The organism is Bordetella genomosp. 13 (genome assembly GCF_002119665.1).
In the GTDB taxonomy this organism is placed as follows: Bacteria; Pseudomonadota; Gammaproteobacteria; order Burkholderiales; family Burkholderiaceae_B; genus Bordetella.
In genome coordinates this window covers 1588909-1698679 of record NZ_CP021111.1, presented here as the reverse complement: position 1 = coordinate 1698679, position 109771 = coordinate 1588909, and the positions used below count along the sequence as shown (strand labels likewise).

At 67.8% G+C, this 109771-nt stretch carries 108 protein-coding genes and 2 pseudogenes (2 of these 110 running past the window's edge); 45 read left to right on the top strand and 65 right to left on the bottom strand.

Annotated elements, in window-relative coordinates:
• The 5 genes in view from CAL15_RS07575 to CAL15_RS07555 are tightly spaced (at most 54 nt apart) and all read left to right on the top strand, a layout consistent with a single transcriptional unit that may run on beyond the window.
• A protein-coding gene (locus tag CAL15_RS07575; protein ID WP_086078015.1) for an acyl-CoA dehydrogenase family protein crosses the window boundary here: on the top strand, positions 1-72 show its 3' end. The gene continues 1083 nt to the left of window position 1, outside the view; 72 of the gene's 1155 nt are visible here — the last part of the coding sequence; its start codon lies off the left edge, out of view; the stop codon is at positions 70-72.
• On the top strand, positions 69-1226 hold the full coding sequence (locus CAL15_RS07570) for an enoyl-CoA hydratase/isomerase family protein (RefSeq protein ID WP_086078014.1): 1158 nt from the start codon (positions 69-71) through the stop codon (positions 1224-1226). The genes CAL15_RS07575 and CAL15_RS07570 overlap by 4 nt, the downstream gene beginning before the upstream one ends.
• Before the next feature lie 52 nt (positions 1227-1278).
• Complete coding sequence (gene mmsB, locus CAL15_RS07565; RefSeq protein ID WP_086078013.1) at positions 1279-2169, top strand: 3-hydroxyisobutyrate dehydrogenase; 891 nt, start codon at positions 1279-1281, stop codon at positions 2167-2169.
• Positions 2166-2606 (top strand): PaaI family thioesterase, encoded by a 441-nt coding sequence (locus CAL15_RS07560; RefSeq protein WP_086078012.1) that lies wholly within the window; start codon positions 2166-2168, stop codon positions 2604-2606. Before mmsB ends, CAL15_RS07560 begins: the two co-directional genes overlap by 4 nt.
• A 54-nt stretch (positions 2607-2660) precedes the next feature.
• Positions 2661-3350 carry a VIT1/CCC1 transporter family protein gene (locus CAL15_RS07555; protein ID WP_086078011.1) on the top strand — a complete coding sequence of 230 codons (690 nt, stop codon included), beginning with the start codon at positions 2661-2663 and terminating at the stop codon, positions 3348-3350.
• A gap of 92 nt (positions 3351-3442) precedes the next feature.
• Here the strand turns inward: CAL15_RS07555 and ygfZ are convergent, their stop codons facing one another.
• Positions 3443-4510 carry a CAF17-like 4Fe-4S cluster assembly/insertion protein YgfZ gene (gene ygfZ, locus CAL15_RS07550; protein ID WP_086080986.1) on the bottom strand — a complete coding sequence of 356 codons (1068 nt, stop codon included), beginning with the start codon at positions 4508-4510 and terminating at the stop codon, positions 3443-3445.
• 161 nt (positions 4511-4671) lie between these two features.
• Here ygfZ and mltG point away from each other — a divergent pair, with 161 nt between their 5' ends.
• From mltG to CAL15_RS07520, 6 genes are all read left to right on the top strand, one after another.
• Positions 4672-5688, top strand: coding sequence for an endolytic transglycosylase MltG (gene mltG, locus CAL15_RS07545; protein WP_086078010.1), 1017 nt, complete (start codon positions 4672-4674; stop codon positions 5686-5688).
• The gene (gene tmk, locus CAL15_RS07540; protein ID WP_086078009.1) at positions 5685-6323 is read left to right on the top strand and encodes a dTMP kinase; all 639 of its coding nucleotides are present in this window, start codon (positions 5685-5687) and stop codon (positions 6321-6323) included. The genes mltG and tmk overlap by 4 nt, the downstream gene beginning before the upstream one ends.
• A gap of 37 nt (positions 6324-6360) precedes the next feature.
• Positions 6361-7419: a DNA polymerase III subunit delta' gene (gene holB / locus CAL15_RS07535; RefSeq protein WP_086078008.1), complete on the top strand. Its 1059-nt coding sequence runs from the start codon at positions 6361-6363 to the stop codon at positions 7417-7419.
• A 99-nt stretch (positions 7420-7518) separates the two neighbouring features.
• Positions 7519-8289, top strand: a complete 771-nt coding sequence (locus tag CAL15_RS07530) for a TatD family hydrolase (RefSeq protein ID WP_086078007.1) — start codon at positions 7519-7521, stop codon at positions 8287-8289.
• Positions 8290-8349: 60 nt separating this feature from the next.
• On the top strand, positions 8350-9267 hold the full coding sequence (locus CAL15_RS07525; protein WP_420042552.1) for an ankyrin repeat domain-containing protein: 918 nt from the start codon (positions 8350-8352) through the stop codon (positions 9265-9267).
• A 229-nt stretch (positions 9268-9496) separates the two neighbouring features.
• Positions 9497-10786 (top strand): Glu/Leu/Phe/Val family dehydrogenase, encoded by a 1290-nt coding sequence (locus CAL15_RS07520; RefSeq protein WP_086078006.1) that lies wholly within the window; start codon positions 9497-9499, stop codon positions 10784-10786.
• Positions 10787-10896: 110 nt separating this feature from the next.
• Here the strand turns inward: CAL15_RS07520 and CAL15_RS07515 are convergent, their stop codons facing one another.
• From CAL15_RS07515 to CAL15_RS07490, 6 genes are all read right to left on the bottom strand, one after another.
• Positions 10897-11691: an RsiV family protein gene (locus CAL15_RS07515; protein ID WP_086078005.1), complete on the bottom strand. Its 795-nt coding sequence runs from the start codon at positions 11689-11691 to the stop codon at positions 10897-10899.
• 10 nt (positions 11692-11701) lie between these two features.
• The gene (locus CAL15_RS07510) at positions 11702-12493 is read right to left on the bottom strand and encodes a lipoate--protein ligase family protein (protein ID WP_086080984.1); all 792 of its coding nucleotides are present in this window, start codon (positions 12491-12493) and stop codon (positions 11702-11704) included.
• A 68-nt stretch (positions 12494-12561) separates the two neighbouring features.
• Positions 12562-12837, bottom strand: a complete 276-nt coding sequence (locus tag CAL15_RS07505; RefSeq protein ID WP_086078004.1) for a biotin--protein ligase — start codon at positions 12835-12837, stop codon at positions 12562-12564.
• Positions 12838-12855: 18 nt separating this feature from the next.
• Positions 12856-13326, bottom strand: a complete 471-nt coding sequence (locus CAL15_RS07500; RefSeq protein ID WP_086078003.1) for a GNAT family N-acetyltransferase — start codon at positions 13324-13326, stop codon at positions 12856-12858.
• Positions 13327-13331: 5 nt separating this feature from the next.
• Entirely contained in the window at positions 13332-14033 is a 702-nt protein-coding gene (locus CAL15_RS07495) for a glutathione binding-like protein (RefSeq protein ID WP_198299241.1), read from the bottom strand.
• A gap of 81 nt (positions 14034-14114) precedes the next feature.
• Positions 14115-15086, bottom strand: coding sequence for a DMT family transporter (locus CAL15_RS07490; RefSeq protein WP_086078001.1), 972 nt, complete (start codon positions 15084-15086; stop codon positions 14115-14117).
• Between the two features lie 149 nt (positions 15087-15235).
• Here CAL15_RS07490 and CAL15_RS07485 point away from each other — a divergent pair, with 149 nt between their 5' ends.
• Positions 15236-15688 carry an Lrp/AsnC family transcriptional regulator gene (locus tag CAL15_RS07485; RefSeq protein WP_086078000.1) on the top strand — a complete coding sequence of 151 codons (453 nt, stop codon included), beginning with the start codon at positions 15236-15238 and terminating at the stop codon, positions 15686-15688.
• 1 nt (position 15689) lies between these two features.
• Here the strand turns inward: CAL15_RS07485 and CAL15_RS07480 are convergent, their stop codons facing one another.
• From CAL15_RS07480 to CAL15_RS07470, 3 genes are all read right to left on the bottom strand, one after another.
• Positions 15690-16193 carry a glutathione peroxidase gene (locus CAL15_RS07480; protein ID WP_086077999.1) on the bottom strand — a complete coding sequence of 168 codons (504 nt, stop codon included), beginning with the start codon at positions 16191-16193 and terminating at the stop codon, positions 15690-15692.
• Positions 16194-16293: 100 nt separating this feature from the next.
• On the bottom strand, positions 16294-17487 hold the full coding sequence (locus CAL15_RS07475) for a DUF1501 domain-containing protein (protein ID WP_086077998.1): 1194 nt from the start codon (positions 17485-17487) through the stop codon (positions 16294-16296).
• Between the two features lie 32 nt (positions 17488-17519).
• Entirely contained in the window at positions 17520-19046 is a 1527-nt protein-coding gene (locus tag CAL15_RS07470) for a DUF1800 domain-containing protein (protein ID WP_086077997.1), read from the bottom strand.
• A 93-nt stretch (positions 19047-19139) separates the two neighbouring features.
• Here CAL15_RS07470 and CAL15_RS07465 point away from each other — a divergent pair, with 93 nt between their 5' ends.
• From CAL15_RS07465 to arsC (CAL15_RS07455), 3 genes are all read left to right on the top strand, one after another.
• On the top strand, positions 19140-19469 hold the full coding sequence (locus CAL15_RS07465) for a tetratricopeptide repeat protein (protein ID WP_086077996.1): 330 nt from the start codon (positions 19140-19142) through the stop codon (positions 19467-19469).
• Between the two features lie 205 nt (positions 19470-19674).
• Positions 19675-21129: a CoA transferase gene (locus CAL15_RS07460; protein ID WP_086077995.1), complete on the top strand. Its 1455-nt coding sequence runs from the start codon at positions 19675-19677 to the stop codon at positions 21127-21129.
• Positions 21130-21163: 34 nt separating this feature from the next.
• Positions 21164-21514, top strand: coding sequence for an arsenate reductase (glutaredoxin) (gene arsC, locus CAL15_RS07455; protein ID WP_086077994.1), 351 nt, complete (start codon positions 21164-21166; stop codon positions 21512-21514).
• A gap of 9 nt (positions 21515-21523) precedes the next feature.
• Here arsC (CAL15_RS07455) and CAL15_RS07450 read toward each other — a convergent pair whose 3' ends face one another.
• Positions 21524-22066: a peroxiredoxin gene (locus CAL15_RS07450; protein ID WP_086077993.1), complete on the bottom strand. Its 543-nt coding sequence runs from the start codon at positions 22064-22066 to the stop codon at positions 21524-21526.
• Positions 22067-22251: 185 nt separating this feature from the next.
• Here CAL15_RS07450 and CAL15_RS07445 point away from each other — a divergent pair, with 185 nt between their 5' ends.
• Positions 22252-22656: a hypothetical protein gene (locus CAL15_RS07445; RefSeq protein ID WP_157666623.1), complete on the top strand. Its 405-nt coding sequence runs from the start codon at positions 22252-22254 to the stop codon at positions 22654-22656.
• Between the two features lie 101 nt (positions 22657-22757).
• Here CAL15_RS07445 and CAL15_RS07440 read toward each other — a convergent pair whose 3' ends face one another.
• Positions 22758-23162 carry a DoxX family protein gene (locus CAL15_RS07440; protein ID WP_086077991.1) on the bottom strand — a complete coding sequence of 135 codons (405 nt, stop codon included), beginning with the start codon at positions 23160-23162 and terminating at the stop codon, positions 22758-22760.
• A gap of 194 nt (positions 23163-23356) precedes the next feature.
• Here CAL15_RS07440 and CAL15_RS07435 point away from each other — a divergent pair, with 194 nt between their 5' ends.
• Complete coding sequence (locus CAL15_RS07435) at positions 23357-24412, top strand: M4 family metallopeptidase (RefSeq protein WP_086077990.1); 1056 nt, start codon at positions 23357-23359, stop codon at positions 24410-24412.
• On the top strand, positions 24409-24729 hold the full coding sequence (locus tag CAL15_RS07430; RefSeq protein ID WP_086077989.1) for a protealysin inhibitor emfourin: 321 nt from the start codon (positions 24409-24411) through the stop codon (positions 24727-24729). Before CAL15_RS07435 ends, CAL15_RS07430 begins: the two co-directional genes overlap by 4 nt.
• Before the next feature lie 21 nt (positions 24730-24750).
• Here the strand turns inward: CAL15_RS07430 and CAL15_RS07425 are convergent, their stop codons facing one another.
• From CAL15_RS07425 to CAL15_RS07405, 5 genes are all read right to left on the bottom strand, one after another.
• On the bottom strand, positions 24751-25176 hold the full coding sequence (locus CAL15_RS07425; RefSeq protein WP_086077988.1) for a universal stress protein: 426 nt from the start codon (positions 25174-25176) through the stop codon (positions 24751-24753).
• A gap of 155 nt (positions 25177-25331) precedes the next feature.
• Positions 25332-27095 carry a gamma-glutamyltransferase family protein gene (locus CAL15_RS07420; RefSeq protein WP_086077987.1) on the bottom strand — a complete coding sequence of 588 codons (1764 nt, stop codon included), beginning with the start codon at positions 27093-27095 and terminating at the stop codon, positions 25332-25334.
• A 43-nt stretch (positions 27096-27138) separates the two neighbouring features.
• Positions 27139-28194 (bottom strand): Bug family tripartite tricarboxylate transporter substrate binding protein, encoded by a 1056-nt coding sequence (locus CAL15_RS07415; RefSeq protein ID WP_086077986.1) that lies wholly within the window; start codon positions 28192-28194, stop codon positions 27139-27141.
• Between the two features lie 41 nt (positions 28195-28235).
• On the bottom strand, positions 28236-29507 hold the full coding sequence (locus CAL15_RS07410; RefSeq protein ID WP_086077985.1) for an NAD(P)/FAD-dependent oxidoreductase: 1272 nt from the start codon (positions 29505-29507) through the stop codon (positions 28236-28238).
• 109 nt (positions 29508-29616) lie between these two features.
• The gene (locus CAL15_RS07405; RefSeq protein ID WP_232468154.1) at positions 29617-30381 is read right to left on the bottom strand and encodes an IclR family transcriptional regulator; all 765 of its coding nucleotides are present in this window, start codon (positions 30379-30381) and stop codon (positions 29617-29619) included.
• Between the two features lie 167 nt (positions 30382-30548).
• Here CAL15_RS07405 and CAL15_RS07400 point away from each other — a divergent pair, with 167 nt between their 5' ends.
• Positions 30549-31568, top strand: coding sequence for a dipeptidase (locus tag CAL15_RS07400; RefSeq protein WP_086077984.1), 1020 nt, complete (start codon positions 30549-30551; stop codon positions 31566-31568).
• A gap of 12 nt (positions 31569-31580) precedes the next feature.
• Positions 31581-32543 carry a tripartite tricarboxylate transporter substrate binding protein gene (locus CAL15_RS07395; RefSeq protein ID WP_086077983.1) on the top strand — a complete coding sequence of 321 codons (963 nt, stop codon included), beginning with the start codon at positions 31581-31583 and terminating at the stop codon, positions 32541-32543.
• Positions 32544-32579: 36 nt separating this feature from the next.
• On the opposite strand, the gene CAL15_RS07390 is transcribed toward CAL15_RS07395, so the two are convergent.
• From CAL15_RS07390 to CAL15_RS07360, 7 genes are all read right to left on the bottom strand, one after another.
• Positions 32580-33578, bottom strand: a complete 999-nt coding sequence (locus CAL15_RS07390) for a D-2-hydroxyacid dehydrogenase (protein WP_086077982.1) — start codon at positions 33576-33578, stop codon at positions 32580-32582.
• On the bottom strand, positions 33562-34521 hold the full coding sequence (locus CAL15_RS07385; RefSeq protein ID WP_086077981.1) for a Bug family tripartite tricarboxylate transporter substrate binding protein: 960 nt from the start codon (positions 34519-34521) through the stop codon (positions 33562-33564). Before CAL15_RS07385 ends, CAL15_RS07390 begins: the two co-directional genes overlap by 17 nt.
• An 86-nt stretch (positions 34522-34607) precedes the next feature.
• Positions 34608-35405: a class II aldolase/adducin family protein gene (locus tag CAL15_RS07380; RefSeq protein ID WP_086077980.1), complete on the bottom strand. Its 798-nt coding sequence runs from the start codon at positions 35403-35405 to the stop codon at positions 34608-34610.
• A gap of 113 nt (positions 35406-35518) precedes the next feature.
• Entirely contained in the window at positions 35519-36448 is a 930-nt protein-coding gene (locus CAL15_RS07375) for a LysR family transcriptional regulator (protein WP_086077979.1), read from the bottom strand.
• Between the two features lie 79 nt (positions 36449-36527).
• Positions 36528-37919 carry a class II fumarate hydratase gene (locus tag CAL15_RS07370; RefSeq protein ID WP_086077978.1) on the bottom strand — a complete coding sequence of 464 codons (1392 nt, stop codon included), beginning with the start codon at positions 37917-37919 and terminating at the stop codon, positions 36528-36530.
• 4 nt (positions 37920-37923) lie between these two features.
• Positions 37924-38937 (bottom strand): tripartite tricarboxylate transporter substrate binding protein BugD, encoded by a 1014-nt coding sequence (locus tag CAL15_RS07365; RefSeq protein ID WP_086077977.1) that lies wholly within the window; start codon positions 38935-38937, stop codon positions 37924-37926.
• An 85-nt stretch (positions 38938-39022) separates the two neighbouring features.
• Positions 39023-40396, bottom strand: a complete 1374-nt coding sequence (locus CAL15_RS07360; protein WP_086077976.1) for a class-II fumarase/aspartase family protein — start codon at positions 40394-40396, stop codon at positions 39023-39025.
• Between the two features lie 135 nt (positions 40397-40531).
• Here CAL15_RS07360 and CAL15_RS07355 point away from each other — a divergent pair, with 135 nt between their 5' ends.
• Positions 40532-41260: a GntR family transcriptional regulator gene (locus CAL15_RS07355; RefSeq protein WP_086080982.1), complete on the top strand. Its 729-nt coding sequence runs from the start codon at positions 40532-40534 to the stop codon at positions 41258-41260.
• Positions 41261-41286: 26 nt separating this feature from the next.
• On the opposite strand, the gene CAL15_RS07350 is transcribed toward CAL15_RS07355, so the two are convergent.
• The 6 genes and pseudogenes from CAL15_RS07350 to CAL15_RS07325 all read right to left on the bottom strand — a co-directional run bounded on the left by CAL15_RS07350 (position 41287) and on the right by CAL15_RS07325 (position 46989).
• Complete coding sequence (locus tag CAL15_RS07350; RefSeq protein WP_086077975.1) at positions 41287-42525, bottom strand: MFS transporter; 1239 nt, start codon at positions 42523-42525, stop codon at positions 41287-41289.
• An 80-nt stretch (positions 42526-42605) separates the two neighbouring features.
• On the bottom strand, positions 42606-43373 hold the full coding sequence (gene map / locus CAL15_RS07345) for a type I methionyl aminopeptidase (protein ID WP_086077974.1): 768 nt from the start codon (positions 43371-43373) through the stop codon (positions 42606-42608).
• Positions 43370-43582 (bottom strand): ParD-like family protein, encoded by a 213-nt coding sequence (locus CAL15_RS07340; RefSeq protein WP_086077973.1) that lies wholly within the window; start codon positions 43580-43582, stop codon positions 43370-43372. Before CAL15_RS07340 ends, map begins: the two co-directional genes overlap by 4 nt.
• A gap of 69 nt (positions 43583-43651) precedes the next feature.
• Positions 43652-45040, bottom strand: a complete 1389-nt coding sequence (locus CAL15_RS07335; RefSeq protein ID WP_086077972.1) for a tripartite tricarboxylate transporter permease — start codon at positions 45038-45040, stop codon at positions 43652-43654.
• Between the two features lie 167 nt (positions 45041-45207).
• Positions 45208-45618: pseudogene (locus CAL15_RS07330) on the bottom strand (hypothetical protein); the annotation flags it as partial.
• A gap of 84 nt (positions 45619-45702) precedes the next feature.
• Positions 45703-46989: a hydroxymethylglutaryl-CoA reductase, degradative gene (locus CAL15_RS07325; protein ID WP_232468153.1), complete on the bottom strand. Its 1287-nt coding sequence runs from the start codon at positions 46987-46989 to the stop codon at positions 45703-45705.
• A gap of 112 nt (positions 46990-47101) precedes the next feature.
• Between CAL15_RS07325 and CAL15_RS07320 the strand changes: the two genes are divergently transcribed.
• Together CAL15_RS07320 and CAL15_RS07315 are read left to right on the top strand one after the other, a co-directional pair.
• Positions 47102-48559, top strand: a complete 1458-nt coding sequence (locus CAL15_RS07320) for an aminotransferase-like domain-containing protein (protein WP_086077970.1) — start codon at positions 47102-47104, stop codon at positions 48557-48559.
• A 169-nt stretch (positions 48560-48728) separates the two neighbouring features.
• Positions 48729-51230 (top strand): EAL domain-containing protein, encoded by a 2502-nt coding sequence (locus CAL15_RS07315; protein WP_086077969.1) that lies wholly within the window; start codon positions 48729-48731, stop codon positions 51228-51230.
• Between the two features lie 28 nt (positions 51231-51258).
• Here the strand turns inward: CAL15_RS07315 and CAL15_RS07310 are convergent, their stop codons facing one another.
• Both CAL15_RS07310 and CAL15_RS07305 read right to left on the bottom strand, forming a co-directional pair.
• On the bottom strand, positions 51259-52215 hold the full coding sequence (locus CAL15_RS07310) for a tripartite tricarboxylate transporter substrate binding protein (RefSeq protein WP_086077968.1): 957 nt from the start codon (positions 52213-52215) through the stop codon (positions 51259-51261).
• 118 nt (positions 52216-52333) lie between these two features.
• A complete protein-coding gene (locus tag CAL15_RS07305; RefSeq protein WP_086080981.1) occupies positions 52334-53236 on the bottom strand; it encodes a dihydrodipicolinate synthase family protein in 903 nt (300 codons plus the stop codon).
• 291 nt (positions 53237-53527) lie between these two features.
• Between CAL15_RS07305 and CAL15_RS07300 the strand changes: the two genes are divergently transcribed.
• The 6 genes and pseudogenes from CAL15_RS07300 (at position 53528) to arsH (ending at position 57321) form a co-directional block, all read left to right on the top strand.
• The gene (locus tag CAL15_RS07300; RefSeq protein ID WP_086077967.1) at positions 53528-54208 is read left to right on the top strand and encodes a GntR family transcriptional regulator; all 681 of its coding nucleotides are present in this window, start codon (positions 53528-53530) and stop codon (positions 54206-54208) included.
• Between the two features lie 229 nt (positions 54209-54437).
• Positions 54438-54764, top strand: a complete 327-nt coding sequence (locus CAL15_RS07295; protein ID WP_086077966.1) for an ArsR/SmtB family transcription factor — start codon at positions 54438-54440, stop codon at positions 54762-54764.
• A gap of 80 nt (positions 54765-54844) precedes the next feature.
• Positions 54845-55012: pseudogene (locus CAL15_RS07290) on the top strand (arsenate reductase/protein-tyrosine-phosphatase family protein); the annotation flags it as partial.
• Positions 55013-55037: 25 nt separating this feature from the next.
• Positions 55038-56117 (top strand): ACR3 family arsenite efflux transporter, encoded by a 1080-nt coding sequence (gene arsB / locus CAL15_RS07285; protein WP_086077965.1) that lies wholly within the window; start codon positions 55038-55040, stop codon positions 56115-56117.
• Between the two features lie 27 nt (positions 56118-56144).
• A complete protein-coding gene (gene arsC / locus CAL15_RS07280; RefSeq protein WP_157666622.1) occupies positions 56145-56567 on the top strand; it encodes an arsenate reductase (glutaredoxin) in 423 nt (140 codons plus the stop codon).
• Positions 56545-57321, top strand: a complete 777-nt coding sequence (gene arsH, locus CAL15_RS07275) for an arsenical resistance protein ArsH (protein WP_420042539.1) — start codon at positions 56545-56547, stop codon at positions 57319-57321. Before arsC (CAL15_RS07280) ends, arsH begins: the two co-directional genes overlap by 23 nt.
• On the opposite strand, the gene CAL15_RS07270 is transcribed toward arsH, so the two are convergent.
• A complete protein-coding gene (locus CAL15_RS07270; RefSeq protein WP_086077963.1) occupies positions 57266-58210 on the bottom strand; it encodes a GlxA family transcriptional regulator in 945 nt (314 codons plus the stop codon). The two genes, arsH and CAL15_RS07270, sit on opposite strands and share 56 nt — an antisense overlap.
• A gap of 90 nt (positions 58211-58300) precedes the next feature.
• Here CAL15_RS07270 and CAL15_RS07265 point away from each other — a divergent pair, with 90 nt between their 5' ends.
• On the top strand, positions 58301-59521 hold the full coding sequence (locus tag CAL15_RS07265; RefSeq protein WP_086080979.1) for an MFS transporter: 1221 nt from the start codon (positions 58301-58303) through the stop codon (positions 59519-59521).
• A gap of 126 nt (positions 59522-59647) precedes the next feature.
• Here CAL15_RS07265 and CAL15_RS07260 read toward each other — a convergent pair whose 3' ends face one another.
• Complete coding sequence (locus tag CAL15_RS07260; RefSeq protein WP_086077962.1) at positions 59648-60616, bottom strand: SDR family oxidoreductase; 969 nt, start codon at positions 60614-60616, stop codon at positions 59648-59650.
• Positions 60617-60836: 220 nt separating this feature from the next.
• Between CAL15_RS07260 and CAL15_RS07255 the strand changes: the two genes are divergently transcribed.
• Positions 60837-62657 (top strand): 5'-nucleotidase C-terminal domain-containing protein, encoded by a 1821-nt coding sequence (locus CAL15_RS07255; RefSeq protein WP_198299170.1) that lies wholly within the window; start codon positions 60837-60839, stop codon positions 62655-62657.
• A gap of 88 nt (positions 62658-62745) precedes the next feature.
• On the opposite strand, the gene CAL15_RS07250 is transcribed toward CAL15_RS07255, so the two are convergent.
• From CAL15_RS07250 to CAL15_RS07240, 4 genes are all read right to left on the bottom strand, one after another.
• Positions 62746-63609 carry a DUF2950 domain-containing protein gene (locus CAL15_RS07250; RefSeq protein WP_232468152.1) on the bottom strand — a complete coding sequence of 288 codons (864 nt, stop codon included), beginning with the start codon at positions 63607-63609 and terminating at the stop codon, positions 62746-62748.
• A gap of 71 nt (positions 63610-63680) precedes the next feature.
• Positions 63681-65108 carry a DUF3300 domain-containing protein gene (locus CAL15_RS07245; RefSeq protein ID WP_086077960.1) on the bottom strand — a complete coding sequence of 476 codons (1428 nt, stop codon included), beginning with the start codon at positions 65106-65108 and terminating at the stop codon, positions 63681-63683.
• Positions 65109-65307: 199 nt separating this feature from the next.
• Positions 65308-65445, bottom strand: a complete 138-nt coding sequence (locus tag CAL15_RS24380) for a hypothetical protein (protein WP_157666621.1) — start codon at positions 65443-65445, stop codon at positions 65308-65310.
• Positions 65446-65509: 64 nt separating this feature from the next.
• On the bottom strand, positions 65510-67327 hold the full coding sequence (locus CAL15_RS07240; RefSeq protein WP_086077959.1) for an alpha/beta fold hydrolase: 1818 nt from the start codon (positions 67325-67327) through the stop codon (positions 65510-65512).
• A gap of 249 nt (positions 67328-67576) precedes the next feature.
• Between CAL15_RS07240 and phbB the strand changes: the two genes are divergently transcribed.
• The 3 genes from phbB (at position 67577) to CAL15_RS07225 (ending at position 70521) form a co-directional block, all read left to right on the top strand.
• Positions 67577-68320, top strand: coding sequence for an acetoacetyl-CoA reductase (gene phbB / locus CAL15_RS07235; protein ID WP_086077958.1), 744 nt, complete (start codon positions 67577-67579; stop codon positions 68318-68320).
• 139 nt (positions 68321-68459) lie between these two features.
• Positions 68460-69227, top strand: coding sequence for a helix-turn-helix domain-containing protein (locus CAL15_RS07230; RefSeq protein WP_198299169.1), 768 nt, complete (start codon positions 68460-68462; stop codon positions 69225-69227).
• 190 nt (positions 69228-69417) lie between these two features.
• On the top strand, positions 69418-70521 hold the full coding sequence (locus tag CAL15_RS07225; protein WP_086077956.1) for an NAD(P)-dependent alcohol dehydrogenase: 1104 nt from the start codon (positions 69418-69420) through the stop codon (positions 70519-70521).
• A 6-nt stretch (positions 70522-70527) separates the two neighbouring features.
• Here CAL15_RS07225 and CAL15_RS07220 read toward each other — a convergent pair whose 3' ends face one another.
• Positions 70528-71394, bottom strand: a complete 867-nt coding sequence (locus CAL15_RS07220) for a LysR family transcriptional regulator (protein WP_232468151.1) — start codon at positions 71392-71394, stop codon at positions 70528-70530.
• Positions 71395-71572: 178 nt separating this feature from the next.
• Between CAL15_RS07220 and CAL15_RS07215 the strand changes: the two genes are divergently transcribed.
• Together CAL15_RS07215 and CAL15_RS07210 are read left to right on the top strand one after the other, a co-directional pair.
• Positions 71573-72586: a Bug family tripartite tricarboxylate transporter substrate binding protein gene (locus CAL15_RS07215; RefSeq protein ID WP_198299168.1), complete on the top strand. Its 1014-nt coding sequence runs from the start codon at positions 71573-71575 to the stop codon at positions 72584-72586.
• Between the two features lie 149 nt (positions 72587-72735).
• Positions 72736-73695: an arginase family protein gene (locus CAL15_RS07210; RefSeq protein ID WP_420042551.1), complete on the top strand. Its 960-nt coding sequence runs from the start codon at positions 72736-72738 to the stop codon at positions 73693-73695.
• Positions 73696-73787: 92 nt separating this feature from the next.
• On the opposite strand, the gene CAL15_RS07205 is transcribed toward CAL15_RS07210, so the two are convergent.
• From CAL15_RS07205 to CAL15_RS07165, 9 genes are all read right to left on the bottom strand, one after another.
• Positions 73788-75518 carry an ABC transporter substrate-binding protein gene (locus tag CAL15_RS07205; protein ID WP_086077954.1) on the bottom strand — a complete coding sequence of 577 codons (1731 nt, stop codon included), beginning with the start codon at positions 75516-75518 and terminating at the stop codon, positions 73788-73790.
• A gap of 108 nt (positions 75519-75626) precedes the next feature.
• The gene (locus CAL15_RS07200) at positions 75627-75935 is read right to left on the bottom strand and encodes a DUF2160 domain-containing protein (RefSeq protein ID WP_086077953.1); all 309 of its coding nucleotides are present in this window, start codon (positions 75933-75935) and stop codon (positions 75627-75629) included.
• 15 nt (positions 75936-75950) lie between these two features.
• Positions 75951-76763, bottom strand: coding sequence for a carbohydrate ABC transporter permease (locus tag CAL15_RS07195; protein ID WP_086077952.1), 813 nt, complete (start codon positions 76761-76763; stop codon positions 75951-75953).
• Positions 76756-77643 carry a carbohydrate ABC transporter permease gene (locus CAL15_RS07190; RefSeq protein ID WP_086077951.1) on the bottom strand — a complete coding sequence of 296 codons (888 nt, stop codon included), beginning with the start codon at positions 77641-77643 and terminating at the stop codon, positions 76756-76758. The genes CAL15_RS07195 and CAL15_RS07190 overlap by 8 nt, the downstream gene beginning before the upstream one ends.
• The gene (locus tag CAL15_RS07185) at positions 77640-78728 is read right to left on the bottom strand and encodes an ABC transporter ATP-binding protein (protein ID WP_086077950.1); all 1089 of its coding nucleotides are present in this window, start codon (positions 78726-78728) and stop codon (positions 77640-77642) included. The genes CAL15_RS07190 and CAL15_RS07185 overlap by 4 nt, the downstream gene beginning before the upstream one ends.
• On the bottom strand, positions 78728-79816 hold the full coding sequence (locus CAL15_RS07180) for an ABC transporter ATP-binding protein (protein ID WP_086077949.1): 1089 nt from the start codon (positions 79814-79816) through the stop codon (positions 78728-78730). Before CAL15_RS07180 ends, CAL15_RS07185 begins: the two co-directional genes overlap by 1 nt.
• A 138-nt stretch (positions 79817-79954) precedes the next feature.
• Positions 79955-80626 (bottom strand): RraA family protein, encoded by a 672-nt coding sequence (locus CAL15_RS07175; protein WP_086077948.1) that lies wholly within the window; start codon positions 80624-80626, stop codon positions 79955-79957.
• Between the two features lie 50 nt (positions 80627-80676).
• Entirely contained in the window at positions 80677-81651 is a 975-nt protein-coding gene (locus CAL15_RS07170) for a Bug family tripartite tricarboxylate transporter substrate binding protein (protein ID WP_232468149.1), read from the bottom strand.
• 58 nt (positions 81652-81709) lie between these two features.
• On the bottom strand, positions 81710-82567 hold the full coding sequence (locus tag CAL15_RS07165) for an NAD(P)-binding domain-containing protein (RefSeq protein ID WP_086077946.1): 858 nt from the start codon (positions 82565-82567) through the stop codon (positions 81710-81712).
• Positions 82568-82860: 293 nt separating this feature from the next.
• Between CAL15_RS07165 and CAL15_RS07160 the strand changes: the two genes are divergently transcribed.
• A complete protein-coding gene (locus CAL15_RS07160; RefSeq protein ID WP_086077945.1) occupies positions 82861-83529 on the top strand; it encodes a GntR family transcriptional regulator in 669 nt (222 codons plus the stop codon).
• Positions 83530-83636: 107 nt separating this feature from the next.
• On the opposite strand, the gene CAL15_RS07155 is transcribed toward CAL15_RS07160, so the two are convergent.
• Positions 83637-85982: a cytochrome P450/oxidoreductase gene (locus tag CAL15_RS07155; protein ID WP_086077944.1), complete on the bottom strand. Its 2346-nt coding sequence runs from the start codon at positions 85980-85982 to the stop codon at positions 83637-83639.
• Between the two features lie 40 nt (positions 85983-86022).
• Positions 86023-87003: a Bug family tripartite tricarboxylate transporter substrate binding protein gene (locus CAL15_RS07150; RefSeq protein WP_086077943.1), complete on the bottom strand. Its 981-nt coding sequence runs from the start codon at positions 87001-87003 to the stop codon at positions 86023-86025.
• Between the two features lie 116 nt (positions 87004-87119).
• Here CAL15_RS07150 and CAL15_RS07145 point away from each other — a divergent pair, with 116 nt between their 5' ends.
• The gene (locus CAL15_RS07145) at positions 87120-87953 is read left to right on the top strand and encodes an IclR family transcriptional regulator (RefSeq protein ID WP_086077942.1); all 834 of its coding nucleotides are present in this window, start codon (positions 87120-87122) and stop codon (positions 87951-87953) included.
• A gap of 175 nt (positions 87954-88128) precedes the next feature.
• On the opposite strand, the gene CAL15_RS24375 is transcribed toward CAL15_RS07145, so the two are convergent.
• From CAL15_RS24375 to CAL15_RS07135, 3 genes are all read right to left on the bottom strand, one after another.
• Positions 88129-88305, bottom strand: coding sequence for a hypothetical protein (locus CAL15_RS24375; RefSeq protein WP_157666620.1), 177 nt, complete (start codon positions 88303-88305; stop codon positions 88129-88131).
• A gap of 16 nt (positions 88306-88321) precedes the next feature.
• The gene (locus tag CAL15_RS07140) at positions 88322-88756 is read right to left on the bottom strand and encodes a hypothetical protein (RefSeq protein WP_198299167.1); all 435 of its coding nucleotides are present in this window, start codon (positions 88754-88756) and stop codon (positions 88322-88324) included.
• 143 nt (positions 88757-88899) lie between these two features.
• Complete coding sequence (locus tag CAL15_RS07135; protein WP_086077941.1) at positions 88900-89880, bottom strand: GlxA family transcriptional regulator; 981 nt, start codon at positions 89878-89880, stop codon at positions 88900-88902.
• A gap of 126 nt (positions 89881-90006) precedes the next feature.
• Between CAL15_RS07135 and CAL15_RS07130 the strand changes: the two genes are divergently transcribed.
• The gene (locus tag CAL15_RS07130; RefSeq protein WP_086077940.1) at positions 90007-90648 is read left to right on the top strand and encodes an HD domain-containing protein; all 642 of its coding nucleotides are present in this window, start codon (positions 90007-90009) and stop codon (positions 90646-90648) included.
• A 13-nt stretch (positions 90649-90661) separates the two neighbouring features.
• Here the strand turns inward: CAL15_RS07130 and CAL15_RS07125 are convergent, their stop codons facing one another.
• Positions 90662-91402 carry an SDR family NAD(P)-dependent oxidoreductase gene (locus CAL15_RS07125; RefSeq protein ID WP_086077939.1) on the bottom strand — a complete coding sequence of 247 codons (741 nt, stop codon included), beginning with the start codon at positions 91400-91402 and terminating at the stop codon, positions 90662-90664.
• Positions 91403-91501: 99 nt separating this feature from the next.
• On the opposite strand from CAL15_RS07125, the gene CAL15_RS07120 reads away from it, so the two are divergent.
• Positions 91502-92107 carry a TetR/AcrR family transcriptional regulator gene (locus tag CAL15_RS07120; protein WP_086080975.1) on the top strand — a complete coding sequence of 202 codons (606 nt, stop codon included), beginning with the start codon at positions 91502-91504 and terminating at the stop codon, positions 92105-92107.
• Positions 92108-92119: 12 nt separating this feature from the next.
• Here the strand turns inward: CAL15_RS07120 and CAL15_RS07115 are convergent, their stop codons facing one another.
• Complete coding sequence (locus tag CAL15_RS07115; RefSeq protein WP_086077938.1) at positions 92120-92614, bottom strand: arsenate reductase ArsC; 495 nt, start codon at positions 92612-92614, stop codon at positions 92120-92122.
• Between the two features lie 709 nt (positions 92615-93323).
• Here CAL15_RS07115 and CAL15_RS07105 point away from each other — a divergent pair.
• Both CAL15_RS07105 and CAL15_RS07100 read left to right on the top strand, forming a co-directional pair.
• Complete coding sequence (locus tag CAL15_RS07105; protein ID WP_086077937.1) at positions 93324-93752, top strand: WapI family immunity protein; 429 nt, start codon at positions 93324-93326, stop codon at positions 93750-93752.
• Between the two features lie 199 nt (positions 93753-93951).
• On the top strand, positions 93952-95097 hold the full coding sequence (locus CAL15_RS07100; RefSeq protein ID WP_086077936.1) for a GGDEF domain-containing protein: 1146 nt from the start codon (positions 93952-93954) through the stop codon (positions 95095-95097).
• Positions 95098-95100: 3 nt separating this feature from the next.
• Here the strand turns inward: CAL15_RS07100 and CAL15_RS07095 are convergent, their stop codons facing one another.
• Complete coding sequence (locus CAL15_RS07095; RefSeq protein ID WP_086077935.1) at positions 95101-95850, bottom strand: IclR family transcriptional regulator; 750 nt, start codon at positions 95848-95850, stop codon at positions 95101-95103.
• 122 nt (positions 95851-95972) lie between these two features.
• On the opposite strand from CAL15_RS07095, the gene CAL15_RS07090 reads away from it, so the two are divergent.
• Entirely contained in the window at positions 95973-97487 is a 1515-nt protein-coding gene (locus CAL15_RS07090) for a CoA-acylating methylmalonate-semialdehyde dehydrogenase (protein ID WP_086077934.1), read from the top strand.
• A 15-nt stretch (positions 97488-97502) separates the two neighbouring features.
• Here CAL15_RS07090 and CAL15_RS07085 read toward each other — a convergent pair whose 3' ends face one another.
• The 6 genes from CAL15_RS07085 to CAL15_RS07060 form a co-directional block, all read right to left on the bottom strand.
• Positions 97503-99149: a thiamine pyrophosphate-binding protein gene (locus CAL15_RS07085; protein WP_086077933.1), complete on the bottom strand. Its 1647-nt coding sequence runs from the start codon at positions 99147-99149 to the stop codon at positions 97503-97505.
• A gap of 189 nt (positions 99150-99338) precedes the next feature.
• Positions 99339-100109 (bottom strand): GGDEF domain-containing protein, encoded by a 771-nt coding sequence (locus tag CAL15_RS07080; protein WP_086077932.1) that lies wholly within the window; start codon positions 100107-100109, stop codon positions 99339-99341.
• A gap of 8 nt (positions 100110-100117) precedes the next feature.
• Positions 100118-100507: a DUF1987 domain-containing protein gene (locus tag CAL15_RS07075; protein ID WP_086077931.1), complete on the bottom strand. Its 390-nt coding sequence runs from the start codon at positions 100505-100507 to the stop codon at positions 100118-100120.
• Between the two features lie 18 nt (positions 100508-100525).
• Positions 100526-101095: a SiaB family protein kinase gene (locus CAL15_RS07070; RefSeq protein WP_420042538.1), complete on the bottom strand. Its 570-nt coding sequence runs from the start codon at positions 101093-101095 to the stop codon at positions 100526-100528.
• Entirely contained in the window at positions 101095-102219 is a 1125-nt protein-coding gene (locus tag CAL15_RS07065; RefSeq protein WP_232468209.1) for a SpoIIE family protein phosphatase, read from the bottom strand. Before CAL15_RS07065 ends, CAL15_RS07070 begins: the two co-directional genes overlap by 1 nt.
• A 504-nt stretch (positions 102220-102723) precedes the next feature.
• Complete coding sequence (locus CAL15_RS07060; protein WP_086077929.1) at positions 102724-105213, bottom strand: penicillin acylase family protein; 2490 nt, start codon at positions 105211-105213, stop codon at positions 102724-102726.
• A 240-nt stretch (positions 105214-105453) separates the two neighbouring features.
• Between CAL15_RS07060 and CAL15_RS07055 the strand changes: the two genes are divergently transcribed.
• Both CAL15_RS07055 and CAL15_RS07050 read left to right on the top strand, forming a co-directional pair.
• On the top strand, positions 105454-105786 hold the full coding sequence (locus tag CAL15_RS07055; RefSeq protein WP_086077928.1) for a four-helix bundle copper-binding protein: 333 nt from the start codon (positions 105454-105456) through the stop codon (positions 105784-105786).
• Between the two features lie 17 nt (positions 105787-105803).
• Positions 105804-106724: a DUF72 domain-containing protein gene (locus tag CAL15_RS07050; RefSeq protein WP_086077927.1), complete on the top strand. Its 921-nt coding sequence runs from the start codon at positions 105804-105806 to the stop codon at positions 106722-106724.
• On the opposite strand, the gene CAL15_RS07045 is transcribed toward CAL15_RS07050, so the two are convergent.
• The 3 genes in view from CAL15_RS07045 to CAL15_RS07035 are tightly spaced (at most 57 nt apart) and all read right to left on the bottom strand, a layout consistent with a single transcriptional unit that may run on beyond the window.
• On the bottom strand, positions 106651-107856 hold the full coding sequence (locus CAL15_RS07045) for a hybrid sensor histidine kinase/response regulator (RefSeq protein WP_086077926.1): 1206 nt from the start codon (positions 107854-107856) through the stop codon (positions 106651-106653). The genes CAL15_RS07050 and CAL15_RS07045 overlap by 74 nt on opposite strands.
• A 57-nt stretch (positions 107857-107913) precedes the next feature.
• Positions 107914-108783 (bottom strand): CheR family methyltransferase, encoded by an 870-nt coding sequence (locus CAL15_RS07040; protein ID WP_086077925.1) that lies wholly within the window; start codon positions 108781-108783, stop codon positions 107914-107916.
• A protein-coding gene (locus CAL15_RS07035; protein WP_086077924.1) for a response regulator crosses the window boundary here: on the bottom strand, positions 108768-109771 show its 3' end. 2164 nt of this gene lie beyond the right edge of the window; only the last 1004 of its 3168 coding nucleotides appear in the window; its start codon lies beyond the right edge, outside the window — the gene reads right to left on this strand; its stop codon occupies positions 108768-108770. The genes CAL15_RS07040 and CAL15_RS07035 overlap by 16 nt, the downstream gene beginning before the upstream one ends.

Below are 109771 nucleotides of genomic sequence, written 5' to 3'. Positions count from 1 at the left end.
GAGGGCACGAACGAGATCATGCGCGTGATCGTGGCCCGCCAACTTCTAGAAAAAGGAGTCGATATCAGATGAACGCCCCCGTGCTCTTCGAGGAACGCTTTACCGACACCGGGATGCGCCTGGGCGTGGCCACGCTGAACGCCCCCCAGACGCTCAATGGCCTGTCGCTCGAGATGGTCGATCTGCTGGATGGCCAGCTGCGCGCCTGGGCGTCGGACAACTCGGTAGTGCTGGTGATCCTGCAAGGCGCGGGCGAGAAGGCCTTCTGTGCCGGCGGCGACCTGCACGGCCTGTACCGCAGCATGCGCGAGCATGCCGGCCAGGGCGCGTGGGCCAACACCTATGCGCGCACGTTCTTCGAGCACGAGTATCGGCTGGACTATCTGATCCACAGCTATCCCAAGCCCCTGCTGTGCTGGGGGCGCGGCATCGTCATGGGCGGCGGCGTGGGGCTGATGATGGGAGCGAGCCATCGCGTGGTCAGCACCGACGCGCGCCTGGCCATGCCCGAGATCTCCATCGGCCTGTTTCCCGACGTGGGCGCCAGCTGGCTGCTCAACCGCATGCCGGGACGCATCGGCCTGTTCCTGGCGCTGACCGGCGCGCAACTGAACGCGTCCGACGCGTTCTATGCGGGCATGGCGGATTTCCGCCTCGATCCGGCCGACTGGCCTCGCTTCTGCGAGGCCCTGCTGCACCAGCCCTGGGCGGGCGGCCCCGGGCAGGGGCTGGCGCCGCGCTCCATGAACGACGGCCTGCTGCGCCAGACGCTGTTGGCCCACGAGCCGGCCCAGCCGCTCGAGCCCGGACCGCTGCGCCAGCATTCGTTCCTCATCAACAGCATCTGCGGCGAACTGAAGCTCGAATCCATCTACGAAGAACTCGCCGAACTGAAGCACCACGAGGATCCGTGGCTGGCGCGCGCCGCGACGACCATGCTGGCCGGGTCGCCGGGGTCGGCGCGCCTGGCCTATGCGCTGCAGCAGCACACCAAGCTGCGCACGCTGGACGACGTGTTCCGCATCGAATACGTGGCGGCGCTGGCGTGCGTTGCCCATGGCGACCTGGCCGAGGGCATCCGCGCGCTGCTGATCGACAAGGACAAGTCGCCGAAATGGAGTCCGGCGACGCTGGCCGAGGCCAGCCCGGCCTGGGTGCAGAAGTTCTTCGACGAGCCCTGGCCGCAGGACCAGCCGCATCCGCTGGACGATCTGGGCAAAGCCTGACCTCACCCGACACCGCTGCACCATCCCGACAAAAAATCACGAGGAGACAAGCATGAGCAGCATCGCATTCATCGGCCTGGGCAACATGGGCGCCCCCATGGCGCTGAACCTGGTCAAGGCCGGCCACCACCTGACGGTGTACGACCTGGTGCCCGCCGCCGTGCGGACGCTGACCGACGCCGGCGCGCGGGCGGCCGCCTCGGCCCACGAGGCCGTCGACGGCGCGGAGGTGGTCATCACCATGCTGCCCGCCAGCAAGCACGTCGAAAGCCTGTACCTCGAAGACGATCTGCTGGCGCGCATCGATCCCAGCAAACTGGTGATCGACTGCAGCACCATCGCCCCGGATTCGGCGCGCAAGGTCGCGGCCGCGGCCCAGGCGCGCGGACTGGCCATGGTGGACGCCCCGGTGTCGGGCGGCACGGCCGGCGCGGCGGCCGGTACGCTGACCTTCATCGTGGGCGGCACGGACGAGGCATTGGCGCGTGCGCGGCCGGTGCTTGAGCAGATGGGCAAGAACATCTTCCATGCCGGTCCGTCCGGCGCGGGGCAGGTGGCCAAGATCTGCAACAACATGCTGTTGGGCATCCTGATGGCGGGTACGTCCGAGGCGCTGGCGCTGGGCGTGGCCAATGGCCTCGACCCAAAAGTGCTGTCGGACATCATCGCCAAGAGTTCGGGCCGCAACTGGGCGACCGAGCTGTACAACCCCTGGCCCGGCGTGATGCCGAACGTGCCGGCCTCGAAGGATTATGCCGGCGGCTTCGGCGTGGACCTGATGCTGAAAGACCTGGGCCTGGCCGCCGAGGCGGCGCTGGCCGCGCGTGCCGCCGTGCCCCTGGGCGAGCTGGCGCGCAACCTGTATGCACTGCACAGCCAGGGCGGCAACGGCAAGCTGGATTTTTCCAGCATCGTGCGCCTGTACGGACACAAGGCGCCATGACCGGCGCGGCGGCGGTGTCGGCCGAGCTGGCCGAGCGCGTGCAGGCCAGCTTCGCGCGCCAGGGCGTCATGGGTTTCATCGGCGCCGAACTGCGGGTGCTGGCGCCGGGAAAGGTGGAGATCCGCGTGCCGTACCGGCCAGAACTGTCACAGCAGAACGGCTTTCTGCATGCCGGCATCTCCACCACCATCGCCGACAGCGCGGGCGGCTACGCGGCCTACAGTCTGTTCGAGCCCGGAGAGGACGTGCTGACCTCGGAGTTCAAGATGAACTTCCTGGCGCCGGCGGCCGGCGATCACTACGTAGCCACCGGTACGGTGCTGAAGCCCGGCCGGCGGCTGACGGTGTGCCAGGCCGAGGTGCACGCGTGGCGCGGCGGGCAGGCGACGCTGTGCGTGGTGGGATTGATGACCACGGTGCGCGTCACGCCGCGCTGAGCGCCGCTTATACTGCGTACGCGCCGGCCGGCCTGATGCCGCGGGCGCAACACGATGCCATCAAAAGAACACCATCGCATCTTCCGCATCGGCTGGCTGCGCGCCGCCGTGCTCGGCGCCAACGACGGGATCGTTTCCACGGCGAGCCTCATTGCCGGCGTCGCGGCGGCGCATCCCAGCCATTCGGCCATCCTGGCCGCGGGCCTGGCCGGCCTGGTGGCCGGCTCGTTGTCGATGGCGGCTGGCGAGTATGTCTCGGTCCGCAGCCAGGCCGACACCGAGGCCGCCGACCTGCAGCTGGAGGTCCGGTCGCTGCGCGGAAACCCCGTGCAGGAGCTGGATGAACTGACCGGGATCTATGTGGCGCGCGGACTGGCGCCGGACCTGGCCCGCGAGGTCGCGCGCCAGCTGATGCGTCATGACGCGCTGGATGCGCACGCGCGCGACGAACTGGGCATTTCCGCGTACCACCGCGCCAGGCCCATCCAGGCCGCGGTCGCCTCGGCGGGCTCGTTCGCGGCGGGCGCCGCGCTGCCGCTGCTGGTGTCGGCGCTGGCGCCGACGACGCATCTGATCGTCAGTGTCGGCGTGGCTTCGGTGGCCTGTCTGGGTGTGCTGGGAGCGGTGGCGGCGCGCGCGGGCGGAGCGCCCATGGGGCGGGCCAGCGTGCGCGTGATGCTGCTGGGCGCCCTGGCGGTCGGCGTGACGGCGGGCGTGGGGTCGCTGTTCGGGGTGGCGGTGTAGCGCGCAGGGCATGACGTGCAGACCGTGATCTGCGCACGTGCGCGGCGGGGCGCGGCCGGAAAGATGCGGCTCGGAACCCCCGCCAGATGCGGTCAGTCGGCCGCCGTCAGCGCGTACGGCAACGGCATCACCGCGATGCGCGGACCGTCGGGCGCGCCCAGGCGTAGGTCGCCATCGGGCAGCGACGCCAGGGTGGTCTCGAACAGCAGCGACACGCCCACGTGCCGGGCTGCGTCGACCACGCGTCCGCAAGGCTCTCCCGGCTGCGCCGCATCGTACACGTCGACGCCCGCCAGTTCCTGGGCGCCGCAGCCGTTCTGCAGCTGGCCGTAGGCCATGCGCCGCTTCACGGTGCCGCGGTAGTGGCTGCGCGCCACGACTTCCTGCCCCGGATAGCAGCCTTTGGTGAAGCTGACGCCGCCGGCGAGGTCGAGGTTGACCGTCTGCGGGATGAACAGGTCCTGGGTGGCGCTGCCGATCCAGGGCAGCCCGGCCGCCAGGTCGGCGGCCTGCCACTGCGCCGGTTCGGCGCGCGCCAGCAACTGCGCCAGCGCCGCCGCCTGCTGCAATTGCGCGTCGTCCGCGATCCACCACCAGCGCAGGCAGTTCTCGGCCGAGGAGGGCGCCGCGATCCACGTGCCGGCGGGCAGCTCGGCGCGTTGCCATGCGACCGTCGGCAGGGCGCCGCCACAGGCGTCTTCCAGGGCGGGCAGCTGGTCGGCATTGCATTGCACGCCGGCCACGTGCAGCGGCGCGCGCGACAGCTTGACCTTGGCGCGCAGGACAAACATGGACAGGCGCTTCAACAGCGCATCCGCCAGGTCATCGCGCACCAGGGCGTACAGGCGGGGCTGGGTGTGGGCCGCGGTGGAGGCCGAGGCCCCAGCGACCGAGTCCGCGACCGCGCCGGCGCCTTCCACAGCCGAGGCCGGGCCCGTCCGCCACATCACCATCGTGGCCAGGAGGCGGCCCTTGGCGGTGCAGTAGCCGGCCAGGCGCGCGGCGTCGTCGGGCAGGCCTGTCACGTCCTGCGTGAGCTGGCCGTGCAGAAAAGTCAGGGCATCGTCTCCGGCCGCGGCCAGGACGCAGAAGCCGGGCAGCGGCGCGCACAGCGGCGAACCTTCGGCGCCCAGCGGAATCGAATCGTAGAAAGCGTGCATGGTGAGATCGATGGTGGCGGAAGCTCCGCCGTTGCTGGCCCGCGCTTGCAGGCAAAGCCCCATGATACGCCGGGGACGGACGCCGTCGCCGCAAGCCCTTGCCGATATCAGGGGCGGAGCGGGCCGCAGCGGCTTGCCGATCCATTAAACTCCTGCCAGCCATGAGAATCCGATTTCGCTATCTATTCCTGCTGTTCGTGCTGCTGCCGCTGGTGGCCGCCGCGGTCGCCGCGGGCCTGGCCTGGCGCTGGGCCCACGAGCCCGTGCCGCTGGCGGGCGAACGCGTCGACTTCGTCGTCCAGCCCGGCAGCACGCCCCGCGCGGTGGCGCGCACGCTGGCCGAGGCCGGCATTCCGGTCTGGGAGGAGGGCTTCGTCTGGATGGCGCGCCTTACCGAGCAGGACACGCTGATCAAGGCCGGCGGCTACGAGGCCAAGCAGGGCGACAGCCCGTGGCTGTTGTTGCGGCGGCTGGCGCGCGGCGACATGTCGCAGCGGCAGGTCACCTTCGTCGAGGGCTGGACGTTCCAGCAGATGCGCAACGCGCTGCGCAATCACCCCGACGTCAAGCAGACCCTGGACGACGTCAGCGACGAGGCGTTGATGCAGCGGCTGGGCGCCGCCATCCCCCATCCCGAGGGCATGTTCTTCCCCGACACCTACGTGTTCACCGCGGGCAGCACCGATTTCGACATCCTGCGCCGCGCCTACCAGGCCGGCGAGCAGGTACTGCAGAAGGCCTGGGCCGAGCGCGCGCCCGACCTGCCGCTGGCCACGCCCTACGAGGCGCTGATCCTGGCTTCCATCATCGAGAAAGAAACCGGCGACGGCGCCGACCGCGCCCGCATCAGCGGCGTGTTCATCAACCGCTTGCGCCGCGGCATGCTGCTGCAGACCGACCCCTCGGTGATCTACGGCATGGGCGCGGCGTACGACGGCCGCATCCGCAAGCGCGACCTGCAGACCGACACGCCCTGGAACACCTACACCCGGCCCGGCCTGCCGCCCACGCCCATCGCCGCGCCCGGCCGCGCGGCGCTGCGGGCGGCCATCCAGCCCGAATCGCACACCTTCCTGTACTTCGTCTCGCGCGGCGACGGCACCAGCGAATTCGCCCGTAACCTGGGCGACCACAATCGCAACGTCTCGCGCTTCATCCTGGGGCAGCAGAACCGATGAGCGAGCTGCATACCGCCCGTGGGCGATTCATCACCCTCGAAGGGGTGGACGGCGCCGGCAAGAGCACGCATGCCGGCTGGCTGGTGGACGCCCTGCGCGCGGCCGGCCACACCGTGCTGGCCACGCGCGAGCCGGGCGGCACGCCGCTGGGCGAGCGGCTGCGCGAACTGGTGCTGCACGAGCCCATGCAACTCGAGACCGAGACGCTGTTGATGTTCGCCGGACGGTGCGAGCACGTGCGCACGGTCATCGAGCCGGCGCTGGCCCGCGGCACCTGGGTGGTCTGCGACCGGTATACCGACGCCACCTATGCCTACCAGGGCGGGGGGCGCGAGCTGGGCGTCGCCCGCGTCGCGGCGCTCGAGCAATGGATGCAGCCTGGCCTGCAACCCGACCGCACCTGGCTGTTCGACGTGCCGCCCGAGGTGGCGCGCCAGCGCCTGGCCGCCAGCCGCGATCCCGACCGCTTCGAGCGCGAGGCCCAAGCCTTCTTCGAACGCGTGCGCGCCGCATACCATGAGCGCGCGCTTGCACATCCGCAGCGGGTGCGCGTCATCGACGGCAGCCGGCCGGTCGAGCAGGTGCGCGCGCAGCTGCAGGCCGAGCTGGACGACCTGCTGGAGCAGGCGCGATGACCGGTCCGCGGATCGATCGTCCACGGCGAGGCCGGCAATGACCCTGGCCGCCTTTCCCCCCTGGCATCTCGATACCGCGCGCGCCTGGCTGACGCGGCGCGAGCGCTTCGCCCACGCGTGGCTGGTTCATGGCGTGGCCGGCATCGGCAAGCTGCAGTTCGCCGCCGCGGCGGCGGCCAGCCTGCTGTGCGAGTCTCCCGAGCAGGGGCTGGCCTGCGGCCGCTGCGCGGCCTGCGCCTGGGTGTCCGCCGGCAACCACCCCGATCTGCGGCGCATCCGGCCCGAGGCCGTGGCGCTGGAAGAGGGCGCCGATGCCGCGGCCGAGAGCGGCGAGGACGGCGAAGCCGCGGCATCCGGAGGCGCCGCCAAGCGGGCGCCGTCCAAGGACATACGCATCGACCAGATCCGCGCGCTCGAGTCCTGGTTCAACACGGCGACGCACCGCGGCGGATGGCGGGTGGCGCTGCTGTATCCGGCCCAGGCCCTGAACGTGATCTCGGCCAATGCGCTGCTGAAGGTGCTCGAAGAGCCGCCCCCCAACACCGTGTTCCTGCTGGTGGCCGATGCGCCCGACCGCCTGCTGCCCACGCTGGTGTCGCGCTGCCGGCGCCTGCCGCTGGCCGCGCCGGAGCCGGCGCTGGCCTTGCAGTGGCTGCAGCAGCAGGGAGTCGAGCCCGCCGCCGAGTGGCTGGCGGCCGCTGGCGGCGCGCCGCTGTCGGCGCTGCGCCTGTCGCAGCAGCAGGACCAGCCTTGCCCGGCATGGCTGGGGCAATTGATCACGCCTTTGTCGGCAGGCCAGTCGCCCGACGTGGGTGCGCTGACCGAAACGCTGGAAAAACTGGCGCCCGTCGAATGGATCGATGCGCTGCAACGCCTGTACGCCGACCTGATGCTGGCCGGCTGCGGGGCGCCGGCGCGGTATTTCCCCAGCCTGGCCGAGCCCGTGCGCCTCACGGCGCAACGCGTCCGTCCCGCGCGCATGGCCGACGCGGCGCACTGGCTGAGCGGCCAGCGCGCCGTGGCCAACCACCCCCTGAATGCCAAGCTGTTCGTGCATGCGGCGCTGCAGCGCGTGGTGCTATCCTGCCAGGCTTAGCGCCCTGATTCGCGCCGGGCACGCCGCGTGCCCCTTTTCCTTGCGCAGATCCCGCGACGCGCGCCTCGCGCCCGTCGTCGCCTTCTTTTCCTCTTCCGTATGTACGTCGATTCGCACTGTCATCTGAATTTTCCCGAGCTCGCGCAAGACCTGCCCGGCGTCCTTGAGCGCATGCAGGCCAACAAGGTCAGCCATGCGCTGGTCGTCAGCGTCAACCTGCCCGATTGGCCGGGCCTGATGGAGATCGTCGAGCCGCACGCCAATCTGTGGGCCTCGGTGGGCGTGCATCCCGACTACGAAGACACGCCCGACCCCGAACCCGAGGAGTTGGTGCGGCTGGCTGCCCATCCCAAGGTGGTGGCCATCGGCGAAACGGGACTGGACTACTACCGGCTGGCCGAGCCGCTGGACTGGCAGCGCGACCGCTTTCGCCGCCATATCCAAGCCGGGCGCGCCGCGGGACTGCCGCTCATCGTGCACACCCGGGCCTCGGCCGCGGACACGGTGCGCGTGTTGCGCGAAGAAGGCGCTGCCGACGTCGGCGGCGTGATGCACTGCTTCACCGAGACCTGGGACATCGCCCGCGAGGCGATGGACCTGAATTTCCATATCTCGCTGTCCGGCATCGTCACGTTCAAGAACGCGCAGGTGGTGCACGACGTGGCCACGCGCATGCCGCTGGACCGCCTGCTGATCGAAACGGATTCGCCGTATCTGGCGCCGGTGCCGCATCGCGGCAAGCTGAACGATCCTGCGAAGGTGGTGCACGTGGCCGAGCGCATCGCGGCGCTCAAAGGCATTTCCACCGAGGAGGTGGCCGAGGCGTCCACCGAGAATTTTTTCAAACTATTCAATAAGATAAAACGCTGATTTGAAGTGATTTATCTAATGTTGGATAGTTAAAGTGATAGGTTAGGAGATTCGGCCATGATCAAGTCCGGACAAGCGAAATTCGCCACCGCTCGCATCGGCGCTGCGCTGCGCGCGGGACTGCTGGCCGCGGCTTTGCTGGGCGGCGCCCAGGCAATGGGCGCCCAGGTGTCCACCGACTGGTGGCCGGCCATCGCCAATGACCGCACCGATGACATGCGCAGGATGCTGGCCGGGGGCGCCGATCCCAATCTGCGTTACCAGAACGGGCAGCCCGCCCTCATGCGCGCGGTGATAGACCAGGCGTGGGGCGTGTTCGATCTGCTGGCGGCCGATCCTCGCACCGACGTCAACGCCGAGAATCCGGCCGGAGAAACGCCGCTGATGTACCTGGCGCTGATGGGGCAGACCGAACGCGCCAAGGCGTTGATCGCACGGGGCGCCCAGGTGAACCGGCTGGGCTGGACGCCGCTTCATTACGCAGCCTCGAAGGGGCAGCTCGAGACGGCGCGGCTGATGCTGCAGCATCGCGCCATGCCCAACGCCCCGTCCCCCTTGGGCACCACGCCGCTGATGATGGCGGCGTATTCCGGCAGCCAACCCATGGTGCAGCTGCTTCTGGACGCCGGCGCCGACCCGACCACCCGGGACTTGAAAGGACACGACGCCGCCGAATGGGCGGACGAGGGCCGTGCGCCGACCCTTGCCGACAATCTGCGCCAGGTCATCGCGCGCGCCGAGCAGCGCAAGCGTGAGTTGCGGGCGGCGCAGGGGCAGGGCGAGCCGATCGCCCCCGCGCCCAGCCTGCCGGCCATTGCGCCCACGGCGCCGCCCGCGAGCGCCCCGACGCCATCGCAGCCGGGCATCGGGCAGGGTGTCGATCCGGCCGCGGCGCCCGGCGGGTCGCAAGCCGCCCCCGAGCGGGACCCGGCGACGGTGCGCGGGGTCAGCGGCGTGCGGCGCGAGACGTACGACTGAGGCGGCGACTAGAGACCGGGTTTACGCCGCTGATCGGCGGACCCCGGGTTCGCCGCTGTTTCGATGCCAGGCGCGGCGGCGTACGATGTCCGGGCACAGGAGACCGCCGTCAGAACGATGCAGAAACGCGTTGTTCATTATGCGTCCCTATTAAATAAAATAACTAATAATAGGTGACGTATCAATGTTCGTGGCTACAATGGCACCACTTTCTCCCGGAGAGCAGCCCATGTCTCAAAGTTCCGCCCACGCTTTGCCGTCCTATCTCGATGCCGGACACCTCGGTCCTTGGGGCATCTACCTTCAACAGGTCGACCGCGTCACGCCCTATCTGGGCCCGCTGGCGCGCTGGGTCGAGACGCTCAAGCGTCCCAAGCGCGCCCTGATCGTCGACGTGCCCATCGAGATGGACAATGGCACCATCGCGCATTTCGAGGGTTATCGCGTCCAGCACAACACCTCGCGCGGTCCGGGCAAGGGCGGCGTGCGCTTTCACCAGGACGTCACGCTGTCCGAAGTGATGGCGCTGGCGGCCTGGATGTCGGTCAAGAACGCGGCGGTCAATCTGCCGTACGGCGGCGCCAAGGGCGGCATCCGGGTCGATCCCCGCAAGCTGTCGCAATCCGAAATCGAGCGCATGACGCGCCGCTATACCTCTGAAATCGGCGTCATCATCGGTCCGGCCAAGGACATTCCCGCGCCCGACGTCAACACCAACGCCCAGATCATGGCTTGGATGATGGATACCTACTCGATGAACGAGGGCGCCACGGCCACCGGCGTGGTCACCGGCAAGCCCATCTCGCTGGGCGGCAGCCTGGGCCGGATCGAAGCCACCGGCCGCGGCGTGTTCGTCGTGGCATGCGAGGCGGCACGCGACCTGAACATCGACGTGGCCGGCGCCAAGGTCATCGTGCAGGGCTTCGGCAACGTGGGCGGCACCGCCGCCCGCCTGTTCCACGAGGCCGGCGCCGTCGTGGTGGCCGCGCAGGACCACACCGGCACGGTCTACAACCCGGCCGGCCTCGACGTGCACAAGCTGCTGGCCCACGTCTCGAACAAGGGCGGGGTGGGCGGCTTCTCGGGCGGCGAGGCGCTGGCCAACGCCGATTTCTGGGGCCTGGAAACCGATTTCCTGATCCCGGCGGCGCTCGAGAACCAGATCACCTCCGAGAACGCCGGCAAGGTGCGCGCCAAGGTGGTGGTCGAAGGCGCCAACGGTCCCACCACCCCCGAGGCCGACGACATCCTGCACGACAACGGCGTTTACGTCGTGCCGGACGTGCTGGCCAACGCCGGCGGCGTGACGGTCAGCTACTTCGAATGGGTGCAGGATTTCTCCAGCTTCTTCTGGAGCGAGGACGAGATCAACCACCGCCTCGAGCGCCTGATGCGCGAAGCCTACGCCGCCATCGCCCAGATGTCGCGCGAGCAGAAGGTGTCGCTGCGCACCGCCGCGTTCATCGTGGCGTGCACGCGCATCCTGCAGGCCCGCCAGGTGCGCGGTCTGTACCCCTGATTCGGCGCGCGGCAGCAAACCAGTCCGCGCGGCGTCGCGCGGGCTGCTGGACGCGCCAGTGAACGAACGGCCCGCATCGCGCGGGCCGTTTTGCATACCGATGATAGAGCTCAGCCCCCAGCCGGCATGAACTCCGGCTTCAGGATGCCGCGCAGGGCATCGTACGGAATCGTCAGCTCGGGCTGGCCGTGCGAGTAGGGCGCGATGGAGTAGGCGTCGTACTTCACCACCATGCCCTGGCGCGTCAGCGTGTAGTTGCTGCTTTCGACGAACGGCCACGTGCGGTCGTAGGCGGCCGGATCGCGCGCGGCGTCTTCGTTCTGCTTGAGCCAGGCGCGATGCGCGGTGCGCAGCGCCTGCACATACTGGTCGCGCCGACCAGGAATCAGCACGTCGTCCAGCACCAGTTCGCGGCCCGAGGCGCGCTGCCAGTTCAGGAAATGCGTCGCGGGAATGCCATGGGCCGCGCCAGTCAGGTACTGGGCCGTCTGCAGTTCCACGCCGATGACGTCCGCCACCACGTCGCGCACTTTGGCGCGCAGTTCGGTGCGGTCGCGAGGCTGGGCGGTACGCCAGAAATAGGCAATGTACTCGTCGATGGTGCGATAGGCGCCCCGCAGATTGGCGTCCACGCCCGTCATGCCGGCCAGGCTGCTGTCCACGTGCTGCGTCAGCGCAGGTATCTCGGGAAAGGCGATGCTGTCCACGACGATGCGGGGGCAGTCCTCGCCCTTGCAGCCGGGTTTGGTCAGCTCGCGCCGCACGGGCTGGGTGCGCACGTCCGCGCTGACGGCGGCGCCCTGCGCGGGCAGGCTGATCGTATCCGGCGGCGAGCTGCCGCAGGCCGCCAGCAGCACGGCCATGGAGACGAGCCCGGCTCGCAGGGCAAATGGCAGATGCGACATGACGGCCTCCTCAGGGGACCATGGCGGTCCATGCCTCGCTGGAAAACTTCTCGTCGGCCTGGCGCTGCGCTGCCTCGAGCGTGGCCGCCCCCAGCGTGCCGGGGGCCAGCAGGCACATGCCCGAGAAGGTCTCGAGCATGCGGCCGATGATGGCCTGGCGCGCCAGTCCGGTCTGGCTGCGCAGGGGATCGACCCGCTTCTTGGCGCTGGTGGTGCCCTTGTCGGAAAGCTTCTCGCGGCCGATGCGCAGCACCTGCACCATTTTCTCGGCATCGATGTCATAGGACATGGTGACGTGGTGCAGCACCGCACCGCCGCGCCGGGCCTGGGCGGCTCCGCCGATCTTGCCGCCTTCGGAGGCGATGTCGTTCAGGGGCTGGTACCAGGCCTTGATGCCGAGGTCGTGCAGCGCGCGGATGACCCAGGCGTCCAGGAACTCGTACGATTCCTGGAAGCTCATGCCATGTACCAGCGCCTGCGGCACGCTGAGCGAGTACGTGATGGTGTTGCCGGGCTCGACGAACATGGCGCCGCCGCCGCTGACGCGACGCACGACGGTCACGCCGTGTTCGCGCGCGGCCTGCATGTCCACTTCGTTCTTCAGCGACTGGAAGCGGCCGATGACCACAGCCGAGGCCGACCATTCCCAGATGCGCAGGGTAGGCGGACGGCGCCCGGCGCCGACCTCGTCGGTGATCACGGCGTCCAGCGCCATGTGCAGCGCAGGCGGCTGGGGCCCTTCGTGCACCAGTTGCCACTCGTAGTCGGACCACGAGGTGCGGCGCGGACCCGGCGTGGGCATGGGCGGAACGGTGGTGGGCGCGGCGGCCGGCGAGGGCTGCGGCGCGGCGGATGCGCTGTCGTGTTCGGTCATGGCAGGGCTCTCCGTACCACTACCGCGACCGCCTCGGGCGAGAAGCCGAACAGTTCGGCGCCCTCGGGCAACGCGCGGCGTACGGCCTCGGCCAGTTCCGATTCGCCGGCGTGGACCGGCAGGCCGCACAGGCCGCGGTTGATGGCGTCGAGCGCTTCAGGCGGCTCGAGAAAGAAATCGCCGCTGATGCGGACGCGCGCCAGGCGGCCGGCCTCGACGTCGACGTCGGCGACCACCAGCTTGCCGCCGGGCACCTTGTACTCTCCGTGCATGGGGTAAGACTCCTTGAATCAGTCGGCCAGCCGCAGCTTCATGCCTTCATGGCTGGCCGTGAAACCCAGCGATTCATAGAAGCGCCGCGCGTCGTCGCGGCGCTTGTCCGTGGTCAGTTGCACCATGGCGCAGCCACGGCCGCGGCATTGCTCGATGGCCCACTCGAACATGGCGCGGCCGACGCCGCTGCCGCGCAGGGTCGAGGCAATGCGCACCGCCTCGATCTGGCCGCGCCAGGCGCCCTGGTGCGCCAGTCCGGGAATGAAGCTGAGCTGCAGGCAGCCGGCCACGCGCGCGTCCACTTCGGCCACGACCAGCAGCTGGTTGGGGTCGCGGTCGATGGCCGCGAATGCGGCCTGATACGCGGGGCTGGGCGGCTGCGTGCCATCCTCGCGGCTGCTGCCCAGGATGTCGTCGGCCAGCAGCCCGACGATGGCGGGCAGGTCGGCGGCGGTGGCGCGTCGGAATACCGCGGTCGCGCTGGACATGGCCGTCAGCGGCGCAGCGAGGCGGCCGTCTGGCCGAACAGCACGCGGCGCGAGGCCTCGTCGCCCACCGAAGGCGCCACGTTGATCTCTTTGGCCTTCTCGTAGGCGCGCACCGTGGCCGGCCGCTCGGCGATGGCGTGGAACCAGCGTTTCAGGTGCGGGAAGTCGTCCAGGTTCTGGCCCTGGCGCTCGTGCGGCACGATCCATGGATAGGCCGCCATGTCCGCGATGGAGTAGTCGCCGGCCACGAACTCCCGATCGGCCAGGCGGTGGTTCAGCACGCCATACAGGCGGTTGGTTTCCTTCACGTAGCGCTCGATGGCATAGGGCACGGGCTCGGGCGCATAGGCCGAGAAGTGGTGGTTCTGGCCCGCCATGGGCCCCAGGCCGCCCATCTGCCAGAACAGCCACTGCAGCACCTCGGCGCGGCCGCGCACGTCTTGCGGGATGAAGCGGCCGGTCTTCTCGGCCAGGTAGAGCAGGATGGCGCCGGACTCGAACAGCGATACCGGGGCGCCGCCGTCGGCGGGCGCCTGGTCGACGATGGCGGGAATGCGGTTGTTCGGAGCGATGGCCAGGAACTCGGGCTGGAACTGCTCGCCCTTGCTGATGTTCACCGGGTGGATGCGATAGGGCAGTCCGGTCTCTTCCAGGAACAGGGTGATCTTGTGGCCGTTGGGGGTCGTCCAGTAGTACAGGTCGATCATGAGCGTCCTTTGCATGGCGTCGCCCGCACGCGGCGCGGGCGGTAATGCCTCATGATAGCGGCTTGGCGCGGCCCGCAGGCCTCAAGCCCCGGCGCGTGGCGCGGGATTGACCGGGTTTGCCGCGCGCGAGACCCCATGCGCGCGTCCCGCCGTCGCCGTGGCGCCCGGCGTGCCGCCGGTGGGGGTGCGCCGCAGGCTGACGCCCGCCACGGCCACGAAGATCAGCGCCACACCCAGCCATTGCACCGCAGCCAGGCGCTGGCCGTACACCACGTAGTCTAGCAGCATCGCCACCACCGGATAGATGAAACTGAGCGGCGCGGCCGACGAGGTCGGCAGCTTCTGCAGCGCCGAATACAGCAGGATGTACATCAGGCTGGTGTGCACCAGGCCCAGCGCGACCACGCTGCCCCACTGGGCGGGAGCTTGAGGCAGGGCGTGCAGGTCGGCCAGCGGCAGCAGCAGCACGGCGCCCAGCGCCACCTGCACCAGCGCCAGCACCTGCGGCGGGACGCCGGTGAGGCGCTTGACCAGTATGGCCGTCACGGCATAAAGCGCGCCAGCGCCCAACGCCAGGGCCAGTCCCACCAGATAGTCCTGCCCGTCGCCCAGGCGCGCGGGCGACACCCGCAGCACCAGCAGCAGTCCGCCGAACGCCACCGCGGTCCAGGCGAGCTTGCCGCGCGTGGGACGCTCGCCCAGGAAGGCGGCGCCCAGGCCGATAAGGATGAACGGCTGCATGTTGTAGACCGCCGTGGACAGCGAAATCGAGGCCAGGCGGTAGGCCGAGAACAACAGCACCCAGTTGAAGACGAGCGCGGCGCCGGCCAGCAGCGCCAGGCCGAGGGTGCGGGCGGTGAACAGGCCGGGGCGCAGCAGGCCGCGCGCCGCGCAGTAGGCCAGCAGGCCCAGCGCGCCGAACACGCAGCGCAGAAAGACGATGTTCCAGGGGCTCTGCCCCGATTCGAGGACGAAATAACCGAGCGTGCCCGACAGCGTCATGGCGGCAGCCATCTGCATCAAGCCGGTACGTTCTTGCAAGGAGGCGGACATGGTAGTGCTCCGGGAGCCGTCGCGGGGCGGCATCATCAGGGTGGTGGATGATGAAAATTATCCCAGGCACAATCAGGAAGGTACATGTATGAAATTTCTTTGATGTCGGATTTTTCCTTCAATATTTAGCCAAAACCAGGAAATACCTTATGAACGAAAATCCTGCCCTGGACGAGACCGATCGCCGCCTGGTCGAGCTGCTTACCGCCAATGCGCGCACCACCGCCGCCGATCTGGCACGACAGGTCGGCATGTCGCCGCCCAGCGTGGCCGATCGCCTGCGCCGGCTCGAAGACTCGGGGGTGATAGGCAGCTATACGCTCGAGATCGACCCCGCCGCGCTGGGCTACAGCCTGCAGGCCATCGTGCGCATCCGGCCGCTGCCCGGGCAGTTGCGCAAGGTCGAGCAGCTCATTCCCGCCATTCCCGCGTTCGTGGAATGCGACAAGGTCACGGGGGAAGACTGCTTTTATGCGCGGGTGGTGCTGCGGTCCATCGGCGAACTGGACGCCGTGCTGGACCGCATCGTGGAGTACGCGGAAACGAACACGGCCCTGGTGAAGTCCACGCCGCTGAAGCGGCGCCTGCCGCCGCTGCGCTAGCTCAAACGCTGGCCGCCGGTTGGGCGCAGGCGGCTTCGACGTCGCTCTTGAACGACGCGGGCGCGTCGGTGGGCGCATAGCGCTTGATGACCTGGCCGTCGCGCCCCACCAGAAACTTGGTGAAGTTCCATTTGATGGCTTCCGTGCCCAGCAGGCCGGGCTTCTGTTCCTTCAGCCAGCGATACAGCGGATGCGCATCGGCGCCGTTCACGTCGATCTTGTCGAACATCGGAAAAGTAACGCCGTACTGCGTGTCGCAGAAGCCGCGGATCTCGGCCGCGTCGCCCGGTTCCTGATGGCCGAACTGGTTGCAGGGAAAGCCCAGCACGGTGAAGCCCTGGTCGCGATAGCTGCGATACAGCTCTTCCAGGCCGGAGTACTGGGGCGTGAAACCGCATTGCGACGCCACGTTGACGACCAGGGCGACCTGGCCGGCGAACTCGGACAAGGGGCGCTCCTGGCCGTCCAGGCCGCGGGCCGAAAAATCGAACAGGGTGGTGCTCATGCAGAACCTCCGTGAGGGCGAGGGGCGGCAGCCGCCAGCGGCCAAAGTGTAGCGCCGCGGCGAGGTTCCCGCCGCTGAGTGGTTTTCGGAGTCTGCGCGGTCACACCAATTGCAGGTCCCGCGGCCTGACGCCGGGGAAGACGCGTTCGAGCTGGGCCGGGCCCAGGCCGTACAGCCGTCCAAACAGGCCTGCGAAGAGGTCTCGATAGTCGGTGAGGACGGGAAAGTCGCGGTCCTGGAACAGCGTTGCCTGTTCGACCTTCACCTGGCGCCCGGCGATGCGGCCGCCGTTCACGTTGCCCCCCAGCACCCAGTACACGGTGCCGTGCCCGTGGTCCGTGCCCTTGTTGCCGTTCTCGCGGAACGTGCGCCCGAACTCGCTGATGACCACCACCGTGGTGTTTCTCCAGGCCCGGCCCATCGCGTCGGCATAGGCGGCAAGCGCCCGGCCTAGGCGGCCAAGATTGGATGCCAGCGCCCCCGTCGAGCTGCCTTGCGATACGTGCGTATCCCAGCCGCCCACGTCGACGAAGCCGATGTTGTAGCGGTCCGCCATGAACGAGCCGATACGCCTGGCCTGCTGCTCCAGTGCCTGCGCGGAACCGGCCTTGCCGTTGGCTTCGGCCATTTCTTTCAGCATGGCCTCGCTGACCTGGCCGGCGACCATCAGCCCCTCGTCCACCGGGGCGGCCAGGTCGGTGCCCCTGTACATGTCGGCGAGGACGCGCGCCCGTTCATCGGTAAGCGACGACTTGCGGCTGCCGCCACCCAGGTCGATGTTGGGCACGCCCAGATCGCCGCGCAGTATCTGCGGCACGTCGCGCGTGAACGCCGCCGGCCTGCGCGTGTCCTCGGACAGCAGCGCGGACAGGCGGTTGAGAAAGCCCGTGCGGGATTTTCCGCGAGCGGCGCCGGCCCGGCCGAGTTCGATGCTGTTCTGCGTCTCGAAATGGCTGCGGCTGAGATTGTCGGTGCCCGCGAACGGCACGAAGGCAAGCTCGCCCTGCCGGTACAGGGGCAGCAGGTTTTCCGCCACCGCCGGATGCAAGGCCCAGCCGTCGACAAGCGCCACCGCGGCATCGGGCGCCGTGCCCGGCCTGGCGATGGCGATGTTCGGGCGCGATTCATAGTAGAAGTCGCTATCTGTCGGAACCAGCAGGCTCGCGCAGTCGTAGGCACCGCGCATGAACACGACCAGCAGGCGCGCGTCGGCGGCCGGCGCCGCGTACAGGCGCGCGCCATGGAACAGCAGGGGGAGGGAGGCGGCGTGGGTCAGGAAACGACGGCGATCCATGTGGGGCTCTCCGGGGTGGCAAGAAGGCCGCATCAGCGACGCATGAACTCGGGGGACGACAACAGCAGAGCGTTGGCGTCGGGCACGTTCGCCGCTTGCTCTATTGCCTTCAGCGTGGCGGGCGCCAGGCATGCGAACGGGCCGCCTTCGCGCCCGTATGCATCCACGAGACGGCTTGCCGCAGGCAACTCCGGGCGGGGCGCATCGGAGGTGTCGATGTACAGGCGGCCGCGTTCCGACGATATGACCCGCGCCGCGTCGAATCGCGCCGTCATCTGGCCCGAGCCCGCCCAGTCGGACTGTGCCATGGGATAGCCGTCGGGCGTGATGCGCCGGGCCAGCCCCTGTCCCAGGCGATTGATCTGGAGCAGAACGGGCTGCACATTGCGTATCGGCGGCATGTCGGCATAGGCGAGCCGGAACGATGAATACACGTACTGCAGCGCGTCCTTGAACTTGCCCGTGCGCAGCGAGGCGGCGAACTCTGCGGAGTCGAACATCGTGCGCAGCGTACGGGCGATGTCGCCGTCGCTTTCGAGGAAAGTCTGCGCCATCCTGTTCACCAGCGCCTGGCTGGGCCGGTCCGCCACGAAGTACTGCGCCAGCTTGCGGCTGATGAGTCGCGCGGTGGAGGGATGGCGCGCCAGGATGTCCAGCACGGCATCGATCTCGTCCATGCCGCCTGGCTCGATCCTGTGGCCTAGAATGGCTTTCGCGCCGTTGTCGTGGCGAGCGGGATTGAACTGGAACAGCCCGTCCTCCACCAGCGCGCCGCGCTGCGCGGCGCTGAGTTTCAACGGTTTGCCGCTGGCGTTGACGCCCAGCCCGGTCAGTACCCGCGCCAGCTCCTGCACGTCGCGCTGGCTGTAGCCGCCATCGACGCCCATGGTGTGCAGCTCCATCAACTCGCGCGCGTAGTTCTCGTTGAGCCTGCCCTTGATGTTGCGGGCGTTGTCCAGGTAGAGCAGCATCGCGGGCGAGCGGGCCGTGGCGCGCAGCAGGTCGCGGAACTTGCCCAGCGCATGCGGCCGGATCGCGTGTTCCTCATAGTCGCTGACCAAGGTGCCGATATTGCCCTTGGGCGCGTAGACGCTGAAGTGATTCAGCCAGAACCACGTCATGACCTCGTGCAGTTGGTTCGGCGAGTACAGGGCCCGCCACGCCGTCCGCTGGCCCGCCTCGTTCAGCCGGGTAGCGGCAGTCTTGCGATTCGCGCGCGCGGCCTCGACGCGCTGTTCCGTGGGAAGCTCGCGGATCTCGATCTGGCGCTCCACCTGCGCGCGATAGGCCCGCGTGGAATCGATCCGCGAGATCGACAGCGCATCGATCCGCATCTGCACGTCGGCGGGCAGCGTGGCGGCGGAATCGGGCTCGAGCTGGGCGTCCAGATAAGCGTCCCAGCCGAGCTCGCCGGCGTGCCGCAGCTCCTGCGGCGTCACGCCCCAGGTGATGCGATTGACCTGCGCCCATAGCGGCGGCGCGTCGGCGGCCTGCGCGTGGGCGCAGACCAGCACGATGCCGCACAAGACATGGCAGACGATCTTCGTCAGTACAGTCATTCCTACTCCCGTTCACGGGCGTTTGCCGCACATCGATGGCGCGTCGCATATCATCCGGAGATCAAACGTGAATGCCGGCATGGAGGACGACACATGGATCCGATGATAGACCGCCTGAAAGGCATGCTGGCCAAGGGGCAGGACAATCTGCTGCTGCGCTACACGCTGGGCAAGGCCTGCGCCGAGTCGGAGGATCATGCCGCGGCCGTGGAGCATCTGCGTGCCGCGCTGCGATTCGACCCAGGGTATTCGGTGGCCTGGAAATGGCTGGGCAAGGCCTTGCTGGGACTGGGCCAGCGCGACGAGGCCCGCCAGGCCTGGCTGTCCGGTCTGGAGGCCGCGCAGGCGCGCGGCGATGCGCAGGTCGTGAAGGAACTGCAGGTCTTCCTGCGCCGCCTGGAGCGCGAGGCGGGGCAGGGCTGATGTAAGGACGAGGTACAGATGTGACATTGCATGGCCCGTCATCGCGCGCTCCGGCCGCGTGGCGGACGCGCGGGCTTGGGTTCGCGCACGGGCCGGTCAAACCGTGAAACACAGCGGCCCGCGGCTTGCTTGACGCGCGTCATCGCGGGTCCTGTAATCCACAGGACCGGACTACGCGCCACGACAGATTCATCACGGCATATCCATGGGATCTTCCACACAGAACACCCGCCCGGCATCGCCGCCGGCAGCGGCACAGGAGACGACGCGCGCGCCACAGGCCCTGCAGCGTCTGTGGCACGACGCCGGCATGCCCGACGAGGCGCTGGGATACGTCTCGCTGCCGGGCCGCGAACCTGCCTTGCCCTCGTCGTTCGCCGTGGGCACCGCGGCCCAGGCCAGTATCGCGGCCGCGGCGCTGGCAGCCGCCGAGATCTGGCATCTACGCGGAAGGCGGCGCCAGCGGGTCACGGTGGACATGCTGCACGCGGCGCAGGAATGCCGCAGCCACTTCAAGATCGGTGGCGTCGCGCCCGACATCTGGGACAAGATCAGCGGCCTCTATCGCTGTGGCGACGGCAACTGGGTGCGCATCCACGCGAATTTCGCGCATCACCGCGATGGCGCGCTGGCGCTGCTGGGCTGTCCCACGGGCGACGGCACGCCGCGCGCCGCCGTCGAGCAGGCTTTGCAGAAGTGGCGCTCGTTCGATTTCGAGCAGGCGGCGGCCGACGCGGGGCTGGTGGTGGCTGCCATGCGGGACTTCGACACGTGGGACGCGCACCCGCAGGCACAGGCCGTGGCCGCGCAGCCCGTGGTGTCCATCGAACGCATCGGCGAAGCCGATCCCCGGCCCTTGCCGTCGTATGGCGACCTGCTGCGGCCGCTGCAGGACCTGCGCATCATGGACCTGACGCGCATCATCGCCGGCCCGGTGTGCGGGCGCGCGCTCGCCGCGCATGGCGCGGACGTCATGCTGGTGAATTCACCCAATTTGCCCAACATCGAGAACATCGCCGACACCAGCCGCGGCAAGCTGTCGGTGCATGCCGATCTGGAGACCGCCGATGGCCGCATCGCGCTGGGCAACCTGCTGCGGCGCGCGCACGTGTTCGTGCAGGGCTATCGGCCGGGAGGCCTGGAGTCCCTGGGTTTCGGTCCGGAAGACGCCGCGCGCATCCGCCCGGGCATCGTCTACGTGTCGCTGTCGGCGTATGGACACGCCGGTCCCTGGGCGATGCGGCGCGGCTTCGACTCGCTGGTGCAGACCGCCACCGGTTTCAACCACGCCGAGGCGCAGGCCGCCGGACAGGAAGCGCCCAAGCCGCTGCCGGTGCAGTTGCTGGATCATGCATCGGGCTACCTGATGGCATTCGGGGCACTGGCCGCGCTGGCGCGCCAGGCCACCGAAGGCGGCAGCTGGCACGTGCGCGTATCGCTGGCTCGCACGGCCTTGTGGGTACGGGGGCTGGGCCGCGTGCCGGACGGCTTGGCGCGCGCCATGCCGTCGATCGATAATCTGGTCTACACCGAGCCCTCCGGCTTCGGCATGCTCGAGGCCGTGCGCCACAGCGCGCAGTTGTCCGAGACGCCGGCCCGCTGGGACCGGCCCTCCGAGCCGCCGGGCACGCACCCGCCGGTGTGGCCGTTCAATCGCTGATCCGTTCAACCCGCCATCCCGCTCAAGCAAGTCCATGTCCGCGACCATCTATCACAACCCCCGCTGCGGCACCTCGCGCACCGTCCTCCAGACGCTGCGCGATGCCGGCATCGAGCCCACCATCATCGAATACCTGAAGACCCCGCCATCGCGCCAGACGCTGGCGGGGCTGATCGAGCAATCCGGCTTGACCGTGCGCGAAGCGGTGCGGGCCAAGGAGCCTCTGTATCAGGAACTGGGCCTGGACGACGCCGCGGTACAGGACGACGCCTTGCTGGATGCGATGGTCGAGCATCCCATCCTGATCAACCGGCCCTTCGTGGTCACCGAGCGAGGCGCGCGGCTGTGCCGGCCCGCCGACGTGGTGCGCGAACTGCTGCCCTGAAGCGACGCCTCAGCCCGCCCGCGCCTTCCAGTCGCGCAGCGCTTTCAGCGTGTTGGCGACGTGCCGCTCGGGGTTCATGTCCGTGTATTCGTACAGGATCTTGCCGTCCGGCGCGATCACATACGAGATGCGCTGCGCCATGTCCGGGTTGCGCTGGTGCACCGCGTCGTAGCGGCGCATCACGCTGCGGTCGGCATCGGCGGCCACGGCGAACTTGCCGGCGCAATCGGCCAGCGAAAACTTCTTCAGCGTTTCCATGTTGTCGGCCGACACGCCGACCACCGTGGCGCCCAACGCCTTGTACTGATCGATGGCCTCGGCGAAGCTGCGGGCTTCCAGGCTGCAGCCCTGCGTGAAGGCTGCGGGATAGAAGTACAGCACCACGGGGCCCTTGGCCAGCGCCTCGCCGAGCTTGAACGTGAAGGCCTGCCCGCCCAGCGCCGCCTCCGCGGTGAAGTCGGGCGCCTGGCTGCCCGCCTGCAGCGCGGCATGGGCGGCGGCGGCCGCGCCCAGGGTGAGGGTGAAAACGACGGCGAGGACAGGGTGTTTCATGGCGGCTCCGGACGGCGGCTGGCGTATGCTGCCGTTATAGCCACAGTTCATGCCGCGGTCCAGCCCGCCGCGGCGCCCGGCCCGAAAGGCTGCGCCGGCGCCGGTACATCCGCTTACGCCGCGCGGTTGACGCCCCCGCCGGTTTCGCCGACGCTAACGGCATAGGCCTCATGGGAGGATCCGCCATGCATCACCTTCAATGTCGCGGCATGATCGCCGCAGGGCTGGCGCTGCTGGGAATGCTTGCCGCCGCGCAGGCCCACGCCCAGTCATCGGCCCAGCAGAACGGCCGCGTGTATTCGACCACCCCGCAACCGCCGGCCTACGCGGCTCCGCCTGGAGGCAACAGCGCCTTGCCGCCCATGCAGCCGCAGCCCGGCCAGCGCGGCGTCATCTCGATCCAGCCGGTCGTGCCCGTCGTGCCGGTGATGCCATCCGCGCCCAGCGCGCCGTCGCGCCCCAGCATGCCTTCGTCGCCGTCGTATGGCCTTCCGGCCGCGCGGCCAGGGTATGCGCCGGCGCCGCGGCCGCAGGCGCCCGTGCGTCCGTCGCCGTACGGATCATCGTATGGTCCGGTGTACGGACGCTGACCTCGGGGGCGCTGGCCGACATCGCGCGCGCCATGCAAACGGGGCCGCCTGAGCGACCCCGTGCAAAGCCCGCTGCCGGCACGAGGCCGGCGGCGCCGCGATCAGTTCCAGCGGCCCGACGTGCCGCCCAGGCTGAAGCGGCCGGCGCCCATGAAGGCCAGCGCCAGCGCCGAGAACAGGAACATGCCCTGCAGTTCGAGGGCCCAGCCCCCGGTATTCGTGGTGCTGGCGATCTGGCCCGAATGGGCGAGCATGATGGCCACGACCATGTTGATGGCGATGATGAGCCCGCCCAGGCGGGTGCAGATGCCGATGATGACCAGCAACGGAGCAAGGATCTCGCCCACGTACACGAAGTAGGCCAGGAAGCCGGGCAGTCCGTGCGAGGACAGCATGCCGGCGATGCCGCCGACGCCGGAGCTCAGCTTGGCCAGGCCATGCAGCAGGATCAGGATGCCCAGGCTCAGGCGCAGTATCAGTTTGCCGGTATCGTCGGATCTAACCATGAGAGTTCTCGCTGGAGTCGGTTGGGGAGGTCGCGCGGCACGATACGAAGCCGGCGTGGCGCGCCCGCCCGGCACGGTGGTTGGCACGGGCGCGCCATTATGGCAAATCCCGTGCGGCTGGTACAGCCTGTGGCGAGACGCCGGTGGAGCCGCCCATACATCCCGTTCAACCCATAACCTTCGAAGGAGTCTCCATGACAGTGATCGTGTCCCAGCCCATGCCGCGCTGCCTGATCCCGCCATATCTGCTGGACAGGCTGTCGCAGCGGGCGACGGGCCGCGCCGCCAGCGGCGCGGCGAATACGCTGCGCCTGGACGCCCGCCAGCATGGGCTGCGCGCTTCGTCGGTGGCGGTGCAGCCGGCCGAGACTGCCGCGGCCAGGCCGGCGGATGCGTCCGCGCGTCCCGAACGCCGTGTGCATGACGCCGGCAACGACACGGTGTTGCCCGGCAGGCTGGTGCGCGCCGAGGGCCAGCCGCCGCGCGCCGACGCGGCCGTGGACGAGGCCTATGACCACCTCGGCGCCGTGCATCGATACTTTCGCGACGTGCATGCGCGCGACTCCATCGACGGCCGAGGCCTGCCGCTGGTGGGCACGGTGCACTACGGGGAGGACTATGACAACGCCTTCTGGAACGGGGCGCAGATGGTGTTCGGCGATGGCGACGGACAGGTCTTCAATCGCTTCACCATCGCGCTGGACGTAGTCGCGCATGAGCTTTCCCATGGCGTGATCGACCATTCGGGCGGCCTGGTTTATCAAGGCCAGTCGGGCGCCTTGAACGAGTCGGTGTGCGACGTGTTCGGCTCGCTGGTCAAACAGTATGCGGCCAACCAGACCGCCGAACAGGCGGACTGGCTTGTCGGCGTGGGCCTCTTCACCACGGCGGTGAACGCGCGCGCGCTGCGCTCCATGGCCGAACCCGGCACGGCCTATGACGATCCGCTGATCGGACGCGACCCGCAGCCCGGCCATATGCGCGACTTCGTCCATACCGAAGAGGACAACGGCGGCGTGCACATTAATTCGGGCATTCCCAACCGCGCCTTCTACCTGGCCGCGCGCGCATTGGGCGGCCCGGCATGGCAAGGGGCGGGCCAGGTCTGGTATCGCGTACTGAGTGCGGGCCAGTTGCAGGCGCGCGCCGACTTCCGCATGTTCGCCGAATTGACCGTCGCGGCGGCCAGCGACGCGCGCGTACGCGAGGCGGTGCACCAGGCCTGGCGGGACGTAGGCGTGCTGCCATGATCGCGCTGCCGCCACTGGAACAGGCCACTCGCATACGGCTGCGACGCGAAGGCGGCATTGCCTATCTGGCCGCGCTCGCGCGGACGCGGGAGATCGATCTGCAGGCCTGCGACCCGCAGCGGCGCGACACGCTTTGCGCCGCATTGGCCGAAGCGGCCGCGCAGGCAGCGCCGGTGGCCGGGGGCGACCAGCGCTACTACCGCGTCGAGGTCATCTTCGAGGGCGCCGTGGAGATGGTCGCTTTCGAAGTCGCCGAGGCGCGCTTGCCCGACGCCCTGGCCGCATCATGGAAGGCGGGGCAGGGCAGGCCGGACTAGCGCGCCTCGCAGCCGAGGCGGCTACTTGACCAGCATCACAGGAACGGTGGCCGCGTGAATCACCTTGCGTGCCACCGACCCCATCAGCATGCCGGCCACTTCACCCAGGCCGCGCGTGCCCATGACGATGTAGTCGCAATGATGCTCTTTGGCGTACTCGGCGATCGTTTCACCGGCGTGGCCCGCGCGCACGGCCTCGGTATGCGGCACGGATGCCGAGCCCAGGGCGGCCTTGGCGCGCTGCAGCGGCTCGCGCGCCTCGTCCTCGTAGTAGGACTGCAGTTCCGATTTGTCGAGGAACATGCGCGCGTGTCCCGAGACCACCGGCGGCTGGACGTTGAGCAGGTGAATCTCGACGCCCTCGCCATTGGGCGTCAGCCGCAGGGCTTCTTGCAGCGCGCGGTGAGCGCATTCGGAACCATCGACGGGAACCAGGATCTTCGGCATGTCGGCCTCCTTGGGCAGTGAAACAAAGGGATAGTCGAAACGCGTAGTACATGCTTCAGGCTACCGGCTTTAGCACCACCTGACTAGAAGCTGAACAGATTTGCTGACGATTTTCCGCTTGCCGTTGCAAGCGTCGAAATGGCTCCCGCGCGCCGTCACCACCCCAGCGCATAGGCGGGCCGGCGCGGATCGGCGCCGCCCCAGCGGATGCCGGTTTCCACGTCGTGGCGCACCGCGCACATGGCGCCGGCGCGCCAGTTGCGGTCGCGCCACCACTTCACCGCGTGGCCCATGCCGGCCAGCGTGTCGCCCACCTGGCGGGGAATGAGGTCTTCGATCATCAGCCGTCCGGGCTGCATGGTGTGCGGCTCGAACGACGAAGGAAAACTGAAGGTCGCGAAGCGCGGCGCCTCGATGGCCTGCTGCAGGTCCATGCCGAACACCTCGACGTTGAGGAAGGTCTGCAGCATCGCCTGGCACTGCACGTCTCCGCCCGGCGTGCCGAACGGCATCACGTACTGTCCTGGCCGTACGGCCAGCGACGGGCTCGGCGTCAGGCGCGGCCGCCGTCCCGGCCCGATCGCGCAGGGGTGGCCCGCCTCGGCCCACGACTGGCTGCCGCGGCCCGATGCGCACAGGCCCGTGCCGGGGATGACGGGCGTGTTGTACGACCCGTCGCTGGGCGTGGCCGAAAACGCGTTGCCGTGGCGATCCACCACGGCCACGTACGAGGTATCCAGGCGCGGATCAGTGCGGGCCGAGTCGCCGTCCGAGGCTCGCCGCGCGGCGATGCTGCGCGCGTCGGGCAGGCTGCCGGGCGCGGGCATGTCCGGCCCCGCGCGCTGCATGTCGATCAGGGCCAGCCGTTGCCGGGCATACGCCATGGACAGCAGCTCGGCCTGCGGCACGCGGGTGTGGCGCGGATCGGCATAGTGGGCCTCGCGATCGGCGAAAGCCAGCTTGATCGCCTCGGTCAGCAGGTGCACATAGGCCGCGGAATTGTGGCCCAGCGCCTTCAGGTCGCAGCCGTGCACGGTGTTCAGCATCTGCAGCAGCGACGGCCCCTGGCACCAGAAGCCGCAGCTGTACACCTGCGTGCCGTGAAAGTCCGTGGCCAACGCCGGCTCGACCTCGACGGAGAAATCGCGCAGGTCTTCATGCGTGAGCAGGCCGCCTTCGGCGCGGTGATAGTCCACGATGGCGGCGGCGATGTCGTCGCGGTAGAACGCGCGCCGCGCCGCGTCCAGGCCCGCCGCGCGTCCTTGCCTGGCGTAGGCGCGTTCCTGGTCGGCCATGTATTGCAGGCTTGCCGCCAGGTCTGCCTGCAGGAACAGCGAGCCCGCCGCAGGCGGCTTGCCGTTGGGCAGATAGATGGCCGCATTCGATGGCCAGCGGCGGTAGTCCTCTTCGTGCTCGGCCAGCACCTCGGCCATCAGCGGGTACATCACGAAGCCGTCGCGCGCCAGCCGTATCGCGCTGGCCGCGACTTCGCCGAAGCTCATCGTGCCGAAGCGCTCCAGCGCGGTGATCCATGCGTCCGGCGCGGCCGGGATCACAGTGCGCAGAATGCCGGCGGGAATCGTGCCGCCGTGCCGTTCCAGGAAGGTCTCGAGGCGCGCGGCACGCGGCCAGTAGCCCAGGCCCGAGATGCTCCAGGTCTTGCCGGTCTGCGCATCATGGAACAGGCATGGCGCCACGCCTCCGAAGTTGACGATGTCGCTTTGCACCACACCCAGCGCGATGCCTGCCGCCACGCCCGCGTCGGCGGCATTGCCGCCCGCTTGCAGAACGTTCATGCCGGCCTGCGTGGCCAGGTAATGGCCCGCCGAGATCACGTGGTTCAAGCCGGCCAGCGTGGGACGCATCGCCAGTGGCGCGCTGCCGGCGGTCAGGTCGGGGGCATTGGGTGTAGCGGTCATGCATGTCTCCGATGTGGTGCGGGCGGTGTGGTTGGCCGCGGAATTACTGCGGCGTGACGCCCAGCTTGGTGGTGACCGCCTTCCAGCGGTCGTATTCGGCCCTTATGAATTGCTTGAATTCGGCGGGCGGCATGTTCTGCACCAGCACGTCGCGGTCTTCCAACGTGCGGCGCACTTCGGTGCCGGCCAGTGCCTTGCCGCTTGCCTGATAGAGCGCCTCCACGACGGCGGGCGGCGTGCCCTTGGGCACCAGCAGTCCATACCAGGAGCCGCCGACCAGATCGGGGAAGCCGCTTTCGACTGCGGTGGGAATCGCGGGCGCGCGCGCCAGCCGCTCTTTGCTGAAGATGGCCAAGGGCTTGAGCTTGCCGTTGCGGATCAGCGGCAGGGTAGTGCCCGGCGTATCGAGCGTGTATTGCACCTGTCCCGCGACGAGGTCGTTGATCAGCGCTGCGCTGCCCTTGTACGGAATGTGGATGGTGCGTATGCCGGCCTGCATGTTCAGCAGCTCCGAAAAGAAATAGTTGGCCGTGCTGACGCCGGGCGATGCATAGTTCACTTCACCAGGTCGCGCACGTGCATACGCTACCAGTTCTGGAAGCGTGTTGGGCTCGAACGCAGTGTTGGCCACAAGGATGAATGGGCCGCCGCCAATCAGCGTGACGGGCACCAGGTCCGTCATGGGATCGTAGTTGAGTCCCTTGATCGTGAGCGGCGCGCCGGTCAGCGGCGATGCGGTGGCGAACAGCACGGTGTAGCCGTCCGGTTCGGCGCGCACCACCTGTTGGGTCGCGATGGTGCCGCTGGCTCCGCCGCGGTTTTCCACGACCACCGACTGACCCAGCACCTTGCTCATCTCCTGGGCCAGCACACGCGCCACCGTATCGGTGCCGCCGCCGGGCGGATAGCCGACCAGCATGCGGATAGGCCGGTCAGGCCATTGGGCCGCATGCGCCGTCGCGCCGCCGGTCAGGGCAGCTGTCAGCGTGCATGTGGCCAGCAGCGTGCAGGCTCGCCGTCGCGCGGCGTCCGTGCTGGCGTTGGCCTGGCCGCCGTGCTGCAGGCTGGTTCGTCGAAGCTGCGATGTCTTTGCATGCATGATGGCTTCCCCCTGTGTGGCGCGGTGGAAAGTCGCCTCGGCTATGGTCCGAAGCGCGAGAAACGGAAAGGCTGCATGTCGAACGCCGGCGTGTCGCCGCGCACCATGCCTGCGATGGCCTCGCCGGCTGCCGGGCCGATGCCGAAGCCGTGCCCCGAAAAGCCCGAGGCCAGGTACAGGCCCTCGATGCCCGGCACGCGGTCCATCACCGGCAGCGCGTCCGGCGTGACGTCGATGTAGCCCGCCCACGAGTGCGCGATGCGCGCGCCCCGGAACACCGGGAACGCATCGACCAGGCGGCGCCAGGCCTGCGCCACGCCCGCGTGCGATGGCTGCGGATCGAGCACGCGGCAGCGTTCGAAGGGCGATGCGCCGTCATGGCCGAAGCGGCGCGGCGTGGCAAGCTCTTCGAAGAATCGCTTGCCGAAGCGCAGCTTGACGAAGGTATTGTTGGCCAGCCACGGGCCCATGAAATGGCGCGCCAGCCGGAAACTGTCGGGCACCAGGTCCGCCATCGAGGCGCCGAACTGCGACACCGTGTAGCCTCCGTCGGCGCGCTTGCGACAGGTGAAGTCCTTGCCATTGATGGTGGCCGCGAGTCCGGCGTCGAAGGCGTCGGTGCGCAGCACCGAGCCGCGCACCTTCAGCTGTGGAAATTCGGCGCCCAGGTTGCCGCAGAACAGGCGCGACCACGCGCCTGCCGCGACCACGACCGCCTGCGCGGCGACGCGGCCGCGCTCCGTGATCACGCCCGACACCCGGCCGGCCGAACGATCTATGCCCCGCACCGCGCAGTGCTCGAAAACATGGGCGCCGCGTGCACGGGCCAGCGCCGCGATGGCATGGGTGGCAAGCCCCGGCTCGGCGACGCCATCGGTGGCGCTGTACAGCGCGCCGGTCCAGCGGCGGCGCGACTCGGGCAGATGGCGCAGCGCGGCCATGCGATCGAGCAGCTGCGCGTCCACCCCGTATGCGCGTGCGCCATCCAGCCAGGTCTGCTGGCTGGCCGCATCTTCCGCGTTCTCCTGCAGATACAGGATGCCGGTGCGGCGAAAGCCCACGTCCGTCTGCGCCTGCAGTTCGTTCCACAGCTGGTTGGCGCGCACGGCCAGCGGCACCTCCGGCAGGTCGCGGTTCAGCGTGCGCACCCAGCCCCAGTTGCGCGACGACTGTTCGCAGGCCAGCGTGCCTTTCTCGAACAGGGCCACGCTGACGCCGGCCTGGGCGAGCGCGAGGGCGGTGCTGGCGCCGATGACGCCGCCGCCGATGATGGCGACGTCCACGGAGGAAGGCAGTGCGGTTTCTTGAGTCATATTGTTATCGCTATACGATAATTAAGTACGTATAACGATATTTATAGCCTGCGCCGCCGCCACGCGCCAGCCTCTTGTCCACGCCTGCGATGCGCGTGCCACGCGGCGATCAGACGCTGCGCCCGATGGCGCGCGCGGCCCGGATGGCCAGCGGCGCGAGTTCCTTGCGCGCGCGCTGCAGCGTCCAGCCCGGCTTCGGCACGGAGATGTTCACGGCGGCAATCGGCGCGCCGGACTCGTCCAGCACGGCGGCCGCCACATTGAGGTCGCCGCGGAAGAACTCTTCGTCGGCGTACGCATAGTGATCGGTGCGCGCCTGTTCGATCAGGCGGCGCAGCACGGCCGCATCCAGCGTGGTCTTGGGCGTGTAGCCCTGGGCGGGCAATGCATCCAGCCGCTGCTGCAGGACCTCGTCGGGCAGATAGGCCCACAGCGCGCGGCCCGACGCGGAGGCGAAGCTGGGGATGCGCGTGCCGGCCGGCAGGTACACCGGAATGTGGCGCGCCGGTGCGACGCGCATGACGAACACCATGTGGTCCTCATCGTCGGGCACCGACAGGTTGACGATCTCGCCGCATTCCTGGTTGAGCTGGTGCAGCACCGAGTGCGCGTGCTGGAAGAGGGGATGCCGGTACAGGTAGCTGTAGCCCAGGCCGACGGCCTTGACCGTGACGCTGTAGCGCTTGCTGCGCGCGTCTTTCTGCAGGTAGCCGGCCTGTTCGAGCGTGTGCGTGACGCGCTGCGCCGAGCCCATGGTGATGCCGTTGACCTGGGCCACCTCCTGCAGGCTCATGGAGGCATGAGCGCGGAACGATTCGAGCACGGCCAGACCTTTTTCCAGGGACTGGATCATCAGTGCGGACGGCTTCGACATGAAGGCTCCTGGTGAAAGACGATGTGGGCGTACTGCCCCGGAAATCGGTTGCCGCTGGCGGGAGGTTAGGGAAACCCGCACGTTGTCCGATCGGGGGCGACGCGCTATATATATCGATATACGGATTTAATTATCGCATATCGATAACGACGTCAGGAGAAAATATCGTGGGCAGTACCGCATCGGACCTACACCGGCGCGCGCTTGTCGTGGACGGGCTGGCGTTCTTCAGCGATGGCAGCACGCGCGACATGCTGGCCGGCGGCGTGAACGCCATCAACCTTACCGTGACCGACATGGGCTCGGACTTCGAACAGGCGCTCAAGGACGTCATGGCCTGGCGCCAGCGCGCCCTCGATCCGCAGTCCGGCTGGCTGCTGGTGGAACGCGCCGAGGACATCGCGCGCGCCAAGGCCGAGGGCAAGCTGGGCCTCATCATGGGCTGGCAGAACGGCAAGCCGCTGGGCGACGATCCCGGCCGCGTGGCGCTGTTCCACACGCTGGGCATGCGCGTCATCCAGCTTACCTACAACGAGGCCAACCTGCTGGGCGACGGCTGCCTGGAAACGCGCAACGCCGGCCTGTCGAAGCTGGGCGTCGAGATGGTGGCCGAGATGAACCGCGTGGGCATCGCCATCGATCTCAGCCATTGTGTCGAGCAGACCTGCCTGGACGCGGCGCGACACAGCACCAAGCCCGTGCTGCTGACGCATGCCAACGCCAACGCGGTCATCAAGCGTCCGCGCAACAAGTCCGACGAGGTGATACGCGCCGTGGCCGACACCGGCGGCGTGGTGGGCTGCAGCATCCACGCCTATCTGGCCTGGCGCGGCGATCCCAGGCAGCAGCCCACGCTGGAAGACTTCGCGGCCAACGTGAAGTACATCGGCGAACTGGTGGGCTATGAGCACGTGGGCATCGGCACCGACTTCGCGGCCGTCGACAGCTACGAAGCCGTGCGCCACGTCATGGTGATGTCGCGCACCAAGTACGCGGCCTCGGGCGGCGATGTGTCCAGCGTGTTTGGCGACGTCATGGAGACGCGCTATCCGGTGGAAACGCCGAACCCCGCGCACTTCGGGCAGCTGACCGCCGCGCTGGAGCGCGCCGGCCTGACCGAAACGCAGATCCTGGGCGTGCTGGGCGGCAACTTCCGGCGCGCCTTCGCCGACATCTGGTCCCACTGACGCGAGGACGCCATGAGTCTCATCCGCAAGCTCTGCGCCACGCTGGCGCTCACCCTGGCCGGGGTGCCGCTGGTCGCGCAGGCCGCCGCCTATCCGGAGCGCACCATCCGCATCGTGGTGCCTTACCAGGCAGGCGGCTCCACCGATATCGTGGTGCGCAAGTTCGCCGAACTGGCCGCGCCCGAGCTGGGCCAGTCCATCATCATCGAGAACCGCGGCGGGGCGGGCGCCACGCTGGGCGCGCGCGCCCTGACCACCGCCCAGCCGGACGGTTACACGCTGGCCATCCTGCCCAGCCCCGTGTTCCGCATGCCGCACATCCAGGACATGGGCTATGACCCGCGCAGCGACTTCACCTATGTGATGATGCTAAGCGGCTACACGCTGGGCGTGGCGGTGCCCGCGACCGCGCCCTACAAGACCTGGGCGGAATTCATCGCCTATGCCAAAGCCCATCCCGGCGACATCGCCTACGGCACGGCCAGCGTGGGCAGCGCGTCCAACGTGATGATGGAGCAGATCGCCACGCGCAACGGCGTGACCTGGAGGCACATTCCCTACAAGGGCGAATCGGACGTCATCCAGGGCATCATGGGCGGCCAGCTGCAGGCGTATGCCGGATCGACCACCGTGCTGCCCATGGTGCAGTCCGGCAAGATGCGCATGCTGGTCACCTGGGGCGAACGCCGCAGCGCGCAGTTCCCCGACGTGCCCACGCTGCATGAACTGGACGGCACGCCGCCGGCCTATGCGCCGTTCGGCATCGCCGCGCCCAAGGGCCTGCCCGAGCCCGTGCGGAACAAGCTGCACGACGTCTTCAAGCGTGTGGCCGAAACGCAGGCGTTCAAGAACGCGCTGACGCAATACGGCCAGGAGCTGGTGTACATGGACGGCGCGGCCTATGCCGAGTACGCCGCGCAGCAGTACGCGGCCGAGGCCGAGATCGTCAAAGCCCTGGGGCTGGCGAACAAGTAGCGGGACAGCGCGGACCGCGGGATGCCGGTCCGCGCGCTAATCCGCCATCAGGTTGCGCAGCGGTTCGCCCGCTGCCCAGCGGCGCAGGTTGTCCACGAACAGCCGGCGTACGCGCCCGGCATTGCCATCCGAAAACCCGGCGCTGTGCGGGGTGACGATCGTGTTGTCCAAGGTCCACAGCGGCGAATCGGGCGGCAGCGGCTCCTGCTGGAAGACGTCGAGGAAAGCGCCGGCCAGTCTGCCCGTCTTCAGCTGCTCGATGAGCGCGGTCTCGTCCACCACGTGCCCGCGCGCCACATTCACCAGCATGGCCCGCGCGGGCAGGGCATGCAGCGCCCGGCGGTCTATCAGTCCGCGCGTGATCGGCGTCAGCGGGCATGCCAGGATCAGCCAATCGGCATGGGGCAGCACGTCGCGCAGCCCGTCATAGGCGACGGTGCGGTGCGCGCCTTCCACCGGCGTGGCCGAGTGGCGCGCTACCGACAGCGTCATGTCCAGCATGCGCAGCATCAGGCCGATGCGCTGGGCGATGCCGCCCCAGCCCACGACCACCGCATGCTGGCCCGCCAGGTCGCGAGGCAGCAGGTCCTCCAGCAGGGGCAGCCATTCCCGACGCTGCTGGGCTCGCGCCAGCAGCGGCAGGCGGCGCGACAGCGACAGCACGCCGGCCAGCGCGGCCTGCGCCACCACCGCGTCGCTGGCCCCCTGCGAGGTGCTTACCGATACGCCGCGCGCATGCAGGTCCAGGTAGATCTGCCGGTCCGCGCCGGCCGAGTGCACGTGCACCCAGCGCAGGTTCGGCGCGTGCCGCATGGCCTCGTAGTACAGCGCGGTCTCGGGCGTGGTGACGAACTTGGTCGAACGTCCGGTGATGTCGCGCGACACGAAGGCCACGTCAGCGTGCGTGGCGGCGCCGCGTTCGGGATGGCACAGCACGCAGTGGGGCATGCCGGCCTCGGCCTGCAAGGCCTGGCGCAGCCGCGGCGCCTCGGCGGGAGAGCACAGCAGCCGGATGGGGTTACTGGGCGGGCGCATCGAATTTCTTCACGAGCACGGCCCATTTGTCGTACTCGCTCTTGATGAACTTGCCGAACTGTTCGGGCGAGCCGGCGACCGGCTCGGCGCCCTCGCGCAGCATCTGGTCGTGCAGCGCCGGGATGGCGGCGTTCACTTCGCGATTGATGCGCTCCACCACCTCGCGCGGCGTGCCCTTGGGCGCGAAGAAGCCGAACCACGAGCCCGCGTCGAATCCGGGATAGCCCGATTCGGCCACCGTGGGCAGCTCGGGCAGCGTGCTGGAGCGCTGCAGCGTACTGACCGCCAGCGGCCGCAGCTTGCCGGAACGGATGTGGCCGATCACGGAGGGTATGGTGGCGAACATGAAATCGATGCGTCCGGCCAGCAGGTCGTTGACCGCGTCCGCGCCCTTGTACGGGATGTGGGTGGCCTTCACGCCCAGTCGGTCCATCAGCATGTAGCTGGACAGATGGGACGACGTGCCCACGCCGGTGGAGCTGTAGTTCAGGTTGGGTCTCGTCTTCACGTATGCCAGGAAGCCCTTCATGTCCTGCACCGGAGAGGTGGGCGGAACCACCAGCACGTTTGGCACCGTGGCGATCTGCGCCATGGGCAGCAGGTCGGTCAACGGGTTGTACGACAGCTTGTTCAGCGAGGGATTGACCGCGATCGGGCCCACCGAGTTGACGATGAGCGTGTAGCCATCGGGATCGGCACGCACCACGAATTCCGTGCCGATGTTGCCGCCGGCGCCGGGCCGGTTCTCCACCACGAAGGGCTGCCCGAGCTTCTTGGACAGGATGTTGGTGACGCTGCGCGTGAGCGTGTCGGTGGTGCCGCCGGGCGAGAAGGCCACGACGACCTTGACGGGGCGGGAAGGATAGTCGGCCGCGAACGCGGGCGGGGCGGCACAGGCGGCCGCCAACACCGCGCCGGCAAGCCAGGCTTGGGCGATTCTCATGATGTCTCCTCTTCGGTTATGTGTCGTTCACTACCAGCAGCCGGCGTCTGAGCGCCGGTCGATGCATCGGGACGCCGCCTGGGGCGTCAGTCGCGGTAGCCGGGATCGATGCGATCCAGCTTGCGCAGCAGCGCCGGCCATTCCATCAGCCCATAGGGCCGGCGCGTGCCGCGCTGATAGTTGTTCCAGGTCGCCTCCAGCACGTCGGGCGGCACCGCCCGCAGCGGCGCGCCCGTGGCCATGGCCGCCAGCTGCGAGCGGCAGGCCAGTTCGAGCCGGTGCATCCAGTTGAAGGCCTCGCCCACCGTGCGGCCCACCGTCAGCGCGCCATGGTTGCGCAGCAGCAGCGCTTCGCCGTCTCCCAGGTCGCGCAGCAGCGACGCCTGCTCGGCGGTATCCAGCACCACGCCCTGGTAGTCGTGATAGCCGATCTTCAGGAATCGCATGGCGGTCTGCGTCATCGGCAGCAGGCCGCACTCCAGCGAGGCCACCGCCATCGACGCCCAGCTGTGGGTATGGATGACGCAGTCCACCTCGTGGCGAGCGCCATGGATGGCGCTGTGGATGACGTAGCCGGCCTTGTTGATGCCGTAGTCCAGGTCGCCGAAGTCCGGCTTGGCCAGGATCGTGCCGTCCAGGTCCACCTTGATGAGGCTGGACGCCGTGATCTCTTCGTACATCATGCCGTACGGGTTGATCAGGAACGCGTTGTCCTCGCCCGGCACGCGGGCCGAGATGTGGTTGGCCATCATGTCCGACAGGCCATACCACTCGACCAGCCGGTAACAGGCGGCCAGGTTCACGCGGGCGGTCCATTCCTGCTCGGAACAGCGCGAGCGCATGGACGAGATCTTCAGAGTGCCGGGGCTGGGTGTATCCGCCATCACATCACCATCCGAGAAGTGCCGGATGCCGCCGCACCACGCTGCGGCATCGATGCGAAGCACTCTAATGGCGGGCGGCCGGCGCGCCTACCCGGGCAACCGGCATGAGGGCCTCACGGATCGAGAAGGGTCGCGCCCGGCCAGCCCCCATGGCGAACCAGTCCGCGCATCACGTCCAGCAGCACCACGCGCGCCGCCAGCGCGGCCGGCGACAGCTCGTCGTCGTTCAGGCAGGCGACCATGTTGCGGCGGTACAGGAAGGGGTCGTCGATGGGATGCATGGTGAGCAGGCCCGGCTGCACCCGCGCCACCGCCGCGCCCGGCTGGATGGTGGCCATGGCGTTGGCCTGCACGATGTCCATCAGCGTGGTCATGCCGTCGACTTCGATGGCGATCCAGGGTTCCAGGCCGGCACGTTCAAAGGCTGCCTCCACCCAGGCGCGCAGGCCATGGGCCTTGCTGGTGACCGCCAGCGGCAGCGGCGCCAACTGCGCCACGCTGGCCGGTTCGCCGTCGGGCAGCCCGAACAGGCCGCGCCGCGCCAGCAGAAAGAGCTTCTCGTCCAGCACCGGGATGGCGCTGCGGCCCTGGTGGCCGCTGTCGTTCTGGAACAGCACGGCCAGGTCGAGGCTGCGCCCGTTCAGCAGGTCGCCCAGGTTGCCCGACAGGCCCTCCACCAGGTGCAGCCGCACGTTGGGATAGCGCTGCGCCATGGCGGCGTGGAAAGGCCGGGCCAGCACCGAGGCCGTGGTGGGCGCGAAGCCGATGCTGACCATGCCCGACAGCCGGGTCTCGCGCGCGGCGGCCACCGCCTGGTCGGCATGGCGCAGGGTCAGCCGCGCCTGGCGCAGAAAGGCCGTGCCCGCGGTCGTGGGCACCACGCCGGTGGGCGTGCGCGTCAGCAGCCGCGTGGCCAGTTCGCTTTCCAGGCGGCTGATCTGCTGGCTGAGCGCCGAGCCGACCACGCCCAGGTCGCGTGCGGCGCGGCCGATGCTGCCGAGCTCGGCAACGCGAACGAAATAGCGCAGCTGGCGTAGTTCCATGGCGGGATGGGTGGGGACGATTATGCGGATAGTAGCCGCATGGCGACCGCGCGCCGGCCCGCGGCGATCGCGTCGTCGCTCAGTCGGCCGCGGCCAGGCGCCTGGGATCGACCAGTCTGTCGAACTCCGGCCCGCTCAACAGGCCGAGCGAGATCGCGGCCTCGCGCGGCGTGATGCCGCGCTCCAGCGCCTCGCGCGTGATGCGTGCGACGCCGTCATAGCCCAGCACCGGGTTCAGCGCCGTCACGGCCAGCAGCGGATGCGACAGCTGTTGCGCCAGGCGCTCGGGTTCGGGTTCGATGCCGGCGACGAGCCGCGTGGCGAACAGTCGCGCCCCATCGGCCAAGAGCCGTATCGACTGCAGCACGTTGTGGATCAGCACGGGCTTGGCCACGTTCAGCTCGAAGCTGCCCGAGGCGCCGGCCAGCGTGACCACGGCATGATTGCCCGCCACCTGCATGCAGGCCTGCACCAGGGCTTCCGCGATGGTGGGATTGCGCTTGCCGGGCATGATGGAAGAGGTCAGCCCATCGTCCGGTATCCGTATCTCGCCCAGCCCGCTGTACGGCCCCGAGCCCATCCAGCGCAGGTCGTTCGCGATCTTCGTCAGCGACACGGCCACCACGCTCAGCTGTGCCGAGAGTTCGACCAGGGTGTCGTGCGCGGCCATGCCCTCGACTTTGCAGGCATGCGGCACGAAGGCCAGGCCGGTAAGCGCCGACAGCTCTACGCAGAACGCGGCGGCGAATCCCTCCGGCGCGTTCAGTCCCGTGCCGGCCGCGGTGCCGCCCTGCGGCAGCTGCAGCAGACGAGGCAGCGGCGTCCGCACCCTGGCAAGGCCGTGGCGCACCTGCACCGCGTAGCCTTCGAACGCACGGCCCAGCGTCGTGGGCACCGCGTCCATCAGGTGCGTGCGGGCGATCTTCAGCACGCCCGCGAACGCGGCGGCGCGCTCCTCCAGCGCGGCCTGCAACCGTTCCAGCGCGGGAGCCAGCCGGTCGCGCACCTCCAGCGCGGCCACCAGCTGCATCACGGTGGGAAAGCTGTCGTTGGACGACTGCGACGCGTTGACGTGGTCGTTGGGATGCACCGGACGGCGCGTGCCCAGCGGTTCGCCGGCCAGCTCGTTGGCGCGATTTGCGATGACCTCGTTCGCGTTCATGTTGGTCTGCGTGCCCGAGCCCGTCTGCCAGACGGGCAGGGGGAAGTGCGCATCGAAGCGTCCCGCGCGCAGTTCCTGCGCCGCGGCCTCGATCCATCGGCCCAGCTCGGGAGCCAGCGCGCCGCATCGCATGTTGGCGCGCGCCGCCGCCTGCTTGTGCAGCCCGAACGCGCGTGTCAAAGCTACGGGCAGGCGCTCGTCGCCCATGTCGAACAAGGCGAGGGCGCGCTGCGTCTGGGCGCCCCAGTAGCGGTCGGCGGGTATGGAAACCGGGCCGAATGCGTCGTGCTCGGTGCGATGCGCGTCCATGCGGTCAATCCAGCGAGATGTTGGCCTTGGCGGCGACTTCCTTCCAGCGCGCCACCTCGGACTCGGTATGGCGGCCCAGCGCCTGTCCCGTGTATTCTTCGGCGGGCAGCAGCTGGATGGCCTGTTCCGTCAGTTTCGAGGTGAAGGCCTGGTCCTTCATCGCGGCCAGGTAGGCCTGCTGCATGCGGTCCAGCGCGGCCTGCGGCGTGCCCTTGGGCGCGTAGATGCCATACCAGGTCGCGGCCTCGAAGCCGGGCAGGACCGTCTCGGCCAGCGTCGGCACGTCCTTCAGCTGGTCCACCCGCTTGGCCGAGGTAATGGCCAGCGCGTGCACCTTGGCCTGCGTGATCTGCGGCAGCGCGGTGTTGGTCTGGTCGAACATGCCGTCCGCGCGTCCGCCGATGACGTCGATCAGCGCGGGGCCCGCGCCCTTGTACGGCACCAGCGTCACCTTCATGCCGGCCGACGCGGCGAACAGCGCGCCGATCAGGTGCGACGTCGATCCCACGCCCGCGTTGGCGATGAAGAGCTTGTCGGGATTGGCCCGGCCATATTCCACCAGTTCGCGCACGTTCTTGACCGGGTGGTCGGCGCGCACCATCAGCACCATGGGGGTGTCGGGAAAGCGGAACACCGGCGCGAAGTCCTTCACCGGGTCATACGACAGCTTCTTGTACAGCGCGGGCGCGGCGCCCATGTAGCCCATGTGGCCCACCAGCATCGTGTAGCCGTCGGGGGTGGCGCGCGACGCCTTGGTCGTGCCCACGGTGCCGCCGGCGCCTGCCGCGTTCTCGATGATGATCGACTGCCCCAGTTCGCGCGAGACGCGCTCGGCGATCGTGCGCGCCAGGGCGTCGGTGGGGCCGCCCGCGGCGAACGGCACGATCCACGTCACTGCGCGGGTGGGGTAGTCCTGCGCGTGGGCGGGCAAGGTAGCTGTCAGTGCGGCTGTCAGCGTTGCGGCCAGTGCGGCGGCTCGCGCGGCGCCGGCCAGCGCCAGGCGGATATGGCGGTTCATGTGTAGTCTCCTCGGGTTGATGTCGTTGTTATCCAGGGTTGTGCCGGCCGGATTCAGCGGCCGGGATGCGGAAAGAAGGGGCGCTTCATTGATCCCGCCGGCGCGAGCGCTCGAGGGCGCGGTCCACCATGGCGGGCGCTAGGCCGAGATAGTTGGCGGGGTCGGTCATGCGCTCGACGGCCGCGCGGTCGAAATGGGCGGTCACGGCGGGCAGGGCGCACAGGGCGTCGGCCAGCGTGCCGCCTTGCTCGTTCACGTGGCGGCACGCGTCGTAGACCACGTCGTGGGCCTGCTGGCGGCCGATGTGCGGCGCCATGCCCATCATCACGGCCTCGGCCACGATCAGGCCTTGCGAGATGCCCAGGTTGTGCTTCATGCGGGCCTCGTCCACGATCAGCCCGCCCAGCGCGAAGCGCGCCTGGTGCAGCGCGCCGGCGGTCAGGATGAAGCTCTCGGGAATGGCGATCCATTCCGCGTGCCAGGGACCGGTGGCGCGTTCGAAGTCCTGCACCATCGCATCGACCATCAGCCCGGCGTGCTGGCGTACCGCCTTGGATGCGGCCAGCATCAGTTCGCTGGAGATGGGGTTGCGCTTCTGCGGCATGGTGCTGCTGGCGCCGCGGCCCTTGACGAAGGGTTCGTACACCTCGGCGAACTCGGTGGACGCCATGATCATGATGTCCAGCGCGATCTTGCCCAGCGAGCCGGTGATCAGCGCCAGCAGGTTCACGGCCTCGGCGAAGCCGTCGCGCGCCACGTGCCAGGTGGTGTCCGGCACGCCCAGTCCCAGTTCGGCGGCCAGCGCCTCCTGCACCGCGAAACCCTGGTCGCCCAGCGAAGCCAGCGTGCCCGCGGCGCCCGCGAATTCCACCACGGCCACGCGCGGCCGCAGCTGCGCCAACCGCTCTTGATGACGATCGAACATGGCCAGCCAGATGGCGGCCTTGTAGCCGAAGGTGATGGGCAGCGCCTGCTGCAGGTGAGTGCGGCCGGCCATGGGCGTGTCGCGGTACCTGGCGGCCAGGTCCGCAAGGATGCCGCGCAGCGCGCGCACGTCGGCCTCGACCAGATCCAGCGCATCGCGCACCTGCAGCGCCACCGCGGTATCCATGATGTCCTGCGTCGTGGCGCCCCAGTGCACGTATCGGCCGGCCTCGCCGCACATGTCCACCAACTGGTGCACCAGCGGCAGGATGGGATAGCCGACGACGTCGGTCTCTTCGCGCATGTGCTCGAAATCGATGCGGTCGATGCGCGCCTCGCGCGCGATGGCGCTGGCGGCCTCGGCGGGGATGACCCCCATGCGGCCCTGGGCCCGCGCCAGCGCCACTTCCACGTCGATGTAGCGCTGGATCAGCGATACGTCGGCGAAGACATCGCGCATGGCCTGTGTGCCGAAGGCATCGCGATACAGGATGGAGTCGACGACAGTGCTGGCGAAGGGGGGCGTGGAAGACATGGGCGGCCTTTGTGCGAGGTGTGGCAACATGTCCGAACAAGTGCCTTGATATGTTCGAACATATTTATTAAATATGTTCGAACATATAAGCAGTATTCGTATTAACCCGTAGTGGGCCACCGCGCCTTCGCACTCATGACCAAAGCCGACGACATCAGGCGCGACCTGATCGACGCCATCACCAGCGGCCGCTACGCCGTGGGCGAACTGCTGCCCACCGAGTTCGAACTTTGCGAGCAGTACGGCGCCAGCCGCTACACCATCCGGGCCGTGCTGCAGCAGATGCAGGATCAGGGCCTGGTGTCCCGGCGCAAGAACGTGGGGACGCGCGTGGCGTCAGCCCGGCCGCGGCCGGTTTTCCAGCCGCCGCTGTCCACGGTGGAGGACCTGGTGCAGTTCGGGGTGGAGCACCTGCGCGTGGTGCAGTCCATCAAGATGGCGGCCTTGCCCGACGAACTGGCCGCGCTGGCCGGCCAGCCGCCCGGCACTCGCTGGCTGCGCGTGTCCAACGTGCGGATGGAGCGCGGCAGGCAGGACGCGCCCATGGCATGGACGGATGTCTTCGTGGATCCGGTCTATTCCGAAGTCAGCGAGCTGGTGCGCCAGTCGCCCGATACGCTGATCAGCACCATGATCGAGGCGCGGCACGGCCGGCGCATCGCCGAGATACGGCAGGACGTCAGCGCCACGACCGTGCATGACGCGCGCGCGGCCGCGGCGCTGGGGATCGAAGCGGGTGCGGCCGCGCTGAAGATACTGCGCGCCTACCTGGACGAGGCGGGCGAGGCCTTCGTGGTGTCGATCACGCTGCATCCGGCGGACAGCCTGACCATCTCGATGCGGCTGCACCGTACGGCGGGGTGAGCGGCTGCCAAGAAACGGACGACGCGTCAACGCGCCGGCGGCGCCGTGCCGACCAGCCGATACAGCCACACCGTCAGCGCCAGGTTGACCAGGGCCAGCAGCGTCAGGCAGACCATCGTGCCCATCGTGCCCACGTGCGTGATCAGCACGCCGCAGGCCAGCGGCGTCAGCGCCTGGCACAGCAGCGATGAGCGCGCCAGGCGGCCCATCACCGGCGCCAGCGAAGCAGGCGGAAGCAGGGCCAGGGGCAGGGTGCCGCGCACGAGGGCGCGCAGGCCATTGCCGATGCCGTAGCAGACGATGCCCACCGCGGCGAACTGCGGGCTGACCAGGATCACGAAGAATCCCACCGCGACGAAGGCGGCGGAGATCAGCGCCATCCATATCGGATGCAGGGCCTTGATGCTGAAGGTCACGATGCGCATCAGCACCATGCTGGGCCCGATGAGGGCGCCCAATGCAATGGCGGAGGCCTGTGAATGGCCCGCGCCCTGCAGCAGCACGATGATCTGCACCGACACGGCCGTCATCAGGATGGCCGCGATGGAGAAGACCCACGACAGGAGCAGATAGGCGCCCTTGGATACCGGCATGGCCGCGGTGTCGCCGGCATCCTGCGTGGACGCCGGCCGCGCGGGCTGGCGCGCAGGATCGTCCGGCCCGGCCGGCGCGCCATCGTTTTTCGGCAGCGCCCTGACGTACAGCGGCGCCACGCAGACGGCCAGGGCCGCCGCATAGGCCCAGCACGTGCCGCGCCATCCCAGTGGTTCGACCATCCACGCCAGCACGGGCCATATCACGGTCGTGGTGAAGCCGGCGATCAGCGTGACGGCATTGATGGCGGGGCGCGCGCGCTGCCCATACATGACGCCCAGCGTGGCGAACAGCGGGTCGTAGAGCCCGCCGGCCATGCCGGCCCCGATCAGGCACCAGCCCGCGAAGAAGACCCAGAGATTCGGCGCGGCGCCCACCACGCACAGCCCGACGGCGGTGATCCAGCTCGACGCCACCAACACCTGGCGCCCCTGGCCGCGTGCGATGTAGACGTTGGCCCGCGGCGACAGCAACCCGGACACCAGCACGCCCAGCGTGAGGGCGCCGTAGATCCAGGCCATCGACCAACCGGTGTCGCGATGGATGGGATCGGCCAGGACGGACAGCAGGAAGAACGAGCCGCCCCACATGAGGATCTGGGCAATGCCCATCAGCACGCTGGCGGAAAACGGCACGCGCGCCGCGGGCGGCGTTTCGGTGGTGAGGCTCATGGGGCGGTGGCGGTGTAGCTTGGCGGCGCCGAGCGGCGCGCTTCGATTCTACTTCCATGCCTGCTCGCGCCGTGCCGGACTCAGTGCGCCGTCCGCTCCTCGGGGCGCAGCGTCAATACGCGTACGCCGTTGTGCGTGACCGCGACGGTATGCTCGAACTGCGCCGACAGCATTCCATCGCGCGTGACGACGGTCCAGCCGTCCTCTTCGGTGCGCACGCCATGGCGCCCCTGGTTGATCATGGGCTCGATGGTGAACACCATGCCTTCGCGCAGCATCAGCCCGGTACTTGGCTTGCCCCAGTGCATCACCTGCGGAGGCTCGTGCATCTGCCGGCCTATGCCATGCCCGCAATACTCCCGGACGACCGTATAGCCGTTGCGGCGGGCGTGCCGCTCGATGGCATGACCCACGTCGCCCAGCCGGGCGCCCGGCCGAACCGCCTCGATGCCTTTCCACATGGCTTCGTACGTGACCTGCACCAGCCGTTCGGCCAGCGGCGATACCTGGCCGACCAGATAGGTCTTGCTGGAATCGGCGATGTAGCCGTTCTTCTCGAGCGTGATGTCGAAATTGACGATGTCGCCGGCCCGCAGGATGTCGGCGGCCGAGGGCACGCCGTGGCAGACCACGTTGTTGCGCGAGGCGTTCAGCGCGTATGCGAACCCGTATTGCCCCTTGCTGGCCGGCCTGGCGTTCAGCTGGTTCACGATGTAGTCGTCGACCAGATCATTGACCTGCATGGTGGACATGCCGGCCAGGCTGAACTGGTCGAGATAGCCGAACACCTCGGCCAGCAGCTTGCCCGACTCGGCCAGCAGCGCAATCTCTTCCGGCCGCTTGGTCATGCCGAGACCGCCTTCAAGGGCTGCACCCTGACGCCCGCGGCGCGCATTTCGCCGGCGACGATCTCGTTGAAGCTCTGCGTGGGATTCATCTCGCACAGCATGCCGATCCTTATCCAGAAGGCGGCCTGCGCGTTGATGGAGCGGCACGACACCACGCTGGCCTTGCGCAGTTGATCGTGCAGCTCGTCGTCGATGTTCACGATGCCCATGTTTCTTCCAATATACGATCCATATACGAATCATATATTCGCCTCGGGAAGCAGGGCAAGCGCGATCCGTCAGCCCATCAGCTTCACCAACGCCGGCACGCTCAGCACCGCCGTGTAGTAGCCCATGAACTGCACCCCGGTGTTGAACCCGAACCGGCGCGACAGCAGCCCGCCGAACAGGCCCATGGTCAGGATCACCAGCAGGCCCAGCAGCTGTCCTTCCCACACGCTGATCACGATGATGAGTCCGACGAAGGTCGCGATGATGGCCTCGTGGCTGACGCGCCGCGACACGAACAACGCCGCGCGGCGGGCGAAGTTCATGGCGAAGGGATACGACACGACGGCGGCCAGCAGCACCGCCAGCATGCCGTAGCCCAGGAACTCCCAATGCGTCAGCAGATTGTGCAGGTTGTGGGTCTGGCCCGTGGCGGCATCCACCGTGAAGCGCGGCGGCGCGTTGAACAGCGGGGCGGCGGGGCCGGCCGCGACGGGGCTCAACGGCAGGCCGAACGCAATCAAGGGAATGAGCGCCTCGGCCACGTAGGTAGCCTCGGTGACGCCGTTGCGCGCGCTCAGCACGGTGGTCAGGCGGTGATAGGCGTGCTTGACGCGCGAGCCCACCAGTTCGCCCAGCACCACCGTCATGGCCACCGGGCTGAACACGAACGTGGCGCTGGAGATGGCCGCGGTCGCAAGCGTCCAGCGGGTCTGGGCGGCGTCCATCACTTTGAGCGGATTCGGAAAGTAGCCCGACCAGCCCTTGACGTCCGGGGCCAGCGAGAAGGTGCGCATCCGGTCGCGCCGCATGCGGTCGCGTCCCTGTGGCGAACCGACCGAGAACAGGTCCGCGATGAGCGGTCCGATCGCGATGCCCAGGAAGTAGCTGATGCTGAGCTTCACGCCGTACTTGGCGGTCAGGCTCTGCAGGGCCAGGATGACGACCACGAATGGAACGAGCAGGGCCACCGCCGCCCAGCGGCCGGCCGAGAAGTAGGCGATCAGCACCGCCGCCGCCAGGAAGATCCACGGCGCGGCCTGCGTGATGGCGGCGCCGAACGGCGCCAGCAGCACGGCGAACAGCACCGCCAGCGGCACGGCCACGAACGCGGCCACGATGCCGCCGGACACCATCTTGCGCAGCGCGATGTGGGGCACGCCCAGCCGCCGCAACATGTTCGCGTCCTGCAGCAGCGGCGTGGCCAGCGTGTCGCCCGGTATGCCGAGCAGGGCGGTGGGCACGGCGTGCGTCATGTGCTTGGCCACGGCGCCGGCCAGGAAGAACGTGAACACGCCGGCGGGCGGCACACCCAGCAGCACCACCAGCAAAGTCAGCGGCGCCAGCGTGGTGGTCTCGTCGGTGCCGCTGACCAGGCCGATGGCGGCGAACACCGCCGCGCCCAGCAGGCCCATCGCCAGCGCGACGAGAAACGTGTCGAGGAAAGCGGGATCGCTCATGTCAGCGCCTCCGGAGTGGCGTGGCGGGATGCGGCCGGCTTAGGTGCGGCCGGCTCAGGTGCGGCCTGCACAGACGCGGCCGGCTCAGGCTCTAACGCTTCGCGCGCGGCCGTTCCAGGCGTTGCCCCGGCCGCCTGCTGCGCGCCGGACGGCGTCGCCACATGCGGGTCGGCGAACAATTCATACAGGCCCAGTTCGCGCAGTTCCTGCACGGCGGCGGGCGGCAGGTCCGAGGCGCGGCCCAGGCCGCCGGGCTGCGCGGCCAGTTCCGCCAGCACCTCGCTGCGCCACGCCGGATCGCTGGCCGCGCTTTCCTCGTTCACCACGCGCTTGGGCGGAAAGCGCCGCGCGCAGATGATGCCCGCGACGACGCAGCCGGCAAGGCCCGCCAGCATCGCATAGGCATGCGCCAGCTCGGGCGTGGCCACTACCGAACGCAGCCAGCGGCTGGCCAGGAAGAAGGCCGTCACGCTGATGCCTACGCCGATCACGATGGCCAGGCCAAGCTGATGCAGATCCACCGTGTCGTTCCAGACCTCGGCCAGGCGCCACTGCGGCGCCCCGTTGTCGTGCTTCATGATTGTCTCCTCGTTGTGCGTACGCCTTCTGCGAGGCGTCGCGAAATGGGCGGTCGCGCCTGCGCGGCCCGCCCGGTCTGCCGCTCAAGCCGTCTGCCGCAACTCCGCCAGTAATGCCAGGGCGCGGTCGGTGCGTACGTCGTGTTCCTGCGCCATGCGCCGCGCGATGGCGTCGACCTCGGCGCCTGTCGCGCCGGCGGTCAGGGCGATGTTGCGGGCATGCAGCGCCATGTGTCCGCGCTGGATGCCCTCGGTGGCCAGGGCCCGCAGGGCGCCCAGATTCTGAGCCAGGCCGACCGCGACCGCCACTTCGCCAAGCTCCTGCGCCGAAGAGACGTCCAGGAGCTTCAACGCCAGGCGCGCCAGCGGATGGGTCTTGGTGGCGCCGCCCACCAGGCCCACGGGCATGGGCATCTCCAGCGTGCCGACCAGTGCGCCGCTGCCGTCCTTTTCCCAGTGGGTCAGCGAGGTGTAGCGGCCGTCGCGGCAGGCATAGGCGTGCGCGCCCGCCTCGATCGCGCGCCAGTCGTTGCCCGTCGCCACGATGACCGGATCGATGCCGTTCATGATGCCCTTGTTGTGCGTGGCCGCGCGATAGGGATCGATCGCGGCGAACGTATACGCGTCCAGCACGCCTTCGATGATCTCGGCGCCGCTGCGCTCTTGCGTATCGAGCGCCTGCGCGGTCAGGCGCACGCGGGCGCGCGCCAGGCGCAGGTCCGCCAGATTGGAAAGGATGCGCAGCCGCACCCGGCCGCCCGTGATGCTCTCGACCAGCGGCGCCACGGCCTCGGCCATGGTGTTGACCGTGTTGGCGCCCATGGCGTCGCGCACGTCCACGATCAGGTGCATCACCAGCATCGGGCCGCGAGGCGTGTCGGGAAAGACGTGCACCTCGATATCGCGGCAGCCGCCGCCCAGCTCGATCAGCACTTTGTCGCGCCCATTGGCGAGTTCGAGAATGCGTTCGCGCTCGCGCAGCAAGGCCAGCCGCGCGCCCTGCGGATCGCCCAGGCCCAGCACCTGCACCTGGGCCCGCATGAGGGGCAGGGTGCTCGAGGTCTCGAAGCCGCCGCAGCCGCGCGCCAGCTTGGCCATGTACGAGGCCGCGGCCACCACGGAAGGCTCTTCCACTGCCATGGGCACCAGCACGTCGCGGCCGTTGATCTGGAAGTTGCCCGCCACGCCCAGCGGCAGTTCGAAGGTGCCGATCACGTTCTCGATCATGCCGTCGGCGCGCGCGAGTTCCAATGCACCCGGACGGGACAGCAGCGCCTGCTCGTCGGCGGTCAGGCCAGCCTGGGCGGCGAGGGCGCTCAGGCGCTGCGCGGGCGCCAGGTTGCGGAAATTGGGAAGGCGGGAATCGGCCACGTGCAGTGTCTCCTCGAACGTTATCGTGTGGCAGATTCTAGGTAGACTGTACCAATCCCGAGAGGTACAGTTTAGCCAAACAGTACCGCTGCGCTGCACCAATCCATCGCCCATGCCCGCCTCGAAAACGCCGTCCGCGCCTCGCCCCGGCAACCCTGTCGATCCGCGTCCGGCGCGGCCCGCGCCCATTGCCGAAGGCCTGGCGCAGCTGATCGGCCAGCAGATCGCGGAAGGGGCCTATCGTCCCGGCGACAAGCTTCCCTCATTGCGCGAACTGGCCCAATTGCACCGCTACGCCAAGAACACCGTGGTGGTGGCCTTCGAGATCCTGGTGGCGAGAGGCCTGGTGGTGCCGCGGCGCGGCTCGGGCTTCTACGTGGCGCAGGATGCCGGCGCGCGCAAGCCGCAGGACGAAGAGGCAGGGCAGTTGAGCCGCGCCATGGACATCGTCTGGCTGATGCGCGAACAGCTCAAGACCCATCCCGACGCCGTGGCGGCCGGCGACGGGTTTCCGCCGGTCGAGTGGCTGGCCGACATGCGCATGGACCGTTATCAGCAGCGCGTCACGCGCACCGGCCTGGGCGCATTGTTCCGCTACGGCGGCCGTTTCGGCTACCGGCCGCTGCGCGACAGCCTGGTGCGCAAGCTGGGCGACGTGGGCATCAACGCCGTGCCCACGCAGCTGGTGCTGACCCATGGCGCCAACGAAGCCATGGACCTCGTCATCCGCTATTTCCTGCAGCCGGGCGCCGTGGCGCTGGTGGACGATCCGGGCTACTACCCGCTGTTCGGTAAGCTGAAGCTGGCGGGCGTGCAGATGGTGCCCGTGCCGCGGCTGCCGGATGGCCCCGACATGGCCGCGCTCGAGGCCAGCCTGCGGCGGCACAGGCCGCGCCTGTTCTTCACGCAATCGCTGGCGCACAACCCCACGGGGTCGGACCTGACGCCCGCCAAGGCCTACAAGCTGCTGCAGCTTGCCGAGCGCCACAACCTCATCATCGTCGAGAACGATCCGCTGGCCGACTTCAAGCCGACCTCCGCGGTGCGGCTGGCCGCGCTAGACCAGCTCGAACGCGTGATCTATCTCGGCAGCTTCTCCAAGTCCTTCTCCGCCGCGCTGCGGGTGGGCTTCATCGCCTGCGGCGGCGCGCTGGCGAGCGACCTGGCCGACCTGAAGGCGCTGGTGCACGTCAGCAGCTCCGAGTACAGCGAGCGCATGGTGGACGTGATGCTTCGCGAAGGTCACTACGCGCGCCACCTGGTGCGGTTGCGGCAGCGCCTGGAACAGGCCACCGCACAGGCGCTGGACGTACTGGACGGCCTGGGCGCGCGGGTGTTCACCCGGCCGGCCAGTTCGCTGTATCTGTGGTGCGCCTTTCCCGGCGAAGACGATTCGCTGGCGCTCGCCGCCAGCCTGTTGAAGGCGAAGGTGATGATGGCGCCGGGCAGGGTGTTCAGCGTCGATTCCGGCGCTCGCTCGCCGTGGTCGCGCTGCAATGTCGGCGCCGTCATCGAGCCTCAGTTCCAGGCGCGTGTATCGGCCTATCTGGACGCGAGACCGGCAGACTAGGGCCTGTTACCGCTAAATAGCCGTACGCGCCCCGGTCCTGAAGGGCGGGGGGCGACACGTCGCGGGCGCGGCTTCGTTGGCTGGCTTGATCTGCGTCAACGCCGTTGCGCGGCCCATCGCTAGACTGCGGCCGATCCGGATCGGAATGGCCGCGCGCCGCAGGAACCCCATGTCGCACCATACGCTCAATGTAGAAATCGGCCAGCTCATCTCGCGCTCGCTCGTCGAATGCCCGCCGCAGACCCTGGTTGCCGACGTCGTGCGGCAGATGGCGCAGCATCGGTGCAGCGCGATGGTGGTCATGGAGCAGGGCCGGCCCATCGGCATCTGGACCGAGCACGATGCGCTTGCCTTGGGCGACGAACCCGGCGCGCTGCATCGGCAGGTGCGCGAACTGATGAGCCATCCGTTGCGCACGCTAGGCTCGTCCACGCGGCTGGGTGACGCGGTGGCGCACTTTCGCAACCTGGGCATCCGGCACTGCCTCGTGCTGGATCCGCATGGCCAGCCGCTGGGCATGCTGACACAGACAGACATGGCCATGAGCCGCTGCTCCGAGCTGTTCCTGCAGACTCGCCTGATCGATTCGATCAACGTCACGCGACCGGCCATCGTGTCTCCCGAAACGGACGTGCGCGCTGTCATGCGTACGATGCGCCTGCATCGCCTTAGCGCCATCGTGGTTCAGTACGCGTCGCAGGACTACGGCATTCTCACCGAGCGCGACATCATCCAGCTGGCCGTCGCCGGCGAGCTCGACGGCGAAGTCGGCGGCCACGCCAGCCGCCCCCTGCGCGCGCTGGCGCGCACGCAGACTCTTTACACCGCCCGCCAGACGCTGGCAGAGAACAGCATGCGCCATCTCGGCGTGCTGGACGAGCACGGCGGCCTGGCAGGCTTGCTGTGCCTGACCGACATCATGGCCAGCCTCGAGTACGAATATCTGCACGAGCTGCAATCGGCGCTGCGCGAGCGAGACGACGCGCTGCTCGAATCCCACTACCACCTGCGGCTAGCCGACCGCGTGTTCGAATCCACCCTGGACGGCGTGATGGTGACCGACCTGCAGGGCAACATCGAGCGGGTCAATCCCGCCTTCACGCAACTTACCGGCTATACCCAGGCCGAGGCGACGGGTCGCAATGCGCGCCTGTTGAGCTCGGGCCGCCAGCCGGCCGCGTTCTACCGCGAACTGTGGCGCCAGCTGCGCGAGACCGGCCGCTGGAAGGGCGAGATATGGAACCGGCGCAAGAACGGCGAACTCTATCTTGAGCACCTGTCGATCTCGGGCATCCACAACCAGGACGGCGTGTGCACCCATTACGCCGCCATCTTCTCCGACATCACCGAGCGTCGCCAGGCCGAGGAACGCTTGAGCCACCTGGCGATGCACGACGCGCTGACCGGCCTGCCCAACCGCACGCTGTTCCACGAGCGGCTGGAACGCGCCATCGTGCGCATGCGCCGCGCCGACGGCAGCCGGCGCGTGGCGGTGATGTTCGTGGACCTGGACCGCTTCAAGCGCATCAACGACACGCTGGGCCACGCGGTGGGTGACGAAACGCTGAAGACCATCGCCGGCCGGCTGGCCAAGGCCGTGCGAGAAAGCGATACCGTGGCGCGCCTGGGCGGCGACGAGTTCGCCCTGGTGATCGAGGACATCGAAGACATACGCCACGTGGTGCGCATCGCGCAATCGCTGCTGGCCGCGGCAGGTCAGCCCATCGACATCGCCGGCAAGCCGGTGTTCGTCACGCCCAGCATCGGCATCAGCATGTACCCGGACGACAGCGACGATCCGAAGCAGTTGCTGATCCAGGCCGACCGGGCCATGTACGAGGCGAAGGAGGGCGGCAAGAACGGCTTTCGCTTCTTCACCGCCCAGATGAACCCGCCGCTGATGGAGCGCATGACGCTGGAGGGCGAGCTGCGCGCGGCGCTGGATGCCGGCGAGTTCAGGCTGTACTACCAGCCTGAATACGACCTGCGCACCGGCGCCATCGTGCGTGTCGAGGCGCTGCTGCGCTGGCAGCATCCGCAGCGCGGGCTGGTGATGCCCAGCCGGTTCATCGCGGCGGCCGAGGAATCGGGCCTGATCGTGCCCATCGGCGCCTGGGTGCTGCGCGAGGCCTGCCGGCAGGCGCGGCAATGGGTGGAGGAGGGCTTCGAGTTCGGTCGCATCGCCGTCAACCTGTCCGGCCGCCAGTGCCGCCACGACGACTTCCTGCACGACCTCACCGGCATACTCAGCGACACCGGCCTGCCGGCCTCGCGACTGCAGTTCGAGCTGGTCGAAAGCATGGCGATGACCGGCCACAGCGCCACCGAATCGCTGCTGAACGAACTGTCCGCGCGCGGCGTGAGCCTGGCCATCGACGACTTCGGCACCGGGTATTCCTCGTTCACCTATCTGCAGACGCTGCCGGTGGACACACTGAAGGTGGACCGGTCGTTCCTGGCCGGTGTGGGCACGCATGGCTACGACGGCGCGATCCTGCGCGCCATCGTGGCCATGGCCAAGTCGCTGGGCGTGACCGTGGTGGCGGAAGGGGTCGAGACGCCAGCGCAGCTTGCGTTCCTGCGGGACATCGCATGCGATGGCGTGCAGGGCTTCCTGCTGGCGCGGCCGTCGCCGCCGCAATCGATGGCGCGGGCGGCGCTGGCTGTGTGAGGCGCTGCCTGGCCAGCGCGCTCGCGACTTATTGCTTGAGATTGAGCTTCTTCATCAGTTCCTTGAACGCCTGGTCCTGCCGCGCGATGTCGGCGGAGAACTCCGGCGTGTCGGCCCAGGCCAGGGTCAGGTTCTGAGACACCACGGACTTCTGGAAGGCCGGCGTCTCGTAGACCTTGCGGGCCACTTCGCGCCACGTGCTCAACGCTTCTTCCGGCGCGCCCTTGGGCAGGCCGATGCCGCGCCAGACGCTGAACTGCAGATCATGGCCGCGCTCTTTGAAGGTGGGAACCTGGGGCAGGCCTTGCAGCCGCTGCGCCGACATGACGGCAAGCGTCTTCAGCTTGCCGCTTTCCACATGCTGCTTCAGTTCTGCATAAGCCACCGTCGTGGCTTTGACGTCGCCCGACATCAGGCCCATGATCGCCGGCGAGGAGCCTTGATAAGGCACGTGCGTGAAAGTGGCGCCGATGCTGTCGGCCAAGGCTGCCGCGGCCAGGTGAGGAATCGTGCCGTTGCCCGCGTTGCTGATGGTGACTGCCTCGGGGTTGGCACGGGCGTAGGCGATGAATTCTTCGATCGTGTTCCACGGCGCGTCGGCGCGCACCGTGATGGAGGAGGGATCGTCGGTGAAGCGCGCGATGGGCTGGAAGTCCGCAATGGTGGCCTTGCCGATGCCCATGAGCGGGACGAACAGCATCTCGGGATTCATCAGCAGAACCTTGTAGCCGTCGGGCTTGCCCGCCAGCACATAGGACCAGCCGATCGAGCCGCTGGCGCCGGGCTTGTTCGACACATACACCGACTCGGGCAAGTGATGGCGAGCCACGTCCGCGATGGCCCGGGCCGTGTTGTCGCTGCCTCCGCCAGGCTGGTAGGCGACGACGACCTCCACCGGCTTGACGGGATAGGTCTGCGCCGCCGTCGCCGCGAAGGCAGCGGAGCCTGTGAGCAGCCCCAGTAGGAGATTACGCAAGGTTTTCATGATGGAAAGTCCATCCACGCTATAGGCACCGATGAGTTCGACCGTACCAGGGTGCCGTTCCGATACAGTCGCGAGCAAGAAGCGACGCAGCGCCCGAGCGCTGCAGCCGGCCAGCGGCCTAGTAACCCAGAGCCTTCAGGTCGGCCAGGGTCTTCCGGGTGATCGCGATCGTGCGTTCCCGTTCCGCGCCTTCCAGGTTCAGGCGCGGGGGTTTCACGGTTTCGGCCGAGCCGGTGATGATGTTCTCGGCCAGCTTGATGTGCTGCACCAGCTTCACCACGGTATCCAGGTGGAAGAGGGGGGTGAGGGCGCGATACAGGGCGCGCGCCTTCGGCAGGTCGCCGGCCACCGCGAGCTCGAGCAGTTCGACGGATTCCCTGGGCAGTGCATTCGCCATGCCGGACACCCACGAGGTCACACCCAGCGCGGCGCTTTCCAGGATCAGGTCGTCCACGCCGCACACCACGTTCAGGCGATCGCCGAAGCGGGCAATCAGGTCCGTCACGCGGGTCGTGTCGTAGGATTCCTCTTTGATCGCCACGATGGTGGGCTCGTCCAGCAGCGCTTCCACGGTGTCGGGCGTCAGGTCCACGCCATAGCCGCGCGGATTGTTGTAGAGCAGGATGTCGAGCTTCGAGGCACGCGCCACGGTCTTGTAGAACTCGATCGTTTCGCGCGTATCCGACTTGTAGGTCAGTCCTGGGAAGACCATCAGCCCGTCCACGCCGACTTCCTCCGCTGCCTTGGCGTATGCCACCGCCTTCTCGGTGCTGGTCTCGCCCAGGCCGGAGACGATCGGCACCCGCCCCTGGACCGTTTCCTTCGCGGTGCGCAGCACCGTGAGCTTTTCTTCGGGCGACAGCTGGGCGTTCTCGCCGACCATGCCCATCATCACCACGCCGCCGACGCCGTTCTCGATCAGGCGCTCCAGCCCCGCGCGGATGGCGTCCAGGTCGAGCGAGAAATCGGGTTTGAGCTTGGTGGTGACGGCGGGGAACACGCCTTTCCATTGAATCGTCATGGTCGTCCTTTGGGTTGCGACGGTGTCGCGGGTCAGCATAGGGGGATAAAAAGTACTTTATATTGGATCCAATTTGGTCGGCCCTAAAAAACAGCGCGTTGCGCTGTGAGTTCGTGCCTCCGTTGCAGGCCGGGCTACGTGACGGATGTTGGATCCAATATAATCACGTTACCCGAACTAGACATTCGACGTCTTTCCGGGATTTCCCTAGCGGCGTGGCGGCAAGGTGCCTGCACCGGCAGTCGTCCATCGCGGCCCTTTCGTTCTCCTCGCCGGATTCATCAATCGACCATGCAGCCAGGCTCTCGCGGAAGAATCGTAAGAAAGACCACCACGGAACTGGTCGTCGACGCCATGCGCGCGCGCATCCTGTCCGGAGAGTTTCCTCCCGGTACGCCGCTGCGGCAGGAGTTGCTGGCCGAGGACCTCGGCGTCAGCCGCATTCCCGTCCGCGAAGCCTTGCGCCTGCTCAGCGCGGAGGGTCTGGTGGACACGATCGCGCACAAGGGTGCGTTCGTATCGATGCTGTCCAAATCCGAAGTGCAGGAGTTCTTCGACATCCGCAAGCGTCTCGAACCCTGGATCCTGCGCGAGGCCATTCCCAACATCTCGGATCAGGACCTGCAGCGGGCAGAACAGCTGGTCCACGAAATGGATACGACCGAGCCGGGGATGTGGGGCTCGTTGAACTGGGAACTGCACGAGAGCCTGTACCGTGCTGCGGGACGACCCGCCGCGCTGAGCGTGGTGCGAGCCTTGCACGAGAAGTCGGAACGATACTTTCGCTTCCAGGTGGTGAACGCGCCGATCCGGCAGCAGGCGCATCGTGAACACATGGCGCTGATCACGCTGTGTCGCGGCCGCCAGATCGACGAGGCCGAGGCGATGCTGGAGCGGCACATCGACGATGCGGCTCAGCAGATATTGTCGATCGTGGAAAGGCTGCTGGACCAGGCGCCGATGCATCAGTGAGAGTCGGGAGGCGCGTGCCGGCGCAAGCCTGGCGCGGGACCGGACCTGCCGTCCTGGGGCGTACGAAATACGCATAATGTATATTATGTAAAGTAACGTGCTGAGCGCCGGGCTGCTACATGGGCGGGAGCAGATTGCTGGCCACCACACTGTCCTACGCCCAAATCGCGGTGGAAATGCCCAGCCCGCGGGCTGCTGAATAGTTCAATAATCGTTGTATGATCGAATCATGAAAGAAGATCAAGCCATCTCCGCTCTGAGCGCCCTGGCTCACACCCAACGGCTGCGAGTGTTCCGCGCACTCGTGGTCGCCGGCCCTGAGGGCCTGACGCCCAGCACGCTGGCCGAGCAACTCGGCGTGGCGCGCAACACGCTGTCCTTTCATTTGAAAGAACTGTCGCATGCCGGGCTAGTCACCATCGAGCAGCAAGGCCGCAACCTTATCTATCGCGCGGACTTTTCCCAGATGAATGGGTTGCTCGGCTACCTCACCGAACACTGCTGCCAAGGGGCCCTCTGCGAGGCTTCCAATGCCGGAGTTTGCACAGCCTGCTGATCCGGCTTCGACCCTTCGGGCCGGCACGTATTTCGTACCGAAACCGCACTCTCCACCCTCCTTTTTGCTAGAACCCTTCCATGTCGCACCCCACTTTCAACGTGCTGTTCCTCTGCACGGGCAACTCCGCCCGCTCGATCCTTGCGGAAGGGCTGCTCAACGGTCTAGGGGGCGATCGCTTCCGGGCATACTCTGCCGGAAGCACACCCAAAGGCGCGGTACATCCCCTGGCCATCGCCACGCTCCAGACCTGCAAGGCGTGGGAGTAAAGCGATGCCGTCCACGACACAGGCAATCCCCGCCCGACAACGACAAGCCGGCATGAGCGTGTTCGAGCGCTACCTGACGCTCTGGGTTCTCCTCTGCATCGTGCTCGGCGTGGCCCTGGGACAGCTGATGCCCGGGCTGTTCCAAGCCGTCGGGCACCTGGAAGTCGCGCAGGTCAATCTGCCGGTAGGCATCCTGATCTGGGTGATGATCATCCCGATGCTGCTCAAGGTCGATTTTGCAGCCTTGGGCCAGGTCAAGCAGCACTGGCGCGGCATCGGCGTCACGCTGTTCATCAACTGGGCCGTGAAACCCTTCACGATGGCTTTCCTGGGCTGGCTTTTCATCCGCCAGGTCTTTTCCCCCTGGCTGCCTGCCGACCAGTTGGACAGCTACGTCGCAGGCTTGATCCTGTTGGCCGCGGCCCCGTGCACGGCTATGGTGTTCGTCTGGAGCCGGCTGACGGGTGGCGATCCTGTTTTCACGCTGTCCCAGGTCGCGCTGAACGACACGATCATGGTGTTCGCCTTCGCTCCCCTAGTCGGTTTGTTGTTGGGCCTGTCGGCGATCACGGTCCCGTGGGACACACTGCTGGTGTCTGTCGGCTTGTACATCGTAATTCCCGTCATCCTGGCTCAGATCTGGCGCCGCGCGCTGCTGCGCCGCGGACCAGCAGCGTTCGAAGCGGCACTGGCACGCATTGCTCCGTTTTCCATGGCCGCGCTGCTGCTCACGCTGGTGTTGCTGTTCGCATTCCAGGGCGAGGCCATCATTGGCCAGCCGCTGGTAATCGCCATGTTGGCAGTGCCGATCCTGATCCAAGTGTTTTTCAACTCCGGTCTGGCCTACTGGCTCAATCGCCGCGTCGGCGAGAAGCACAGCATTGCGTGTCCATCGGCACTGATCGGAGCTTCGAACTTCTTCGAACTCGCCGTTGCAGCCGCCATCAGCCTGTTCGGGTTCCATTCCGGCGCCGCCCTTGCAACCGTGGTGGGCGTGCTCATCGAGGTGCCAGTGATGTTGCTCGTCGTGCGGATCGTCAACCAGTCCAAGGGCTGGTACGAAGCGGGCACCAGTCGGCGCTAATCAATCCTGTATCACGAGAGGCCTTGCATGAGTTCCATCACGATCTATCACAACCCGGCCTGCGGCACGTCGCGCAACGTGCTCGGCCTGATTCGCAACAGCGGCGAAGAACCCACGATCATCGAATACCTGAAGACCCCGCCGGACGCGGAAACCTTGAGGTCCCTGATCCGCGCCATGGGCGTGCCTGCGCGCGACGTGCTTCGCCAGAAAGGCACGCCCTACGACGAGCTTGGACTGGCGGACCCGACATGGACAGACGAGCAACTGATCGGCTTCATGCTCGAGCACCCTATTCTGATCAATCGCCCCATCGTCGTCACTCCGCTGGGCGTCCGCCTGTGTCGGCCGTCCGAAGCGGTGCTGGACATTCTTCCCAACCCTCAGCGTGGCGCCTTCAACAAGGAAGATGGCGAGCCGGTGATCGATGCCGACGGTCGTCGTGTCTGATCCCATCATGGACCTGCCCAACGTCGATCCGGCCGTGTTCGAACGGCCGGACACAACCGCGCTGTTCTCGCCCGATCGCGCCACCCACGCGCCCCGCTTCCTGCTGTTGTACGGGTCGCTACGGCAACAATCCTATAGCCGCCTGGTCGCCGAAGAATCGGCCCGGCTGCTCCGGGCGCTCGGCGGCGAGACGCGGTTGTTCAACCCGGCCGGGCTGCCGCTGGTCGATGACGCCAGTGACGACCATCCCAAGGTCCGCGAGCTGCACGAACTGGTGCAATGGGCGGAAGGCATGATCTGGAGCTCACCGGAGCGCCACGGTGCGATGACCGGGATCATGAAGACGCAGATCGACTGGATCCCGTTGTCGATGGGCGCGGTGCGGCCGACCCAGGGCAAGACGCTTGCCGTCATGCAGGTGTCGGGCGGATCGCAGTCCTTCAACGCGGTCAACCAGATGCGGATACTCGGCCGGTGGATGCGGATGCTGACGATTCCGAACCAATCGTCGGTGGCCAAGGCTTACCAGGAGTTCGACGACGAGGGGCGCATGAAGCCCTCCCCCTACTATGACCGGATCGTCGACGTCGTGGAAGAGCTGTTCAAGTTCACCCTGCTCACCCGTGACGTGGCGCCGTACCTGGTGGATCGCTACAGCGAACGCAAGGAGGTCGCCGACGCCCTGTCGAAACACGTGGTCAGGCCAACCCCGCATCCCGCCGAAAACTCTGCGGCGGCCGCCCGAACGCCCTGACGAAGGCACGACGCATCCTGTCCGAATCGCCGAAGCCGGTCTGCCGGGCGATGACCTCGATCGGGTGAGTGCTGTCCACCATCAGGTTTCTTGCAGCCTCCAGCCGGATCTTCTCCACCGCCTTCGCCGGCGGCAGCCCGGTCTCGCTTTGGAAAAGCCGGGTGAATTGCCGCGAACTGAGATTGGCCACCTCCGCCAGTTCCTCGACGTTCAGCCGGTTGCTCAGGTTCCGACGCGCATACGTGACGACGGCCTGCAGCCTATCCGATTTCGGCTCGAGCTCGAGCAGTGTCGAGAACTGCGACTGGCCTCCGGTGCGCCGGTGGTACATGACCAAGAACCGTGCGATGGCACGCGCGACCTCGATGCCGAAGTCGTCCTCGATCAGGGCCAGCGCCAGGTCCAGGCCCGCGGTGCTGCCCGCGCAAGTCCAGATCGGGCCGTCCTCGATGAAAATCCGGTCCGCGTCCACGTCGATCAAGGGATAGCGCGCCTGCAGTTCGGCCGCCCTCTTCCAATGGGTGGTCGCCTTGCGGCCGTTCAGCAGGCCTGCGGCGGCAAGGGCGAAGGCTCCCGTGCAGACGCTGGCGATCCTGCTGTCTGTCCGCGCCGCCTCGCGCAGGAAATCCAGCACCGCCGGCTCCGGGCTCATGGCGGCGCCGCCCACGACCAGGAGGTCGAAGCGGGCATCGCCGAATGGCTCGGTATGCAACGACAGGCCGAACGGACCCGCCACGGCGCCGCCCGAGTGCGACAGCATGCGCACGTCGTACAGCTTCTCGCCGGCGTGCTGGTTGGCCATATCGAATGCGCCTGCGACGGCAAGGTGCAGGGGCGTGAACCCTTGATAGAACACGAAGCCGACTTTGCGGGTACGAGCGCTGCGCATGAAGGGATGTCCTAAAAAGACGCCACAATGTCTTTTACGCCATGGCGTGTCGAATCATACTTCACATCCCCCACTATCATGTTGGCGATCATGAATTCTCATCCTGACACCGCGATCCCGGGCGATTCCGGGCGACGTCGCCTCTCGCACAAGGCGGCGTTCGCGCTGAAGGCGTCGATCGTGATGAGCTTCCTGGCGGCGTCCACCGTGCCGTCTCCGCTTTACGCCATATGGCGTGAACAGCTGGGCTTCTCCGCGTTGACGCTGACGCTGGTGTTCTCCTGCTACGCGTTCGCCCTGCTATCGGCGCTTCTCGTTTTCGGCGGCATTTCCGATTTCCTTGGACGGCGCAGCGTGCTGCTGGCGGCCATCGCACTGGATGCGGGCGCCATGCTGCTGTTCTACAACGCCGAGTCGGTAGGTTGGCTGTTCGCGGCCCGCGTGCTGCAGGGCGTGGCGACGGGTGTGGCCACCGCGACGCTCAGCGCGGGGCTGCTCGACCTGCATCGCGAGCACGGCGCACTGGTCAACGCGGTGTCGCCCATGCTGGGCATGGGCGTCGGCGCCGTCGGCACTGGCATGCTGGTGACCTGGGCGCCCTCGCCCACGAAGCTCGCGTTTCTATTGCTGATTATTGTCTTCGTCGTGCAGGGCGCGGCGGCATGGTTCCTTCCCGAGACCGTCGCGCGCCGGGCTGGCGCCTGGAAATCGCTGAAACCCAGCATCGCCCTGCCCGCGCAGGCGCGCGGCACGATGTGGCGCATTCTTCCGTACAACACGGCCGCGTGGGCGCTGGGCGGACTTTTCCTCTCGCTGGGGCCTACGCTGTTGCGCAGCGCCACTCACCAGCAGTCGCCGCTGCTGGGCAGCCTGATGATCGCGGTGCTGGTCTTCTGCGGCGCGGTAGGCGTGGTGCTGGCGCGCACGCGGCAACCGCGGCATGCCTCCATTGTCGGTGCGCACGCCCTGCTGGCCGGGCTGGTCGTGATGCTGGGCGGCATCCTGTCGCATTCGGCCATCGCCATGTTCGCGGGCACCGCCATCTCGGGCGTGGGGTTCGGCGCAGGCTTCATCTCCTCGGTGCGGCGCCTGGTGCCGTTGGCCGAGGGGCACGAACGTGCGGCCCTGATGTCGAGCTTCTATGTGTTCAGTTATCTCGCGTTCAGCGTGCCCGCCATCATCGTGGGCCTCGTCACGGGATGGGCCGGACTGGTGCCGACGACCATGGGCTACGCCGCCTTGTTGGCCATGCTCACTCTCATCGCGATCGTGGCGATGAAGCGCGAAGCCCGGCTGACGGCAAGCCAGTGAAGGGAATGCCGTCATTCGAGGGTCCGTAACGCATCGAAAGGCGGCGCCGGCAGCCATGGCCGGTCGGATGGCCACGTGCCATAGCCGGCAGGACGGTATGAAAGCGGCACCCCACGCGCGTCAGGCTCAGCGCGACCTTGTCATCATCCGCGCCAACATCAGCGCCGCCGCGGCGAGCGCACCGACCTTGACGGCGGCGCCGGCGCGCGGCCGCCGGTCGTGGCGGAACCCGCCGTCGATATCGTGTCCCGTCGACGGCTGGAACAGGTTGCCTTCCGTGTCGGCCGACGGCTCCGCGGCGCGGAATCCGGCATCCATGATGCGCCGCGTGATGGACGCCGAAAGATCCGGGGCAAGCCCATGGGCGATGCGCGCCGGCCATGCCACGCTGCCCAGCATCAACGACGGCCGCGGCCGCTTGCCCAGCTCCACCACCGCCGCGGCCACTTCGCGCGGGTCCAGCATGGGCGATGGTGGACGCAGGCGCTTGCCCGAATAGTTCGCGCCATGGCGCAGGCCCGGCGTATCGACGAACGTCGGATACACCTCGCATACGGCCACCTCTGGCAGATCGGCAAGCTCCGCGCGCAGCGATTCGGAGAATCCGCGCAGGCCGAACTTGCTTGCGGCATACGAGGCGGCATAGGGCCCCGCCGCCCATCCGCCCACCGAGATCATGTTGATCAGCACCCCATGCCGCTGTCTGCGGAAATACGGCAGGACGGCGTGGCTGCCGTACACGTGGCCCAGCAGGTTGGCTTCGATGACGCGTCGATGGGCCTGCACCGGCACCTGATCGAAGCGCCCCACCGCGCCCGTGCCGACATTGTTCATCCATACATCGATGCGGCCGAATTCACTGACGGCGCGGTCCGCCAGCGCCTGCACCTGGTCGGGCTCGGTGACGTCAGTGGGTACTGCCAGCGCGGCTGCGCCTGCCTGGCGGCAGGCCTGCGCGGCGCGTTCCAGCGCCTCGGCGTCGCGTGCGGCAAGCACCACGTTGGCACCCTCGCGAGCGAAGGCGAGCGCCGTGGCATACCCGATGCCGCTGGAGCCGCCGGTGATGACGATCGTGGGTCGATGGGTCGTTTGCATGCGTGGGTTCCCTGCTGTGCCTGCGGCCGGGGCCGCCTTCCTGGTCCATGCGGGTCGCGCAGCGGCCCGTCGTCGCTGGCGCGGCCGTACGGATCGCCAGCGGCGGAGTGCGTGCAGCAAGCGCAGTGCCCAGCCGTTTCATACGCACGTAAAGACCGGTACATACAGTTCCTTCCCTGGTTCACTCCCCTCGCGGGGCATTAAAAGAAGGAAGAGTTTCATGTCCATGTACATTCGCCGATTCCGCCTGTGCGCAGGCGCATTGTCGCTGGCGCTGCTCACCGCATGCGGTGGCGGCAGCGACGACGACGACAACCACGACACTACGCCGCCGCCTCCCGTAGCCGCCAACTACCAGCTGCAGATCCTGCACACGAACGACCATCACTCGCACCTGGACGGCAGCTCCTACGACCTGCAGCTGGGCGACAGCGTGACGCGGGTGCAGCTGGGCGGCTTCTCGCGCCTGGCCGGCGTGATCAACCGATTGCGCACGCCGGACACGCTGGTGCTCAACAGCGGCGAACTCAACGGCACGCTGTACTTCAGCCTGTTCAAGGGCGAGCCGGATTTCAAGCTGTTCAATGCGCTTGGCCTGGATGCCTATCAGATCGGCAACCATGAGTTCGACGAGGGCGAGGCGGTGCTGCGCGGACTGATCGACATGGCGACCTTCCCCGTTCTGGCCGCTAACGTGAAGCCGACCGCGCGCAGCCCTCTGCACGGGGCGCCCATCAAGCCTTATGTGATCCGCGAAATGAACGGGCAGAAGGTCGGCATCATCGGCATCCTGAAGGTCGAGAAGACCGTCGAGTCGTCGATGGTGACGGACGCGGTGGAGTTCACCGAAGAGATCTCGACCGTGCGGGAGAACATCGCCGAGCTGCGTTCGCAGGACATCGACAAGATCATCGTGCTCAGCCACCTGGGCTATGACGGCGACATCGCGTTGGCCCGACAGGTCGACGACATCGACGTCATCATCGGGGGCGATACGCATGAGCTTCTCGATTCCACCGGTGAGCTGGCCGGCATGGGCCTGGACGTGAAGGGCGAGTATCCCACCGTGGCGACAGCGCCGAACGGCAAACCCGTGTACATCGCCCAGGCGTGGGAGATGGCGCACGGCATCGGCGTGCTGAACGTCGAGTTCGATCCGCAGGGCGAGATCATCGAGGCGCAGGGCAACATTGTGCTGCCGGTCGACAAGCCGTTCCTTCAGGCCAATGCCGACGGAGGCTTCGTGCCGGTGGACGCCGGACGCGAGTCGCAGGTCGAGAGCATCATCGCGTCTTCCAGAACGCTGACGCTGCAGCAGCCGGACCCGGCCGTGGACGCCATCCTGGCGCCCTATGCCGCCGAGCTGGAAGCGTTCCGCGGCGAGACGCTGGGCTCGATCGCGCAGACCATGCCGTTCGACCGCATCCCCGCCGCCTTCGCCGCGGGAGACACGCCGACGGGCAGCTACGCCGCCTACTACGTGGCGGACGCCTTCCTCAAGTACATTCCGCACGCCGACATCGCCATCCAGAACTCGGGTGGCGTACGCACGCAGTTCCTGCAGGGGCCGTTCACGGTGGCCGATGCGTATACCATGCTGCCCTTCTCCAACACGGTGGCCACGGTCAACATGCGCGGCGACGGCGTCGTGGCCGTGCTCGAGGATGCCGCCGACTACGCATTGACGTCCGGGTCGACTGGCGCCTTTCCGTACGCCTCGCACTTGCGCTTCGACGTGTTCAAGAGCCAGGCCAAGGGCAGCCGCATCCAGAACGTCGAGGTGAAGGACCGCGATACCGGCGTCTGGGCCCCGATCGACCTGGCCGCGACGTACCGCGTGGTGACCAACTCGTTCACGGCGCTGGGCAAGGACGGCTATGACGCGTTCGCCGAGGCCATCGCGGCGGATCCCGGCGTGCACGAGGACAGCCACGTCGGCTATGCGGTGCCCCTGGTCGAGTACTTTCAGCGGCATCTGCCGGGCGGCGTGCTGCCCGCGCTGGATCCGGCCGAGTACAGCCTGAAGTCGGCCACCGACTGAGGACCGGCCGTGGGTGACGCGCCGGAGGTCGCTACACGCGGCCTGCGGCGCGGCAGGGGCGGTCGCTCCGACGCCGCGCGCCGTGGCATCAGTCGATGTCGTCGTCGGCCACTCTGCTCCACTCCGGACCCGGGTCGAAAGATCCCATCTTCTGCGCCCGGTCCGCGCTCTGCGGACCGAGATCGCGCTCGTACACCTGGCCGGCGTGGCTCACCATGAAGGTCATGACGCCCGTTTCGCCATAGGCCACGGGCCACGCGATGATGGCGAAGCCGCCGAACAGTTTGCCGCGCGCGACGTAGCTGTAGGCGCCGCCGGGCGCGTGCGGGCCTTGCGAGTTCAGCAGCCGATAGCGGTATCCGTGGTATCCCGCGCTCGCCGCATCCCGAGCACTGGCGTCCAGGAAGGCCGGGCCCAGCGGACTTGGCGGCTGTCCCGGTTCGGTGGGCCAGTACAGGCCGTCATGCTTGCCAGGCGAGCTCACGATCTTCGATGCATAGACCAGCACGCCCTGGCCATCGTGATCGGTCTGCGCATACTCGCGCTGCGCGTCGTAGATGGCCAGCATGGTCTTGATGACGGACAACTCGTTGCGGCCGATGCGCCGCAGGCGCATCTCCTCGGCGCCGGCACGCGTGTCGAAATGCCAGCCCTGCCCGGCCTTCACGAGCGGTATCGGCAGCGTCCAGCCCGCGTCGCCCACGGTGATCTCGGCGCGCGACGCATTCACTTGCTTCACCGCATGCGCACGCGCCCATTCCTCTTCGAACGTCTGCCGCACGCCGGCATCTGCAGGCGGAATCAGCTTGCGGAAATCGCTGCCGAAAATCGCCTGCAGCATCTGCTCCTGGTCCCGCTCGACCGCCTCGCCGAACGCGCTCATGGCCGCCTCGGGCGTGCTGAAGCTCTTCTGCGCATGTGCCGCGGCCGCGAAGGCGAACATGCCTGCCATGACAAGGCCGTGCAGCAAACGTCCTGGCCACGAGCGTGGTTCGAAACGATGGAACTCCATGGCTGTCCTCCTCAACGCCTGCCGCCGCCTCCGCGCGCCCCTCCCCCGCCGGCCCGGCCGCCGCTCGCGCCATGCGCGCTGGCCCTGCCGCGGTCGTAGCTGCGCTGGGCCGCCGCGCCGCCGCTACCCACGCCTGTGAAGGCGCTGTCGCCCGCACGGGCCGTGGCGCCGCCGCCGGCGCGCTGCATGCCGCCCGCCTGACCCGCTTGTCCCCCGGCGCTACGGTTGGCCGAGGCCGCCCGGTCCGTCGATGTGCTGCGGCCTGCCGCGCCCGCCCGGTCTGCGGCTGCCGCGCGATTGGAAGCCGCCGATCGATCCGCGGCCGCTGGCCGATTGGAAACCGTCGACCGATCCGCGCCCGCGGCCCGATTGGAAGCCGTCGGTCGATCCGCGCCAGCTGCCCGACTGGCGCCCGCCGGGCGGTCCGCGCCCGCTGCCCGATTCGCGGCGCCCGCGCGATTGGAGACAGCCTCCCGGTCCAGGCCGCCCGCGCCGCTGCCAGCCTCGCGGCCACGGTATTCGGCACGCCGGTCCGCGCCTGGCACGCCGCCCGCGTACTGCTGCCGCGTCGCATTGTCGCGGTAGGCCACGCCTTGCCGATGGCTGGCGTCGTGCTGCCACCGGCCGCCCTCCCGGTTCACTTTCGTTTGGTCGAAGTTGCGGTCGATGTTCGTGACCTTGTTGTAGTCGATGTCGATGTCGTTGCTGCCCCAATCGCAGTCGCTGAAGATGGCGCCGGCGGCCGCCAGGCCCACGCCCCACGCGAGTCCCGACACGAGTGCGGTGCCCGGGTAATACGCCGGCGACGGCGGCCAATAGGTCGGCGGGTACGACGGGTAGCTCCAGGCGCCGTACACCACGGTGGGGTTGTACGCCGGCACATAGATCACTTCGGGATCGGCGGATTCGATGCGCACAACCTGGGTCTGGCCGCCTGCCTGCGTAGGCGCAGGTTCGACAATGACCTTCTGCTGTGTGTTCGTCTCCAGGTTGCCCGCGTCCTGCGCCCTGCCCCTCAATCGTTGAATCGCTGCGAACACGTCGGCCGGCTGGGCCAGGAAGGCGTCGCCGAGCTTCTGGGTCCAGTCCAGCTTCTCGTTCATCGGCTCGAGGACCTGCGGAAACGCCACCAATGATTTGACGCTCGCGTCCCAAGGCATGCCCTCCACGGCCTTGACGGCCGCGTCTCCTCTCATGCTCGGGTTGTCCTTGCTCCAGCGGGCCGCATGCACGATTTCCAGCGGATACGTCGACGCCATCAGCACCTGCGACAGCAACGGGTCCGGATACAGCGCGATGGGCGCGGCCAGTGCCTCGATCTCTTCGGGTTTGAATGGCGGAGGAGTCTGCGCATCGCTGGCCGCGCCGGCCGGCGTGGCCGACATGAGGACCAGCCAGAACAGCACGGCTCGCACGCCGCGTCCGTACCAAGAGACCATGTCTCGCTCCCTCGGACCGTTGCCGGCCAACGCATGGCCCGCGCACGGGGCGGCATGGCCCGTGGACCAATCTAGATCGGGAAGCAAGGCGCCTCAATAGGACGCTATGACTACGCCCATGCAGCTTTGGTCGCCATCCACGCGTCGGCGCGAATGGCGTTCGCGCCCGGCCGCCGGTCGCATAGGGAAGCGGACATGGTCAATGTGCCGCCCGGGCCAGCAACCGTTCGGCCGCTTTGAGAATCTTGATACCTTCTTCCTCAGTGACGCCTGCCATGGTCAGGAAATGAATCAACATCGACGCCAGGCGGGCGATTTCGTAAGGCTCGCGTTCCATCTTCAAACTCCTCGATACCTGTGACGAGCCGGCCGTCGGCCGACCCGCGCTATTCGTTGCGGCTTCAGTGTTCAAGCACATAAGTGCCGGGCGCCTTGCCCAGTGTCCGGGCCGGGGGATACCGGGGAGCCGCGGCTTTCGCGCTGGAATGCAGCGCGAGCCAGCTCTGCCAGTAAGGCCACCATGATCCCTCTTGCAGCGCGGCCCGGCCTATCCATTCGTCCGGCGTCAGGTACGACTCGCCATGGCGCCGGACTTTCCAGCGAAAATGCCGGTTCGCATGTCCGGGCGGGCTGACGATGCCCACGTTGTGCCCACCCGAGCACAGCACGAACGTCAGCTCGCGATGGGTCAGAAGATGCAGCTTGTGCACCGAGCGCCAGGGCGATATGTGATCCCTTTCGGTGGCCACGGCCAGGATGGGCACGTGCACGTCGGTCAAGGTGACGGGATCTCCCTCCACGCAGAGCCGTCCCTCGGCGAAATCGTTGTGCAGGTACATGTGGTGCAGCATCTCGCTGTGCAGCCGGTAGGGCAGTCGCGTCGTATCGGCATTCCATGCCATCAGGTCGGTAGGCTGCAGCTGTCGCCCCAACAGATAGTCGTGGACCAGGCGGGACCAGATCAGGTCGCGCGAATTGAGCAGCTGAAACACACCCGCCAGCTGCCTGCCGTCCAGGAACCCCTGCTGCCACATCAGCGCGTCCAGGCACGATACGCCGCTGGGACTGATGAAGAGGCCCAGTTCGCCCGGCTCCGCGAAATCGGTCTGCGCCGCCAGCAGCGTGATGCTCTTCAGCCAGGGGCGGTGCGTATGTCGCCGGCCCATGGCGGCAGCCGCCACGGCCAGCAGCGTGCCGCCCAGGCAATATCCCGCGGCGTGCACGCGCTTGCCACCGACCTCGTGGCGGATATGTTCGAGCGCAGCGACGAGTCCTTCGTCGAGATACGTCTGCAGTCCCCAGTCCCTGGCTTCGGCACGCGGGTTCTTCCACGAGATCATGTAGACCGTGTGCCCATTCTCCACCAGATACCGCACCATGGAGTCGTGCGGCGACAGATCGAGGATGTAGTACTTGAGCAGCCACGACGGTACCAGCAGGACGGGCTCGGGCCAGGTGCGATGCGTCTGCGGCGCGTAGCGCATCAGCTCCATGACGCGGTTGCTGTAGACCACCGCGCCCGGCGTGACCGCGAGATTCCTGCCCACCCGGAAGCCGCGCCGCTTGCGGGGGGACGCGCCGGGCGCGCTGCCCGTGCACAGGTCGCCGGCATCGGCCTGCATGCGCAGCATGCCCAGCAGCAGCGAGAATCCGCGTGTCTGCGCCAAGGTCTCCAGCACTTCCGGATTGGCGCACCAGACGTTGCTGGGCGACAAGGTGTCCAGTATCTGCCTGCCCATGAAGCGCACCACGCGCTGGCGCCGCGGATCGGCGCCAGCCACGCCGCTGGTGGCGGCGTTCCAGCAGGCCTCGAGGCGGTGGAACATCCGAACGTAGTCGCGATAGGGCCATTGCGCCCAGCCGCGATGTGTGAACCTGGGATCTTCCCGCGGCGCGCCATGGCCCGGCTGATGTTCCTCGCCGTCCGCGGCCCCCGATAGCGCGGTCTGCACGATCGCCGCCTGCTTGCCTGGAGACATCGCGAGGTGCATGGCCCAGTCCAGGCAGTCCTGGTACAGCCCGATGGGCGACACGCCGGCCGTGGCCCGCGCGATTGCCGCCTGCACGAGCCGGTCCGCGTCGCGCCAAGGCGGGTCCGGCCGAGAAGGCTCGCAAGGCGCGGGCTCGGCGAGAACGGCCGTCGCGGGACCGGGCGACGGTGCGGGCGCCGCCGCTCCTTCCGGACCGGAGGCCGCCGGCAGCGCCTGGGGATTGTCCATGCGTCCTCCGACGTTCGTGCAAGACGCTGCCCAGCCGACGTGCGGGCGGCGTCGATGCTTCCCATCCTACGCGCGCACTACCCCTCGACTTTGATCTCGCGCAAATGGAGGCAGGTGAAATCCGCATCGCGTGCCATGTCCCCTGAATGACGGGTTGATGTGCATCAAATACGGATCGACTCTACGCATCTAGTGTGTTCGCTACGTCCATGAAGGCGCGGACGCCGCACATAGACAGAGGAGACGATCATGCCTGCAAGAACGGCCCTGATCACGGGCGGAATGGGAGGACTGGGCGAGGCGATCGTGGCCAGCCTCCACGAGGCCGGGCACCGGATAATCGTGACGATATCGCCGGGCAACCAGCGTTCGGAGTCGTGGCTGGACGCGCGTAGGCGCAGCGGTATCGAGGTCCTGGCCTATCCGCTGGACGTCTCGAACTACGACGACTGCGCCGACACGGCAAGAAAGCTGCGCCAGGAAGTCGGCGCGATAGACATCCTCGTCAACAACGCCGGCATCACACGCGACGCCACGCTGCGGAAGATGAGCCGCGCGGATTGGGAAAACGTATTGCGCACGAACCTGGACTCGGCCTTCAACGTGACCCAGCCGCTGCTGGACGACATGATCGAGCACCGCTGGGGCCGGATCATCAATATTTCTTCCGTGAACGGCCAGCGGGGACAGTTCGGACAGGCGAATTACGCGGCCGCCAAGGCCGGCCTGCACGGATTCACGATGGCGCTGGCGCTGGAGCTGGCGCGATACGGCGTGACCGTGAACACGATCTCGCCCGGCTACCTGGACACGCGCATGGTGGCCGCCGTGCCCAAAGAGGTGCTCGAGAAGACCATCCTGCCGCAGATTCCCGTCGGCAGGCTGGGACGTCCGGAAGAAGTGGCGGCGCTCGTCCGGTTCATGACCTCGGACGAGGCCGCCTACATCACAGGCGCGAACTTCGCCATCAACGGGGGCATGCACATGCAATGACGCGCGCATGGCGCATCACGCCTCGCCCTCGCCTGCTCCCTACGCCATTGGTCGTACATCCGCCGGCTCCGTCCCGCGTATCGCTCATCCCGCATTCGCACTAGAATCGGCCGTAAGTACCCTAGTAACCGGGGAACTCATGAGCGCCGTGGAAAGACAAGCCTCTACGCCGGGAACGGCGGGCGTGATCTGGTTGCATTCGCGCGTATTCCGCGATGCGCCGTCGTCCTTGCCATGCCGCCGGTGCGATGCCGGACGGCTTTGCCAGATATCGGCACTGGGGTCGGGCGGGCTGGTGGCCGCGTTGGGCACGCAGATCCGCATGCGCAGCGTGCGCGCCGGCGAGGTCATCTACTGCGCGGGCGACGCGTTTCGCAACCTTTATGTGCCCACGTGCGGCATCTGCAAGAGCGTGCGGGTCGACCGTGACGGCCGCCAGCAGATCACCGGCTTCAAGATCTCCGGGGAGTGTTTCGGCACCGACGGCATCGCGTCGGGCCGGCATCAGTGCGAGGCCGTGGCCCTGATGGACATGCAGGTCTGCGTGCTGCCCTTTCTGCGCGCCGAGGCGCTCGCCGACGAGCTGCCCGACGTGCATCGCGGCCTGGCCCGCCTGCTCAGCAACGAGACGCTGCACAAAGAGGCATTGCTGATGCTGATCGCGAATCGCAACGCCGAGCAGCGCGTGGCCGCGTTCCTGCTCGACCTGAGCGCGCGGTTCGGCGAACGCACGGCGGACCCGTCGCGCTTTCCGCTCCACATCAGCCGCGAGGACATCGGCGCCTATCTGGGACTGACCCTGGAAACGGTAAGCCGCACGTTCTCGCACTTCCGCCAGCGGGGCCTGATCGACCGGGAGGGCCGCATCATCCGTCTGACGGACATGGACGCGCTCGTGGAGATCTGATTGCGCGGCATGCGCGGCCTGTGACGTGCCTCGATGCCGCGCGTGAAGTGCGCGGAGGTTTGACGCGCGTCAAGCGCCCACCGACCCTCAGCTGGTACACAATGAAGTACCGCCTGGAAAGCGACTGGACCGCGCGACGCGGCCGCTTTCGCCAAGCGGCAACTTTGCGCCATGAGCGAGGGAGCGACACATGAGCAAGATGATGAAGGCCGCGGTATTCGTCGAACCGGGTCGGATCGACCTGCGAGAGAAGCCCATCCCCGACGTGGGACCGAACGATGCGCTGATCAGGATCACGACGACCACGATCTGCGGCACCGACGTGCACATCCTCAAGGGCGAGTATCCCGTTGCCCCGGGCCTGACAGTCGGTCACGAGCCTGTCGGCACGATCGAGAAACTGGGCAGCGCCGTCACGGGCTATCACGAAGGCCAACGCGTCATCGCCGGGGCCATCTGCCCCAACTTCAACTCGTACGCGGCGCAAGACGGCTATCCCTCGCAGGACGGCAGCTACCTGGCGCACCAGGGCGGCTGCGGCTGCCATGGCTACCTGGCGACGGCCGGTTGGCGCTTCGGCAACAAGATCGACGGCGCGCAGGCGGAGTATCTGCTGGTCCCCGACGCGCAGGCCAACCTCGCCCCCGTGCCGGACGGGCTGAGCGACGAACAGGTGCTCATGTGCCCGGACATCATGTCCACCGGCTTCAAGGGCGCCGAGAATGCCAACATCCGCATCGGCGATACCGTGGCCGTGTTCGCGCAGGGGCCCATCGGCCTGTGCGCCACGGCCGGCGCCCGGCTGCTGGGCGCGACGACCGTCATCGGCGTGGATGCGAATCCGCACCGGCTGGACATGGCGCGAAAATGGGGCGCGGACGTCGTGCTCAACACCAACGACTGCGACGTCGTCAGCGAGATACTGCGCCTGACCGGCGGCCGGGGCGTGGACTCGGCCATCGAGGCGCTGGGCCGCCAAAGCACTTTCGAGTCCGCGCTGCGCGTCATCAAGCCGGGCGGCACGCTGTCCAGCCTGGGCGTGTATTCGGACGATCTGAAGATCCCGTTGAGCGCCGTCGCCGCGGGACTGGGCGACCACAAGATCAACACGGCATTGTGCCCCGGTGGCAAGGAACGCATGCGTCGCCTGATGAATGTGATCCAGTCTGGCCGCGTGGATTTGACCGAGATGGTGACGCACCGGTACGCGCTGGACGATATCGGCGAGGCTTACGACCTTTTCGCCAACCAGCGCGACAACGTGCTGAAGGTCGCGGTGCGGCCGGCGGGATGATGCGCGCTATTCCACCGGCGCCGCGCGGTCGGCCAGCGCCTTCTGCGCCGCCCGCGCGAAACGGAACGCCAGATGAGGATGGGCGCTGTTCTCGGAGAACGCCACGCATACCTGGTAGCGCAGGGACACGGTAAGCGGCAGCACGCGCACCCGGCCCCGGTCAGCGCTGCCCGCGGTCAGCGCATCGACGACGGCCAGGCCCAGGGCCGCCACCGCCAGCTGCACGGCCACGTGCGACTGCTCCACTTCCATGTGCCCCGAGACGTCGACCCCATGGTCCGCGCAGCGCGTGGCCAGCATGCGGCCCAGCGGATGTTGCCGCTCGGGAACGAAGACCGTCTGGCCGCTCAGCATGGCCAGTTCCAGTACTGGCTTGTCCGCGAGTGGGTGGCCGCGCGGGACCACGCACACCAGTTCGCCGGAGCCGATGCTCTCTTGCCGGATCAACGGGTGCTCCTGCGGTATCTGGTACACCAGGCCGATGTCGGCCTTGCGCAGCGCCAGGCCGGCCAGGATCTGGCTGGAGTAGCCCGTCTTGACGGTGACCTGCGCGCGCGGGTGCACCTGCAGCAGTGTCTGCATGGCCGGCGGCACCAGTTCCATCGCCAGCGCGGGCGCCGCCAGTACGCGCAAGCGTTCGTGCCCGGTGTGGCGCAGATTCAGCGCCAAGTGCCGCACGGTCTCGAGCTGGCCGTGCAGGGTTTCCACCTCGACCGCCAGGGCCTGCGCTTCGGGCGTGGGCGACAGTCGCCCCTTGATGCGCTGGAACAGGCTGTAGCCCAGCTGTAGTTCCATGCTGTGGATCGCCTGCGTCACGGCGGGCTGCGTCATGTTCAGCAGCCGTGCGGCCGCGCTCAGCGTTCCGCTGATCATGACGGCATGAAAGACCTCCAGATGACGCAAGCGCACGACATTCCCCGATATGGTGCATTGGCGCACAATTATCGCCCTGACCCATAAGCAAACCAAATGAGAGGACGCCAACACCTTATTGGATTCATGTAGTTCGCATGCCTACACTGGATGCACTGAACTCAAGGGGAAAACCATCATGAAGACCAACGTCCTGTTCGGCGCCGCACGCCGATCCCTGTTGCGGACCATGGGCCTGCTGACGCTGGGCTGCGCCGCCCTGGGCGCCGTGCCGGCCGCATCGGCACAGACCGCCGCCTGGCCCGGCGGCCGGCCGGTGGAACTGGTCGTGCCGTATCCCGCCGGCGGCAGTTCGGACGTGATCGCGCGCCTGCTGGCCCGCTCGCTGGGCGAGCAGCTGGGCGCGTCGTTCGTGGTCGTGAACAAATCGGGCGCTGCCACCGCCATCGGGACCGCGTACGTGGCCAAGGCGGCCAACGACGGCCACACACTGTTGCTGGCCGACAGCCCCTTCGTGGTCAACGCCGCCGCCAATCCCAAGGTGCCCTACGATCCGGTGGGCGAGTTCGCGCCGGTGGCCATCGTCGGCACCTCTCCGTCGTTCCTGTATGCGCCGGCCGGACGCTACGACAGCCTGCAGGCGCTGGTCGAGGCGGCCAGGTCCAATCCCGGCCAGCTCAGTGCTGGCAGCGCCGGCACGGGCACGTCGTCGCACCTGCTGTTCGAGATCATGATGAAGGAAGCGGGCATCAAGCTGAACCATGTTCCGTACCGCGGATCGTCGCCGGCGCTGACGGACACGGTGGCCGGCACGGTCGACGCGTCCTTCTCGACGTACGCCTCGGCGCAACCCTTCGTCGCCTCGGGCAGGCTCAAGGTACTGGCCATGACGGCGCCCGAGCGCCTGCCGGCCTTTCCCGGGGTGCCCACCTTCAAGGAAGCGGGCATGCCCGGCATGACCTTCCAGACCTGGTGGGGCGTGCTGGGTCCCAAGGGCATGCCGCAGGGGGTCGTGGACAAGCTGAACGCCGCGCTGGGCAAGGCGCTGCAGGACGAGGCCATCCTGAAGCAGTTCCAGGTGCTGAGCGTGGTGCCCGGCCTGACCACCCCGCAGGTCTTCGGCCAGACGGTCGAACGCGACTACCAGCACTGGGTCGACGTGATCAAGACCAGCGGCATCCAGATCGAATAACGCGAGCGGGCCTGTACAGGCACCCGCCTCTGCCCGTGGCGCGCGCGACGCGCCCGGCGCCATTTCACCATCCAGAGGAAAACATGACCAAGGAACTGCATAGTCCGGCCGGCGACCTGTCGACCCTGTGCGACGCACCGGCCACCTTCATGGGCGTGCCGCACGCCACGCGCATCGGATCGGCGCGCGCGGCCATTCTCGGCATTCCGTTCGATTGCGGCACGCATCCGTTCCGGATCGGCAGCCGTCAGGGTCCGCAGTCGGTGCGTGAGCAGTCTCGCCTGATGCGCACGTTCAACCCCGAGCTGGCCGACTACAACCCGCTGACCCGGCTGGGTCTGGTCGACTGCGGCAACCTCAAGCTGGTGCCCAGCCACATCCATGCCGCGTTCGAGGCGATCGAGCAGGCGGTCCGATCCATCGTGGACGCGGGCGCCGTGCCGGTGACCTTCGGCGGCGACGGCAGTATCTCGCTGCCGCAGCTGCGCGCCGTGGGCAAGCGCCATCCCGGTCTGGCGGTCGTACACCTGGACTCGCACCTGGACACCAACGCCTTCGTGCCTGGCAACGAGTACAACGCCGGCACGCAGTTCACCCATGCCGCACTCGAGGGATGCGTCGACACGCAGCGCACGTTCCACATCGGCCTGCGCGGCACCACGTTCAGCCAGCACGTCATTCCGCACGCGCAGTTCTTCGGCTACCAGGTCATCACGCAGAACGAACTGTTGGCGCGGGGCATCGCGCAGACGCTCGAGACCGTCAAAGCGCAGATCGGCGACGCGCCCGTTTACCTGTGCGTGGACATGGATTGCGTCGACCCGTCCGCCGCGCCCGGCGTGTGCGCGCCCAGCTGGGGCGGCCTGGCGGCACGCGAGGTGATGGAGTTCATCCGGCAGCTCGACGGCGTGAACCTGGTGGCGGTGGACATCAACACCGTCAGCCCGCCGCACGACGTCAACGGCACCACCGCCGCGCTGGCGGGCGCGCTGGCTTTCGAGACCCTGCTGCTGCTGTGCCGCCGCTTCGGACTCGACCAGCCCGATCCGGTGCCGGACTACGCACAGCGTTATCCCGGCTATCGGCGCGACGGGCAGGCTGCGCGATAGCCGCAAGGCCGGCCACGGATCGCCCGCGGCCGGACTGCATGCGAGGCGCCGCGCCGCATGGCCCCGCGCTGCGCCGCCATGGGCCGCCGCCTTTATCGCACCTTGCCCTCCTTCCATGCCTGCAGCAGCCGGTCGTAGGCGATGGTCTCGCCCTTCGGCTTCTCGTTGGCCAGCTTCTTCCACGGCGCGTGCTGGTCTGACAGCCATTTGGACGGATCGCCGCGCGGGTTCAGCTTCGGCGCGCATTGCGCCATGCCCGCGCGCTCCAGCCGCAGCATGACCTGGTCCATTTCATTGGCCAGGTTGTCCATGGCCTGCTGCGGCGTGCGTTCCCCCGTGACGGCGGTGGCGACATTGCTCCACCACAGCTGCGCCAGCCGGGGATAGTCGGGCACGTTGGTGCCGGTCGGCGTCCAGGCCACTCGCGCCGGGCTGCGATAGAACTCGATCAGCCCGCCATAGTTGTCGGCATGCTTGGTGAAGAATTCGCTGTGCACGTCGCTGTCGCGGATGAACGTCAGGCCGACGATGGACTTCTTCAGCGAAACCGTCTTGGACGTCACGAACTGCGCGTACAGCCAGGCCGCGGACATGCGGTTCGGATCGGTGGACTTGAAGAACGTCCACGATCCCACGTCCTGGTAGCCGTTCTGCATGCCATCCTTCCAGTAAGGTCCGTACGGGGACGGCGCCATGCGCCACTTCGGCGTGCCGTCCGGATTGACCACGGGCAGGCCCTTCTTGGTCATGTCCGCCGTGAACGCCGTGTACCAGAAGATCTGCTGCGCGATCTGGCCCTGCGCCGGCACCGGCCCCGCCTCGGAGAAGGTCATGCCCGTGGCCTGCTGCGGCGAGTATTTCTTCATCCACTCCACGTACTTCGTCAGCGCATAGACCGCGGCGGGGCTGTTGGCGGCGCCGCCGCGCGCCACGGATGCGCCCACCGGCGTGCACTTGTCCTCGGCGACCCGTATGCCCCACTCGTCCACCGGCATCCCGTTGGGCAGGCCGCGGTCGGCGGTGCCCGCCATCGACAGCCAGGCGTCGGTGAAGCGCCAGCCCAGGGAAGGATCCTTCTTGCCGTAGTCCATGTGTCCGTACACGCGGCGGCCGTCCAGCTCCTTCACGTCGTTGGTGAAGAACTCGGCGATGTCCTCGTAGGCGGACCAGTTGGTGGGCACGCCCAGGTCGTACCCGTACTTGGCCTTGAACTTGTCCTGCAGGTCCTTGCGGGCGAACCAGTCGGCGCGGAACCAGTACAGGTTGGCGAACTGCTGGTCGGGCAGCTGGTACAGCTTGCCGTCCGGCGCGGTGGTGAAGCGCGTGCCGATGAAGTCCTTCAGGTCCAGGTCGGGGTTCGTGAATTCCTTGCCGGGCCCGTTCATGTAGTCGGACAGCGGCAGAATGGCGCCGTAGCGGTAGTGCGTGCCGATCAGGTCCGAGTCGGAAATCCAGCCGTCGTAGATCGACTTGCCAGACTGCATGGAGGTCTGCAGTTTCTCGACCACGTCGCCTTCCTGAATGATGTCGTGGTTGACCTTGATGCCCGTGATCTCGGTGAATGCCCGGGCCAGCGTCTTGGACTCGTATTCGTGGGTCGTGATGGTCTCCGACACCACGTTCACTTCATTGACGCCCTTGGCCTTCAGCTTGGCCGCCGCCTCGATGAACCACTTCATCTCGGCCATCTGCCGGTCCCGGCTCAGCGTCGAGGGCTGGAACTCCGTGTCGATCCACTTCTGGGCCTCGGGTTCCCCTGCCCCCGCGGCTGACGATCCGATCACGGCGACGGCGGCCGCTATGGCTTGCATGCGCAATTTCATGACCTGTCTCCTCGATTAGCCTTCCCCATTCCTTTGCTGCAGGCGCGGCCTGGGAAGGCGGCGGCCGTGATTGACGGATACGGTGCGCGGAGGGCGGCGCAATGGCCGCTACCCCCTGCGCATGATGAACGCGAGCAACAGCATGGAGACCGCGAAGCCCACCCATACCGACCACGGCTGCTCCAGCGCGAACCAGGCGGCGATGCGTTCTCCCATGCCAACGAAAAAAAGGTTCACCCAGGCCGCGCACATCAGCCCGATGAACAGGCGGTCGCCCCGCGTGGTGGCGATGGGCAGAAAGCCCTTGCGCAGGCGCGTCGGCGAGCGCAGCTCCCATACGGTCATGCCGGCCAGGAGCAGCACGACGCAGCCGAAGAAGATGGCCACGGGCGTGGTCCATACCATCCAGTCGAACATGGCGGTCTCCCGTGTCTATACGCGTCCCATGGCGAAGCCCTTGGCGATGTAGTGGCGCACGAACCAGATCACGATGCCGCCGGGCACGATGGTCAGTACGCCGGCGGCGGCCAGCACGCCCCAGTCCATGCCGGCCGCCGACACCGTGCGCGTCATGGTGGCGACGATGGGCTTGGCGTTCACCGAGGTCAATGTGCGCGCCAGCAGCAGCTCGACCCAGCTGAACATGAAGCAGAAGAATGCCGTGACGCCCACGCCCGCCTTGATCAGCGGCAGGAATATGCCGACGAAGAAGCGCGGGAACGAGTACCCGTCGACGTAGGCGGTCTCGTCGATCTCGCGCGGCACGGCCGACATGAAGCCTTCGAGTATCCACACTGCCAGCGGCACGTTGAACACCAGGTGCGCCAGCGCCACCGCGATGTGCGTGTCCATCAGGCCCAGCGAGCTGTAGAGCTGGAAGAACGGCAGCAGAAAGACGGCCGGCGGCGTCATGCGGTTGGTCAGCAGCCAGAAGAACACATGCTTGTCGCCGATGAAGCTATAGCGCGAGAACGCATAGGCCGCCGGCAGCGCCACCGCCAGCGAGATGACGGTGTTGATGGCCACATAGATGAGGGAGTTGATGTAGCCCGAGTACCAGGACGGGTCGGTGAAGATGGTGCGATAGTGCCGCAGGGTGAACTCGGTGGGCCACAGCGTCAGCGTGCTGACGATCTCGGTATTGGACTTGAACGACATGTTCAGCATCCAGTACAGCGGCAGGATGGCGAACAGCAGGTAGATGATGAGAAACGTGCTGCGCCACACGATGGGCTTGTCAGGCATTGAGGTTCTCCTCATCCGAGGCGCCCGTGCCGGCTCGCTGGATCCAGGTGTACAGGATGAAGCACAGCAGCAGGATGATCAGGAAATAGATGATCGAGAACGCCGCCGCCGGCCCCAGGTCGAACTGGCCTACCGCCTTGGTGGTCAGATACTGCGACAGGAAGGTAGTGGCATTGCCCGGGCCGCCGCCCGTCAGCACGAAGGGCTCGGTATAGATCATGAAGCTGTCCATGAAGCGCAGCAGCACGGCGATCAGCAGCACGCCGCGCATCTTGGGCAGCTCGATGTAGCGGAACACCGCCATCCGGGAAGCGCCGTCGATGCGCGCGGCCTCGTAGTAGGCCTGTGGAATGGCGCGCAGGCCGGCATAGCACAGCAGCGCCACCAGCGGCGTCCAGTGCCACACGTCCATCACCAGCACGGTCAGCCAGGCGTCCACCGCATTGCCCGTGTAGTTGTAGTCCGCGCCCATCCACGCCAGGGCCGCGCCCAGCAGGCCGATGTCGGTGCGGCCGAACACCTGCCAGATGGTGCCCACGACGTTCCATGGAATCAGCAGCGACAGCGCCACGATGACCAGCACCGCCGAGGCGCGCCAGCCGTGGGCCGGCATGCACAGCCCCAGCAGGATGCCCAGGGGAATCTCCACCGCCAGCACCGCCAGCGAGAAGCCCACCTGCCGCCACAGGGCGCTGTGCAGTTCCTCGTCCTGCAGCACCGAGGCGAACCACTCGGTGCCCACGAACACGCGGCGCTCGGGCGAGATGATGTCCTGCACCGAGTAGTTCACGATGGTCATCAGCGGCAGGATGGCCGAGAACGCCACGCACACCACCACGGGCAGGATCAGCAGCCAGGCCTTCTGGTTGATCGGCTTCACTGGATCAGCTCCTGGTCGCGGTAGAAACAGGTGCGCGGATTCAGCACCGACAGCCAGGCGATGTCGCCTTTGCCGGCCACGTCGCTGTCCAGCGGCAGACGCGCCTTGACGGCATGGTCCTCGAAGGCGCCGGTCAGCAGCAGATAGGTGCCCACGTCCTGCACGCGCGTCACGGTGACGGGCAGCGCGTCCGGCGCCCCCGCCTGGCGCAGCGCCACGAACTCCGGCCGTATGCCCAGCGTGAAGCTCTCGGCCGCCGCGAGCGGGCCCGCCAGTTCGGGCGCCACGCCGGCCAGGCGGTGCGAGCCGAGCTGCACGGCGCCGTCGCGCCAGCGGGCCGGCAGAAAGTTCATGCCGGGCGATCCGATGAAATGCCCCACGAAGGTATGCGCCGGGCGCAGGAACAGGTCGTCGGGCGTGCCCACCTGCACCACCCTGCCCCGTGACATCACCACCACGCGCTCGGCGAAGGTCAACGCCTCGGTCTGGTCGTGCGTGACATAGACCATCGTCAGCTTGAACTCCTGGTGGATCTCCTTGAGCTTGCGCCGCAGTTGCCACTTGAGGTGCGGATCGATCACCGTCAGCGGTTCGTCGAACAGCACGGCCGACACGTCGCTGCGTACCAGTCCGCGCCCCAGCGATATCTTCTGCTTGGCATCCGCGGCAAGATTGCGCGCGCGGCGGTCCAGCACGGAAGACAGTTCCAGCATCTCGGCCACCTGCCCCACGCGCGCGCGTACGCGGCCTTCGTCCACGCCGCGATTGCGCAGCGGAAACGCCAGGTTCTCCGCCACCGTCATGGTGTCGTAGATCACGGGAAACTGGAACACCTGGGCGATGTTGCGCTGCTGCGGCGTATGCCCGGTGACGTCGCGCCCATCGAAGCGCACACGGCCCGACGATGGACGCAGCAGGCCCGACACGCAGTTGAGCAAGGTGGTCTTGCCGCAGCCCGACGGCCCCAGCAGCGCGTACGCGCCGCCGTCCTCGAAGGTATAGCGCAGCGGCAGCAAGGCGTAGTCGTCGTCCTTTGCGGGTTGCGGCACGTAAGAGTGCGACAGATCCAGTTCGATGCTGGCCATCACGGCGTCCCCGCGGGCAGCGCGCGATAGGCCGGCGCGACCAGCAGGTCGCCGCGTGCATCGAAGGCATAGGCCTGGGCCGGATCGAAGTGCAGCCGGATGCGCTCGCGCAGGTCGAAGCGATGCACGCCGGTCAATTGCGCCACCAGTTCGCCGGCCGCCGTGCCCACGTGCACGAAGGTGTCGGACCCGGAAATCTCCGCCAGCTTCACCTCGCCTTGCAGCGGCAGCTTGCCGGGCCCGTTGTCCAGGCTCAGCGCGCCCGCGCGCAGCCCGGCCGTCAGTTCCTCGCGCCCGTCGCCGCCTGGCAGGACGCGCGGCACGTGCAGGCCGCCCTGCAGCTGGAACCCCTGACCATCGCGCCGGGCGCCGAACAGATTCATCGGCGGGTCGCTGAACACGCGCGCCACGCGTATGGACCGCGGTTGATGAAAGACCTCGGGGGTGGGACCGTACTGCAGCAGCTCGCCGGCGTCCAGCACGGCGGTATGGCCGCCCAGCAGCAGCGCCTCGGCCGGCTCGGTAGTGGCGTAGACCACCGTGGCGCGCCCTTCCCCGAACAGGCCCGCCAGTTCTTCGCGCAGTTCCTCGCGCAGCTTGTAGTCCAGGTTGACCAGCGGCTCGTCCAGCAGCACCAGCGGCGCGTCCTTCGCCAGCGCGCGGGCCAGCGCCACGCGCTGCTGCTGCCCACCGGACAGTTCCGCCGGGTAGCGGTCCAATAGATGCTCGATGCGCAGCCGGGCCGCTATGGCCTTCACGCGTTCGTCCATGCGCGGCGCGCGGCGCAGGCGCAACGGCGAGGCGATGTTGTCGTAGACGCTAAGCGAGGGATAGTTGATGAACTGCTGGTACACCATGGCCACGTTGCGCTGGCGCACCGGCACGTGCGTCACGTCGCGGCCGTCGACACGCACGGCGCCCTGGCTGGGTGGGTCGAGGCCGGCCATGATGCGCATCAGCGACGTCTTGCCGGCCTGCGTGGCGCCCAGCAGCACGGTGATGGCCCCGGAGGCCGGGGTCAGGCTCATCGGATACAGCAGGACCTGGGGCCCGGCCTGCCGTTGTATGCCCTCTAGTGCCAGCTGCATCGCGTCTCCCAGCGAAAGCTGCCATGGCCTTGGTGATTCTGTCTGTTCCCGATTTTGCATCAGGAGATGCCGGCCAGCCAGCGACTTTTCGGGGGAGACGCCTCAACCTCGACGGGGGCCTACGGGAGGAGTCGAACGCTATAAGCCCTGGCAGCCCAGTGCCTTCAGGCGCGCATCGACCCAGCCGGTGTCCAGCGTTCCCGCCGCGATATCGGCCATCATCTTCTCCTCGACGTGATGCTTCGCGCGCGTGGCGGCCAGCACTTCTTCCACCTGCTTGTAGGGCACACACAACAGGCCGTCCTCGTCGCCGATGACCAGGTCGCCCGGTTCTATCACCATGCCCGCCAGCGAGATGGCGCCGTTGATGACGCCGGGGCCGTCCTTGTATGGGCCGCGATGCGTGACCCCGGCCGCATACACCGGAAAACTGCCGCGCCGCAACGTAGCCGAGTCGCGAATGGCGCCATTGATGACGATGCCGCCCAGCTTGCGGCGCGCCGCATAGGCCACCATGATCTCGCCGATGATGGCATTGGTCAGGTCGCCGCCCGCGTCGACCACGATCACGTCGCCCGGCGCGGCCAGGTCAAGCGCCTTGTGCACCAGCAGGTTGTCGCCAGGCCGGCAGCGCACGGTGAGGGCCGGGCCGGCCATGCCGGTACCGTCGTGCATGGGACGCAGGGCGGCGCCGCCGGCCGCCATGCGCGACATCACGTCGCTGACGTTGGCCACCGGCAAGTCGCGGAACTCGGCCACGTGGCTGGCGGCCACGGCACGCTGGCGGGGAAGAATCTCGAAACCTATCATCGCTCGTTTCCTTGATCGCGCAGAATCCGGCGCGCATGCGCGCCGCGCCGTCATTGCTTCTCGATGCCGGCCTGGGTGATGACCGCCCCGAAGGCGTCGTAGTCCTGCTTGTAGCGCCGGCCGAACTCGGCGGGCGTGCCGCCCAGCGCCTGATAGCCGGCGTCGCGCAGCTTGGCCACGAACTCGGGCTTGGAGATCGCCTTGTTGACCGCCTCGTTGAGCTGCCGAACGACCTCATCCGGCGTTTTCCCGGGCGCCATCAGCCCCCACCAGATGGTCTGGTCGATCTGCTTGTAGCCCTTGTCCACGAACGTCGGCACGTCCGGCAGCGAGGCCGAGCGCTGGTCTCCCACCACGCCCAGCGCGTGCACCGTGCCGGCCTTGATCTGCGACAACAAGGTGGCTACCGAACCGTTGTAGATGTCGATGCGGCCGCTGGACAGGTCGGGATACGCCTGCGCCCATCCGCGGTACGGCACCGCGGTGAAGTTGATGCCCGCCTCTTTGCGCCACAGATGGCCGATGAGATCGCCGCTGGATCCCACGCCCGGCACGCCGACGGACAGGCGGCCGGGATTGGCCTTCGCTGCCTTCTCGACGTCCTCGATAGTGCGATACGGCGACTTGGGCATGGTCACGTACACGCTGGGCGAAGCGGCCACCAGCACGACCGGCTTGAAGTCCTTGAACGTGTCGTAGCTGAGCTTGTTGTACAGCCACGGATTGAGCACGACGTTGTCCGTTTGCGCCATGACCAGCGTGTGCCCATCGGGCTTAGCTCGAGCCACCGAATCCAGCGCCAGGTTGCCGCCTGCCCCGGGCTTGTTCTCGACCACCATGTCCCAGCCCGTGTCGGCGGCCACGGCCGCGGCGACCATGCGGGTCAGCGTATCGGTGCCGCCGCCGGGAGGGAATGGCGACACCAGCGTGATGGGCCCCTTGCCCAGGTCCGCGGCAGCCGCGGTGGTCAAGCACACGGTGGCGCAGGCCAGCGCCGTCAGGCTGGCAGCAATGCTTCGCTTCATGGTTGTCTCCTCGTTGAATAGTTGGTTTATCGTGGCCTGCGGTCTATGCATGCCCCGGTCATGACTGCCTCGCCAGGGCCGTGAGCCAGCGCAGGCTCGATTCCACGGTCGAGGCGTCCTCGCTGCCGTCGATGGCGCCCGCGGTGCGCTCGAACAGCGCCGCCACGCCCGGCATCACGCGCGGCGCAAGGCCTTCGCGTTCGAGTTGCCGTATGGCTTCCCGGACCTCGACCAGGCGGCGTCCGGCGTGCACGACGTGCGTGCGCACCAGCATTTCCAGGAAGACCTGCAGCGGCTGCTGATCGATGTCCTGCAGGACGCGGTACAGGTCCTGGCGCAAGCCCTTGGACTCGGCCGCCACCAGGCATTCCACCGCCAGTGCCTCGCAACCCTTGGTGTACACGCTGCGCAGCAGCTTCAGCGTGGCGGCGTCGCCGGCCTGCGCGCCCACCTGCTGTATCGGCGCGCCCGTTTCGCGCATCAAGGCTTCGATGGCGGACGCACCGGCGCCGGCGCACAGAAGCGGCGTCTTGCCGCGGCCCAGGCTGATCGCGCCCGTGATGGCGACGTCGGCGAACGTCACCGAATGGCGTTGCGCCTCGGCGGCGGCGGACCGCATGTCTTGGGGGCTGGCGGTGGTGAAGTCGGCGTAGAGCGTGCCGGCGGACAGGTGCGGCAGCGCGGCCTTGCAGGTTTCCAGCGCCACGGCGCCGAACACTGCGCTGATGACGACTTCGGCCTGCGTCAGCCAGGAGCCGATGGCGTCATGCAGGGCGATGCGGTTCTCGAGGCAGTACTGCCGCAATGCGTCGGACGGCCGGGTGTCGCAGATGCCGACGACGCGATGTCCCGCCTGCTCCAGGCTCTGCGCGTAGCAACGCCCCACCTCTCCACCACCAATGATCGTTATGTTCATAAGTACAATAAAAATACAATTTATCGGATTGTGCGGTCCAGGAAACTCGCCGGATATAGGGATAAGCCCTAGCCTTTGAAGGCTTATTTTGCTGGAATTGCGTCTATCTGCCTGCTAGGGGCGTCACGCAGCCGTATCGCAGTCAAGTACATTAAAAATACAATAAACCATCGACCGCCGCAGACTTGCCTTCGGCAGGCCCGCCGCTCGAAGCTGTGTTAGCCTGCCCGCTATCTTCTGCGGGACTCTGGCGACCGCCGCGCGCCCCGCCCGTTTCCACCGCCACAAGCGCCATGGCCAGCGATTCGCAACTCGCCTACGAGACCCTCAAACATCGGATACTTGCCGGCCAGTACAAGCCAGGCACGCAGTTGAAGGAAGAGCCGCTGGCCGAGGCGTTCGGCATCAGCCGTACGCCCGTGCGCACGGCCCTGCGCCGGCTCGTCGAGGACGGACTGGCGGTTGCCGAATCAGGAAAAGGCGTGCACGTGGCCGCCTGGACGCAATGGGATATCGAGGAAGTGTTCCAGCTGCGCCTGCGGCTGGAACCCTTCAGTGCGCAGCTTGCGGCCGAGCGCCGCAGCGAACAGGCCCTGAAGACTTTGCAGCAGAGCAATACGCGGATGCACGAGGCCATCCAGGCCGGCGGACCGCGGATGGCCGACCTGACGCAGGCCGCCAACCGTGTGTTCCACCACACGTTGCTGCAGGCCAGCGGATCCCACCGGCTGCAGTCGATTCTGGCGACGATGATCGACATGCCCATCGTCATCCGATCGTTTCACCTGTATACCCGGGAGGAGATGCAGCAGAGCCTGAGCCATCACCAGGACCTGACGATGGCCGTGCAGGAGCGCGACGGCGCGCTGGCGCACGACATCATGCAGCTGCACCTGACCGTGACACGGCGCCGGCTGATGAAGGTCCGGGCCGCCAATGCCGAGGCGGCTCAGGAAGATTGAGACCAGCGAGGCGTCATGCGGTTGCCCGGCCTCGCCGCGGGCGTGGCACTGCTCATGCCGGCTTCACGGATACGGCACGATCCGCCATGGCATGACCGGCCGGCCACCTACAGCTCCAGCACGATGCGCTTGCCGGCGGCGCGCGAGCAGCAACTCATCATCTTGCCGTTGGCCTCGCGTTCCGCGCGCGTCAGCACGACGTCGCGGTGGTCCACCTCGCCCGCCAGCACCCTCACCTCGCAGGACCCGCACAGGCCCTCTTCGCAATCGCTCTGCACGTCGATGTTGGCGGCGCGCAGCGCGGCCAGCAGGGTCTGGTCGGCGCGCACATTGACGACCAGGCCCGAATCCTTCAGTTCGGCCTCGAAGGCATGCTCGCGGGCCGGGTCCAGCGTGCCCAGCGTGGAGTGGAAATGCTCGACGCGCAACGCATCGTCGGGCCAGTGGGCGGTGGCCTGCTTCAGGGCCTGCAGCATGCGTTCGGGGCCGCAGGCATAGATGTGCGTGCGCGCATCCGGCTGCCGCAGCAAGGCCGCGAAGTCGTTGCGCCGGCCCTCGTCGCTGGCATACACGCGCAGCCTGTCGCCGTGCAGCGCGGCCAGTTCGGGCAAGAGCGCCATCGCCGCGCGCGAGCGGCCGCTGTAGTGCAGTTCGTAGTCGATGCCCAGTTCGCGCGCGCGGCGCGCCATGGCGCTGACCGGCGTGATGCCGATGCCGCCCGCCACGAAGATGGCGCGGCCCGTGCTTTCGTCCAGGCGGAAGTGGTTGCGCGGTCCGCGGATGCGCAGGCGCATGCCGGGCCGGGCGTGTTCGTGCACCCACGCCGAGCCGCCCCGCCCATCGGCCTCTTTCAGGACGGCGATGCGCAGCCGGCTGCTGTCCAACGGGTCGCCGCACAGCGAGTACTGCCGCGACATGCCGGTGTCGCCGCACTCGACGTCGATGTGCGCGCCCGGCGCCCAGCGCGGCAGCGCCTTGCCGTCGTGCGAGGCCAGGGTCAGCACCACGATGCCGTGCGCCTCCGCATCCACGCTTTCCACTACCACGGTGCGCGTGATGGCATGCGTGGTGGGTTCGCCGATGCGCACCGGCTGGCGCAGCGCCAGCAGCTCGGGCCGGCGGCGTTCGGGATTCTGGGCCGGATCCCATTCCACCCACAGATGCTCGGGGCCGCGGAACGAGGTGTTGGGTACATAGGTGAAGCGCTGTTCGGCCAGGCGCATGTGCGGCAGGCGGCGCGTGAACTCTTCCAGGAAGATCTGCATCTCCATGCGCGCCAGGTTCTTGCCCATGCACTGGTGCGAGCCGTAGCCGAAGGTGAGCTGGTCGCTGGCGTTGTCGCGCCGGATGTCGAACAGGTCGGCGTCGGCGAAGTGGCGCTCGTCATGGTTGGCCGACGAACTGACGATGAGCAGCTTGGATCCGGCGGCGATGGGCACGCCCGCGATCTCGGTGTCGCGCGTGGCCAGGCGGCGCCAGGCGGCCACCGAGCCATTGTGGCGCAGGCATTCCTCGACCGCATTGGGAATGAGCGAAGGGTCTTCGCAGATGTCGCGCCACGCATCGGGATGCTGCAGCAGCAGCTTCATCGCATTGGCCGAGGCATTGGCGGTGGTCTCGTGCGCGGCCACGATGCCCGCCATCATCATCGAATGCAGGTACGAATCCGTGACCACGTCCGGATGCTCGCGCTGCTTGCGGATGCCGTACTGCATCCAGCCGGGCTGGTCCGGATTCTGGCGCATCTTGTCCAGGATCTTGCCCGCCAGCTGCCAGAAGTTGCCCACCGCGTGCGCCACGGCCACCTGCTCTTCCGGCTTGGGCCGGCCCCAGGTGTTGACCGTATGCGCGATCGAATACTTGCGCAGCAGGTCCATGTCTTCTTCGGGCACGCCCAGGAAATGCAGGGCCACGGTCAGCGGCACCTCCCAGAGCATCTGGTCGACCAGGTCGGCGCGGCCGTCATCGATGAAGCGGTCGACGTATTCGCGCGTCAGGCGCCGCACCATGGGCTCGTGGTGCTTCAGCGCCTCGGGCGTGAAAGGCTCCATCAGCACGCGGCGCCGCGGCATGTGCGCCGGCTCGTCCTCGTTGACCAGCGTGCGGTTCATGGCATAGCCGTACGAGGCCAGCACCTCGTTGGCCTCGGGACCCGTGGGCGTGATCTTTTCCAGCGCGATGGACGGACTGAAGGTGATGTTGTCGCGGAAGATGGCCTTGATGTCGTCATAGCGCGTCACCACCCAGTAGCCGAGCTTGGGGCTGTAGAACACCGGCTCCTGCTCGCGCGCCCAGCGTACGTACTCGGGCGGATCCTGCTGGTACCCGTCGCCGAAGGGATCGAACTCCGCCGCCCGCGGGCTGACGTGGACCGGACAGCCCGGCGCGGCCGCGCCCGCGGCATGGTGGACGGGACAGCCCGCGGCGCGGGCGGGGGTGTCGGCTTGGGACATGGCGTCACTCCGGGTGCTGCGTTGGATGGCGCGGCGGCGCTCAATCCAGCTTGATGTTCAGGTCGCGGATGAGCTTGTGCCAGCGGGTGCGCTCGGCCTCGAGCAGATCGCGATACTGGGCCGGCGTGTTGCCCACCGGCTCGATGCCGAAATCCACGAGTTTCTGGCGGATGGCGGCGTCGTTGATGGTGGCCACGAGCTGGCGGTTCAGCGTGTCGATGACCGGCTGCGGCGTGGCGGCCGGCACGACGATGCCGACCAGCGCGGCGGCTTCGACGTTCTTGTATCCGAGCTCGGCGAAGGTGGGCACGTTGGGCAGTTGCGCCAGGCGCGTGGGGTTGGCCACCGCCAGCGCGCGCACCTTGCCGCCCTGGATGAAGCCCGCGCCTGCGGCCAGGTCCACCATCATCGCGGGAACCTGGCCGCCCGCCACGTCGGCCAGCGCGGGCGCGGCGCCGCGGTACGGCACGTGCGTCAACGGTATGCCGGCCTCCACCTTCAGCAGCTCCATGGCCAGGTGATGCGGACTGCCCGCGCCCGCCGAGCCATAGTCCAGGCCCTGGGCGCGCGCCTTGGCCTCGGCGATGAAGCCCTTGACGTCGGTGGCCTTCAGCGCGGGGCCGGCCACCAGAATCATGGGAAAGCGCCCCATCAGCGTGACGGGCGCGAAGTCCTTGACCGGATCGTAGGTGAGCTTCTGGTACAGCGCCGGATTGAACACCAGCGTGCCGTTGTCGGCCGACAGCATGGTGTAGCCGTCGGCCGGTGCGCGCGCGGTTTCGGACGCGCCGATGGACGTGTTGCCGCCCGGCTTGTTGTCCACCACGATGGTCTGGCCCAGCCGCGGCGACAGGCCCTGGCTGACGGTGCGTGCCAGGAAGTCGGAACCGCCGCCGGCGGCGTACGGAACCACCCAGCGCAGCGGCTTGGAAGGATAGGTGTCGGCGGCGGCGGCCGGCGCGGCAGCGACCAGGGGAAGAATGGTAAGGGCGAGCGCGCGCGTCAGGCGGGCAAAGGGCATGGTTGTCTCCGTGGATGGGATGGCTTGGTGTCGCCATTTGGCGTAAATGATATACGCATTGCGTAATCCGTCAACCAGGGTTTAGCCTTGAGCCTGTGCCACCGTTCTCTCACACCATGAACCCGCCCCCCTCTTCCGTTTCCCCCGCCCGCTCGCGCGAACGACGCCAGCGCGTCCAGGCCGCCGAAACCGGCGTCGCGGTATTGAAGGCGCTGGGCAGCCTGGGCGGCCGCGCCAGCCTGACGCTGATCGCGGCGCACGTGGACGAAAGTCCCGCCAAGGTGCATCGCTACCTGGTCAGCCTGATGGAAGGCGGACTGGTGGCCCAGGACAACGCGACCCAGCAGTACTTCCTGAGCCTGGAATCGCTGCTGCTGGGGCTGGCGGCCATGCGCCAGGCGGACCCCATACGCATGGCCGAAGCCTCGTTGATACGGATGCGGGAAGAGCTCGAGATCACTTGCTTCGTGGCGGTGATGGGCAACATGGGCCCCACCATCGTCCGGTTCGAGGAACCGGGCCTGCCCGTCACGGTGAACGTGCGCGTGGGCTCGGTGCTTTCCATGCTGTGGTCGGCCACCGGCCGCGTGCTGCTGGCCACGCTGGACGAAGGCCGCGTGCGGGCTCTGGCACAGGCCGAACTGGACGACGCCACGCCGGAGCAGCGCGCGCAGCTGGATCCGGACGATCCCATCGGCGTGCTGCAGCAGTCGGTGCGGGACGCCGGCTGCGCGGTGGTGCGCGACACCAACCTGCGCGGCATCAGCGCGATCTCGGCGCCGCTGTACAACTACACCGGGCGGCCCTGCGCCGTGCTGACCGCGCTGGGCGCCACCGGCGGTTTCGATGCCTCCCCGCACGGCGCGGTGGGACAGGCCATCCGGCGCGAAGCGCAGGCCATCAGCCGCCTGCTGGGCAATGTGTCTGGAGAGGCACGCGTGCCGGCGTGATGCGGCGACAACGTACGCTGGACGCCGGCGCGTTCGGCGTGCGAGGCGAAACGCCAGCGTTCATGCGGATGCCCGCAAAAGATCGGCGCCGCGAAAGCGGCGCCGCTAACACGGCCCGGGCGCCATCGCCGCTCCGGGCTCTTTCCGGTGCGCGTCGGGACGACGCGCGCCCGCATCAATCGAAGATATCGATCATCATGCCGGCGCCCGCGCCGATCATGGCGCCCGACGTGCCGTCACCGCCCGAGGCGCGGTCGACGCCGCCGCCGATCAGGCCGCCGGCCGCGGTGGCGCAGCCGCTAAGAATCACGGCCAGCGCGAGGGCCGCGAGAGTGTAGCTAGCCTTTTTCATAGTGTTCTCCTTCGAATTACTTGGACTTGTCGGCCAGGTCGCGCCAGATCACGCCCATGACCGGGGTGCTGAGCTTGTCGGGATTGGCTCCGTACCATGCGGTAATGCGTTCGGAGACCTGCCAGAGGTTCATGCTGCCCATGGTCTGGGTGATGCGCGTGCCGGCGCCAGGCGGGTCGATGTTCCTGCGCTTGGCATAGGCGGTCTCGGCCACGATCATGTTGGCCACGCCGACCAGGAAGGCGCGGCGCTCATCGGCCGTGGCCCGCATCCAGCCGGTGCCGTCCACCACGATGGGGCTGCGGGCCTTCTGGGCGCCGTCCGCCTGCGCATTGGCATTCGTCGCCGCCGGCGTCGCGCTTTCGCCCCGGGTCTGCAGTTGAGCGTGCGCCGTACCCAGCGCGGCCGCCAGCAGCAGAGGGACCAATAGACCTTGCACACTTTTACGCATGTATACCTCCGTCAAAATTCCGGCCGCGGCGCGAGCGCCTGCCTTGTTGTTCGTAGCGGAAATCCGGCGAACCCATCTTACCCACGCGAGGGGCGCGTGGGGTAAGCAATGGCTCTGCGTGGTAAGCAGGTGCTGCGCCCGTTTCAGACGCTTTCATCGGCCGGGCGGCCCGCGCCATGGTGCCGCCGATATTCGGCGGGCGTGATGCCCACGTGCTTCACGAAGGCCCTGCGCAGCGTATCGGCATTGGCGAAGCCGCAGCGCGCCGCCACCAGCTTGGGCGGAACACTGCCCTGTTCCAGCATCGTCCGCGCGGCCGTGACGCGAGCCAGCTCCACCCAGGCCGCAGGCGTGATTCCCACCTCCGCATGAAACAGCCGGGCGAAATGGCGCGGGCTCATGCCGGCGCGCTCGGCCAGCGATGTAACGGACTGCGGCAAGGAAGGATTGGCGACGACCCACCGCTGCACCTCTTGCAGTACGGACCGCCCGCCTACGCCTGCCGTGCCGGTACGGCTGAACTGCAATTGCCCGCCGGGCCGCTTGAAATACATCACCAGCTGGGCCGCCACGCCAGTGGCCACGTCCCGGCCCAGATCTTCCTCGACCAGGGCCAACGCCAGATCCATGCCGGCGGTGACGCCCGCCGCGGTACGCACCTTGCCGTCGCGCACATACAGCGCGTCGTGTTCAACGCAGGTAGTGGGATAGGCTTCGGCCAACGCGTCGGCCGCCGCCCAATGCGTGGTAGCGCGCCGGCCATCGAGCAATCCGGCGGCGGCCAGCACGAAGGCGCCGGTGCAGACGGAGCCATAGCGACGCGCCTGGACCGCGCGCGTGCGGAGCCAGCCGAGGATGGCGTTGTTCAACAGCATGCGCGGCGCGTTCGGCGCGCCGGCCACCAGCAGCGTGTCGAACCGGTGTCCCGTTTCGCCCACGACCACGTCCGGCAGCAGACGCACGCCAGACGAACTGCGGACGGGCCCGGGCTCGCAGGCCACGACCTGCAGGGCGTAGACCTCGCGGCGCGCCTCGATGTTGGCCTGCGCGAAGACGTCCAATGGGCCGGACACGTCCAGCAATTGAACGCCGGGCAAGGCAAGAATGGCGATGGTTCGGGCCATGACTGAGGGATATCTGCCGCATGTCGCGGAATCGCACAAGATGGCAGTATATGACGTACTACGTCAATTGATGCCATGCGGCGGCATGCCCAGAATGGACGTGACCGTTCCAACTGGAGTCATCGAATGAGCCTGAACCTAAAAGGGGTCGAGATCCCCGACAGCCAACTCGCCCGCGAAATCACCGAACTGATCCGGGACACGGCCTCGCCGCTGTTGTTCCACCATTCCAGCCGGGTCTATTACTTCGGCGCGCTGGCCGGCAGGCGGCGCGGCCTGAAGTTCGATCCAGAGCTTCTGTACTGCGGCTGCATGTTCCACGACCTGGGCCTGACCCACCGGCACAGCAGCGCATGCGAGCGCTTCGAGGTGGACGGCGCCAATGCCGCGCGCGACTTCCTGCGCGCACACGGCATCAGCCAGCAGGACATCGACACTGTCTGGACCGCAATCGCACTGCACACCACGCCCGGCATCCCGCAGCACATGCATCCCGTGGTCGCGTTGGTGACCGCCGGCGTCGAAATGGATGTGCTGGGCCTGACCTATCCGGAATACACCGATGCCGAGCGCGAGGCCATCGTCGCCGCCCATCCGCGCGGCGATCGATTCAAGGAGAACATCATCCAGGCCTTCTACGATGGCATCAGGCACAAGCCGGACACCACATTCGGCAACGTGAAGGCCGACGTGCTGGCGAATAAGGACCCGTCGTTCCGGCCGGGCAACTTCTGCTCGGTCATACGCGGGTCTCGCTGGGCGAGTTGAGGCGTGTCGGGCTTTACGCGTTGGCGCCGCCATCCACCGTGAGGCCGGTGCCGTTGATGGACCCGGCTTCGGGGCCCGCCAGGAAGGCGACCAGGGCGGCAACGTCCTCCGCGCGGCCGTAGCGCTTGATGGCCATGCGCTGCCGCTGCCCCTCTGCCTGCGGGCCCGTGGCCGGGTTCATGTCGGTGTCGGTCGAGCCGGGATGGACGACGTTGACGGTGATGCCGCGTTCGCCCAGGTCGCGCGCCAGGCCCTGCGTCCAGCCCACCAGCGCCGACTTGCTCAGGGCATACAGGCTCATGCCCGGCTCCGGCACCCGCATGGCCAGATTGCTGCCGGTGGAGATGATGCGTCCGCCTTCGGGCAGGTAGGCCAGCGCGGCATGCGAAGCCAGCACGACCGCGCGCACGTTGACGGCCAGCACGGTGTCCACGTCCTCCAGCGTCATCGACTCGATCGGGCCGCCGCGCCAGATGCCCGCATTGTTTACCAGGATGTCCAGGCCGCCCAGTTCCGCCGCGGCGCTGTCCACCGCGCGCTGGATGGAGGCCGGGTCCGCCGCGTCCATCTGGATGGCCACGGCGCGGCGCCCGCCATCGCGTATCTGCCGCACCACGGCCTCGGCCTGCTCGGCCGAACGTTCATAGCCCACCGCGACGTCAGCGCCTTCGGCGGCGAGCCGGCGGGCGATGGCCGCGCCGATACCGCGGCTGGCGCCGGTGACATAGGCTTTTTTTCCTTCGAGGGACGACATGGCACACTCCTTGGGTGTTTGATCGATACGAATTCGCACGGCGAGGGTCACGCCGTAGAATGAATTCTATAATGATCGTTAAATTAAATGGAGTATGGCATGGCCGAACGGGGCCGACCAAGAAGTTTCGACAGGCGCCAGGCGCTGTATCGCGCCATGGAAGTGTTCTGGGAAAAGGGATATGAAGGGGCCTCCATGGCCGCCCTCACCGACGCCATGGGCATCGCCGCGCCCAGCCTGTACGCCGCCTTCGGGTCGAAGGAAGCCTTGTTCCGCGAGGCGCTGGGCCTGTACGAAACGACGGAGGGCGGCGAGCTGATGGAATCGGTGCTGCGGGCTTCCACGGCCTTCGAAGCGGTGCAGCGGCTGCTGATGGCGTCGGCCCGCCTGTACACCCGCGCGGACAAGCCCGCCGGCTGCCTGGTCGTGCTGTGCGCCCTGCAGGCCGGCGACGCCGGCGAGCCGGTGCGCGGCGAGCTGTCGAGCCGCCGCATGGCGAACGTGGGCAGCCTGGCCGAATTGCTGGCTCGCGGAGTCGACACCGGAGAAATCCCCCCGAGCGCGGACCTGCGCGCCATCGCCCGTTTCTACGTGACGGTGCAGCAAGGCATGTCGATACAGGCGCGAGACGGCGCCAGCCAGTCCGAGCTGGAAACCGTGGCCCGCGCCGCGCTGAGCGCGTGGGCCGGGCTTATTGGCCGATGACTCCGGCCTGTCTCAGGCCTTGCCGATGTCCTGCAGTTCACGCTGGGTAGCCATCGCGTTCAGGCGCGACAGCGGCAGCGACAGGAACAGTTCGATGCGCCGCTTGAGTATCACGGCGGCTTCCTGAAATGCCTTCGTGCGCGACTCTTCGGAACCCAATACCGCGGCCGGATCCGGCACGCCCCAGTGCGCCGACATGGGCTGGCCCGGCCACACCGGGCACATTTCGCCGGCCGCGTTGTCGCAGACCGTGATGATGAAATCGATCGGCGGCGCGTCGGGCCCGGCGTACTCATCCCAGCTTTTGCTGCGGTAGCCGGTGGCCGGCATGCGCAGCCGCTGGAGCGTGGCCAGCGCCAGCGGATGAACCTCGCCGCGAGGATGGCTGCCGGCCGAATGGGCCTGGAATCGGCCCTTGCCCATTCCGTTGAGCAGGCCCTCGGCCAGGATGGATCGGGCGGAATTGCCCGTGCAAACGAACAGTACGTGGTAGAGCTTGTCCGGCATTGCAGACCTCGGCATCAGGATTGTGCGGAAACTGCCCGCTGGCGGCGGAGCAGCAATGGGGCTGCCGGGCGGGTTGCGTCATTGGACATCACGATGTTTGCAAATATGTGGAGCCCGCTACCCCTCTACCGCAGGGAGCATCACCGATCCTGGACGAGGAACTGGGTCTCTGCATCGGATACTCCGTTCAACGTACCGAAGGCGTCTGGCACTTGTACGATGCCGACGGGAGGTTCGCCACGATCGAGGAAGCGCCGTTGGAAGCGCCGCTCATCGATCCGACCCTCGGATTTCTGACGGGTCTGTCCGTAGCCAGGCACTTCAGGGCAGGGATTCGCGCAGTGGGTCCATTTCTCACGCGCGGGGGAATTACCGCTGCGACCTATGTCGGCGCGACGGCCCGTGCGCTGTTGCGCGCGCGGCTGAGACGGGGGCTGAGCCCGGCGGCATTGAAGTTCGCAGATGCACCGGCGCGCCATATGCTTGAGCCGGACGGTATGTTCCCGTGCAGTTGCTTGAAAAAGCGATACGCTACGGACGACGTACGCAAGATCCCCGAGGCAGTACGGCATTCCGGTACCAAATATCCATACATCGGCTTGTGTTCAACCGTGCCTTGCAAAAATACGAGTACCGCGAGTACGCACTCGATGTGATCGTCCGAGAATCGGACTGGACCATATTGCATTTCTTGTACAAGTAGATCGCCATGTTCGACATTCCCGCCGGCGACTTCGCCCTCAGCATTGAGCCCTTGTTCTGCCGGCCCGACAGGGAGAACGAGCGCCGCCATGATTGGATTGCGGTGCGGATGATGGCGTCCGTGCCGCACATCCGCGCGGAGAAAGAATCGGAAATGATGCGCGGCGAGATCGAGGTTCTTATCCAGGACATCGAGAAGATGTACGCCTCCATCCAGGGCTGCCGCAAACCCCGGCCGGTGGAGTATCGCGCCATGGAAGGCATTCTGGACCTCGACCTGACGTTGATCGACCTGCCGCGGGGCGCCGTGAGGCTGACCTTTGCGGTGTGGTCGGAGCCGGCGAACGGGATACGGCTGATCGGTTCAGTTCCGATCGACCAGACCTTTCTCCCCGGCATGATCTCAGGCCTCCGCCAGCTTGCCGCCTTCGAGTAACGCCCCGCCCCGCTCCAAGACCGGCCTTCGGCCAAGCTCATCCCTCCGCTATGCCATCGCGCCGCCCGGGCGGCATCGCACGTGTTCTACACTTGTCGGCTTTCCAGGCGGGCCCGGCGGAGCGGCCCGCCGGCATGGCGCGTCCCTGGCCGCTTCCCCGCCATGCGAGACGATCGCTCCACACAAGAATTCCACAGGCATGGAGACGAAGGGCACGCTCATACGCGTTTCGCTATCGCTCATCACCCCGACGGTCCTGATCCTGTTCGGGGTGGCCTTCGCGTCGGTGTGGGCGGGCTATCAGCGGCGCGCCCATCTGCTGTGCCTGGCCGCGGCCTGTTTCAGCTTCGGCGCGGGGGCGTGCAGCCAGATCCTGAGTATGCCCTCGGACACCGGCGCCAATGCGCTCGTGTCCGGATTCTTCTATTCCGCCGCCGTCTGCCTGGCGGTGCAAGGCATCCTGCTGCGGGCGCGGCGGCCGTTCCCCTGGGCGGCCTGCGCCGCCTACGTCCTGCTCATCATGGCGGGACTCTGGTACTTCTTCTACGTCGACCGCAACCTGCTGGCGCGCGTGTATCTGCAGAACGGCGGCTACGGCCTGCTTTTCCTGATGGCGTCGGTGCGCCTGGCGGGCGCACCGCGCGAGCGCATGCCGGACAAGCTGCTGTTCTGGGTCGTGCTGGGACTGGGCGCGCAGTTCATCCCCCGTACCGTGCTCACGCTGGGCGGCACAGCGCCCGTGGGTGCGCGCGCCTTCGCCGAATCGGTCTTCTGGCAGGCGCTGCAGTTGTCGCTCGCGCTATTCGGCATCGCATTGGCGCTGGTGCTGCTGTTCGCGGTGGTCAGCGACCTGATCGACGAAGCCACGCGCGACCGTGACCGCGATTGGCTGACGGGAGTGCTCACCCGCCGGGGCTTCGAACTTCGCACGCGGCAGCGGCTTGCCCGCAACGCCAGCGGATCGGCATTGATACTGGCCGACGTGGACCATTTCAAGCAGATCAACGACCGCCACGGGCATCCCGCTGGAGACCGCATCCTGTCCACGGTGGCGGACTGCCTGGCGCGGGCGCTGCGCAAGGAGGACATACTGGGGCGCCTGGGCGGGGAAGAATTCGCGGTATTCATGCCTGGCGTGAGCCTGGACGCGGCGCTGCGCTGCGCCGAGCGGCTGCGCGCCGAGGTCGCCGGGTCCGTCACCGCGCCGGACGCGGGCTCGCCCGTAACCATCAGCCTGGGCGTCGTAATGGTGGAGCCGGGCGCCTCGTGGGACGCCGCCTACCAGTTGGCGGACCAGAAGCTCTATCAAGCCAAACAGCTGGGGCGCAACCGGGTGGCCTGGTAGGCGTCAGGCCAACGACAGCCGGTGAGACAGGTTGATGATGCCGTCCTGCAGCGCCTGGCGCCGCGCCGCATCCACCGTCGACTTCACCACGCTGACCGCCACGCCTGCCACGGGCTGCCCGTGCGCGTCCCGCACGGCGGCGCCCAGACACAGCAGGCCCTGCGCGGTTTCCTCGTCATCGGTGGCATAGCCCTGCGCGCGCACCTGCACCAGGGCCTGCGCCACGGCCTGCGGGTCGGCCAGGCTGTGGGCCGTCAACGTCTCGAAGCGCAGCGCCGCGATACGCGGGGCGCGTTCAGCCTCGTCCAGCACCGACAGCATCGCCTTGCCGGACGCCGTGCATTGCAACGGGATGCGCACGCCCGGCTTGAAGTTGACCGACAGCGGCTTGCTGCCAGGCCGCGTGGCGACGTACAGCACGTCCACGCCATCGATGACCGAGAGCATGGCGGTCTCGCCTTCCAGCGCCGGCTCGGCCTCGACCAGCTGCAGGAACCGTCCCACCATTTCGTTCTGCTGACTAAAGCCGGTGGCCCATGGCAGCACGCGCGAATCGAGCCGGTATCCGCCGTTCTCGGGGCGAATGGCGCCTTCGGCGACGAGGGTATGGATGAGGCCGTGCGTGGTGCTCTTGGGCATGCCCAACTGGCGCACCAGATCGGCAATGCCCAGCGGCCGCGTGCTGGCAGCCAGCGCATCGAGGATGGCAAAGGCCCGCGCCACCGCCGGCGCTTTACTCGCGGGATCAGTCATGCTACCTTTTGTTCTGAGTTATGAACGTCGTTCATTATATTGAACGAACCGAACACAAGTCAACGCTGAATCATCGCCAGCGGCGCGCAATGCACGCCACTGGACCATCGGAGAATTCGACCATGCCGCAGGCATACGCACACCAGGGAACGCTGGGTCACTACATCAACGGCAAGACCGTGCCAGGCAGCAGCGGCCGCAGCGCCGACGTCTACAACCCCGCCCTGGGCCAGGTTGCGCGGCAGGTGTCGCTGGCCAGCGCGGCCGAGGTCGACGCCGCCGTCGCCGCGGCTCGCGCCGCCCTGCCCGGCTGGTCCTCCACGCCGCCGATCCGCCGCGCGCGCGTCCTCAACCGATTCCTCGCCCTGCTGAACGAGCAGCGCGACGAACTGGCCGCCATCATCACCGCCGAACACGGCAAGGTGTTCACGGACGCCCAGGGCGAGGTCACGCGCGGCATCGAAATCGTCGAGTTCGCCTGCGGCATTCCTCAACTGCTCAAGGGCGACTACACCGACCAGGTGTCCACCGGCATCGACAACTGGACCATGCGCCAGCCGCTGGGCGTGGTGGCGGGCGTCACGCCCTTCAACTTCCCGTGCATGGTGCCGTGCTGGATGTTTCCGGTGGCGCTGGCCTGCGGCAACACCTTCGTGCTCAAGCCCAGCGAACGCGACCCTTCGGCGGGCCTGTTCATGGCGCGCCTGCTTACCGAGGCCGGCCTGCCCGGCGGCGTGTTCAACGTGGTCAACGGCGACAAGGAAGCCGTCGACGCGCTGCTGCACCATCCGGACGTCGAGGCGCTGAGCTTCGTGGGTTCCACGCCCATCGCCCAATACATCTACGAGACCGGCGCGCGCAACGGCAAGCGCGTGCAGGCGCTGGGCGGCGCCAAGAACCACATGGTGGTCATGCCCGACGCCGACCTGGACCAGGTAGTGGACGGCCTCATCGGCGCGGCCTATGGCAGCGCGGGCGAACGCTGCATGGCCATCTCGGTGGCCGTGCTGGTGGGCGAGGCGGCGGACCGCGTCATGCCCAAGCTGGCCGACCGCGCAAGCTCGCTGGTCATCAAGAACGGCATGGAGCTCGATGCCGAGATGGGTCCCATCGTGACCCGCCAGGCGCTGGAACGCATTGAGGGCTACATCGCCGCGGGAGTCGAGGAAGGCGCCAGGCTGGTGGTGGACGGACGCGGCTTCAAGGTGCCGGGACACGAGTCGGGCTTCTTCACCGGCGGCACGCTGTTCGACCACGTGACCCCCGAGATGAAGATCTATCGCGAAGAGATCTTCGGGCCGGTGCTGTGCTGCGTGCGCGTGCCCGACTTCGCCGAAGCCGTGCGCCTTATCAACGCGCACGAGTTCGGCAATGGCGTGGCCTGCTATACCCGCGACGGCAACGTGGCCCGCGAGTTCTCGCGCCAGATCAAGGTGGGCATGGTGGGCATCAACGTGCCCATCCCGGTGCCCATGGCCTGGCACAGCTTCGGCGGCTGGAAGAAGAGCCTGTTCGGCGACATGCATGCTTATGGCGAAGAAGGCGTGCGCTTCTATACGCGCCAGAAGTCCATCATGCAGCGCTGGCCGGAAAGCATCGGCAAGGGCGCGGAGTTCGCCATGCCTACCGCCAAATAGCCGCCTGCCCGCGCCTCAGTGCGGCCCCTGCCCCAGGATGCCGCCCGAGGCGAACACCGGCGCGGCCTGACCGTCGATCTCCACGTTGACGCATGCCGGCAGGCCGGTGGCGAGCGCCTCGGCCAGCGCCGCGGCCAGCGCGGCTGTACTGGCCACGTGCGCGCCATGCCCGCCCAGCGCCTGCGCAGCCGCGTCATAGCGGACGCTGGTGCCGAGCGCGCAGCCATACAGGCGATGCGCGCCGTACTCGCGCAGCTGGATGACGTGCTCGGCATTCCAGCGCGCGTCGTTGCCCACCACCGCCACGAAGCGCGCGCCCTCGCGCGCCGCGGTCTCGTACTCCGACAGGTGGAATCCCGCCGTGCCGTCGCCCAGCAGGGCCACCACGGTGGCGTCCGGCCGCGCCAGGCTCGCGGCGACCGCATAGCACAGCGACCCGCCTATGGCGCCGGACACGCCGTTGACCACGCGCGTGGGCGCCGTGCAGTAGGCCTGCGCCCACTGGCCGAACTCGCCGCCGTCGCAGATCAGGATGGGGTCTGTCGCCTGCCGCAGGAACTCCTGCACCGCCTCGCACACCGCCTGCGAGCGCGGTTTGCCGGCTGTGTCCTTGTCATTCGGCGTCGACGCCAGCACACGCGTGGCGATGGCTGCGTCCACGCGGGCCATCCAGGTTTCGCGCGAGTCGACCGCGCCGGCCGCTTCGCACAGCGCCTCCAGCGCCGCATCGGCGTCGGCCGCCGCATGCGCATGCAGGCGTGGCCCCAACACCTGGATGGCGCGCCGGACCAGCGCTTCGTCCGGATCCACCACGATGACGTCGGCGCCTGGCGCGAACGACGGCGCGCGGCCGTGCGCCACCGTGAAATCCAGCGGCTTGCCCAGCAGGACGACGAGGTCCGCTTCCGCCAGCACGCCAGCGAAGGCGCCCAACGACGGATCGCGCAGGCCGCGCGGGCTTTCCATGGGAACGACGGGCGCCTGCAGGGCCTGCCGGGCCACGCGCAGGCGATCGCCCGCGCGGCTGGCGTTCTGCATCGGCCCCACCAGCACGAGCGGACGGCTGGCTGCGGCCAGGCGCCGCACGATGGCCTGTGCGCGGTCGGCCGGCAGTTCGGTGCGCTGGCGGCGCGGCACGTGCGGACGTATCGCGTCCGTCTCGGCAACCTCTTGCTGCAGCAGATCGAAGGGCAAGGCCACGTGCACCGGCCCCGGCCTGCCCGACAGCGCCACGGTGATGGCCTGCGCCACGTCGCTGCCCATCGCGCCGGCCCGCGTGCAGCGCACGGCATGCTTGACCAGCGGCCGGGTGATGTCCGTCTGCGCCAGCTCCTGGAATGCGCCCATGCCGTCGGCCGACAGCGGCGAATCGCCAGACAGCACCAGCACCGGGCTCTCGGCCATGCGCGCGGAGTACAACGGCGACAGGCCGTTGGTAATGCCCGGCGCCGCGGTCAGCAGCGCCACGCCGATCTCTCCGGTGAGCTGCGCCCATGCATCGGCCATGTACACCGCCGCGGCCTCGTGGCGCACGTGCACGATGCGGATGCCGGCATCGATGCACGCATCGTAGATCGGCATGATCTGGTTGCCGGACAGACTGAATACCGTCTTGACGCCGGCGCGCGACAAGGCGTCGGTGACGAGGTGGGCTGCTGGCATGGACGAGGCTCCGGCTGCGCCGCGCCGGGCAGGCGTCGGCATGATGGAATCGGATCGTTGGCGGACGGCTCGATGCTTCGTCCGCAGCCAGGCATACTGGCCCAGTTCGGGCCTCGGCGCAACGCCCTGCCCGGCCGGCGGGCAGCGACGAAAGACGTGACTGGAGCGCGCCAGCGGCGAGCGGCCGCCTCAGGCCGCGCCGCCCGGCTCCGTGCTGGCGGCGACTTCGACGCGATTGCGTCCCGCGCGCTTGGCGGCGTACAGGGCCGCGTCGGCCGCGCCGTAGGCGGTGTCGAAATCGGTGCCGCCCTGGTTGGCGCTGAGCCCGAAACTGGCCGTGATCTGGCGCTCGACCGGCACCGAGAAGCGATGGGTGGCGATGGCGTCGCGCATGGCGTCGGCCAGCTCGACGGCCTGGTCGAGTTCGTAGCCCGGCAGCAGCACGGTGAACTCTTCGCCGCCCACCCGGCCGATGATGCCGGCATCGCCGACGATGCGGCGCAGGCAGGTGACGATGCCCAGGATGACCGCGTCGCCCGCGGGATGGCCGAACTCGTCGTTGATGCGCTTGAAGTGGTCGATGTCCAGCACGATCATCACGGCGCTGCCCTCTGCCAGCGCCTTGCTGGCCAGCTCGATGACCGCGCTGCGGTTCAACACGCCGGTCAGGGCATCGTGCGTGGCGCGGTATTCGAGCTGCTGGGCCAGGGCCTGCAGCTGGATGTTGAGCGCGTGCATCTCGCGCTCGGCGCGGTCGCTGCGGCCGATCAGGCGCCTGGTTTCGCGCATCAGGCGTTCGAAATGCCCGATCAGCTCACCCAGCGACTGCCTGTAGTGCTGCCCGTCCGCGGACGCCGTGTCGAAGGCCGCGCGGGCTTTCTCGAGCGCTTCGTTCTCGCTCTTGAACAGGTCCGGTGCGCCGCTCGTAGCGGCATCCTGGGGGAAACCAGAAGCTGGCATCGATATCCTTATCGTGCGGAAACCGGGCGGTCGGTGAAGTCGATGGCGGTGAAGTCGGCCTGCAGTTCTTCGCCGAACTCGAGAATGGTCTCGTCTTCATCGTCGTGATACCAGTTGAGCATCACGCGGTTGCCCGACTCCGCGGCTTCGTTCAGCGCATCGAAGATGCTGAACAGCATCTTGGTGCTGGAGCTGTTGAAATAGGACAGCGCCACGTTGGCGGTGATCGTGGTGCCGTCGCAGCCGGCCAGATAGGCGCGCAGCTGTTCGATGATGGGGGCATAGAAGGCCGCGGCGTTCTCGGGGTAGGACTCCCCGGACAGCGCCAGCAGGTGTTGGTCGAAGCGAAAATCGACTTCGGGAGACGTTGCCGTAGCGGCGATATACAGATTGTCCATGGCTCGTGTCGATCTTGCTTAGATGATGGCCTTCAGGCAGAACAGGGTGGTGTCGGGATCGTCGGCGCGGGGATGGAACGCGAACTCCAGGGGAGCGCTGGCGTCGCGCGCCATGGTCAGGAAGCCCAGTCCGGCGCCCTTGCTGTCCTCGGGAGTCTCGGCACGCAATGATACCTTGTATGCCTGTTTGATCTGTTCCAGCGACATGGTGCGCAGGGGCTCCAGCTTGTCGCGCAACGTGCCCACGTCGGCGGTCGACATCGGGTTCACGCACAGCATCAGGTGGCGGTCGCCGTCGGCGGTGATGCACACCGCGCCCTCGCGCAGCGCGCCGGTGGTCGGGCCTCCCGGCACCAGCGCGTCGGACGAGTAGTGGATGATGTTCTGCGACAGCTCGACGAAGGACGAGAACAGCTTGCGACGCGTGGGACCGCTGACCCCCGAGACCTCGAGCTGCAGTTTCACGACCTCGGCCATCGCCGCGATGATGCTGTGGGAGAAGTATCCCTTGTGATAGAAAATCACGTTGCGACGCTGGGCCAGTTCGAAGAACGCGCTGTCCCGGCCTAGCAAATGCTCGATATTCATCAATGTTCCTGAATGCGGGCACAAAATAAGGTGACGTCGTCGCGGCGGGCCTGAGAGCCCTGCCACTGCGCCAGCGCCTGCTTCAGTTGTTCGCAGATGGCGTGGGCGGACGCGCCGCGGTGCGCCAGGATGGCCTCGCATGCACGGCGCTTGCCGAAGCCGATCTTGCGCGGGCCGCCGATCTGGTCGGTCAGCCCGTCGGTGGTGATGAACAGCAGGCTGCCCGGCGGCAGTTCGATGCGGACTTCGGTCCACGTGTAGTCGGCGTGGCTGTCGACATAGCCCACGCCCATGCGCTGGCCGGCCACCGATTCGAACTTCTCGGCGCCGGGAGGCAGCACGTGCACGGCGATGCGCGCGCCGGCGAAGCGCAGCTCGTGGCGCTGCTTGTCGAACCAGAAGAACGCGGCGTCGAGCCCGTCGTCCGACTCGGGCGTCTCGTCGACGCCATGCACCTGCCCCAGCAGTCCCTTGACGCTGCGGTTGACCGCCGACAGCAGCGCCGCCGGGTCGCGCGGGCCGAGCTGCTCCAGCGCCTTGGACAGCGCCGAGGATGCGATCAGCGTCATGAAGGCGCCCGGCACGCCGTGGCCCGTGCAGTCGGCCACCGCGCCGAACCAGCCGTCGGCATGAGGCGCGAAATGATAGAAGTCGCCGCCGACCACGTCGCGCGGCTGCCAGACCAGCGCCGCGTCCTGCAGCGTGGAGGCGAGCGCTTCGCGCGAGACGCGCAGCATGGCGCGCTGGATCACGCTGGCGTACTCGATGCTCTGCATGATCTGGCGGTTCTTTTCGGCCTGCATCGACGCGACCGCGCTCATCAGCTGCAGGCCGTTGCCCAGCCCGGCGAAGCGCCCGTCGCGCGTGACGATGAAACCGTCGGCCAGCGCCTTTTCGCCGAACTCGACCGTCTTGAACGTCAGTTCCTCGATGCTCATGCCGGCATCGACAATCAGCGGTTCCTTGTCCATGAAGGCGATGCAGCTCTTCTTGTCGTAGAGCTCGCGATGAAATGGCTTGCTCATCTGAGACAGGAAGATGTTGCGGTTGATCAGCCCGATGGGCCGGTCGTCTTCGACGACGGCCAGGCTGGTCATGTCGCGGCGGGACGAGAAGACATCCATGACCATCGAGTTGGTGCCCGACACATCGATGGTGGGCATTTCGTGGCAGAGGTCGCCCGCGCAGCGATGGCCTCCCGGCGTATCGGGACGACGGAAATGGGTGAACGCTGCGTGCATAACCTGATCATCCGGCTGAATTACGCTGGATGCTAAGTCTTCGATATGTAGGCCGTGTGACAGCCGATGGGATTTGGCTACGGAATGATACATTTATCCAGGCATGAGGGCACCGTCCGCCGAGACAGAAAGCCTGGGGACCTGTGTGAGTCTGATGAGAGTGCCACGTGCGGACACATGCCTCATCGCCTGGGCCTGCCCTTTTATTGTTTTCGATGCCTGCCCAACCGCGCCGTGCGCCCCGCTGTGCCTGCCGCGAAACCTGAACGTACCCGGGCGGCATTATAGCGGGGGACGGTTCGCGCGCCACCCTGGCGGCCGGTTCTTCGGCCAGGACGGATACGGCGAAACCGACGTATCCGCCCTGCCCTGTCCGGCAGGCGTGTATCAGCGCGGCGCGGACGCCGGCGCCGTGCGGCTCGGGGCCGGCCGCAGCAGCACCTTGTCGCCGGCCTCGCTTTCGACCTTGGCGCGGCTGAACGCCATCGGGAAGTACTCGCCCTTGGCCCAGCCTTCGATCAGGTCCTTGTAGTGCGGGCTGCGCGGGTCGGCCGACTGGCCGGGCACGTTCTGCGCCACCGAGTTGTCCCAGTTCGACACGTCGATGACCTGGCGATAGGACGCCCCGCTGGTCACGCGAAAATCGGACCGACGGAAAGTGGCACGATGCACGGTATCGTTGTCGCCGCCCACCGGATAGCGCGGGGTGGCGTACGCCTGTGCGGTCTGCGGGCTGAGCAGAGGCGCCAGCGCGTGATTGAACTGGATGTGATGCAGGTTGCCCCACTCCCACTTCGACGTGTCGTTGCCGGCCTGGGCGCGCAGCTTGGTCATACCGTCCGCCAGCGCGGCCAGCAGCAGCGCGTCGCGTCCTTCTTGCGGACGGGGGCCGAAGGTCGCATCCGGACTGGCCAGTTTTTCCAGCACCTTGCCCGTGGCCAGGTTGCCGAAGATCGCGCGGCCATTGGCGGGCACGTACAAGCCGGTCACGCGCGAGATCACTTCGGGCATCCAGAACGAATACACCGTCGCCGCGCGCGAGTCGACTTCCATACGGCCGTCCCAGTCTTTCAGCAGTTCCAGGCCGTCCATCACGCGCGGATCCGCCGAGTTCAGGCCGCGCGCGAACTCGGCCATGCGGCGCGCCGGCAGCGAGAGATTGTCGAACTGCAGTTGCTGCGACTGCTGCACCGTCGCGCCCTGCGCGCCGCTCAGCACCTCGCGGATGCGCAGCACGCGGAATGGCTCCGCCCACGAGCGCCCGGACATCTCGGTATAGGCGTAGTCCTTGGGCAGGTTGAATTCGTTGGCGGTGGCGATGTAGCCCTCGGGCGGGTTCTGCAGCGTGGGCAAGGCGTTGGGATTCAGGAAGCCATTCCATTCGTACGTGCCGTCGCCCGGCACGGGCAGCATGCCGGACCAGTCCTGGCGCGGCCGGATGGGCGCGATGCTGCCGCCGAACCAGCCGATGTTGCCGTCCACGTCGGCATACACCATGTTCTCGCTGGGCGTGTAGTGGCGCTGCATGCCGGCCACGAACTCGCTCCAGTTCTGCGCCTGGTTCAGGCGCAGGCTGGCCAGATAGGCGGCCGTACCCGGAAACTCGAGGTAAGCGGCGCGCAGCGCGTATGCCTTGCGGTTGGCCTTGTCCTCGAACAGCACGGGGCCGTGGCGCGTGAACTTCACCGCGCCCTGCACGCTGCCCTGCCCGCGCACTGCAATGGTCTCGTTCACCGTGCGCATGTCTTCCCAGCCGCCGCGATAGCGGTACTGGTTCGGATTGAGCGGGTTGATGTCGTAGACATACAGGTCCTCCTCGTCGCCGAACGCGAAGATGGTCAGGCCGAAGGCGATGCGGTCGTTGTGGCCCATGGACACCCCGGGCAAGGCGGGCTCGCCGGCGCCGATCACGTTCCAGCCGGGCGCATTCAGGTGCACCATGTAGCGCAGCGACGGCATGGCGATGGCGCGGTGGGGGTCGCCGGCCAGGATGGGCTTGCCGGTGGCCGTGCGCTGGCCGGCCAGGACCCAGTTGTTGCTCTCGTAGCGCGGCGTCATGGGATCGAACTGCGGATCCATCGCCGCCAGGCGCGTCGACGACAGCGTTTCCGCCAGCTTGCTTCGTTCCGCCATGCCCAGCGGGCTGTTCGGGAAGTCGGCCGCGGTGAAGGGCTGGCCGTTGCGAGCCAGCTGATAACTGGCCAGGATGTTCTGGTTGATGGTGCGCACGTCCAGCCCGGCCGGCACCTGCAGCGCGATCGGCGGTTCAAACACGCTGAGGTTCTGCACGGCGTTCAGGCCCAGCGCGGCGATCTGCTGCGACAGCCTGACCTCGCTGGTCACGTTGCGCGTAAGGCCGAACAGGCGGATCAGCGAGGTCTGCGGGCTCCAGTAGCCGGGCCGCGTGCCGGTCAGGCGGAACTCTTCAGGCATCTGTTCGGGATGCGCCTTCACCCAATCCACATAGGCGTTGATGCCGGCGGCGAAAGACGTCAGGATGGCCTTGCCGCGCGGGTGATAACTGGCGAACTCCGCCTCGAGGTCGCCGCGATAGAGGAACATGCGGGCGGCGCGGTCCTGTTCGATGAAGCGCGGGCCGAACTGCTCAGCCATCTTGCCCTCGCCCTGGCGGCGCCACAGGTCCAGCTGCCACAGGCGGTCGCGCGCGGCCGCGAAGCCCTGCGCATAGAACAGGTCGTGCTCGTTCTGCGCATAGATGTGCGACACGCCGTGCTTGTCGCGCACGATCTCGACGGGCTGCGTCAGCCCCGGCATGTCGATGGCGGCCTGGTCGCCGCCGCGGGTGGCGCAGCCGCCCAGGAACCCAAGCAATCCCACGGCCAGGCACAGGCTGGCGCAACGCTTCAATGGATGCATGCTCTCTCTCTCCCTCCGGTAGGTAGCCCGCGGCCGCGGTCGCGGGCTCGACGGAACCGGGACGCGGCGTGAAGCTTATGGAACGGGATGCCGCGTTCGGCGCCAACCGCAGAACATTACGGCGTTTGACCGAAAGCGGCTGTTTCCTTCGTCGTTACAGATGTGTTGAGTGGCATCCCCCTGCGCTGGAACGACGCTTGCTGGCAGCGAGGTCCGCATTCATTTTTCCGGGAGCCCGACATGGAAGAGATATCCACCGAAATGCAGCAGTGCATCGACGAATGCCTGGCCTGCCATCAAAGCTGCCTGGGCATGGCCATGCGGCATTGCCTGCCCACGGGCGGACGCCATACCGAACCCGGGCACTTCCGCCTGATGCTGGCCTGCGCGCAGATGTGCCACACCGCCGCGCAGATGATGCTGATAGGCGTTCCGCATCACCGCCACGTCTGCGCCGATTGCGCCTCGATCTGCCGTCAATGCGCCGACAGCTGCGATGCGCTGGACGGCATGGACGGGTGCGCCGCGATGTGCCGCCGCTGCGCGGATGCCTGCGAACGCATGGCAAGCTGAGCGGGGCCCGCCGAAGCATGAGTTCCTCCACCCAACGTTCGGATGCCGCGGCGTCGATCCGCATAGGGATCTCGGGATGGCGGTATGGCCCGTGGCGCGGCACGTTCTACCCCGAGGACCTGAAGCAGGCGCAGGAACTGGCTTACGCCTCGCACCAGGTGCCGACCATCGAGATCAACGGAACGTTCTACAGCCTGCAGCGGCCCGAGCGCTTCGCGCAGTGGCGTGACGCCACGCCGCGCGGATTCGTGTTCAGCGTCAAGGGCGGACGCTACATCACGCACGTGAAGCGGCTGCGCGAACCGGGCCAGTCGCTCGCGCGCTTCTTCGCCAGCGGCATGTTCGAGCTGGGCGACAAGCTGGGACCGTTCCTGTGGCAGCTGCCCCCCTCGCTGCGCTACGACCCGGACCTGGTGGAGGCTTTCCTGAAATGCCTGCCGCGCGACACGGACGAGGCCGAGGCGCTGGCGCGCCGGCACGATGCCCGGGTCGCCGGCCAGCCCATGCCGCCGCCGGGACCGACGCGCAGCCTGCGGCACGCCATGGAAGTGCGCCACGAGAGCTTCGCGAGCCGGGAGTTCGTCGACATGCTGCGGCACTACGGCGTGGCGCTGGTCACTGCCGACACGGCCGGCAAATGGCCGCTGCTGGAAGACGTGACCGCGGACTTCGCGTACCTGCGCCTGCACGGCGACGCCGAACTGTATGCCAGCGGCTACACGCCCGAGGCGCTGCGCGACTGGGCCCGGCGCATCCGCGCCTGGTCCGGCGGCCGCGAGCCCCGCGGGGCGCGGCGTGCCGGCGGCGCCCACGCGACGGGCAAGCCGCGCGACGTCTACTGCTATTTCGACAACGACATGAAGGTCAAGGCGCCGGGCGACGCGAGATCGCTGGCGCGATTGCTGGGACTGCCTCTGGCGCCAGACCCGCCGCCCTGAGGCCCAGCGGGTCGGCCTGCGGCGCGCCGCCGGCCGGCACGCGGCGCGGAATGGTGAAATGGAACTCCGTTCCCTGGGGCGCCGCGGACTGCGCGCCCACCTTGCCGCCGTGGGCCTCGACGAAGCTTTTGACGATGTAAAGCCCCAGCCCCAGGCCCTGGCCATGATCCGGGCCGCGCTGCAGCACCCCCGACTGAAAGGGCTCGAACACCTTGTACAGCTGGTGCTGCGGGATCACGCCGCGATTGCTGACGCGCACGGTCAGGCGCTCGGCATGGTTGCCGTCCACCTCGACCCAGATGGGCGAATCGGCCTCGCCGTGCTGCAACGCATTGCCGACCAGGTTGGACACCACCTGCGCGAGCCGGTCGGGATCCGCCTCGCCCATCACGTCGCCCCGCACCTCGAGGCGCACGCGCTCGGGCGCGGCGACGGAAAGCTCTTCGACGATGTGGCGGCAGACCTCGGCATAGTCGGTGGACCGGACCTGCAGCACCAGTCCGCTGGAACGGATGCGCGCCACGTCCAGCAGTTGCTCCACCATTTTGGACATGCGCACCGTGGTCTGCTGGATGCGCTGCGCCGCCGACACGGCCATGGGGTGTTCGGACAGCTTGGTCAGGATGGCCGACGCATTCATCACCGCCGACAAGGGGTTGCGCAGGTCATGCCCCAGCACGGCTGTGAACAGCTCGTTCAGGTGCAGCGCGCGGCGCAGGGCCTGCAGTTGGCTGTCCAGCGTGGCGCGCTGCGTGTACAGCTCGACGAACACGTTGACTTTGCTGCCCAGCACGCGCGGGTCGATGGGCTTGTACAGGAAGTCGACCGCGCCCGCCTCGTAGCCGCGGAAATAATGGTCGCGGTCCAGCGCCGCGGCCGTCAGGAAGATCAGCGGAATGTTGCGGGTGCGCTCGCTGCCGCGTATCAGTTCAGCCAGTTCGAAGCCGTCCATCTGCGGCATCTGCACATCGACCAGCGCCAGCGCGACGTCCTCGGCCAGCAGGATCTCGAGCGCCTCCACCCCTGATGAAGCCTTGCGTATTCTCAGGCCCGGGCGGGCCAGCACCGCCTCCATGGCGATCAGGTTCTGCTCCACGTCGTCGACGACGAGGATGTTGATGTCGGAGGACACTCCGTAGGCTCCCGTCAAGATGGATGTGAAAAGGGGACGATACCGTATTTCGGCTGTTCAAATGCGCTGGTACACCTTCTCGGCCGCATGGAACTCGTCGAAACGGTCCGCATGCGCCGTGAAACGGAGGCTTTCCTTGCTGCCCAGGCCCAGGAATCCGCGGTGCACCAGCGCCTCCACGAACAGGCCCGTCGCGCGGTCCTGCAACTCGCGGTTGAAATAGATCAGCACATTGCGGCAGGACACCAGGTGCACTTCCGAGAACACGCTGTCGGTGGCCAGGCTGTGGTCGGCGAACACGATCTGCCTGCGCAGCGCGGGGTCGAAACGCACGTACTGGTCGTCCGCGGTGTAATAGTCGGACAGATCGTGGCAACCGCCCGCCAGCACATAGTTGCGGTTGAACTGCCGCACGCGGTCCACCGGATAGATGCCCGCCTGCGCGGCCTTCAGCGCCTCGGTATTGATGTCGGTGGCGTATATCACGGCGCGGTCCAGCATGCCTTCCTCGTGCAGCAGGATGGCCAGCGACCAGACTTCTTCGCCGCTGCTGCAGCCCGCCACCCAGATTTTGATGGAAGGGTATGTGCGCAGCACCGGCAGCACCTGCGTGCGCAGCACCAGGAAATACGCGGGGTCGCGGAACATCTCGCTGACCTGCACGGTGAGATACTGCAGCGACTGGGCGAACACGGCCGGCTCGTGCAGGATGCGGTCCTGCAGCTGCGACACGGTGGCGCAGCCGAAATGCTCCATCGCGCTCTGCACGCGGCGCAGCATCGACGCCTGCGAATAATCGCGGAAGTCGTGCTGGTAGCGCTGGAAAATACCTTCCAGCAGCAGGTTCAGTTCGATCTCGGGCAGCGTCAGGGCCGCGCGGCCCTCCTGCGGAGCGGCGTCGCGCCCCGGTTCTATTTCGGCATCCATACTCGGCACAGCGATACCAGTTTCTCGACGTCGATGGGTTTGGCGATGTAGTCGTTCGCGCCTGCCTCGAGGCAGCTGCGGCGGTCGTCGGCCATCGCCTTGGCGGTCAGCGCGATGATGGGCAGGCGCGCGTACGCGGGCTGCCGGCGGATCTCGCGCATGGCGGTCAACCCGTCCATCTCGGGCATCATCAGGTCCATCAGCACCAGGTCGATGTCGTGCTGACCCGCCAGACGATCCAGGGCCTGGCGCCCGTCGCGCGCCACCACCAGCGTGGCGCCCAGCGGCTCGAAGATGCTGGAAAGCGCATACACGTTGCGCACGTCGTCCTCGGCCAGCAGGATGCGGCGGCCTTCGAACACGGCGTCGCGCTGGCGCGCCTGGGCAAGCAGCCGCTGCTGGTCCTGCGGCAGCGCCGCTTCGATGCGGTGCAGGAACAGCGACACTTCGTCCAGCAGGCGCTCGGGCGACTTGGCGCCCTTGATGATGATGGAGCGCGAGTAGCGGCGCAGGCGCTGCTCTTCGTCGCGCGTCAGCGCGCGGCCCGTGTAGACGATGACGGGCGGGAACGTGTATTTCTCGCCGCTGGCCATCTGTTCGAGCAGGTCGTAGCCCGAGGCGTCGGGCAGCATCAGGTCCATCACCATGCAGTCGTAGGGGCCGGCCGCCAGGTGTTCCAGCGCCCCGGCCACCGTGCCGGTCGTGGTGATCTCGACGTCGCCCGCCTTGAGCATCAGCCCGATGCTCTCGCGCAGCACGGCGTCGTCCTCGACCACCAGCACGCGCCGCACGCGCTGCTGCAGGCGTTCCTCGACCTTCGAGAAGGCTTCCAGCAGCGACTCGCGGGCCACCGGCTTGAGCGCGTAGCCCACCGCGCCCAGTTCGAGCGCGGTCTGCAGATGATCGTGCACCGAGATCATGTGCACGGGAATGTGCCGGGTGGCCGGATCGCGCTTCAGGCGTTCCAGCACGCTCAGGCCGGACTGAT

Coding starts and splice junctions, on each gene's coding strand:
- CAL15_RS07570 (WP_086078014.1), top strand. CDS start 69: ATGAACGCCCCCGTGCTCTTCGAGGAACGCTTTACCGACACCGGGATG.
- mmsB (WP_086078013.1), top strand. CDS start 1,279: ATGAGCAGCATCGCATTCATCGGCCTGGGCAACATGGGCGCCCCCATG.
- CAL15_RS07560 (WP_086078012.1), top strand. CDS start 2,166: ATGACCGGCGCGGCGGCGGTGTCGGCCGAGCTGGCCGAGCGCGTGCAG.
- CAL15_RS07555 (WP_086078011.1), top strand. CDS start 2,661: ATGCCATCAAAAGAACACCATCGCATCTTCCGCATCGGCTGGCTGCGC.
- ygfZ (WP_086080986.1), bottom strand. CDS start 4,510: ATGCACGCTTTCTACGATTCGATTCCGCTGGGCGCCGAAGGTTCGCCG.
- mltG (WP_086078010.1), top strand. CDS start 4,672: ATGAGAATCCGATTTCGCTATCTATTCCTGCTGTTCGTGCTGCTGCCG.
- tmk (WP_086078009.1), top strand. CDS start 5,685: ATGAGCGAGCTGCATACCGCCCGTGGGCGATTCATCACCCTCGAAGGG.
- holB (WP_086078008.1), top strand. CDS start 6,361: ATGACCCTGGCCGCCTTTCCCCCCTGGCATCTCGATACCGCGCGCGCC.
- CAL15_RS07530 (WP_086078007.1), top strand. CDS start 7,519: ATGTACGTCGATTCGCACTGTCATCTGAATTTTCCCGAGCTCGCGCAA.
- CAL15_RS07520 (WP_086078006.1), top strand. CDS start 9,497: ATGTCTCAAAGTTCCGCCCACGCTTTGCCGTCCTATCTCGATGCCGGA.
- CAL15_RS07515 (WP_086078005.1), bottom strand. CDS start 11,691: ATGTCGCATCTGCCATTTGCCCTGCGAGCCGGGCTCGTCTCCATGGCC.
- CAL15_RS07510 (WP_086080984.1), bottom strand. CDS start 12,493: ATGCCCACGCCGGGTCCGCGCCGCACCTCGTGGTCCGACTACGAGTGG.
- CAL15_RS07505 (WP_086078004.1), bottom strand. CDS start 12,837: ATGCACGGAGAGTACAAGGTGCCCGGCGGCAAGCTGGTGGTCGCCGAC.
- CAL15_RS07500 (WP_086078003.1), bottom strand. CDS start 13,326: ATGTCCAGCGCGACCGCGGTATTCCGACGCGCCACCGCCGCCGACCTG.
- CAL15_RS07495 (WP_198299241.1), bottom strand. CDS start 14,033: ATGATCGACCTGTACTACTGGACGACCCCCAACGGCCACAAGATCACC.
- CAL15_RS07490 (WP_086078001.1), bottom strand. CDS start 15,086: ATGTCCGCCTCCTTGCAAGAACGTACCGGCTTGATGCAGATGGCTGCC.
- CAL15_RS07485 (WP_086078000.1), top strand. CDS start 15,236: ATGAACGAAAATCCTGCCCTGGACGAGACCGATCGCCGCCTGGTCGAG.
- CAL15_RS07480 (WP_086077999.1), bottom strand. CDS start 16,193: ATGAGCACCACCCTGTTCGATTTTTCGGCCCGCGGCCTGGACGGCCAG.
- CAL15_RS07475 (WP_086077998.1), bottom strand. CDS start 17,487: ATGGATCGCCGTCGTTTCCTGACCCACGCCGCCTCCCTCCCCCTGCTG.
- CAL15_RS07470 (WP_086077997.1), bottom strand. CDS start 19,046: ATGACTGTACTGACGAAGATCGTCTGCCATGTCTTGTGCGGCATCGTG.
- CAL15_RS07465 (WP_086077996.1), top strand. CDS start 19,140: ATGGATCCGATGATAGACCGCCTGAAAGGCATGCTGGCCAAGGGGCAG.
- CAL15_RS07460 (WP_086077995.1), top strand. CDS start 19,675: ATGGGATCTTCCACACAGAACACCCGCCCGGCATCGCCGCCGGCAGCG.
- arsC (WP_086077994.1), top strand. CDS start 21,164: ATGTCCGCGACCATCTATCACAACCCCCGCTGCGGCACCTCGCGCACC.
- CAL15_RS07450 (WP_086077993.1), bottom strand. CDS start 22,066: ATGAAACACCCTGTCCTCGCCGTCGTTTTCACCCTCACCCTGGGCGCG.
- CAL15_RS07445 (WP_157666623.1), top strand. CDS start 22,252: ATGCATCACCTTCAATGTCGCGGCATGATCGCCGCAGGGCTGGCGCTG.
- CAL15_RS07440 (WP_086077991.1), bottom strand. CDS start 23,162: ATGGTTAGATCCGACGATACCGGCAAACTGATACTGCGCCTGAGCCTG.
- CAL15_RS07435 (WP_086077990.1), top strand. CDS start 23,357: ATGACAGTGATCGTGTCCCAGCCCATGCCGCGCTGCCTGATCCCGCCA.
- CAL15_RS07430 (WP_086077989.1), top strand. CDS start 24,409: ATGATCGCGCTGCCGCCACTGGAACAGGCCACTCGCATACGGCTGCGA.
- CAL15_RS07425 (WP_086077988.1), bottom strand. CDS start 25,176: ATGCCGAAGATCCTGGTTCCCGTCGATGGTTCCGAATGCGCTCACCGC.
- CAL15_RS07420 (WP_086077987.1), bottom strand. CDS start 27,095: ATGACCGCTACACCCAATGCCCCCGACCTGACCGCCGGCAGCGCGCCA.
- CAL15_RS07415 (WP_086077986.1), bottom strand. CDS start 28,194: ATGCATGCAAAGACATCGCAGCTTCGACGAACCAGCCTGCAGCACGGC.
- CAL15_RS07410 (WP_086077985.1), bottom strand. CDS start 29,507: ATGACTCAAGAAACCGCACTGCCTTCCTCCGTGGACGTCGCCATCATC.
- CAL15_RS07405 (WP_232468154.1), bottom strand. CDS start 30,381: ATGTCGAAGCCGTCCGCACTGATGATCCAGTCCCTGGAAAAAGGTCTG.
- CAL15_RS07395 (WP_086077983.1), top strand. CDS start 31,581: ATGAGTCTCATCCGCAAGCTCTGCGCCACGCTGGCGCTCACCCTGGCC.
- CAL15_RS07390 (WP_086077982.1), bottom strand. CDS start 33,578: ATGCGCCCGCCCAGTAACCCCATCCGGCTGCTGTGCTCTCCCGCCGAG.
- CAL15_RS07385 (WP_086077981.1), bottom strand. CDS start 34,521: ATGAGAATCGCCCAAGCCTGGCTTGCCGGCGCGGTGTTGGCGGCCGCC.
- CAL15_RS07380 (WP_086077980.1), bottom strand. CDS start 35,405: ATGGCGGATACACCCAGCCCCGGCACTCTGAAGATCTCGTCCATGCGC.
- CAL15_RS07375 (WP_086077979.1), bottom strand. CDS start 36,448: ATGGAACTACGCCAGCTGCGCTATTTCGTTCGCGTTGCCGAGCTCGGC.
- CAL15_RS07370 (WP_086077978.1), bottom strand. CDS start 37,919: ATGGACGCGCATCGCACCGAGCACGACGCATTCGGCCCGGTTTCCATA.
- CAL15_RS07365 (WP_086077977.1), bottom strand. CDS start 38,937: ATGAACCGCCATATCCGCCTGGCGCTGGCCGGCGCCGCGCGAGCCGCC.
- CAL15_RS07360 (WP_086077976.1), bottom strand. CDS start 40,396: ATGTCTTCCACGCCCCCCTTCGCCAGCACTGTCGTCGACTCCATCCTG.
- CAL15_RS07355 (WP_086080982.1), top strand. CDS start 40,532: ATGACCAAAGCCGACGACATCAGGCGCGACCTGATCGACGCCATCACC.
- CAL15_RS07350 (WP_086077975.1), bottom strand. CDS start 42,525: ATGAGCCTCACCACCGAAACGCCGCCCGCGGCGCGCGTGCCGTTTTCC.
- map (WP_086077974.1), bottom strand. CDS start 43,373: ATGACCAAGCGGCCGGAAGAGATTGCGCTGCTGGCCGAGTCGGGCAAG.
- CAL15_RS07340 (WP_086077973.1), bottom strand. CDS start 43,582: ATGGGCATCGTGAACATCGACGACGAGCTGCACGATCAACTGCGCAAG.
- CAL15_RS07335 (WP_086077972.1), bottom strand. CDS start 45,040: ATGAGCGATCCCGCTTTCCTCGACACGTTTCTCGTCGCGCTGGCGATG.
- CAL15_RS07320 (WP_086077970.1), top strand. CDS start 47,102: ATGCCCGCCTCGAAAACGCCGTCCGCGCCTCGCCCCGGCAACCCTGTC.
- CAL15_RS07315 (WP_086077969.1), top strand. CDS start 48,729: ATGTCGCACCATACGCTCAATGTAGAAATCGGCCAGCTCATCTCGCGC.
- CAL15_RS07310 (WP_086077968.1), bottom strand. CDS start 52,215: ATGAAAACCTTGCGTAATCTCCTACTGGGGCTGCTCACAGGCTCCGCT.
- CAL15_RS07305 (WP_086080981.1), bottom strand. CDS start 53,236: ATGACGATTCAATGGAAAGGCGTGTTCCCCGCCGTCACCACCAAGCTC.
- CAL15_RS07300 (WP_086077967.1), top strand. CDS start 53,528: ATGCAGCCAGGCTCTCGCGGAAGAATCGTAAGAAAGACCACCACGGAA.
- CAL15_RS07295 (WP_086077966.1), top strand. CDS start 54,438: ATGAAAGAAGATCAAGCCATCTCCGCTCTGAGCGCCCTGGCTCACACC.
- arsB (WP_086077965.1), top strand. CDS start 55,038: ATGCCGTCCACGACACAGGCAATCCCCGCCCGACAACGACAAGCCGGC.
- arsC (WP_157666622.1), top strand. CDS start 56,145: ATGAGTTCCATCACGATCTATCACAACCCGGCCTGCGGCACGTCGCGC.
- arsH (WP_420042539.1), top strand. CDS start 56,545: ATGCCGACGGTCGTCGTGTCTGATCCCATCATGGACCTGCCCAACGTC.
- CAL15_RS07270 (WP_086077963.1), bottom strand. CDS start 58,210: ATGCGCAGCGCTCGTACCCGCAAAGTCGGCTTCGTGTTCTATCAAGGG.
- CAL15_RS07265 (WP_086080979.1), top strand. CDS start 58,301: ATGAATTCTCATCCTGACACCGCGATCCCGGGCGATTCCGGGCGACGT.
- CAL15_RS07260 (WP_086077962.1), bottom strand. CDS start 60,616: ATGCAAACGACCCATCGACCCACGATCGTCATCACCGGCGGCTCCAGC.
- CAL15_RS07255 (WP_198299170.1), top strand. CDS start 60,837: ATGTCCATGTACATTCGCCGATTCCGCCTGTGCGCAGGCGCATTGTCG.
- CAL15_RS07250 (WP_232468152.1), bottom strand. CDS start 63,609: ATGGCAGGCATGTTCGCCTTCGCGGCCGCGGCACATGCGCAGAAGAGC.
- CAL15_RS07245 (WP_086077960.1), bottom strand. CDS start 65,108: ATGGTCTCTTGGTACGGACGCGGCGTGCGAGCCGTGCTGTTCTGGCTG.
- CAL15_RS24380 (WP_157666621.1), bottom strand. CDS start 65,445: ATGGAACGCGAGCCTTACGAAATCGCCCGCCTGGCGTCGATGTTGATT.
- CAL15_RS07240 (WP_086077959.1), bottom strand. CDS start 67,327: ATGGACAATCCCCAGGCGCTGCCGGCGGCCTCCGGTCCGGAAGGAGCG.
- phbB (WP_086077958.1), top strand. CDS start 67,577: ATGCCTGCAAGAACGGCCCTGATCACGGGCGGAATGGGAGGACTGGGC.
- CAL15_RS07230 (WP_198299169.1), top strand. CDS start 68,460: ATGAGCGCCGTGGAAAGACAAGCCTCTACGCCGGGAACGGCGGGCGTG.
- CAL15_RS07225 (WP_086077956.1), top strand. CDS start 69,418: ATGAGCAAGATGATGAAGGCCGCGGTATTCGTCGAACCGGGTCGGATC.
- CAL15_RS07220 (WP_232468151.1), bottom strand. CDS start 71,394: ATGATCAGCGGAACGCTGAGCGCGGCCGCACGGCTGCTGAACATGACG.
- CAL15_RS07215 (WP_198299168.1), top strand. CDS start 71,573: ATGAAGACCAACGTCCTGTTCGGCGCCGCACGCCGATCCCTGTTGCGG.
- CAL15_RS07210 (WP_420042551.1), top strand. CDS start 72,736: ATGGGCGTGCCGCACGCCACGCGCATCGGATCGGCGCGCGCGGCCATT.
- CAL15_RS07205 (WP_086077954.1), bottom strand. CDS start 75,518: ATGAAATTGCGCATGCAAGCCATAGCGGCCGCCGTCGCCGTGATCGGA.
- CAL15_RS07200 (WP_086077953.1), bottom strand. CDS start 75,935: ATGTTCGACTGGATGGTATGGACCACGCCCGTGGCCATCTTCTTCGGC.
- CAL15_RS07195 (WP_086077952.1), bottom strand. CDS start 76,763: ATGCCTGACAAGCCCATCGTGTGGCGCAGCACGTTTCTCATCATCTAC.
- CAL15_RS07185 (WP_086077950.1), bottom strand. CDS start 78,728: ATGGCCAGCATCGAACTGGATCTGTCGCACTCTTACGTGCCGCAACCC.
- CAL15_RS07180 (WP_086077949.1), bottom strand. CDS start 79,816: ATGCAGCTGGCACTAGAGGGCATACAACGGCAGGCCGGGCCCCAGGTC.
- CAL15_RS07175 (WP_086077948.1), bottom strand. CDS start 80,626: ATGATAGGTTTCGAGATTCTTCCCCGCCAGCGTGCCGTGGCCGCCAGC.
- CAL15_RS07170 (WP_232468149.1), bottom strand. CDS start 81,651: ATGAAGCGAAGCATTGCTGCCAGCCTGACGGCGCTGGCCTGCGCCACC.
- CAL15_RS07165 (WP_086077946.1), bottom strand. CDS start 82,567: ATGAACATAACGATCATTGGTGGTGGAGAGGTGGGGCGTTGCTACGCG.
- CAL15_RS07160 (WP_086077945.1), top strand. CDS start 82,861: ATGGCCAGCGATTCGCAACTCGCCTACGAGACCCTCAAACATCGGATA.
- CAL15_RS07155 (WP_086077944.1), bottom strand. CDS start 85,982: ATGTCCCAAGCCGACACCCCCGCCCGCGCCGCGGGCTGTCCCGTCCAC.
- CAL15_RS07150 (WP_086077943.1), bottom strand. CDS start 87,003: ATGCCCTTTGCCCGCCTGACGCGCGCGCTCGCCCTTACCATTCTTCCC.
- CAL15_RS07145 (WP_086077942.1), top strand. CDS start 87,120: ATGAACCCGCCCCCCTCTTCCGTTTCCCCCGCCCGCTCGCGCGAACGA.
- CAL15_RS24375 (WP_157666620.1), bottom strand. CDS start 88,305: ATGAAAAAGGCTAGCTACACTCTCGCGGCCCTCGCGCTGGCCGTGATT.
- CAL15_RS07140 (WP_198299167.1), bottom strand. CDS start 88,756: ATGCGTAAAAGTGTGCAAGGTCTATTGGTCCCTCTGCTGCTGGCGGCC.
- CAL15_RS07135 (WP_086077941.1), bottom strand. CDS start 89,880: ATGGCCCGAACCATCGCCATTCTTGCCTTGCCCGGCGTTCAATTGCTG.
- CAL15_RS07130 (WP_086077940.1), top strand. CDS start 90,007: ATGAGCCTGAACCTAAAAGGGGTCGAGATCCCCGACAGCCAACTCGCC.
- CAL15_RS07125 (WP_086077939.1), bottom strand. CDS start 91,402: ATGTCGTCCCTCGAAGGAAAAAAAGCCTATGTCACCGGCGCCAGCCGC.
- CAL15_RS07120 (WP_086080975.1), top strand. CDS start 91,502: ATGGCCGAACGGGGCCGACCAAGAAGTTTCGACAGGCGCCAGGCGCTG.
- CAL15_RS07115 (WP_086077938.1), bottom strand. CDS start 92,614: ATGCCGGACAAGCTCTACCACGTACTGTTCGTTTGCACGGGCAATTCC.
- CAL15_RS07105 (WP_086077937.1), top strand. CDS start 93,324: ATGTTCGACATTCCCGCCGGCGACTTCGCCCTCAGCATTGAGCCCTTG.
- CAL15_RS07100 (WP_086077936.1), top strand. CDS start 93,952: ATGGAGACGAAGGGCACGCTCATACGCGTTTCGCTATCGCTCATCACC.
- CAL15_RS07095 (WP_086077935.1), bottom strand. CDS start 95,850: ATGACTGATCCCGCGAGTAAAGCGCCGGCGGTGGCGCGGGCCTTTGCC.
- CAL15_RS07090 (WP_086077934.1), top strand. CDS start 95,973: ATGCCGCAGGCATACGCACACCAGGGAACGCTGGGTCACTACATCAAC.
- CAL15_RS07085 (WP_086077933.1), bottom strand. CDS start 99,149: ATGCCAGCAGCCCACCTCGTCACCGACGCCTTGTCGCGCGCCGGCGTC.
- CAL15_RS07080 (WP_086077932.1), bottom strand. CDS start 100,109: ATGCCAGCTTCTGGTTTCCCCCAGGATGCCGCTACGAGCGGCGCACCG.
- CAL15_RS07075 (WP_086077931.1), bottom strand. CDS start 100,507: ATGGACAATCTGTATATCGCCGCTACGGCAACGTCTCCCGAAGTCGAT.
- CAL15_RS07070 (WP_420042538.1), bottom strand. CDS start 101,095: ATGAATATCGAGCATTTGCTAGGCCGGGACAGCGCGTTCTTCGAACTG.
- CAL15_RS07065 (WP_232468209.1), bottom strand. CDS start 102,219: ATGGATGTCTTCTCGTCCCGCCGCGACATGACCAGCCTGGCCGTCGTC.
- CAL15_RS07060 (WP_086077929.1), bottom strand. CDS start 105,213: ATGCATCCATTGAAGCGTTGCGCCAGCCTGTGCCTGGCCGTGGGATTG.
- CAL15_RS07055 (WP_086077928.1), top strand. CDS start 105,454: ATGGAAGAGATATCCACCGAAATGCAGCAGTGCATCGACGAATGCCTG.
- CAL15_RS07050 (WP_086077927.1), top strand. CDS start 105,804: ATGAGTTCCTCCACCCAACGTTCGGATGCCGCGGCGTCGATCCGCATA.
- CAL15_RS07040 (WP_086077925.1), bottom strand. CDS start 108,783: ATGGATGCCGAAATAGAACCGGGGCGCGACGCCGCTCCGCAGGAGGGC.